The 108390-nt window shown below is 64.8% G+C and carries 116 protein-coding genes, 3 tRNA genes and 1 pseudogene (1 of these 120 only partly in view); 34 read left to right on the top strand and 86 right to left on the bottom strand.

Annotated features, from left to right (window positions below; all coding sequences use genetic code 11):
* On the top strand, nucleotides 1-1664 hold the 3' portion of the coding sequence (locus tag AC1DR6_RS04110) for a heparin lyase I family protein (protein ID WP_476827922.1). It extends 988 nt beyond the left edge of the window; 1664 of the gene's 2652 nt are visible here — the last part of the coding sequence; its start codon lies off the left edge, out of view; it ends in the stop codon at nucleotides 1662-1664.
* 71 nt (nucleotides 1665-1735) lie between these two features.
* Nucleotides 1736-2557: a metallophosphoesterase family protein gene (locus AC1DR6_RS04105; protein WP_476827921.1), complete on the top strand. Its 822-nt coding sequence runs from the start codon at nucleotides 1736-1738 to the stop codon at nucleotides 2555-2557.
* 80 nt (nucleotides 2558-2637) lie between these two features.
* Here the strand turns inward: AC1DR6_RS04105 and AC1DR6_RS04100 are convergent, their stop codons facing one another.
* Together AC1DR6_RS04100 and AC1DR6_RS04095 are read right to left on the bottom strand one after the other, a co-directional pair.
* Nucleotides 2638-3903, bottom strand: a complete 1266-nt coding sequence (locus AC1DR6_RS04100; RefSeq protein WP_476827920.1) for a glycosyltransferase family 4 protein — start codon at nucleotides 3901-3903, stop codon at nucleotides 2638-2640.
* Between the two features lie 17 nt (nucleotides 3904-3920).
* Entirely contained in the window at nucleotides 3921-5186 is a 1266-nt protein-coding gene (locus AC1DR6_RS04095; RefSeq protein WP_476827919.1) for a nucleotide sugar dehydrogenase, read from the bottom strand.
* Between the two features lie 220 nt (nucleotides 5187-5406).
* Between AC1DR6_RS04095 and AC1DR6_RS04090 the strand changes: the two genes are divergently transcribed.
* Nucleotides 5407-6555, top strand: coding sequence for an acyltransferase family protein (locus AC1DR6_RS04090; protein ID WP_476827918.1), 1149 nt, complete (start codon nucleotides 5407-5409; stop codon nucleotides 6553-6555).
* A gap of 25 nt (nucleotides 6556-6580) precedes the next feature.
* Here the strand turns inward: AC1DR6_RS04090 and AC1DR6_RS04085 are convergent, their stop codons facing one another.
* From AC1DR6_RS04085 to AC1DR6_RS04040, 10 genes are all read right to left on the bottom strand, one after another.
* Nucleotides 6581-8527 carry a heparinase II/III family protein gene (locus AC1DR6_RS04085; protein ID WP_476827917.1) on the bottom strand — a complete coding sequence of 649 codons (1947 nt, stop codon included), beginning with the start codon at nucleotides 8525-8527 and terminating at the stop codon, nucleotides 6581-6583.
* Nucleotides 8528-8529: 2 nt separating this feature from the next.
* Complete coding sequence (locus AC1DR6_RS04080; protein ID WP_476827916.1) at nucleotides 8530-9651, bottom strand: glycosyltransferase family 4 protein; 1122 nt, start codon at nucleotides 9649-9651, stop codon at nucleotides 8530-8532.
* Nucleotides 9648-10781 (bottom strand): glycosyltransferase, encoded by a 1134-nt coding sequence (locus AC1DR6_RS04075; RefSeq protein ID WP_476827915.1) that lies wholly within the window; start codon nucleotides 10779-10781, stop codon nucleotides 9648-9650. The genes AC1DR6_RS04080 and AC1DR6_RS04075 overlap by 4 nt, the downstream gene beginning before the upstream one ends.
* A gap of 167 nt (nucleotides 10782-10948) precedes the next feature.
* The gene (locus AC1DR6_RS04070; protein WP_476827914.1) at nucleotides 10949-11227 is read right to left on the bottom strand and encodes a hypothetical protein; all 279 of its coding nucleotides are present in this window, start codon (nucleotides 11225-11227) and stop codon (nucleotides 10949-10951) included.
* Between the two features lie 202 nt (nucleotides 11228-11429).
* Complete coding sequence (locus AC1DR6_RS04065) at nucleotides 11430-12866, bottom strand: hypothetical protein (protein ID WP_476827913.1); 1437 nt, start codon at nucleotides 12864-12866, stop codon at nucleotides 11430-11432.
* An 8-nt stretch (nucleotides 12867-12874) separates the two neighbouring features.
* The gene (locus AC1DR6_RS04060; protein ID WP_476827912.1) at nucleotides 12875-13231 is read right to left on the bottom strand and encodes a hypothetical protein; all 357 of its coding nucleotides are present in this window, start codon (nucleotides 13229-13231) and stop codon (nucleotides 12875-12877) included.
* 62 nt (nucleotides 13232-13293) lie between these two features.
* Entirely contained in the window at nucleotides 13294-14526 is a 1233-nt protein-coding gene (locus AC1DR6_RS04055) for a glycoside hydrolase family 5 protein (RefSeq protein ID WP_476827911.1), read from the bottom strand.
* A gap of 77 nt (nucleotides 14527-14603) precedes the next feature.
* Nucleotides 14604-15368 (bottom strand): transglutaminase-like cysteine peptidase, encoded by a 765-nt coding sequence (locus tag AC1DR6_RS04050; RefSeq protein WP_476827910.1) that lies wholly within the window; start codon nucleotides 15366-15368, stop codon nucleotides 14604-14606.
* 135 nt (nucleotides 15369-15503) lie between these two features.
* The gene (locus AC1DR6_RS04045) at nucleotides 15504-15986 is read right to left on the bottom strand and encodes a serine O-acetyltransferase (RefSeq protein WP_476827909.1); all 483 of its coding nucleotides are present in this window, start codon (nucleotides 15984-15986) and stop codon (nucleotides 15504-15506) included.
* Nucleotides 15987-16130: 144 nt separating this feature from the next.
* Nucleotides 16131-16448 carry a hypothetical protein gene (locus AC1DR6_RS04040; RefSeq protein WP_476827908.1) on the bottom strand — a complete coding sequence of 106 codons (318 nt, stop codon included), beginning with the start codon at nucleotides 16446-16448 and terminating at the stop codon, nucleotides 16131-16133.
* A gap of 275 nt (nucleotides 16449-16723) precedes the next feature.
* Here AC1DR6_RS04040 and AC1DR6_RS04035 point away from each other — a divergent pair, with 275 nt between their 5' ends.
* The 4 genes from AC1DR6_RS04035 (at nucleotide 16724) to AC1DR6_RS04020 (ending at nucleotide 21120) form a co-directional block, all read left to right on the top strand.
* Nucleotides 16724-17392 (top strand): heparin lyase I family protein, encoded by a 669-nt coding sequence (locus tag AC1DR6_RS04035; RefSeq protein WP_476827907.1) that lies wholly within the window; start codon nucleotides 16724-16726, stop codon nucleotides 17390-17392.
* A gap of 20 nt (nucleotides 17393-17412) precedes the next feature.
* On the top strand, nucleotides 17413-18489 hold the full coding sequence (locus AC1DR6_RS04030; RefSeq protein WP_476827906.1) for an acyltransferase family protein: 1077 nt from the start codon (nucleotides 17413-17415) through the stop codon (nucleotides 18487-18489).
* 98 nt (nucleotides 18490-18587) lie between these two features.
* The gene (locus AC1DR6_RS04025) at nucleotides 18588-20003 is read left to right on the top strand and encodes a phosphomannomutase (protein ID WP_476827905.1); all 1416 of its coding nucleotides are present in this window, start codon (nucleotides 18588-18590) and stop codon (nucleotides 20001-20003) included.
* Nucleotides 20004-20091: 88 nt separating this feature from the next.
* A complete protein-coding gene (locus tag AC1DR6_RS04020) occupies nucleotides 20092-21120 on the top strand; it encodes an NAD-dependent epimerase (RefSeq protein ID WP_476827904.1) in 1029 nt (342 codons plus the stop codon).
* An 11-nt stretch (nucleotides 21121-21131) separates the two neighbouring features.
* Here AC1DR6_RS04020 and AC1DR6_RS04015 read toward each other — a convergent pair whose 3' ends face one another.
* Nucleotides 21132-22517 carry a DUF2793 domain-containing protein gene (locus AC1DR6_RS04015; protein ID WP_476827903.1) on the bottom strand — a complete coding sequence of 462 codons (1386 nt, stop codon included), beginning with the start codon at nucleotides 22515-22517 and terminating at the stop codon, nucleotides 21132-21134.
* A gap of 178 nt (nucleotides 22518-22695) precedes the next feature.
* Here AC1DR6_RS04015 and AC1DR6_RS04010 point away from each other — a divergent pair, with 178 nt between their 5' ends.
* Complete coding sequence (locus AC1DR6_RS04010; protein ID WP_476827902.1) at nucleotides 22696-23124, top strand: VanZ family protein; 429 nt, start codon at nucleotides 22696-22698, stop codon at nucleotides 23122-23124.
* Nucleotides 23125-23348: 224 nt separating this feature from the next.
* Nucleotides 23349-24797, top strand: coding sequence for an undecaprenyl-phosphate glucose phosphotransferase (locus AC1DR6_RS04005; protein ID WP_476828428.1), 1449 nt, complete (start codon nucleotides 23349-23351; stop codon nucleotides 24795-24797).
* 14 nt (nucleotides 24798-24811) lie between these two features.
* On the opposite strand, the gene AC1DR6_RS04000 is transcribed toward AC1DR6_RS04005, so the two are convergent.
* From AC1DR6_RS04000 to AC1DR6_RS03955, 10 genes are all read right to left on the bottom strand, one after another.
* Complete coding sequence (locus AC1DR6_RS04000; protein WP_476827901.1) at nucleotides 24812-25336, bottom strand: WecB/TagA/CpsF family glycosyltransferase; 525 nt, start codon at nucleotides 25334-25336, stop codon at nucleotides 24812-24814.
* A 147-nt stretch (nucleotides 25337-25483) separates the two neighbouring features.
* Nucleotides 25484-27037 (bottom strand): DHA2 family efflux MFS transporter permease subunit, encoded by a 1554-nt coding sequence (locus AC1DR6_RS03995; protein ID WP_476827900.1) that lies wholly within the window; start codon nucleotides 27035-27037, stop codon nucleotides 25484-25486.
* A gap of 17 nt (nucleotides 27038-27054) precedes the next feature.
* The gene (locus AC1DR6_RS03990; protein WP_476827899.1) at nucleotides 27055-28266 is read right to left on the bottom strand and encodes an HlyD family secretion protein; all 1212 of its coding nucleotides are present in this window, start codon (nucleotides 28264-28266) and stop codon (nucleotides 27055-27057) included.
* On the bottom strand, nucleotides 28259-28720 hold the full coding sequence (locus AC1DR6_RS03985; RefSeq protein ID WP_476827898.1) for a MarR family winged helix-turn-helix transcriptional regulator: 462 nt from the start codon (nucleotides 28718-28720) through the stop codon (nucleotides 28259-28261). The genes AC1DR6_RS03990 and AC1DR6_RS03985 overlap by 8 nt, the downstream gene beginning before the upstream one ends.
* Nucleotides 28721-28849: 129 nt before the next feature.
* Nucleotides 28850-29800, bottom strand: a complete 951-nt coding sequence (locus AC1DR6_RS03980) for a carbohydrate kinase family protein (protein WP_476827897.1) — start codon at nucleotides 29798-29800, stop codon at nucleotides 28850-28852.
* Between the two features lies 1 nt (nucleotide 29801).
* On the bottom strand, nucleotides 29802-30650 hold the full coding sequence (locus AC1DR6_RS03975; protein WP_476827896.1) for a carbohydrate ABC transporter permease: 849 nt from the start codon (nucleotides 30648-30650) through the stop codon (nucleotides 29802-29804).
* On the bottom strand, nucleotides 30647-31552 hold the full coding sequence (locus AC1DR6_RS03970; RefSeq protein WP_476827895.1) for a carbohydrate ABC transporter permease: 906 nt from the start codon (nucleotides 31550-31552) through the stop codon (nucleotides 30647-30649). The genes AC1DR6_RS03975 and AC1DR6_RS03970 overlap by 4 nt, the downstream gene beginning before the upstream one ends.
* Nucleotides 31552-32829 carry an ABC transporter substrate-binding protein gene (locus AC1DR6_RS03965; RefSeq protein ID WP_476827894.1) on the bottom strand — a complete coding sequence of 426 codons (1278 nt, stop codon included), beginning with the start codon at nucleotides 32827-32829 and terminating at the stop codon, nucleotides 31552-31554. The genes AC1DR6_RS03970 and AC1DR6_RS03965 overlap by 1 nt, the downstream gene beginning before the upstream one ends.
* Complete coding sequence (locus tag AC1DR6_RS03960; RefSeq protein ID WP_476827893.1) at nucleotides 32826-33953, bottom strand: ABC transporter ATP-binding protein; 1128 nt, start codon at nucleotides 33951-33953, stop codon at nucleotides 32826-32828. The genes AC1DR6_RS03965 and AC1DR6_RS03960 overlap by 4 nt, the downstream gene beginning before the upstream one ends.
* Before the next feature lie 226 nt (nucleotides 33954-34179).
* A tRNA-Gln gene (locus AC1DR6_RS03955) sits at nucleotides 34180-34254 on the bottom strand.
* Between the two features lie 176 nt (nucleotides 34255-34430).
* Here AC1DR6_RS03955 and AC1DR6_RS03950 point away from each other — a divergent pair.
* Nucleotides 34431-34507: transfer RNA gene (locus AC1DR6_RS03950), tRNA-Pro, on the top strand.
* Between the two features lie 85 nt (nucleotides 34508-34592).
* Nucleotides 34593-34838, top strand: a complete 246-nt coding sequence (locus tag AC1DR6_RS03945) for a hypothetical protein (RefSeq protein WP_476827892.1) — start codon at nucleotides 34593-34595, stop codon at nucleotides 34836-34838.
* A 58-nt stretch (nucleotides 34839-34896) separates the two neighbouring features.
* Here AC1DR6_RS03945 and AC1DR6_RS03940 read toward each other — a convergent pair whose 3' ends face one another.
* The 3 genes from AC1DR6_RS03940 to AC1DR6_RS03930 are packed head-to-tail and all read right to left on the bottom strand — an operon-like array spanning nucleotide 34897 to nucleotide 36261.
* Nucleotides 34897-35172 carry a hypothetical protein gene (locus AC1DR6_RS03940; protein ID WP_476827891.1) on the bottom strand — a complete coding sequence of 92 codons (276 nt, stop codon included), beginning with the start codon at nucleotides 35170-35172 and terminating at the stop codon, nucleotides 34897-34899.
* On the bottom strand, nucleotides 35169-36053 hold the full coding sequence (locus tag AC1DR6_RS03935; RefSeq protein WP_476827890.1) for an ORF6N domain-containing protein: 885 nt from the start codon (nucleotides 36051-36053) through the stop codon (nucleotides 35169-35171). The genes AC1DR6_RS03940 and AC1DR6_RS03935 overlap by 4 nt, the downstream gene beginning before the upstream one ends.
* A 25-nt stretch (nucleotides 36054-36078) precedes the next feature.
* Nucleotides 36079-36261: a ribbon-helix-helix domain-containing protein gene (locus AC1DR6_RS03930; protein WP_476827889.1), complete on the bottom strand. Its 183-nt coding sequence runs from the start codon at nucleotides 36259-36261 to the stop codon at nucleotides 36079-36081.
* A 134-nt stretch (nucleotides 36262-36395) separates the two neighbouring features.
* Here AC1DR6_RS03930 and AC1DR6_RS03925 point away from each other — a divergent pair, with 134 nt between their 5' ends.
* Nucleotides 36396-37001 carry a hypothetical protein gene (locus AC1DR6_RS03925; protein ID WP_476827888.1) on the top strand — a complete coding sequence of 202 codons (606 nt, stop codon included), beginning with the start codon at nucleotides 36396-36398 and terminating at the stop codon, nucleotides 36999-37001.
* A gap of 478 nt (nucleotides 37002-37479) precedes the next feature.
* On the opposite strand, the gene AC1DR6_RS03920 is transcribed toward AC1DR6_RS03925, so the two are convergent.
* Complete coding sequence (locus AC1DR6_RS03920; RefSeq protein WP_476827887.1) at nucleotides 37480-37695, bottom strand: hypothetical protein; 216 nt, start codon at nucleotides 37693-37695, stop codon at nucleotides 37480-37482.
* Between the two features lie 217 nt (nucleotides 37696-37912).
* Between AC1DR6_RS03920 and AC1DR6_RS03915 the strand changes: the two genes are divergently transcribed.
* Nucleotides 37913-38275 (top strand): hypothetical protein, encoded by a 363-nt coding sequence (locus tag AC1DR6_RS03915; protein ID WP_476827886.1) that lies wholly within the window; start codon nucleotides 37913-37915, stop codon nucleotides 38273-38275.
* A 76-nt stretch (nucleotides 38276-38351) separates the two neighbouring features.
* Here AC1DR6_RS03915 and AC1DR6_RS03910 read toward each other — a convergent pair whose 3' ends face one another.
* The 5 genes from AC1DR6_RS03910 to AC1DR6_RS03890 form a co-directional block, all read right to left on the bottom strand.
* Nucleotides 38352-38945: a hypothetical protein gene (locus tag AC1DR6_RS03910; RefSeq protein ID WP_476827885.1), complete on the bottom strand. Its 594-nt coding sequence runs from the start codon at nucleotides 38943-38945 to the stop codon at nucleotides 38352-38354.
* Nucleotides 38945-39490, bottom strand: coding sequence for a hypothetical protein (locus AC1DR6_RS03905; RefSeq protein WP_476827884.1), 546 nt, complete (start codon nucleotides 39488-39490; stop codon nucleotides 38945-38947). The genes AC1DR6_RS03910 and AC1DR6_RS03905 overlap by 1 nt, the downstream gene beginning before the upstream one ends.
* Nucleotides 39483-40244, bottom strand: a complete 762-nt coding sequence (locus AC1DR6_RS03900) for a glycosyl hydrolase 108 family protein (RefSeq protein WP_476827883.1) — start codon at nucleotides 40242-40244, stop codon at nucleotides 39483-39485. Before AC1DR6_RS03900 ends, AC1DR6_RS03905 begins: the two co-directional genes overlap by 8 nt.
* A 68-nt stretch (nucleotides 40245-40312) precedes the next feature.
* Nucleotides 40313-40894: a DUF4376 domain-containing protein gene (locus tag AC1DR6_RS03895; protein WP_476827882.1), complete on the bottom strand. Its 582-nt coding sequence runs from the start codon at nucleotides 40892-40894 to the stop codon at nucleotides 40313-40315.
* 9 nt (nucleotides 40895-40903) lie between these two features.
* Nucleotides 40904-41728: a phage tail protein gene (locus AC1DR6_RS03890; protein ID WP_476827881.1), complete on the bottom strand. Its 825-nt coding sequence runs from the start codon at nucleotides 41726-41728 to the stop codon at nucleotides 40904-40906.
* Nucleotides 41729-41799: 71 nt separating this feature from the next.
* Between AC1DR6_RS03890 and AC1DR6_RS03885 the strand changes: the two genes are divergently transcribed.
* The 4 genes from AC1DR6_RS03885 to AC1DR6_RS03870 are packed head-to-tail and all read left to right on the top strand — an operon-like array spanning nucleotide 41800 to nucleotide 42788.
* Nucleotides 41800-42072 carry a BrnT family toxin gene (locus AC1DR6_RS03885; RefSeq protein WP_476827880.1) on the top strand — a complete coding sequence of 91 codons (273 nt, stop codon included), beginning with the start codon at nucleotides 41800-41802 and terminating at the stop codon, nucleotides 42070-42072.
* Nucleotides 42032-42313 carry a BrnA antitoxin family protein gene (locus tag AC1DR6_RS03880; protein WP_476827879.1) on the top strand — a complete coding sequence of 94 codons (282 nt, stop codon included), beginning with the start codon at nucleotides 42032-42034 and terminating at the stop codon, nucleotides 42311-42313. Before AC1DR6_RS03885 ends, AC1DR6_RS03880 begins: the two co-directional genes overlap by 41 nt.
* Nucleotides 42310-42510: a hypothetical protein gene (locus AC1DR6_RS03875; RefSeq protein ID WP_476827878.1), complete on the top strand. Its 201-nt coding sequence runs from the start codon at nucleotides 42310-42312 to the stop codon at nucleotides 42508-42510. The genes AC1DR6_RS03880 and AC1DR6_RS03875 overlap by 4 nt, the downstream gene beginning before the upstream one ends.
* Before the next feature lie 38 nt (nucleotides 42511-42548).
* Nucleotides 42549-42788, top strand: a complete 240-nt coding sequence (locus tag AC1DR6_RS03870) for a hypothetical protein (protein WP_476827877.1) — start codon at nucleotides 42549-42551, stop codon at nucleotides 42786-42788.
* On the opposite strand, the gene AC1DR6_RS03865 is transcribed toward AC1DR6_RS03870, so the two are convergent.
* The 31 genes from AC1DR6_RS03865 to AC1DR6_RS03715 form a co-directional block, all read right to left on the bottom strand.
* Complete coding sequence (locus AC1DR6_RS03865; protein ID WP_476827876.1) at nucleotides 42761-44935, bottom strand: hypothetical protein; 2175 nt, start codon at nucleotides 44933-44935, stop codon at nucleotides 42761-42763. The genes AC1DR6_RS03870 and AC1DR6_RS03865 overlap by 28 nt on opposite strands.
* Nucleotides 44932-47658 carry a hypothetical protein gene (locus tag AC1DR6_RS03860; protein ID WP_476827875.1) on the bottom strand — a complete coding sequence of 909 codons (2727 nt, stop codon included), beginning with the start codon at nucleotides 47656-47658 and terminating at the stop codon, nucleotides 44932-44934. The genes AC1DR6_RS03865 and AC1DR6_RS03860 overlap by 4 nt, the downstream gene beginning before the upstream one ends.
* Nucleotides 47658-48674 (bottom strand): tail fiber domain-containing protein, encoded by a 1017-nt coding sequence (locus AC1DR6_RS03855; RefSeq protein ID WP_476827874.1) that lies wholly within the window; start codon nucleotides 48672-48674, stop codon nucleotides 47658-47660. Before AC1DR6_RS03855 ends, AC1DR6_RS03860 begins: the two co-directional genes overlap by 1 nt.
* A complete protein-coding gene (locus AC1DR6_RS03850) occupies nucleotides 48667-49050 on the bottom strand; it encodes a GNAT family N-acetyltransferase (RefSeq protein WP_476827873.1) in 384 nt (127 codons plus the stop codon). The genes AC1DR6_RS03855 and AC1DR6_RS03850 overlap by 8 nt, the downstream gene beginning before the upstream one ends.
* Nucleotides 49047-50636 carry a hypothetical protein gene (locus AC1DR6_RS03845; protein ID WP_476827872.1) on the bottom strand — a complete coding sequence of 530 codons (1590 nt, stop codon included), beginning with the start codon at nucleotides 50634-50636 and terminating at the stop codon, nucleotides 49047-49049. The genes AC1DR6_RS03850 and AC1DR6_RS03845 overlap by 4 nt, the downstream gene beginning before the upstream one ends.
* Nucleotides 50633-51319: a phage adaptor protein gene (locus AC1DR6_RS03840; RefSeq protein WP_476827871.1), complete on the bottom strand. Its 687-nt coding sequence runs from the start codon at nucleotides 51317-51319 to the stop codon at nucleotides 50633-50635. Before AC1DR6_RS03840 ends, AC1DR6_RS03845 begins: the two co-directional genes overlap by 4 nt.
* Before the next feature lie 4 nt (nucleotides 51320-51323).
* Nucleotides 51324-52133, bottom strand: a complete 810-nt coding sequence (locus AC1DR6_RS03835; protein WP_476827870.1) for a hypothetical protein — start codon at nucleotides 52131-52133, stop codon at nucleotides 51324-51326.
* A gap of 85 nt (nucleotides 52134-52218) precedes the next feature.
* Nucleotides 52219-52734, bottom strand: a complete 516-nt coding sequence (locus AC1DR6_RS03830) for a hypothetical protein (RefSeq protein WP_476827869.1) — start codon at nucleotides 52732-52734, stop codon at nucleotides 52219-52221.
* A 70-nt stretch (nucleotides 52735-52804) separates the two neighbouring features.
* A complete protein-coding gene (locus tag AC1DR6_RS03825) occupies nucleotides 52805-53824 on the bottom strand; it encodes a phage major capsid protein (protein WP_476827868.1) in 1020 nt (339 codons plus the stop codon).
* A gap of 20 nt (nucleotides 53825-53844) precedes the next feature.
* On the bottom strand, nucleotides 53845-54246 hold the full coding sequence (locus tag AC1DR6_RS03820) for a hypothetical protein (protein ID WP_476827867.1): 402 nt from the start codon (nucleotides 54244-54246) through the stop codon (nucleotides 53845-53847).
* A complete protein-coding gene (locus tag AC1DR6_RS03815) occupies nucleotides 54201-55031 on the bottom strand; it encodes a hypothetical protein (protein WP_476827866.1) in 831 nt (276 codons plus the stop codon). Before AC1DR6_RS03815 ends, AC1DR6_RS03820 begins: the two co-directional genes overlap by 46 nt.
* A 27-nt stretch (nucleotides 55032-55058) precedes the next feature.
* On the bottom strand, nucleotides 55059-55400 hold the full coding sequence (locus AC1DR6_RS03810; protein ID WP_476827865.1) for a hypothetical protein: 342 nt from the start codon (nucleotides 55398-55400) through the stop codon (nucleotides 55059-55061).
* 143 nt (nucleotides 55401-55543) lie between these two features.
* Entirely contained in the window at nucleotides 55544-56134 is a 591-nt protein-coding gene (locus AC1DR6_RS03805; protein ID WP_476827864.1) for a hypothetical protein, read from the bottom strand.
* Nucleotides 56135-56166: 32 nt separating this feature from the next.
* Nucleotides 56167-57144 (bottom strand): hypothetical protein, encoded by a 978-nt coding sequence (locus AC1DR6_RS03800; protein ID WP_476827863.1) that lies wholly within the window; start codon nucleotides 57142-57144, stop codon nucleotides 56167-56169.
* A 135-nt stretch (nucleotides 57145-57279) separates the two neighbouring features.
* A complete protein-coding gene (locus AC1DR6_RS03795; RefSeq protein WP_476827862.1) occupies nucleotides 57280-58755 on the bottom strand; it encodes a hypothetical protein in 1476 nt (491 codons plus the stop codon).
* Nucleotides 58755-61028 carry a hypothetical protein gene (locus tag AC1DR6_RS03790; protein WP_476827861.1) on the bottom strand — a complete coding sequence of 758 codons (2274 nt, stop codon included), beginning with the start codon at nucleotides 61026-61028 and terminating at the stop codon, nucleotides 58755-58757. The genes AC1DR6_RS03795 and AC1DR6_RS03790 overlap by 1 nt, the downstream gene beginning before the upstream one ends.
* Nucleotides 61028-62542 (bottom strand): terminase, encoded by a 1515-nt coding sequence (locus AC1DR6_RS03785; RefSeq protein WP_476827860.1) that lies wholly within the window; start codon nucleotides 62540-62542, stop codon nucleotides 61028-61030. The genes AC1DR6_RS03790 and AC1DR6_RS03785 overlap by 1 nt, the downstream gene beginning before the upstream one ends.
* Entirely contained in the window at nucleotides 62526-62969 is a 444-nt protein-coding gene (locus AC1DR6_RS03780) for a terminase small subunit-like protein (protein ID WP_476827859.1), read from the bottom strand. Before AC1DR6_RS03780 ends, AC1DR6_RS03785 begins: the two co-directional genes overlap by 17 nt.
* Before the next feature lie 3 nt (nucleotides 62970-62972).
* A complete protein-coding gene (locus AC1DR6_RS03775; protein WP_476827858.1) occupies nucleotides 62973-63206 on the bottom strand; it encodes a hypothetical protein in 234 nt (77 codons plus the stop codon).
* Between the two features lie 79 nt (nucleotides 63207-63285).
* Nucleotides 63286-63564: a hypothetical protein gene (locus tag AC1DR6_RS03770; protein ID WP_476827857.1), complete on the bottom strand. Its 279-nt coding sequence runs from the start codon at nucleotides 63562-63564 to the stop codon at nucleotides 63286-63288.
* Nucleotides 63565-63857: 293 nt separating this feature from the next.
* Nucleotides 63858-64514 (bottom strand): ferritin-like domain-containing protein, encoded by a 657-nt coding sequence (locus AC1DR6_RS03765; protein WP_476827856.1) that lies wholly within the window; start codon nucleotides 64512-64514, stop codon nucleotides 63858-63860.
* A 38-nt stretch (nucleotides 64515-64552) separates the two neighbouring features.
* Nucleotides 64553-65239 carry a ferritin-like domain-containing protein gene (locus tag AC1DR6_RS03760; protein WP_476827855.1) on the bottom strand — a complete coding sequence of 229 codons (687 nt, stop codon included), beginning with the start codon at nucleotides 65237-65239 and terminating at the stop codon, nucleotides 64553-64555.
* Between the two features lie 365 nt (nucleotides 65240-65604).
* Nucleotides 65605-66192 carry a hypothetical protein gene (locus tag AC1DR6_RS03755; protein ID WP_476827854.1) on the bottom strand — a complete coding sequence of 196 codons (588 nt, stop codon included), beginning with the start codon at nucleotides 66190-66192 and terminating at the stop codon, nucleotides 65605-65607.
* Nucleotides 66192-66638 carry a hypothetical protein gene (locus AC1DR6_RS03750; protein WP_476827853.1) on the bottom strand — a complete coding sequence of 149 codons (447 nt, stop codon included), beginning with the start codon at nucleotides 66636-66638 and terminating at the stop codon, nucleotides 66192-66194. The genes AC1DR6_RS03755 and AC1DR6_RS03750 overlap by 1 nt, the downstream gene beginning before the upstream one ends.
* Complete coding sequence (locus tag AC1DR6_RS03745; RefSeq protein ID WP_476827852.1) at nucleotides 66635-66949, bottom strand: hypothetical protein; 315 nt, start codon at nucleotides 66947-66949, stop codon at nucleotides 66635-66637. Before AC1DR6_RS03745 ends, AC1DR6_RS03750 begins: the two co-directional genes overlap by 4 nt.
* Nucleotides 66946-67881 (bottom strand): toprim domain-containing protein, encoded by a 936-nt coding sequence (locus AC1DR6_RS03740; protein WP_476827851.1) that lies wholly within the window; start codon nucleotides 67879-67881, stop codon nucleotides 66946-66948. Before AC1DR6_RS03740 ends, AC1DR6_RS03745 begins: the two co-directional genes overlap by 4 nt.
* The gene (locus AC1DR6_RS03735; protein WP_476827850.1) at nucleotides 67878-69329 is read right to left on the bottom strand and encodes a DEAD/DEAH box helicase; all 1452 of its coding nucleotides are present in this window, start codon (nucleotides 69327-69329) and stop codon (nucleotides 67878-67880) included. The genes AC1DR6_RS03740 and AC1DR6_RS03735 overlap by 4 nt, the downstream gene beginning before the upstream one ends.
* Complete coding sequence (locus AC1DR6_RS03730) at nucleotides 69329-69808, bottom strand: helix-turn-helix domain-containing protein (protein WP_476827849.1); 480 nt, start codon at nucleotides 69806-69808, stop codon at nucleotides 69329-69331. The genes AC1DR6_RS03735 and AC1DR6_RS03730 overlap by 1 nt, the downstream gene beginning before the upstream one ends.
* A complete protein-coding gene (locus AC1DR6_RS03725; protein WP_476827848.1) occupies nucleotides 69805-69990 on the bottom strand; it encodes a hypothetical protein in 186 nt (61 codons plus the stop codon). The genes AC1DR6_RS03730 and AC1DR6_RS03725 overlap by 4 nt, the downstream gene beginning before the upstream one ends.
* Complete coding sequence (locus AC1DR6_RS03720) at nucleotides 69987-70196, bottom strand: hypothetical protein (protein ID WP_476827847.1); 210 nt, start codon at nucleotides 70194-70196, stop codon at nucleotides 69987-69989. Before AC1DR6_RS03720 ends, AC1DR6_RS03725 begins: the two co-directional genes overlap by 4 nt.
* Nucleotides 70193-70465 carry a YdaS family helix-turn-helix protein gene (locus tag AC1DR6_RS03715; RefSeq protein WP_476827846.1) on the bottom strand — a complete coding sequence of 91 codons (273 nt, stop codon included), beginning with the start codon at nucleotides 70463-70465 and terminating at the stop codon, nucleotides 70193-70195. The genes AC1DR6_RS03720 and AC1DR6_RS03715 overlap by 4 nt, the downstream gene beginning before the upstream one ends.
* A 94-nt stretch (nucleotides 70466-70559) precedes the next feature.
* Between AC1DR6_RS03715 and AC1DR6_RS03710 the strand changes: the two genes are divergently transcribed.
* The 4 genes from AC1DR6_RS03710 to AC1DR6_RS03695 all read left to right on the top strand — a co-directional run bounded on the left by AC1DR6_RS03710 (nucleotide 70560) and on the right by AC1DR6_RS03695 (nucleotide 73651).
* Nucleotides 70560-71267, top strand: a complete 708-nt coding sequence (locus tag AC1DR6_RS03710) for a helix-turn-helix domain-containing protein (protein ID WP_476827845.1) — start codon at nucleotides 70560-70562, stop codon at nucleotides 71265-71267.
* Between the two features lie 203 nt (nucleotides 71268-71470).
* Entirely contained in the window at nucleotides 71471-72124 is a 654-nt protein-coding gene (locus AC1DR6_RS03705; protein WP_476827844.1) for a hypothetical protein, read from the top strand.
* Nucleotides 72125-72251: 127 nt separating this feature from the next.
* On the top strand, nucleotides 72252-72689 hold the full coding sequence (locus AC1DR6_RS03700) for an excisionase (protein WP_476827843.1): 438 nt from the start codon (nucleotides 72252-72254) through the stop codon (nucleotides 72687-72689).
* A 266-nt stretch (nucleotides 72690-72955) separates the two neighbouring features.
* Nucleotides 72956-73651, top strand: coding sequence for a site-specific integrase (locus tag AC1DR6_RS03695; RefSeq protein ID WP_476827842.1), 696 nt, complete (start codon nucleotides 72956-72958; stop codon nucleotides 73649-73651).
* 271 nt (nucleotides 73652-73922) lie between these two features.
* Here the strand turns inward: AC1DR6_RS03695 and AC1DR6_RS03690 are convergent, their stop codons facing one another.
* Nucleotides 73923-74303, bottom strand: a complete 381-nt coding sequence (locus tag AC1DR6_RS03690; RefSeq protein WP_476827841.1) for a methylglyoxal synthase — start codon at nucleotides 74301-74303, stop codon at nucleotides 73923-73925.
* 578 nt (nucleotides 74304-74881) lie between these two features.
* A complete protein-coding gene (locus tag AC1DR6_RS03685; protein ID WP_476827840.1) occupies nucleotides 74882-75505 on the bottom strand; it encodes a biotin transporter BioY in 624 nt (207 codons plus the stop codon).
* A gap of 107 nt (nucleotides 75506-75612) precedes the next feature.
* Between AC1DR6_RS03685 and AC1DR6_RS03680 the strand changes: the two genes are divergently transcribed.
* Nucleotides 75613-76527, top strand: a complete 915-nt coding sequence (locus AC1DR6_RS03680; RefSeq protein WP_476827839.1) for an MBL fold metallo-hydrolase — start codon at nucleotides 75613-75615, stop codon at nucleotides 76525-76527.
* Between the two features lie 11 nt (nucleotides 76528-76538).
* Here AC1DR6_RS03680 and AC1DR6_RS03675 read toward each other — a convergent pair whose 3' ends face one another.
* Nucleotides 76539-77315, bottom strand: a complete 777-nt coding sequence (locus AC1DR6_RS03675; protein WP_476827838.1) for a DUF1499 domain-containing protein — start codon at nucleotides 77313-77315, stop codon at nucleotides 76539-76541.
* Nucleotides 77316-77484: 169 nt separating this feature from the next.
* On the opposite strand from AC1DR6_RS03675, the gene AC1DR6_RS03670 reads away from it, so the two are divergent.
* Nucleotides 77485-80073: a methyl-accepting chemotaxis protein gene (locus tag AC1DR6_RS03670; RefSeq protein ID WP_476827837.1), complete on the top strand. Its 2589-nt coding sequence runs from the start codon at nucleotides 77485-77487 to the stop codon at nucleotides 80071-80073.
* Between the two features lie 18 nt (nucleotides 80074-80091).
* Here AC1DR6_RS03670 and AC1DR6_RS03665 read toward each other — a convergent pair whose 3' ends face one another.
* Nucleotides 80092-80607, bottom strand: a complete 516-nt coding sequence (locus AC1DR6_RS03665; protein WP_476827836.1) for an OsmC family protein — start codon at nucleotides 80605-80607, stop codon at nucleotides 80092-80094.
* Nucleotides 80608-80839: 232 nt separating this feature from the next.
* Here AC1DR6_RS03665 and AC1DR6_RS03660 point away from each other — a divergent pair, with 232 nt between their 5' ends.
* From AC1DR6_RS03660 to AC1DR6_RS03650, 3 genes are all read left to right on the top strand, one after another.
* Nucleotides 80840-83608, top strand: a complete 2769-nt coding sequence (locus tag AC1DR6_RS03660; protein WP_476828427.1) for a [protein-PII] uridylyltransferase — start codon at nucleotides 80840-80842, stop codon at nucleotides 83606-83608.
* A gap of 122 nt (nucleotides 83609-83730) precedes the next feature.
* The gene (gene grpE, locus AC1DR6_RS03655) at nucleotides 83731-84339 is read left to right on the top strand and encodes a nucleotide exchange factor GrpE (RefSeq protein WP_476827835.1); all 609 of its coding nucleotides are present in this window, start codon (nucleotides 83731-83733) and stop codon (nucleotides 84337-84339) included.
* Nucleotides 84340-84342: 3 nt separating this feature from the next.
* Nucleotides 84343-84960, top strand: a complete 618-nt coding sequence (locus AC1DR6_RS03650) for a trimeric intracellular cation channel family protein (protein WP_476827834.1) — start codon at nucleotides 84343-84345, stop codon at nucleotides 84958-84960.
* 1 nt (nucleotide 84961) lies between these two features.
* Here the strand turns inward: AC1DR6_RS03650 and AC1DR6_RS03645 are convergent, their stop codons facing one another.
* The 3 genes from AC1DR6_RS03645 to AC1DR6_RS03635 all read right to left on the bottom strand — a co-directional run bounded on the left by AC1DR6_RS03645 (nucleotide 84962) and on the right by AC1DR6_RS03635 (nucleotide 87481).
* Nucleotides 84962-85582 carry an alpha-ketoglutarate-dependent dioxygenase AlkB family protein gene (locus AC1DR6_RS03645; RefSeq protein WP_476827833.1) on the bottom strand — a complete coding sequence of 207 codons (621 nt, stop codon included), beginning with the start codon at nucleotides 85580-85582 and terminating at the stop codon, nucleotides 84962-84964.
* A gap of 4 nt (nucleotides 85583-85586) precedes the next feature.
* Nucleotides 85587-86393 carry a 4-hydroxy-tetrahydrodipicolinate reductase gene (dapB, locus tag AC1DR6_RS03640; RefSeq protein ID WP_476828426.1) on the bottom strand — a complete coding sequence of 269 codons (807 nt, stop codon included), beginning with the start codon at nucleotides 86391-86393 and terminating at the stop codon, nucleotides 85587-85589.
* Between the two features lie 137 nt (nucleotides 86394-86530).
* Entirely contained in the window at nucleotides 86531-87481 is a 951-nt protein-coding gene (locus AC1DR6_RS03635) for a Tim44 domain-containing protein (RefSeq protein ID WP_476827832.1), read from the bottom strand.
* A 1152-nt stretch (nucleotides 87482-88633) separates the two neighbouring features.
* Here AC1DR6_RS03635 and AC1DR6_RS03630 point away from each other — a divergent pair.
* Nucleotides 88634-89773, top strand: coding sequence for an extensin-like domain-containing protein (locus AC1DR6_RS03630; RefSeq protein WP_476827831.1), 1140 nt, complete (start codon nucleotides 88634-88636; stop codon nucleotides 89771-89773).
* Nucleotides 89774-89829: 56 nt separating this feature from the next.
* On the opposite strand, the gene mepA is transcribed toward AC1DR6_RS03630, so the two are convergent.
* On the bottom strand, nucleotides 89830-90771 hold the full coding sequence (mepA, locus tag AC1DR6_RS03625) for a penicillin-insensitive murein endopeptidase (protein WP_476827830.1): 942 nt from the start codon (nucleotides 90769-90771) through the stop codon (nucleotides 89830-89832).
* A 212-nt stretch (nucleotides 90772-90983) separates the two neighbouring features.
* Here mepA and AC1DR6_RS03620 point away from each other — a divergent pair, with 212 nt between their 5' ends.
* Nucleotides 90984-91160, top strand: a complete 177-nt coding sequence (locus AC1DR6_RS03620; RefSeq protein WP_476827829.1) for a DUF3309 family protein — start codon at nucleotides 90984-90986, stop codon at nucleotides 91158-91160.
* Between the two features lie 12 nt (nucleotides 91161-91172).
* Here the strand turns inward: AC1DR6_RS03620 and lhpI are convergent, their stop codons facing one another.
* The 7 genes from lhpI to AC1DR6_RS03585 all read right to left on the bottom strand — a co-directional run bounded on the left by lhpI (nucleotide 91173) and on the right by AC1DR6_RS03585 (nucleotide 98089).
* Complete coding sequence (gene lhpI, locus AC1DR6_RS03615) at nucleotides 91173-92126, bottom strand: bifunctional Delta(1)-pyrroline-2-carboxylate/Delta(1)-piperideine-2-carboxylate reductase (protein WP_476827828.1); 954 nt, start codon at nucleotides 92124-92126, stop codon at nucleotides 91173-91175.
* Entirely contained in the window at nucleotides 92126-92464 is a 339-nt protein-coding gene (locus AC1DR6_RS03610) for a LapA family protein (protein WP_476827827.1), read from the bottom strand. Before AC1DR6_RS03610 ends, lhpI begins: the two co-directional genes overlap by 1 nt.
* A gap of 131 nt (nucleotides 92465-92595) precedes the next feature.
* Complete coding sequence (gene ihfB, locus AC1DR6_RS03605; RefSeq protein WP_476827826.1) at nucleotides 92596-92880, bottom strand: integration host factor subunit beta; 285 nt, start codon at nucleotides 92878-92880, stop codon at nucleotides 92596-92598.
* Between the two features lie 28 nt (nucleotides 92881-92908).
* A complete protein-coding gene (gene sppA, locus AC1DR6_RS03600; RefSeq protein WP_476827825.1) occupies nucleotides 92909-93880 on the bottom strand; it encodes a signal peptide peptidase SppA in 972 nt (323 codons plus the stop codon).
* A 73-nt stretch (nucleotides 93881-93953) separates the two neighbouring features.
* Nucleotides 93954-95243 (bottom strand): Hsp70 family protein, encoded by a 1290-nt coding sequence (locus tag AC1DR6_RS03595; RefSeq protein WP_476827824.1) that lies wholly within the window; start codon nucleotides 95241-95243, stop codon nucleotides 93954-93956.
* A 192-nt stretch (nucleotides 95244-95435) separates the two neighbouring features.
* Nucleotides 95436-97145, bottom strand: a complete 1710-nt coding sequence (rpsA, locus tag AC1DR6_RS03590) for a 30S ribosomal protein S1 (protein ID WP_476827823.1) — start codon at nucleotides 97143-97145, stop codon at nucleotides 95436-95438.
* Between the two features lie 335 nt (nucleotides 97146-97480).
* Nucleotides 97481-98089: a DsbA family protein gene (locus AC1DR6_RS03585; RefSeq protein ID WP_476827822.1), complete on the bottom strand. Its 609-nt coding sequence runs from the start codon at nucleotides 98087-98089 to the stop codon at nucleotides 97481-97483.
* A 280-nt stretch (nucleotides 98090-98369) separates the two neighbouring features.
* Between AC1DR6_RS03585 and AC1DR6_RS03580 the strand changes: the two genes are divergently transcribed.
* Together AC1DR6_RS03580 and AC1DR6_RS03575 are read left to right on the top strand one after the other, a co-directional pair.
* A complete protein-coding gene (locus AC1DR6_RS03580; RefSeq protein ID WP_476827821.1) occupies nucleotides 98370-99602 on the top strand; it encodes an argininosuccinate synthase in 1233 nt (410 codons plus the stop codon).
* Between the two features lie 97 nt (nucleotides 99603-99699).
* Nucleotides 99700-100047: a hypothetical protein gene (locus AC1DR6_RS03575; RefSeq protein ID WP_476827820.1), complete on the top strand. Its 348-nt coding sequence runs from the start codon at nucleotides 99700-99702 to the stop codon at nucleotides 100045-100047.
* A 17-nt stretch (nucleotides 100048-100064) separates the two neighbouring features.
* On the opposite strand, the gene AC1DR6_RS03570 is transcribed toward AC1DR6_RS03575, so the two are convergent.
* The 4 genes from AC1DR6_RS03570 to fabA all read right to left on the bottom strand — a co-directional run bounded on the left by AC1DR6_RS03570 (nucleotide 100065) and on the right by fabA (nucleotide 103069).
* On the bottom strand, nucleotides 100065-100310 hold the full coding sequence (locus AC1DR6_RS03570; protein ID WP_476827819.1) for a DUF2188 domain-containing protein: 246 nt from the start codon (nucleotides 100308-100310) through the stop codon (nucleotides 100065-100067).
* 52 nt (nucleotides 100311-100362) lie between these two features.
* Nucleotides 100363-101196 (bottom strand): enoyl-ACP reductase FabI, encoded by an 834-nt coding sequence (fabI, locus tag AC1DR6_RS03565; RefSeq protein WP_476827818.1) that lies wholly within the window; start codon nucleotides 101194-101196, stop codon nucleotides 100363-100365.
* 7 nt (nucleotides 101197-101203) lie between these two features.
* Nucleotides 101204-102430, bottom strand: coding sequence for a beta-ketoacyl-ACP synthase I (gene fabB, locus AC1DR6_RS03560; RefSeq protein ID WP_476827817.1), 1227 nt, complete (start codon nucleotides 102428-102430; stop codon nucleotides 101204-101206).
* Nucleotides 102431-102556: 126 nt separating this feature from the next.
* On the bottom strand, nucleotides 102557-103069 hold the full coding sequence (gene fabA / locus AC1DR6_RS03555; RefSeq protein WP_476827816.1) for a 3-hydroxyacyl-[acyl-carrier-protein] dehydratase FabA: 513 nt from the start codon (nucleotides 103067-103069) through the stop codon (nucleotides 102557-102559).
* 168 nt (nucleotides 103070-103237) lie between these two features.
* Between fabA and irrA the strand changes: the two genes are divergently transcribed.
* Complete coding sequence (gene irrA / locus AC1DR6_RS03550; RefSeq protein ID WP_476827815.1) at nucleotides 103238-103750, top strand: iron response transcriptional regulator IrrA; 513 nt, start codon at nucleotides 103238-103240, stop codon at nucleotides 103748-103750.
* Nucleotides 103751-103768: 18 nt separating this feature from the next.
* Here irrA and AC1DR6_RS03545 read toward each other — a convergent pair whose 3' ends face one another.
* A complete protein-coding gene (locus AC1DR6_RS03545) occupies nucleotides 103769-104290 on the bottom strand; it encodes an SH3 domain-containing protein (RefSeq protein ID WP_476827814.1) in 522 nt (173 codons plus the stop codon).
* A 171-nt stretch (nucleotides 104291-104461) separates the two neighbouring features.
* Here AC1DR6_RS03545 and AC1DR6_RS03540 point away from each other — a divergent pair, with 171 nt between their 5' ends.
* Nucleotides 104462-105457, top strand: coding sequence for a 2-hydroxyacid dehydrogenase (locus tag AC1DR6_RS03540; protein ID WP_476827813.1), 996 nt, complete (start codon nucleotides 104462-104464; stop codon nucleotides 105455-105457).
* Between the two features lie 28 nt (nucleotides 105458-105485).
* Here AC1DR6_RS03540 and AC1DR6_RS03535 read toward each other — a convergent pair whose 3' ends face one another.
* Entirely contained in the window at nucleotides 105486-106154 is a 669-nt protein-coding gene (locus AC1DR6_RS03535) for an HAD family hydrolase (protein WP_476827812.1), read from the bottom strand.
* A 34-nt stretch (nucleotides 106155-106188) separates the two neighbouring features.
* A complete protein-coding gene (locus tag AC1DR6_RS03530; RefSeq protein ID WP_476827811.1) occupies nucleotides 106189-107193 on the bottom strand; it encodes a complex I NDUFA9 subunit family protein in 1005 nt (334 codons plus the stop codon).
* Between the two features lie 376 nt (nucleotides 107194-107569).
* Between AC1DR6_RS03530 and AC1DR6_RS03525 the strand changes: the two genes are divergently transcribed.
* Together AC1DR6_RS03525 and AC1DR6_RS03520 are read left to right on the top strand one after the other, a co-directional pair.
* Nucleotides 107570-107656 (top strand) — tRNA-Leu (locus tag AC1DR6_RS03525).
* 94 nt (nucleotides 107657-107750) lie between these two features.
* On the top strand, nucleotides 107751-108167 hold the full coding sequence (locus AC1DR6_RS03520) for a hypothetical protein (RefSeq protein ID WP_476827810.1): 417 nt from the start codon (nucleotides 107751-107753) through the stop codon (nucleotides 108165-108167).
* Here the strand turns inward: AC1DR6_RS03520 and AC1DR6_RS03515 are convergent.
* Nucleotides 108155-108390: pseudogene (locus tag AC1DR6_RS03515) on the bottom strand (IS5/IS1182 family transposase); the annotation flags it as partial. The gene AC1DR6_RS03520 and the pseudogene AC1DR6_RS03515 overlap by 13 nt on opposite strands.

Raw genomic sequence — 108390 nt, 5'->3', positions numbered from 1 at the left:
ACAAATTCAATACGACGGGCCATGTGCTGCAGAAGGGCGTCACCGCGCTCAACGGCGCGCGAGAGGTCGTCGACTACGCCGTGACCGGCAAGCCCTATGTCACGGTCGACACGACCTATGATCCCTACGGCAAGATGCTGCTGCAGACCCGCTACCGGACCGACGGCTCAGTGGACTCGACTACGCAGAACAAGGCCGACTTCTCCTCGGTGACGAGTGCCTACGACCTGGCGGGCCGCCTGATGACCAAGACCGTGGTCTGGTCGAACAGCATGAAGGACGTCTACCAGTACAACGTCACCGGCCAGAACTACGCCTCCAACCACGTCGTCTATGACGCCTCGGGCAAGGCGCTCAGCCTCGAGCAGTTCAATGCCCAGGGCAAGCTGATCTACACCACCGCCTTCAGCGCGGACGCGAAGAGCATCTTCTACACCTATGATTCCGCCGGCCAGACGATGTCGCAGACGACAAGCTGGGCCGCATCCGGCATGAAGCAGCTCAACCAGTACAATATCACCGGCCAGAGCTACGCCAGCACCTCGCAGATGCTGGATGCGAGCGGCAAGGTCGTCAGCCTGAACCGCTATCACGGCGATGGCACGCTCGACTTCGCCTACACGCTCGGCTCCAGCGGCACCGCGACCAGCACCGCCTATGACGCCACCGGCCTCATGCTGCGGAAGTCGATCGCCTACACCAACGGCACGCGTGATCTCTACGAATATAACGGCAACGGCAGCCTGGCCGACCACGTCAACTACAATGCCGCCGGAAAGGCCGTGCTGTTCGAGCTTTTCAAGGCCGACGGCACCAAACAGGTCCAGCATTTCGAGATCGCCGGCAAAAGCTACGCATCCGACAAGATGCTTTACGACGCCTCCGGGAAACTCGTCGCCCTCAGCCAGTTTCACACGGACGGTACACTGGATTACGCCCAGAGCACCGGCAAGGCCGGCGAGACGATCGCCAACAAATACGACGCTGGCGGCCATCTGACCCAGTCGGTCACGTCCTATCTCGACGGCTCCCGCGAGATCTCGCAGTTCAACATCGCGGGCCAGAAATATGTGGCGGCGCACTATCTCTACAACACCGCCGGCACGATGACCCATGTCGACCAAACGATGGTCGACGGCTCGACCCGCTCGGCCGATTACAGCATCGCCGGCAAGAGCTATGTCACGGAAATCGTGACCCGCAAGGACGGTCTCGTTCTCAGCGACGAGCGCTATCACGCCGATGGCACGATGGATTATCTGCGCACGATGAATGCCGACGGCAGCAGCAAGGAGATCGTCTACGACACGGCCGGCAAGATGCTGCAGGCCGTCACGACCAAGGTCGATGGCTCGATCGTCGCGGCCGCCTATGGCGACCATGCGGTCATTACCTCGGGCACCGGCAACGACTTCTTCACCGGCTACCAGAACGGCACGTTCGTCTTCGGCTCGAATTTCGGCAAGGACACGATCACCAGCTTCAACACCGGGGCCAGCCACGACACGATCAAGCTCGACAAGTCGCTCGTGGCCGATTTCGACCACCTCAACCTCAAGCAGGTCGGCAACGACACGGTCATCACCGTGACCTCGCACGACACCATCACGCTGAAGGGCGTGGCGCTGGCGAGCCTGCACGCGAACGATTTCCTGTTCGCCTGAAAACCAGGTGCCGTTCGGGCTGGACAAAGGGGCGCGTACCCCCCAACTCTCAGCCTGAACGGAGATGCTCGATGGTATGGGTCAAACGTCTGCTGGGCCTGGCCTCGCGAGGGGCTGCGCCTGCGACGGACGTCGAGACGACGCGTCCACCCCGTTACGTATTCACCGATCCGTCTGTGCGGATCGCCGCGATCGGCGACCTGCATGGGCGGATCGATCTTCTCCAGAGGGTCGGGCTGCTGCTCGACCGATTCGCGACCGATTCGCGGCGGCGACTGATCGAAATCTATCTCGGCGATTATCTGGATCGCGGCCCCAATCCCCGCGCCGTGATCGATTACCTGATCGATCGGTCCACGAAGACGGACCGTCAGGTCATTTGCCTCGCCGGCAATCACGAAACCATGCTGATGGACGCGCTCGAGGATGACGAGCAGTTCCGCGCCTGGCTTCAGCTCGGCGGCGAGACCACGCTACGGTCCTACGGGATCCCCTTCGGCAACAAGCGCGGTGACACCGCCATCGCACGCCATGCTCTCGCGGCCGCGCTTCCGGCTTCGCATCGCCGCTTCCTGGCATCGCTCCCGACGCAATACGCTCATGGCGGCTTTTTCTTCACCCATGCCGGCGTGAAGCCCGGTGTCCCGCTCGACCGGCAGAAGACGCGCGACCTGCTTTGGATTCGCGAACCGTTCCTCTCGACCTCGGTCGGGTTCGGCGCGACCGTGGTTCACGGCCACACCCCTTCGGCGCGGCCGGTCTTCCGGCTCAATCGGATCGGCATCGATACCGGCGCCTACCAGACCGGGCTGCTGACCTGCCTGCTGGTCACCTCGGACGGCGTCGACACCACCGATACTCATCGCCTCGCCGGCGCCGCCGAACTGGTCTAACCGCAAGGCTTGTCAACACCTCGGTCAGCCGTCCGGCAGGGTCCGGAACGACGCGTCGGGTCTCGCCCTGATCGACAGGCTCAGCCGCGCTTGGCGGCCCGATAGGCTTCGATCAGCGTCGGGATCTGTGTCTGCCAGGAGAGGTCCTTGACGACGCGTTCGCGTCCGAGCGTGCCCATCGCCTGCCGGCGCGGCTCGTCGGCGATCAACTCCAGGATCTTGGCGGCGAAATCGACCGGATCGTTCTTCGCCGCATAGAGCGAAGCCTCGCCGGCCGAGACCCGCCCCTCGACGACGTCGAACTGCACGATCGGCTTTTCGACCGCCATGTATTCGAGGATCTTGTTCATCGTCGACAGGTCGTTCATCGGGTTGACCCGGTCGGGGTTCACGCAGACGTCCGCCGTCGAAAGCACCTCGAACAGCTCCTGGTCGGGTGCCCGGCCGAGGAAGGTGACATAGTCCTGCAGGCCAAGCCTGGCGGACATCGCCTTGAGCGAATCGAGGCTGGGGCCGCCGCCCACCAGGCAGAATTGGATGTCGTGCCGGCCGAGCTTGTGGACGATATGATCGACCGATTCGAGCAGCAGGTCGATGCCCTCCTGGTCGCCCATCACGCCGACATAACCGACCAGGAACTCGCGCCCGTTGCGAAAGACCGGGTTCGGCGGCACCGCCTTGATCCGGCTGATGTCCGGGCCGGAGCGCACGACGAAGACCTTCTCCGGCGCCATGCCGCCACGCTCGATGGCGATGCGGCGGTAGCTGTCATTCGTCGCGATCGAGACATCGGCCGCCTTGAAGGTCAGTTTCTCGAGCAGCTTGAGCGCGCTCCAGAAAAACCCGCGCTTGCCGAACTTCGCCTCGTAAAGCTCCGGATTGATATCGTGATGGTCGAAGATGAAGCGCTTGCCGAGCAGCTTGAAGGGCAGCGCCACCAAAAAGATCAGGTCCGGCGGGTTGCAGGCATGGATCGTGTCGAAGCCGGTGCCGAAGAACACCTTCCAGGCCAGGCGCGTCTCGGCCCAGAGCGCGGCCGAATATTCGCGCAGGTAGCCGGCCGCCGAGCCCGCATCGAGCGGGAGGCTGTGCCGGTGAATCTCGATGCCGTCGATGACCTCATAGGTCGTCTCGTAATTCTTGCCGGTGGGGCAGATGATCGAGACCGCCGCGCCCGCGGCCTTCAGCGTGCGCGCCTCCTGCCAGACGCGCCGGTCGAACGGCACGGGCAGGTTCTCGACCACGATCAGCACCTTGCGTCCGGCGAGCGCGCCTTTCGGAACCGCCGATTCGAAGGAGGCGGGGGCCGCGGGTTTCGTGGCCGTCGCGACAGTGGGGCTGGGCATGAGGTTCACGTCCGACATCACGGCAGCGTCCCGATATTGACGACCCGCGACTGGCCGAGTTGCAGGGTTTTGGCCATGTCGCCGGTATCGATGACAACGTCGTAGCCCGTCTTCTCAACAGTCTCCTTCGAGACCAGAAGCTTTGGCAGGCCCGGCAGATGCGAGAAGCTGTAGCCGAGGTTCTGCCCGATCAGGTGAGACGGGTTGAGCGAGGGATCGTAGACCGCAAGCTTGTAGCCGGCCTGGATCAGCTTTCGCGCCATGTCGACCTTGGGGCTCTCGCGCAGATCGTCGCTGTCGGCCTTGAAGGCCATGCCGAGCATCAGCACGGAGGCGCCAGGTTTCAGCTCCTGCGTCACATGCGAGAACAGGTAATGCTTGTGCGCCTCGTTGGAGCGGATCAGCGAGTCGACGACATGCACGTTCGCCCCGACATCGGCGGCGATATATTGCAGCGCGCGAACATCCTTCGGCAGGCACGAGCCACCGAACGGGCCGCCCGGCCGCAGGTAATAGGGCGAGATGTTCAGCTTGGTGTCGGAGACGAAGATCTCGTGCACCTTGGCTGCGCTGATGCCGAGCTGCATGCAGACCCGGCCGATTTCGTTGGCGAAGGACACCTTCAGCGCGTGGAAGGTGTTGTCCACGAACTTCGTGAACTCGGCCTCGCGATAGCCGGTGTAGAACACCGGCGCGTCGATATTCGCGTTGATCGCGTCCATGTGCCGATTCGGCTGGGCGTCCCGCGTGCCGATGACGATCTTCGGCGGCGAGAAATAGTCCTTGATCGCGACGGCTTCGCGCAGGAATTCGGGGTTGTAGACGAGCTCGACCGCCTTGCTCATCTCCTCGCCGAGCGTGGCGACAAAGAGCGGCGCGATCAGTTCCTCGATCGTGCCGGGGCGGATGGTGCTGCGATAAACGACCGTCAGCGGCACCTCGCGGGCAGGATCGACCGTCGCAGCGATCTGGCGCGAGACCTCGGCGATGTAGGACATGTTATGCGAGCCATCCGGTCCGCTGGGCGTGCCGACGCAGACGAAGGCGACGTCGCAGGAATTGAGGACCGTCCCGCCATCCGTCACCGCGCTGAGCCGCCCGTCGCGGACCGCCAGCTGCAGCAACTCCTCCAGGCCGGGCTCCTTGATCGGCGAGCGTCCCTGATTGACCTCGCGGACCTTCGTCTCGCTGACGTCGATGCCGACGACGCTGTGGCCYTCCTTGGTGAGGCAACCAGCCGCAGTCAGGCCGACATAGCCCATTCCATAGATCGCTATTTTCATCTTCGTCCCATATTTCGCCGAAGGCGGCACGAATAAGGCCTGTGGGCCAACGGGCGGGCTTGTCCGCATCAAAACCGCGACGGACAGCAAGTGACTTGGCTATCATGCCGCAGTGCAGCATAATCGGCAAGCCTCATGGCCATGATGTGGCCATCGACACCGATCACCAGCTTTGGCCCTAGGCCTGCTGCGCGTCAGACTGATGAAAGCGAGATCGCTTATGACGACTTGGAGGGGCGATGCGCCCGCCATACGGACTTCCACGACGGTAGAGCCCGCCGTGCTGCCGGTCCTGCGTCATGGCGCGATTCCCGGCATCGACGGCATGCGCGCGGTCTCCGTGACGATCGTCCTGTTCGCGCATTACGGCTTCGAGCGCCTGATTCCCGGAGGGCTCGGCGTCACCGCCTTCTTCTTCATCAGCGGCTTTCTGATCACCACCCTGATGCTGCGCGAAAGCGCCGACACCGGACGTATCGCAATTCCGGCTTTTTTCGCCCGCAGGCTTCTGCGGCTGCAGCCCGAATTGATCGCCTTTGTCCTGATCTCGGGTTTTGCGATCGGCCTGATCGACGGAATTCCTAAGCTTGGCGACTTCCTGGCAGCGTTTTTCTATGTCTCGAACTACTACCAGCTTGTCGTCCTGCATTCGGACCCCACCGCCTGGTTCCGCTGGCCGCATCTCTGGTCGCTGGCGGTCGAAGAGCATTATTATTTCACGTACCCCTTCGTCTTCGCGGCGTTTTTCGCCGTGCCGCGCCGCTTTCTCGCCGTTCTCGTCGGCATCTGCGTCGTCGCGCTGGCCTATCGACTCACACTCGCGCATTTCGGGGTCGGCGCGCGCTATCTCTACGAGGCGACTGAGGCGCGGATCGATTCGATCGTCTATGGCTGCCTCGGCGCCATGCTGCTCTGGCACAAGGGACCAGCGATCGGTCGCATCGTCGGCAAGCTAGGCCTGCTGCCGGTCCTAGTGGGCATCGGCCTGCTCGTTTTCACCCTGCTTTATCGTGACGAGCATTTCCGCAACACGGTGCGATACTCCGTCCAGGGTCTGGCTTTCATCCTGATCTTCATCGGCTTCTATGCCGGGCAAGGCGGCCAGATCTTCACTCGCGTGCTGGACCTGCCCGTACTGCGCTGGATGGGGCGGATGTCCTACGCCGCCTATCTCTGGCATCTCGAGCCGGCGCTGATCGTCTCCAAGCTGTTCAATCTCGAGCATTTCGAGACGCTGCCGGGCGTGAACATCCTCGTTGCCGTCGCGCTATGCGTCGTCACCTTCGGCATCGCTTGGGTCTCGCATCTGGTGATCTACCGGCCGTTCCTTGGCCTGCGCCACCGCTTCGGCTCGCACGCCAAGGTCTGATCTGGCACTTCCGAGCTGGGCGGCCTCAGCCCCAGCTCAAACTCGTCCGCAGCCCCTCGGCGGGAAGCCGGCCGCGCCAGACAAGGCGCGGCGCGGGCAGCTTCGTCCCGAAATTCGGGGAAACCCAGCCGCCCTGCCCCGGCGTGTCGCCGCCGGACGAAACAGAGACCCCGCCAGCTTCGGAGAAGCTGAGCCTCGCGACCGGCGCGCCGTCGCGATGCACCGACCAGCCGCCCTCCCCGGCGCTGACGTCGAGGCCAGGCGCAAACTGGAAGATCACCTCGGCCTCGGGCGAGCCCGTGCCCACGAGCCGGTCCACGATCTCGATTCCGGCCGGCGCCGCCGAAACGGTCCGAACATGCTCGACGCCGAGGCGCTTGGCATAACCGTCATGCCGAGCGGTCAGGCTCCAGGCCTCGCCGTCCTCGACCCGCCCCAGCGAGGCATTGGCCTTGTGCGACCAGTTGAACGGCCCCGAAATCGTGCTCTGGTCGAGGCCCGCGAGCCGCACCGTGTTGTGGGCACCGGTCCCGCGAAACCAGTCCCGCCAGACGCCGCCTGAATGATAGAGATAGGTCCCGGCATCGACGAGCACCGGCTTGTCGTCCAGCGAGAGCGCAATGGCGTTGGCGTCGGCATGGCCATGCGCCGCAATCGAGAGATAGCCGAGCGGGCCATGATCGAGCACGAGTTTCACGCGCTTGCCGGCACGCTGCTCACGGACCACGCAGTAACCGCCGATATCGTGCCGATGAATGCCATCGGCCGGCGCTGCATGAACGCCCCTATCCGGGAACAAAGCGTTGCGAAGCTCCGGCTTGTCCCCGCTGGCCGGCACCATCGGCGCTTCGCCAAGATGGCCCGCGATCGCCCGCGCGACCGAGGCCGGATAGGCAGCCTCGCGCTCATGCGAAAGCGAGAGCACCCGGCCCTCGTCGTCGTCACCGATCGCCGGCACAGCGCCGTCGGCATCGCTCAGCACAGCCACGAACCGCGCGAAAGCCCGCAGGCGCTCGCTGACGACCGGACCGAGCGGTTTCCCGAACTGCCGCGCCACAAGATCCGCGATCAGCAGCATTTCCGCCGTGAAGGCACCATAGGTCGGTGACTGCTCTGCGCCCACGCCATCGGCCAGAAGTTGCAGGCCGGCCTCATGCTCCAGCGCGTGGCGGGCATGGTCGGCGATTTTGACCGCACCGGGCTCGTCGGGCAGCACGCTGGCGACGATGAACTCGGCCATCACCTCCGAGACGAGGTGGTTGTTGGCCGAGGAGAAGCCCGAAGGATAGCGCCGCATCCAATAGAGATGCGCGTGCAGAATCGCATGGATGTCGCTGCGGGTGTTCGCCGACAGATGCTCCCCACACAGCGAAACGACCAGCACCAGCGTTACCGCCCGCAACGCCAGCTCGATCCCGGAATTCCAGCCGAGCCCGCCAAAGGGAGGATTTGCGGCCTTCCAACTCGAGATCGCGCTTTCGATCGCACGCAGAGCATCCGGCCGGCCATCGAGCGCGACAGCCGCCGCCAACGGCTGAAGGAACTGCAACCGATTGTAGTCCCAGACATATTTGACGTCGCCGATATCGCGGGCGTGGCGATAGGAGATGTCGTAGCAATAGATCTCGGCACCCGGCCAAAGCTTGCCGGTGACCGGATCGAGCCGCCACATTTCGGCAGGGAAAGGATCGGCAGCGTCGCGCTGCGGCCAATCGACCCCGTGAGCGCTGAAATGCCCCGCCAAAAGCGACGCGGCCGCCTCGTTCAGGGCGTTGCGGAAGGGTTCGTCGGCGCCCCCCCTGAGGCGTTCGGCGAGGCCAGGCACCGCGAGCATCCGGCCCTTCGGCTTGAAAGCCTCCCAGCCATAGCGGCGCCGGCGCGAGACGCGCCGCTTGGCCTGTTCGCCGACGCGATGAATGAGTTCCGGCGGGCTCATCGCCGCCAGTCGATTCAGATACCAGGCAAGCGACATGGTCAGATCCCGCGCCGCGGCGGCGCCTTGGTGGTTTCACGCCCGACCGCACGCCAGATATCGGCGAGGCGATCGACATAACCGTCGATCGCCAGATGAGCGCTGTGGAAAGCCTTGGCGGAGGCGCCGAGCCGCTCGCGCAGCTCTCTATCGGCAACGAGCCGCCGCAAGGCGAGAGCCAGCGCCTCGGCATCGCCGGGCGGCACCAGCAACCCGGTCTCGCCGTCATGAACGATATCTTCGGTCGCGCCGACCGGCGTCGCGACCACGGCGAGCCCGTTCGCCATGCCCTCGATCACCGACATCGGCAGGTTTTCCTCGAAGGATGGCAGCACCAAAATATCGGCCCTACGCAACAGGTCCCGGACCTCGTCTGGCCCGACCCAGCCCGGCATAGTGACGCGCTCCTTCAGCCCGAGTTGCGCGAGCTTGCCTCTGGTGTCGTCCACCTCGCCATTGCCGGCGATGATCGCGCGCCAGCCGGGCTGGTCCGCGATCGCGGCAAGCGCCGTTACGAGCTGCGGCACGCCCTTGCGAGGCCCGACATGGCCCAGGAACAGGATTGTCGGCTCGCCTTCGATCCTCTGATGGGAAAGATCGGCAGGGGCTGGCGTCGCGTTGGGCAGGACGGTCAGGCGGTCGGCAATTTCGGGCACCTTGCCGCCGATATAGTCCTGCCAGACCTGACCCAGCACGAGCGTGCGCGCCGCATGCGCGAACATCGCATGGATCTGCCGCGAAAGGCCCGGCGAAGCCCGGTCCCAATACGGCCGAAAGCCCGAGCCATGCAGGTGGATGACATAAGGGATGCGGAAGGCCCGCGCCGCCCGCGCGATCGCGATCTTGCGCAGTGTGCTGCCCTGGGAGGACAGGTTGATGTGCAGCACATCCGGCCCCTTCCCGGTCAGGCGCCCCGCCAGGCGCGCGATGAAACGCGCCACCAGAAACGGCGACAGGCCGATATGACCCTGCCCGCGCGTGGTTATGAAGCGCACATCGAGATCGGGCTTGGGCGCCGCGCGCAGCCGATTGTCGACCTCGTCCATGATGCGGTCGATCCCGCCCATGCCGCCGCGCCCCAGCGGGGTGGCGACGAGCACGCGCAGCCTGTCGGGAGGGGTCATCGCGCAAAGCTCCCGAGGAAGGCGTGATAATCGTCGTTCATACGCCGCTGGTCGAAAAGCTGCTCGACCGTCCGCCGCGCCGCGAGTCCGGCGGCGACCCGTCTCTCAGCCGGCACGAACTCCCGCAGCGCGGCGAGCAGCGCGGCGCTGTCACCGACCGGGAACAGCCGGCCGTTCTCGCCGTCGATAATCTCGGAAGCGCCCCCGAGATCGCTCATCACCATCGGCACGCCCATCGCCATGGCTTCGAGCGCCGCCAGCGACAGGGTCTCGATCGAGACGCTGCACAGTGCACCGACATCGAAGGTCGCGATCAGCGGCCTGACATCGGCATGCATACCGGCGAGCACGACATGATCGCCGATGCCGAGCGCGGCGGCCCGCTCCGCGATGGTCGCCCGCATCGGTCCATCGCCCACCAGTAGCGCCTTGGCCGGAAGGCCATCCTTCCGGAGCGCGGCGACGGCCTCGACGATCTGGACGTGGTTCTTCTCGGGTCGCATCACAGCGCACAGCCCGATGACGAAATCCTCAGGCGCGAAGCCATACTGCGCCCGCGTCGCGTCGCGATGCTCGGCTCGCACAGTCGGCGAGAAACGCTGCAGGTCGATGCCATTGAGGATCGTCGTCTCGCGCCGCGGCGCAAAACCGCGCTCCAGCCAGAAGCGCCGCTGATTCGCGGAGATGAAGACGATCCCGTCGATGCGGTTGAAAAACGGGGTGTAGACCCGCTGCATCCGCTCTTCATGCTGGTTACGGAGCACGGTGGAGTGCGAGATCGCCACGATCGGCGTGGCGGAAAACGCCATGATTCGCGCAAGCGAGGCCACGAACATCGGCCGCTCGTTGACCGCAACGATCAGGCTCGGTTTCGACCGGCGAAGGACGCGCGAAAGATCGAAGATCCGCGCCGGGAGCGACCTCGCCCCTTCGGGCTTGTCGAGCGAAATGCCGGCGGGTGCCGCCTGCGGGCCATCCTTCATGGTGAAGATGGAAACCTCGCGGCCGCGTGCTCGCAGCGCGCTCGCCAGCTCGAAGGTGTGCCGTTCCGCGCCGCCGACAATCGGCGAATTCATCACGAAAAGCAGCGAGCCGGATGTCGCCTGTGCTCGATTCGCGTCCGCCGCCATCACCCTTACCGTCGCTGAAGCATCGACCCGGAGAGCGGAATTCGCTTTCGGGACACGGGATGCTGAATTCAAGCGATAGCTCGTCACAGCGCGTCCAGAGGGACGCAAAGCGAGCTAGCGGGGGTGTCTTAGCACATGCAGCAAAAACGCCAACCGAAGCCGAAAAATCAGCTCGCGCAGCGCAGCGAGACCTCGCGCTGGCGGGCGCTCCAGAGAATGCCCTTCAGCTCGGCCACAGCCACATCAGCCGCCCGATCGGCCATCAGCCGCGCGGCATAGTCCAGCACGAAATCCTCGAACATCTGCGCCGGCAGCTTGGCACGCGTCGCGCCGTCAGAGCAGCGGCGACGGGGCCACCCTTGTGCCAGCGAACGCGCCCGCGCTCGTGTGGGGTCGCACTGCAGAACAGTGCCAAGTTCGTCGTCGGTCAGCCAGATCTGGGGCATCGGTGCTTCACCCGTTGGATGGCATCGGTTGTCGCAGAGCGGCCTTGAAAGAGAGCTAACGCCTTGAAATAGCGGATTTTACGGTAAATGGGAAAGCCGACAAAATCCGTAAAATCCGAGCGATCTGGTGGGACGGATGGTGCCGCATCATGGAAAGCTGCCGGAGAGGCGCTGACCTCCCCGGCAGGCGAGGCTCGCGCGGCTAGAGCCGCGCTTTCCGAACCGCGAGATTACGCACGCGGAAGGTGAAATCGACCGCCGCCGACTGCTTCATGTTGATCTGCAACGACGCGAAAAGCCCGGTTTCGGTCCCGTCGATGGTGACGTTGGTGTTGCCGTTCCAGGTGCCTGCCAGCGGCGCAGGCAGCCCGGCGAGGATGGTGTCGAGCACGCCCGAGCTCTCATTGCCGAAGGTCTGCGCCGTGAGGTCGAACTTGCCGGATGGCAGGTTGCGTTGCAGCAGAAAGGACAGGCTGCAAAGGCCGGTGCCGTTGGCGTCGATCTCGAATTCGCCATAGGCGCGCAGCATGTCGCCGACCGCGAGACTGGGCAGGAGGGCCGAGGTCGAAAGCGGTGCAAGCGAGAAGGTCGGGTTCGCGCCGGCAGCCGTCGTGCCGTTGACGCGGACCTGCCACCAGCGCCCTGTCGCGGTGTCGACGAAGGAGCCTGCCGCAATCAGCGCCGACCCCCCGCCGGTCGAGCCGAACTGCGAGCCGATCGTCGGGCGCACACCCGCCAGCGTGATCGTCGAGCCGAAGGTGCCCGACCAGGCGTTGGAGGATTGCGTCAGCGCGCCGGCATCGCCGAGCAGGTTTCCGGCGGGGTTGTTGACCGCGTCATAGCTTTCGCCGCGCCGGTGGATCGCGGGATAGGATTGCGGCAGACCCAGACCGTCGAGCACTTTCAGGATGCGTTGCGCCTGTGGGTACGCCCCCAGCGCAGAGGAGTGCACGCCGTCTTGCGTGCGCGCCGAGATCACGTCGCCCGGCGTTGCCGTGGCGGTCATGTCGACCATGTCCTGCCAGAGATCGACCGCGAAGACCTTGCCGGGCCAAAGCGTCGGCGCCGTGCGCGTCAGCCAGTCGACCCAAGCCAACTGATAGGTGAGCTGTACGCCCGACAGACGGGTCGAGGCGAAGCTGGCGCTGCCGGCCGGGATTTCCGAAACCGCCAGCACGATCTTGCCCGCCGCCGTCAGCGCGTTGAAGTCGCGCGTCGCCTTGGCGATGGAGGTCGAGAGCAGTACGGCATTGGCCCGGTCGTTTCGCCCGCTCCAATAGGCGACAACGCTGGCCGGGCAGTCGATAGCGGCCTGCAACTGCGTCTTGCCGACGCCGTTGCCGGAGAGTGCCGTCGCGCTCGTCAGGATGGTGTCGCCGATATCGGAGACGAGCGAGCCCGAGACCGCGAACTTGCAGTCTTCGGTGAAGATATAACGCCCTTTGGAGAGCGCGCTGACCCAGGCCGGCCAGGCCCACAACCATTGCTGCGAAACGCGCAGGTTATTGCCGGAGGCGAGCTGTGCCAGCGACTGGTCCAGCATGGAGTGGCCGATCAGCGCGATCTTGTTGCCGAGAGGCAGCGGGCGCAGAGCGGCGAGGCGCGCGGAATTGCCGGTGCGTGCATTGAAGCTTTCCATGGCGGGCCTCAGCGATAGAATGCGAGGGAGACGCGGCAGGCGAGCGGCGCGCGCAGGCAGAGATGGCTCGCCGGCGTCAGTCCGTCTCCCAGCGTCGCCGGGATGCGCCTTGCCGCCGGGTTGATCTCGCTACCGGAGCCGTCGCTGGTGGAGACCAACGGCAAGGTGAAGCTCGTGGTCACTGAACCGAGTTTCACCCGGACATCGCCATCGGCCCCGAACAGCACGAAGCCGGCCCCGGCCGGCACCGGCACGCGCACCAGCGTATCGGCCGCCAGCACGACGTCCTCGACATAGTCGGGAAAGGCAGGCGCCGACGACAGCCTCGCCGAACTGAAAGGGTAAGCCTCGAAGAATTCGCGCATGATCTGCTCCTGATTGCCGAGGAGCAGGATAGGTGTCGCCGGGGGAGCGGGGATAAGTCCGCTCAGGCAGCCGACAGGCCGAGCGCAATGCGCAATTCTCCTTCGATGGCGCCCCCGGGCCTGATCAATTCCATGCCGCCATAGCCCTTATAGGCCCAATAGGCCCAGCCGAATCCGGTCTTCTCCGCAGCCTCCCGCACGCTCCTGATCCAGGCAAGGCGATCAGGGCCGAGGGGTTGGCCATAAGCGGAGACGACGCAGCCGAACTCACCCAGCACCACCCGCTCGCGCGCGATGCCGGCGCCATCGGCCCAGCGTGCCACGGCCTCGAGATCGGCGGCGATGCGTTGCGGACCGTGCCCCTTCGCGGCCATGTCGGTCAGCAGCTTCTCGGTCAGCACTTGGGCCCGCTGGCGGCCGGCCTCGCCTCCCGGCGCCGCCTGCAACCGCGTTTGCGCCCGCTCCATCACGGCGGGGATCGCGCCCCGTTCGAGCGGCCAGGGCACGTTCGAGAGATATTGCGCGTCGTCGCCCTTCACGCCCTGATGGGTGAAGTCGTGCGGGTCATAATAATGGAAGGTGTAGAACACCTCGCTGCCCCGGAAGGGCCGGGTATCGAGCTGCATCAGCGCCCCGGCACTGCTCCAGGCGAGGCCCGTCAGCATCAGCGGCAGCTTCGGCGCCGTGCTTCGCGCCGATGCGTGCAGCCGTTCCAGCATCGCCTGCCAGCGCGGAGCGTCCTTGATCGATTCGATCCAGGGCTCGTTCATCAATTCGAAGATCAGGCCCGGCGCCGCGATCTCGGCGAGCATTTTCGCCACTCGCGCGACCATCTCGACATAAGCGTCGAAGACGGTGGCGCCCGGCGCCACCAGCGCAAGCGGCGCATAGGTCGGGTTCACCGCGACGGGGTGGAGGTCGAAAATCACCGCGAAACCGGCCCCGAGCAGGCGGCGCACCAGCGCTTGCGTCCCCTCGGCAAGTATCGGCCAGCGCTCGCCCGCGCTGGCGATGAAGATGCTGGGATCGACCGTCAGGCGAATGAAGTCGAAGCCGGCCGACTTCAGCAGGGCAAGCTCGGCATCCGCGATCTGATGCCCGGCATCGCGAAAAGGCGGCCAGATGTAGTCGACCCGCCCCGCGACCGTGCGAATGAGCGGCCAGTTCAGCAGGTGGTGGAGGTTGATGCCGCGTCGGAGCCGGGGCACCGCAGCCAGAGAAGGGACGGCCGGCAAGGCGCAAGCAGCCGCAGAGGCCAACCCGAACGCGATGCTTTGGCGCCTGCTGATGCTCACATCGTCTCTCCCGCTGCCAGCCTGCGGCAGGCAGCGGTTCTATCCGGTCGAGGCGGCTCTAGCGACCCGTCACGAGGTCACACGCCGCTTTCGCCGAAGATGCTCGACCGCAAGGACAGCTCGAGAGGATCCGCCATGTCGACGGGCGCGGCGGGGGGTACCGGCGGCGTGACCTGGGCGACGTCGACGCCACGCTGCGGCGTACGGCGCGAGGCCACGAGCGCGGGCGGCGCCACGGGCTGGCTGCCCGAGACCGTGACCCAGAAATCCGGGTTGTCGCGCGATTGCACCATGTGAAACAGGTAGCCCGACTGGTTCCAGGGCACGACCGAGGAGCGCAGATTGTCGAGCAGCACGACGCCCCGATCGGTGCGCACGGCCACGACCAGATGCATGATGCCCTGCGGGGTCGAAACCACGGCGAGCGAGAGCGCCGCCGCCGGCAACCCCGCCTCGATCAGATCATGCCGCTTCTGCACCGCGTAAATCGCGCAATGCCCGGCGGCGAGGCCGAGCTGCCAGATATCCTGACCCGAAAGCTGGACCGGCGCGACGGACGCGTTCACATCGGCATTGACCCGCCGCAGTAGGGCGTCGGTTTCCGTGTCGAGGGTGAGCGTCGCCGGCCCGCCGCCCTTCGGACAGTCGTCCTTATAGCGATTGCAGAAGGCGATATAGGCCATCGGCGCCAGCACGAACCGCCCCTCGCGGATGTCCGAACCGGCCTGCGGCTCGGGCGGCGGGCGACGCGCGGCAAAGGCCGGGCCCGGCAGATGGGCGAGCCCGATACAAGCTCCGAAGAGCAACGCGATCGTAGATTTCGAGATGGCTGATCTGGACATTTCTTGCCCGCCCTAATGACGGGCAGAGATCAACATGGCCAGCGTAAACAATTCTTAATCGAAGAAGAGCAGTCTGTTTTTATACTTCCCGGATTTCTACAGACGGCGAGGCAATTCTAGGATTGCCGTTCACGCTCAGGTAAGCACATCGGCGCGCTCGATCACCGGCGCATCGTGCCGATAGGCCGTGTTGTCGATTCCCTCCCGCTTGATCATGGCCGGGACACCCGCCACCAGGCAGAAGGGCGGCACATCCTCGATGACGACGGCATTGGCCGCGACGACGCAGCCTTCGCCAATCGTGATCGGCCCGATGAGTCGGGCTCCGGCGTGAACGATGACATTCCGGCCCAGATGCGGCGCGCCGCGCACCGGCGCCCGCCCGCCCAGCACGACATGGACACCGACCTCGCAGCCCTCCTCGATCACAGAAAGTCCGTTGATCACGACGCCGAGTCCGCCGTGATGGAAGAACACGTCCTTCCCGATCGTCGCACGCCCGGGTACGGCGGCCGCGAAAAATAGCCGCGACAGCAGATCGAGCGCCCGCGAAATCGGGCGGAGACCGCGTCGGTGGAAGCCGTTCGAGAGCCGTTGCAGGCGGGCGATGGGCTGCATCATTAGGTCCTTTGACCGTGGCCGCGCGAGCGCTTGCCGAACATCCGCTGCGCTTGGCTCTAGAGCATCGGCTTGCACAATGGAAAGCGGTTTCGGCAGAGCGATATCGGAACGACGATCCGTCTCAGCCGGATGCCACGAGCCTCAAGGCTCCGGCTGCGCCGGACTTCCGAAAATCATGCCGTTCAGCCGCTTCATCACGGCCTGTACAGGCCCCGGCAAGCGCGGAGCGGCCAGGGATCGGCCGAGTTCCACCCAGATCTGGCTGGCCAGGATCAGCGCGCCGGCCGCCGTCACCAGCAGCATCGCGACGATCGGCAAGATCACGATGAAATCGACGAGCCGCCGCTGTCCGATGGCGACAAGCGCGAGCAGCAAAGCCGACGCGGCCAGGATCTGGATCGCTCCGGCCAGGCTCAACACCCAGAAGCTTCGCAGTGTGAAAGTCGCTGGATCACGCATCGGGCGCCGCCCGGTGACAGCCCGTTTCCCAGTCGCGCTGCACTGCGATAGGGTCCCGGCATGGATCTGACGACATCGAGCACCCCGACATGATGGTGGATTTCGGATCCTGCATTCATGAGCCTCCGCGCTGGCGCGAGCCCGCTTCCATAGAACGCCTCGCTGCCGCTGAACAGGCTCCCGGCCTCGGGATTCCGCTTGCGGATGGCCGCGCTGTCGCGCTTGGCGGCGCCGCATGGCTGGTACAGTCAAGCAATCGCCCGACCTTGAGCCTGATGGCACCACGGCAGGAACTCGTTTTCGCGGCAGCGGCGGGCGAGCGCGCCGGTTTCGACGGCCTCAACAAAGTCCGCGTCGAGCTCTGTGGCGCGGACCGTTACGAGAAGGGTGAACCGATCCGGTTCGCCGCGACCTTGCGGATCGACGCGAACTCTCGGCTCGGAAATGCCGATTGGTGCATCATCGCCCAGATCCATCAGGCGGATACAAGGCGCGCCGACGGCTCGTTCGTGCAGGGCTCGCCGCTTTTCGCCCTCGCCCTTGCCCTGGGTCCGGACGGAAAGCCGCGCCTGCGCGTGACAGGCGAAACGGGAACGGGCACACCGGCACCCGGCGTGTTCTCGAAAACCAGGTCGCTGGGCGAGACGCCTTTCTCCTTCGGCGTCGATCATCGCATCGCCTTCACGGTCGTGGATGGGCATGGCGGACCGGGGTCGATCCGCGTCAGCCTCGACGGCGCGGCGATTGTCGATCAAACCGGTATCGCCACGGGCTATGCCTATGTCGATGAGCTGGCGGCGGCCACGAACCCGCCGCAGGGGCGCGGCTCCTATCTGAAATTCGGCGTCTATGCCGGCCGCTTCGACGGCGATCGGCCGCCGGACGGCTTCAGGCTCACCGCCCGCTTCCGCGGCATCGAGGCGAAGCCGCATGCGCCGCGCTGAGACCCCGAGTCCACGCCGCCATGGCCTCTGAAAATATCACGCCTCTGTCCGGCTCCAGCCCGTCTCCGGCAGCCGAGCCCAAGCGCGTCTTCCATTCCATCCAGCTGCTGCGCGCACTCGCGGCGCTGGCGGTCGTGGTTCACCACGCCAAGGATTTTCTCGCCGAGCCGCTGCCGCGTTTCGACGCGTTGCAGGCCGGCGTCGATGTATTTTTCGTGATCAGCGGCTTCGTGATGTACGCCTCGTCGCGCGACGAGGCGCCCGGCGCCTTCCTGATCAAGCGGCTGATCCGCATCGCCCCGCTCTATATCCTCGCCAGCCTCGTGCAGATGCTCATCCTGAAGAACCATTTTTCAGCCGAGCTGATGCGGAACTTCGCCCTCTCGATCGCCTTCGTTCCGCATTTTTCCAGCGAGAATTCCGGCCAGATCCTGCCCGTTCTGGTTCAGGGCTGGACGCTGAATTACGAGATGTTCTTCTACCTGGTCTTCGCGGCGGCGCTGGCCTGGGGTCGCCCGCTTGCGCTCTCGCTGGTGGCTCTCGGCGTGCTAATCTGTCTCGGCTTCCTCACGGATTTCAAAGCCGCCCCGCTCGTGACCTATACCAGCCCGCTTCTGCTGGAGTTCGCCTTCGGCCTGCTTCTGGCGCGTCTTGTTGGAAAGCTGCGGTGGCCGGCAGGGTTCTGGCTGGTTCCGCTGGCCGCTCTCCTGTTCTGGGCGGGTCACGACGCTTTTGCCCCGGCCACGGATGATTTCGTCGGGCTGAAGCGCGTGGTTTTCTGGGGCGTGCCGGCCCTCTTGCTGGTCGCTGGCGTGCTGGTACTCGAGCAGCATGTTCCCTGGCGCGGGTGGGCGTATTTCGACGGTCTCGGCAACGCGAGCTATGCCATCTATCTGTTTCAGACGGTCGCCATTATCGCCGCCCGCGAAATCCTGAAGCGATGGCCGATCGGCGCTGACGCGCAGGGTTGCGGGCTGATCGGACTGTCCCTCGTCATCGTCGTCGTCCTAGGAATGACGATCCATGCTCTCATCGAGCGTCCTCTGCTCGGCTTCCTCAGACAGGCGACGCGGACGCACCGTCTGCGGTCGAACTGAGCACCGACCGGCCCCGCTGCATTCTCCGAGGGTGACACCGCAGCCAAGAGCGGGCTATTTTGCACCTGCTAACACCCCCTCCTAGACTTCGGCGTGAGATGACCAGCCTGAAATTCGGAACCTCCGGCCTGCGTGGCCTCGTCACCGAGCTTGTCGGCCTGCCGACCTACGCCCATGTCCGCGCCTTCTGCGCCATGCTGCGCGAGGATGGCGTGGCCGGCGATGTCCTGATCGCGCGCGACCTGCGCTCGTCGAGCCCCTTGATTGCCTCGCAATGCGCCCAGGCCGTCGCAGATGCCGGTCTAATGCCCATCGATTGCGGCGCCGTCCCGACGCCGGCTCTGGCGCTTGCCGCAATGAGCACCGGACGCCCGGCGATCATGGTCACGGGCAGTCACATCCCCGATGACCGCAACGGCCTGAAATTCTACCGCGCCGAAGGCGAAATCGACAAAACCGACGAGCAGCGCATCCTGGCGCAGTATGCCGCGCTCGACCTGAAAGCGGCGCCGGATGTCTCCGTCGCGCCGCAGTCGCGCGACGTGCTCGCAGGCTACATCGCCCGCTATGCCGACTTTTTCGGTCGATCTCTCGAGGGGCTGACCATCGGCGTCTACGAGCATTCCTCCGTCGGCCGCGACGTCATCCGCGAGGTTCTCGCAGCGCTCGGCGCGGAAGCGGTCGGGCTTGGGCGCAGCGACCGCTTCATTCCTGTCGATACCGAGGCCCTGCGCCCCGAAGACGAGAAGCTGGCCGCCGGCTGGGCCGGCGAGCGCAAGCTGGACGCGATCGTCTCGACCGATGGCGACGCCGACCGTCCTCTGGTCGCGGATGAAGCGGGCCGCTTCCTGCGCGGCGATCTGGTCGGCGCGCTGACGGCCCGGTTCCTCAGGGCCGACACCATCGTCACGCCGGTGACCTCGAACTCCGCCCTCGACCGGCCCGGCCTGTTCGCGCACGTCATGCGCACCCGCGTCGGCTCGCCTTATGTGATCTCCGGCATGACGGACGCGACAAAAAGCGGCGCGCGCATCGTCGTCGGCTTCGAGGCCAATGGCGGCGTGCTGCTTGGCTCCAATGTCGAGCACGGCGGCAAGATGCTGGCGGCGCTCCCCACGCGCGATGCCCTGCTTCCGATCCTGGCGACGCTGGCCCTCGCCCGCGAAACCGGCCAGACGCTGAGCGCACTTGCCACCGAGGCCCGCTTCGCCATCGCCCTGTCGAACCGCCTGCAGGAGATTCCGCAAAGCCGTACCGCCGCTCTCATCGCCCGGCTCGATGCCGACGACGCCTCCTTCCGCGACCGAGCCTTTGCCGGTCATGGTGGCGTGGCGGCGCGCGATCGCAGCGACGGGCTGAGGCTGACGCTCGGCAGCGGCTCGACCGTTCATTTCCGTGCGTCGGGCAATGCGCCGGAACTGCGGGTCTATGTCGAGGCGCCCAATCTGGCGCAGGCTGAAAGCCTGATGCGCGAGAACCTGGACTTCGCGGCGGCACAGACGAAGACCGACTGAGGGCCGCGCGGTCCACGGTGTCAAAGCCGCCGCCGATGGTCTAGCCTCTGGGGCCGACAGCCCCATTCTCTGAAAGCCGCACCCCGCCGTGAGCCCAAACCTGCCCTATCGACGCGTGCTGCTGACCGGAGCGGCCGGGTTCGTCGGCTTTCACGTCACGCAGGCCTTGCTCGATGCCGGGGTGGAGGTTCTGGGCGTCGACAACCTGACGCCCTACTACGATCCGGCCCTGAAGCAGGCGCGGCTCGACCGCCTGCTGGCGCGCAGCGGATTTTCATTCGAGCAGCGCGACATCGCCGATTACGACGGATTCGCAGCCGCCTTCGCCGTCTTCCGGCCCGACGTCGTGGTGCATCTCGGGGCCCAGGCCGGGGTGCGCTATTCGCTCGACAATCCCCGCGCCTATGCCAACGCCAATCTCGACGGCTTCCTCTCGGTGCTGGAAGCCTGCCGGCAAAACCCGGTCCAGCACTTGATCTACGCCTCGTCGAGTTCGGTCTACGGCGCGAATGCCAAGGTGCCCTTCAGCGAGCATGACGGCGCCGACCACCCGGTCTCGCTCTACGCCGCCACCAAGCGCGCCAACGAGCTGATGGCGCATTCCTATGCGCATCTTTACGGGATTCCGACGACGGGATTGCGGTTCTTTACCGTCTACGGCCCTTGGGGTCGGCCGGACATGGCCTATTTCAAATTCACCAAGGCGATCCTCGAAGGCCGGCCGATCGACGTTTACGCCGAGGCCCAGATGAGCCGCGACTTCACCTATGTCGACGACATCCGCGAGGCCATCGTCAAGCTGGCGGCCCTGCCGCCGGAACCGGACGCCAAGTTCGATGCAGCCCGGCCAGACCCGGCGACGGCCACCGCGCCGTTTCGCATCTACAACATCGGCAATCACACGCCGGTGCGTCTCGACCGCTTCATCGCCGTCATCGAGCAGGCCTGCGGGCGGACGGCGATCAAGCGCCATCTGCCCGCACAGCCCGGCGACGTGCCAGCCACCTATGCCGAAATCAGCGACCTTGCGGCCCGCACCGGCTTCTGTCCGCGCACGCTAATTGAGGACGGGATTCCCCGCTTCGTGGCCTGGTATCGGGAGTTCTACGGGATTTGAGCCGCTAGCCCTTACAGCTCCGCATCGAGCACCAGCGTCTCGAGCGCCGCCCGCACCCGCCCGAGCGCCTGCGCGGTGACAAAGCCGTGCACGATCTCGGGCGACTGCGCCACCAGCCCCCGATCCGCCCCCTGGATGTTGATCTCCTGCGAGACGCTGCAGGCGACGGTCGGCGTCGTCCTCATCGGCACCGGCAGCGACAGCGTCTGACGCAGCGTCGCCCCCGCCACCTGATAGCCGTCGATCAGCAGGATGCCGGCCGGCCGCCAGTGATAGCGACGGCAGAGCACCTCTTCCATCGCGCGCGGCCTGCCCTGCCAGCCCGTCGCGAGCGGCCCGATTTCCAGCTTCGCGCGCCGGAAGCTGACGCTCCCGCCGGCCGTCGCCAGACTGATCGCCAGCGGGCCACTATCGCTGACGGTGGCCGTGACCGCTCGCCTCCCCGACCCGGAGCCAAGGGTCGCGCTTTGGCTCCCGATGCCGACGATCAGGCTTCCGCTGGGCTCCTCGACCGACACGGTGAGCTGCAGGCCGGCGAAGGAGCTGAGGCCCCACAGGGCCGGCTCGAGGATCTGTACGATCGCGCCGGAGGCCAGGGTGAGAGAGAAGCCAGAACGCGACAGGCTGGCACCGCCAGATCCGGCCTTCCAGCGATCGAAACCGTAGCTTCCCGCCGCCAGCGCTCCGCCGGCGAAGCCGCGCTGGTTGATCTGCATGTCGCCGTTGATCAGTAAATTCTGGCCCGCGGCCCAGGCCGATCTTGGCAGCGCCACTGCCCCGCTCGCGCGATCGACCGTCAGCGCATCGTGCCAACTGCCGCCATCGGCGCTGACCTTGACCCGGAAATCATCATCGCCGGCGAGACCGAATTCCGCCCGCCCCGACCAATTATCCTGAAACAGGATGCTCGCGGTATGCGCGGCATCCGCCTTGTTGAGCTTCAGCCGGTGATCGCCGCCGGCGTGATTGAAGAGACTGGCCTCCGAAGACACTGCGAGGCGGTTGGTCGCGTCAGCCGTCGCGTTCACGCCCCAGCGTTCGGCGCCGAGGCTGCTGACCGGAGACGCCCGGCGCCACTCGCTGCCGGTCCAGAGGTGATGCTCGGCCTCGTCGGTAATCCAGGCCTGCCAGCCGGTTCGCGGCGGGAAAAAACTCCAGCCGCCATCTTCGAACAGCGCCAGCTGGTTTTCGCGGCCAGCGAAAACGCCCGTGCCGCCAGCCGGCACGATATAGGCGGAAAGCTCCGTCGGCACCGGTGGCGGCGCGAGTTGCGAGCGGCTGGCGACCGTCAGATGGATCAGCGCGTCCAGCCGGACGAGGGCGTCGTTGTGGGTGACATGCTTCTGGGCCTGGCCGGCAGCCAGCAGAGGCAGGGAAAGACGTGGCGTGACGGTCATGGAACCTCGCGGGCGAAAGGCGATGCGGGCGCGCAGTATCCGCGCCACGAAAGCGGCGGGGATAAATGCGGAGCGCGCTTCCCTGCGTGACCAAGCCTGCGGAACGGATCGAGCTCGCCCGCCATTGTTTTGCCGGCATTCTGCGCACATAGGCTGCCACGCCGCGCAAATGCAGCCGATGGTCCGCGATTTGCGTGGCTGCGGCGATCTCCATTTTTCGGGACACATCTCTTTGCTCGATCATGTCGACCGCCTGCGCCGTGCCGCGATTATCCTCGGATGGGCGGCGATGCTGCTGATCCTGTTCGCGACGCTTTCTCCGATCGATTTCCGCCCGCATATCACCGAGATGCGGCCGAATATCGAGCGCTTCGTCGCTTATTTTCTTGCCGGGGGCCTGCTGTCCTTCGCCTATCCGCGTCAGCGCTGGTTCGTGCTGGCCGGCATCGTCGTCATCGCGCTGGGTCTCGAATGGCTGCAGACGCTGGAGGCGACGCGCCATGGTCGTCCCCAGGATGCGGTCGTGAAGATTGTCGGTGCCCTGATCGGCGGCACCCTCGCAGTCCTGTTCGACTACACTGTCGCCAGGTTTCGCCGCCCCGCCTGACGCGGAGCGGGAACGTTCCGTAACGATACAGTCGCCTGCCCTTCGGGGAACAGCCTCGGGACCAAGACGATAGCCTGCAAGCGGTCCAGGCCAGGAGACGCCCCGATCCGGATCGAAACCGCGCGGCACAGTCATTGCTGTTCGAAGGCCAAGATGTGGAGCCCCCGCTGTAACGGGCCGGCCCCACACAGAGAGATGCCGGTAGGAACAGAGCAGTGACCGATATGACCGTCGAACCCTTGAGCAATGCGCGCCGCGCGCCCGCCGAAGGTCGTTTCAGAACCTCGCGCCATTGGCTCGGCCCAATCATGGCGGCCTGCGACGGCCTCGTGGTCGTCACGCTGGTCTATGCCGTCGCCGGAATCTACGCGCTCGCCGCCTATGAGAGCTTCGCCCTGGATCGCACCACGCCGGAACTCGCCGGCATGCTGTCGGCGGTCTTCGTCTTCGTCAATCTGATGCGGGGTCGCTACCAGATCAGCAACTATCTCACCGCCAAGGGGCAGATCGCCGCCGCGATCTCGGCCTGGACGATCACCTTGCTGGCCCTTCTGGTCTTCGTCTTCCTGGCAAAGATCGCCAATCACTATTCACGCGCCGCGATCCTGGCGACGTATCTCGTCGGGATCCCGGTGCTGGCCGGATCGCGCTCGCTGATCGCCGGCGTGATCGCGGCCGGCAGCCGCACAGGTCGCATCACGGCTGAGCGCATCTTTCTGATCGGCCATGAAGCCGAGGTGATGTCCTTCGTCGACCGCCACAAGCCCTGGCGCATGGGCTCGGCCGTCGTCGACGTCGCCTTCCTGAAATCCCCGGCGCCCGGTCTCGGCGGGCAGGCCCACCTGACGGCCGACCTTGCGGCAGCCGCCTCGATCTGCCGGGCCAAGCGCGCCGACGCCGTCTTCATCGCCGTACCCTGGTCGGAGCAGGAGACCATCGAGGCCTGCATCGACGCCTTCATGAACATGCCGGTCGCGATCCACCTCGCGCCGGAAAAGGTGATGGACCGCTTCGCCCAGCCGCATATCGTCAGCATGGGCTCGCTCTCGAGCCTGCGCCTCACCCGCCCGCCGCTGACGACGACCGAAATTGTCGCCAAGCGCGCCTTCGATCTCGTCTCGGCCAGCGTCGCGATGCTGCTACTCCTGCCCTTGTTCCTGCTGGTCGCCGCGCTGATCCGGCTGGATTCGCCCGGCCCGGTCCTGTTCCGGCAGCGCCGCCACGGGTTCAACCAGCAGGCTTTCCGCATCTTCAAATTCCGCAGCATGACGACGACCGACGATGGCCACGTCATCAAGCAGGCGACGCGCGACGACCCGCGCATCACGCGGATCGGGCGCATCCTGCGCCGCTATAACCTCGACGAACTGCCGCAATTGCTCAACGTCGTCGCCGGCCACATGTCGCTGGTCGGGCCTCGGCCGCACGCGCTGGCACATGACCGCGAATTCGAGCGCAAGATCGCGCTTTATGCCCGCCGCCACAACGTCAAGCCCGGCATCACCGGCTGGGCGCAGGTCAACGGACTACGCGGCGAGACGGACACCGACGAGAAAATGGCCGCCCGCGTCGCCTGCGACCACTGGTATATCGACAACTGGTCGTTCTCGCTGGATATCGCGATCCTGTTCAGGACGGTCTTCAGCGCCAAGGCCTTCCGGAATGCCGTCTGAGGCATACTGAAAATTCAGTCGCGGGCCGAGAGGCGTGGCCCGCTCTGCTGCATGAACTGGCGCAGGACGATTCCGGCGAAGCGCCGCAGCGTGCCCACCTGCCTCCGGAACGGGATGAACGATCCCAGCCCGGAGTTGCCGCCCTGCCCCGCCGCATAGCGCGCAAAGCTGCCGGCGCGGTTGATCAAGGTGAAGCGCAGCCCGCAGGCGGCCACCTCGGCGATCAGCGCGCGATGTCGCTTCGAAGGCAGATCCAGCACGAAGACGTCGGGCTTGCGCTCTGCGATGTGCGTCAGGATCGCCTGGCCCACCGGCCCGGAAAAATCGGCGTCGCAGATGCCGGCAATTCGCAAGCGCGGATAATCTGCCGCCACCCGCTCACGCAGGGCGCGGATGGTCGCCGCATCGCCGCCGAACAGGAAGACCGAGCGACCGGTCTCCGCGCAGCGGCGCAGCGTTTCGCCGAGCGCGGAGCCAGCCGCCTTCGCTTCGCCGGCGGCGGACAATTCCAAGGGATCGCTGATCGTGTCGGTCGTCACGCTGTTGCCATCCGGTCTAGAGGCGGCTTCGCTTGAGGATCCGGAACGGTCCGCCAGCGAATGCCTGACATGAGACGCCAGTCCGTTAAAATTTTAGTTATCGCGACGCCGAACCGCAAGGCCGCCGACGCGGCGCGGGCGGGGTACTCACTCCATCACCATGGCATGGTCGTCGGCGGGCGCGCTCTGCTGCTTCGGGGTCCGCAGCAAGGCGAGGAACGGCATCGCAGCCAGGCAAAGCAGCATCAGGAGCTTGAAATCATCGATATAGGCAATGATCGTCGCCTGCCGGTTGATCACCTCGTCCAGCGCGGCCCGCCCGGCGAGCGTCATCGGGTCCCAGGCGTTCTTGATCGCCGGGATTTCGAACACCCGGTTGAACGGTGTCACGTAATTCGCGATCTCGGCGTGATTCACCTGCAGATTGCGCGTCAGGAGGTAGCTGACGAGCGAAATGCCAACGCTTGAGCCGATATTGCGCGAGAGGTTGTAAAGGCCGGTGCCATCGCCGCGCAGTTCGGCCGGCAGCGTCGCGAAGGTGATCGTCGTCAGCGGCACGAACAGCAGCCCAAGCCCAGCACCCTGCGCGAAGCCCGTCATCATGATCCGGCTTTGTGAGACGTCCGGCGTCCAGCCCGCCATATCGTACATCGCCCAGGCGCTGACGAGCAGCCCGCTTCCCAGCAGAATGCGGATGTCGACCTTGCCGATCAGACGCCCCACCAGGAACATGCACGCCATGGTGCCCAGACCGCGCGGGCCCATGACGATGCCAGCCGTTACCACGGGATAGCCGAGCAGCGTCTGGAGAAAGGGTGTGAGCAGCGCCAATGAGGCGAGATAACAAATCCCCACGACGAAGATGAAGATCAGCCCGACATTGAAGTTCCGGTCGAGGAACATCCGCGGTTTGATGAAGGAATTCTTCGCCGTGAACGTGTGGACCACCAGGATATAAGCCGCGCCGGCGCAGACGGCCGCTTCGACGATGATCTCGAACGAGTCGAACCAGTCCAGCTGCGCGCCCCGGTCCAGGAAAAGCTGCAGGGCGGCGATCGCGAGGCTGAGCGAGCCGAAACCGATCCAGTCTAGCTTGGCGAGCGCATTCTTGCTGGTCTCGGTCACGAACATCGAGACGCCGACAAAGGCGAGGATGCCGAGCGGCAGGTTGATGTAGAACACCCACCGCCAGGAAATATTCTCGGTCAGCCAACCGCCGAGCACCGGTCCCAGCACGGGTCCAACCATCACGGAGACGCCAAACAGCGCCATCGCCGAGCCGCGCTCCTCGGGCGTGTAAATATCGAGCAGGATGCTTTGGGACAGCGGCACGAGGGAAGCGCCGAAGAAACCCTGCAGCAGGCGGAACGCCACGATCTGCGTCAGGGTCTGCGCCGCGCCGCACAGGATGGACGCCACAACAAAGCCCGCGATCGCGACCGACAGGACCCGCTTGCGCCCGAACCGCGCCGCCAGGAAGCCCGATGGAGGCGTCATGATCGCGGCGGCGACGATATAGGAGGTCAGCACCCAGTTGATCTGGTCGGCGCTGGCCGAGACGCTGCCTTGGATATAGGGCAAGGCGACGTTGGCGATCGTCGTATCGAGCGCCTGCATGATCACCGCGAGGATGACGCAGGCGGTGATCGCGCCGCGATTGGCGACGGGCGCCGCTGCGGGATCCGGAGTTGCGCTGGCCATGACCCGCCTCGTTTCGTTTACTTGCGGGTCTGGCCGAAGGCGGAACTCGTCAGGCCCGGCACGCCGCGGGCATGGCCGGTCTCGATATCGAGCGTGACGCTCATGCCCGCCCGCAGCTGCGGCGCCTCAGTGGGCGTGTCGATCTTCACGCGCATGGCGATGCGCTGCACGACCTTGACCCAGTTGCCGCTTGTGTTCTGCGCCGGCAGCAATGAGAAGCTCGCCGCCGAAGCCGGGCTGATGCTGTCGACCGTGCCCTTCCAGGCCGCACCCGGATAGCTGTCGACATAGACCTCGGCGCTCTGGCCGGGCTTGACCCAGGTCAGCTCGGTTTCCTTGGGGTTGGCCTGGATCCAGACATGCTCGGTCGAGACCAGACTGAACGCCATCGTCGCCGCCGCGAGGTACTGACCTTTTTGTAGGGACGGCACGTTGGTGACGACGCCGTTCATCGGCGCGCGCACGGTGGCGTGGTCGAGCTGGCGCTGCGCCTCCGCTCTTGCTGCAACCGCGTCCTTGTAGCGCGGATGCTCCTCGACGGGCGCATCGGGCTTGCCGTTCAGATTGGCGGAGATACCGGCGAGCTGGCTTTCGAGTTGGGTGAGCTTGGAGGTGGCGCCGTCGAGTTCGTGCTTGGCCTGGTCGAACGTCGCCTGAGAGGCGAAGGACTTGCCGGCGAGGTCCTGCTGACGCTTGAAGGTGGTCGCGTAGAACGCAATATCGCTCTGCGCCTGCGAGATCTGGCTCTGCATGCTCTGGTAGCTTGCCTTCAGCGCTTCGAGATCATTGCGCACCACACCGATCTGCGCATCGGCCCGCTCAAGCGCGAAACGGAACTGGGCGTCATCGAGCCGGAACAGCAGATCGCCGGCCTTGACCGCCTGGTTGTCGTGGACCTCGATTTCGCTGACCGTGCCCGCGACGTCGGTGGAAATCCCAACGATATCGGCCTGCACATAGGCATTGTCGGTCGACATCACCTGCCCGCCGGTGACGTACCAATACCCACCGGCGATCAGCGCGATCGGCAGCAGGGCAAACAGCACCATCCGAACCCGGCTGCGCCGGCCCTTCGGCGCGTCGGCCGCGGCAACCGGAGAGGCCGTCGACACATCCTGGGAAGGGTCCGCGCCCTTCGCTTCCGAACGGCGCATCTCGGTCACGTTGCTGGGCGGTGCCGTGCCCGTCTTGGAAGCGGCGACATCGCTTCTTTTGGCTGCGTCATCCATTTTGCGCCTGCCTTTCGACCACCGGCATCTGACAGGCGGCCGTGAGATTGGTTTTCATGCTCTGGAGCGTCGCGAGCAGCTGCTCCCGCTCGGCGTCCGGAATTTCGAGGAAAGCCTCGCCACGCGTCACCTCGCCGATGACCCGCATGCGGGCGAGCTTGGGGCCGGCCTTGTCGGTCAAATGCAACTGCCAGGCGCGGCGATCGGTCGGATGCGAACGGCGCTCCATCAACCCGCAGCTTTCCAACTTGTCGACGATCCGCCCGACGGTGATCGGCTCGACATCGATCAACTCCGCCAGGGCGCCCTGCTGAATACCGGGGTTGCGATCCAGATAGGCCAGCACCTGCCATTGCGAGCGCGTCAAACCAAGCTCGCGGGCCCGTTGCTCGAAACGCTTGCGCAGGAGGCGCGCCACGTCGTGGAGCAGGAACCCCACCGTCGGCGGCGGCATCTTAGGCTTGCTGGTCATAAGCATCTATATAATAGCGTTAGTCACGCGCGACCAGCGTATGACAGACCACAGCAAGCGCTCCCGCCACGCACTGGACGCATAGCGGAAGAAGAACCTGAGTGCGATTGGTTAGGAAAGAAAAGGCGGCAATTCGACAGCGCGCGGCAGGTCGGCGCCATGCCGGCCAACCGTCAGGGCTGCGGCCGCAGCGGCGTATTCGAGTAATTCGGAGACCGCAACCGGATCGAGTCCGGCGATGGCATCCCGGTTCAATCGGCCGCTCCGGGCCAGTCCGGCGAGGAGCGCAGCGTGAAAGCTGTCGCCCGCACCCACCGTATCCACGACCGCCACGGTGCGCGCCGGTATGGAAACCGAGCCTGCTGCGTGGAAACCCGTGGCGCCCTCCCCTCCACGCGTGATCACGACGAGCCTGGCGCCAAGGTCGAGCCAGTTTTCGGCCGCAGCTTCCGGCGAAAGTTGCCCCTCCCAACCCGAACGGACATCCTCGTCGCTCGCCTTGACGATGGTAGCGCAGCGGCAGAACCGCTCCATCCGCGCGCGCCAGAGGGCGAGGTCTCCAACAACCGAGGCCCGCAGGTTCGGGTCGACGCTGATCACCCGCCGGCTCTGCTCCCGCTCCGCCAATTCGGCAAAGGTTGACCCGACCGGCTCGACCGCCATGCTGTAGGAGCCGAAGCTCAACGCCTGGACATCGCTTGGCAGCGCGCTCGGCAGGTCCGCGATTTCGACGCCGCGATCGGCCGCACCGCCACCGTAGAACGAATAGCCGGGCTGCCCGTCGGGGCCGGTCACGATGGCTGACAGCGTCGTCGGCCGGTCGCTGCGGACGAGAAACGACGTATCGACGCCCTCTTCCTCAAGCCGCCCGGCCAGGAACGCGCCGAAACGGTCACGCGACACCCCGCCGAGAAACCCAGAGCCGACCCCCAGCCGCGCCAGGCCGATCGCGACATTGAAGGGCGAGCCGCCTGGAACGGCGCGCGCCGGCATGGTGGCGCCGTCCGCCCGCTCGACGAACAGGTCGATCAGCGCCTCGCCGCAGACCAGCACCGTGGCCATCTCAGCGGATGCCCGCACGCATGAAGGATTGCACGAATTGCCGCTGGAACAGCAGGAAGCTCAGCAGCAGCGGCGCCGCCGTCAGGAGGGTTGCGGCGCTGATGATCGCCCAGTCGATGCCCTGATCGGTCGAGGCGAAGACGGCGAGCCCCACCGTCAGCGGCCGCGTATTGACCGTATTGGTAATCACCAGCGGCCAGAGGAAGTTGTTCCAGTGATAAGCGACCGAGGTCAGCCCGTAGGCGAGATAGGTCGGCTTCGCCAGCGGCACATAGACTTTCCACAGGATCGCCCAGGTGCCGCAACCCTCGACGCGCGCGGCATCCTCCAGCTCCTTGGGAACCTGCATGAAGGTCTGCCGCAGCAGGAAGATGCCGAAGCCAGAGGCGACATAGGGCAGGCCGATGGCAAGGATGGTGTCGACCAGTCCGAGCGCGCGCATGGTGCGATAGTTTTCGACGATCAGCATGTCCGGCATGATCATCAGCTGCACCAGCACCAGCGCGAACAGCAGTCCCATCCAGCGCGAGCGGCTGCGCGCGAAGACGAAGGCCGCGAGCGTGCAGAGCACGAATTGCGCTCCGGTGACGAAGGTCACCAGCAGCACGGTGTTGAGGAAATAGCGCGGGAACGGCGCGGCGTGCCAGGCGGCGACGAAATTATCCAGCGTCAGCGGCGCGGTGAGTTCAAAACGCGCCGCATATCCGGTTGGATGGAACGCGGCCCAGACCGCATAAAGCAGCGGCGCGGCCCAGATTACGGCCAGTAGCCAGGCCGCCGCCGTCTCCAGCCAATGGCCGGGATCGAAGCCGCCGCGCCTCACCGCCGACGATGCCGAAACCGCGCTCATCGATAATGCGTCCGCCGGCCGACGAGCAGGAACTGCGCGGCCGCAAGCAGGCACAGGATCGCCAGCAGCACCACGGTCAGCGCCGAGGCCAAGGCGGTGTCCCAATAGCGAAAGCCGACATCGTAGATATAGGTCAGCAGCAGCGCGGTGGCGTTGTCCGGCCCGCCATGGGTCATAACGATGATGTGGTCCACAAGCCGAAAACCATTGATCACCGCGTTCACCGCGATGAACAGCGTCGTCGGCCCCAGCAGCGGCAGTGTCACTCGGCGGAAGGTGTAGAAGCGCGAGGCCCCCTCCACCGCCGCCGCCTCGTGCAGCACCGGCGGGATCGCTTGCAGGGCCGCGAGGTAGAAGATCATGAAGAAGCCGGCCTCCTTCCAGATCGCGACGACCATCATCGCACCCAGCGCAGTCTGCTGGGAGCCGATCCAATTCGTCGCGCTCCAGCCCAGGAAGAACCGTGTCAGCCGGTCTATCGCGCCATAGTCCGGCGTATAGAAAAACATCCAGAGATTAGCGACCGCGATCATCGGCAGCACGGTCGGCACGAAATACGCCATCCGCATCGCAGCCTTGCCGCGAATGCGCCCGTTGACCCAGAGCGCCATGGCGAGCGCCAGCCCGATCGAGAGCGGCACGGTGCCCAGCGCATAGATCACGTTGTTCTTGAGCACGATCCAGAAAACCGGATCATCCACGAGGACTGCGTAATTCTCGACGCCGATGAAGCGCGCCGGCCGCGCACCCTTCGGCGTCGAGAAGAAGGAATGCCAGATGGTCGCGAGCGCGGGATAATGCGTGAACGCCACCAGCAAGATCATCGCCGGCGCAAGCATCAGCCAGGCATGGAGCGTGGTGCGCTCCCGCCCGAAATTCCGGCCGAGGCTTGCGCCATCCATCAGCGATAGCTGCGCAGGATGCGCTCGGCCTCGGCCTGCGCCGCGGCGAGAGCCGGCTGAGGCTCCTTCTGGTTGGTCAGCACCGCCTGAAGCGCGTTGTTCAGCGCCTGCGTCACGCGCTGGTTCTCATGCGTCGAGAGTTCCGCTACGGCTGACGGCAACTGGTCGCGCGCCACGGCGGCGGGCGGGAAGCCTGCGACATAGTCCTTCATCTTCGCCGTTTCCCAGGCGGCCGGGCTCACCGCGACATAGCCGGTGTCGATGCCCCACTGCGCCGCGCGTTCCGGCGTCGTCAGGAACTTGGCGAACTTCACAGCCGCCTCGCGTTTGGCGGCGGATGCCGCCTTGAAGACGTAGAGATTGCCGCCGCCGGTCGGGCTGCCCGGCTTCTTGCCGGCCGGCAGCATCGCCACGCCGAACGGGAATTTGGCGTTGCTGCGGACGTTCGTCAGGTTGCCGGTGGTGGTCCACATCATCGCGACCTTCTTCTCGAAGAAGTCGCGCGGCGTCGTCCCCCAGTCGACGATGCCGGGCGGGTGGACCTTGTGCTTGGTCACGAGGTCGCGCCAATAGCCGAGCGCCTCGGCCACCTTCGGATCATCGTAGAAGGTGCGGTTGCCCTCGGCGTTAATCAGGCGCACGTCGGCCTGCGTCGTCAGCGCCTGGAACAGCCAGTAAGGAAAGCCCGAGGACGGGATCTGGATGCCCCACTGGCTGACATTGTCGCCCTGGCGCAGGGTCAGCTTCTTGGCGAACTCGACCTGTTCGTCCCAGGTCTTCGGCGCGACTTCGGGGTCGAGACCGGCGGCCTTGAAGGCCTCCTTGTTGTAGTACATCACGATGGTCGAGCGCTGGAACGGAATGCCCCAGGTCTTGCCGCCGGTGCGGCTGTTTTCCATGAAACCGGGATAAAAACCGTCGATCCAGCCCTTGTCCACGCCCGGCAGCTCGTTCCAGGAGACGACCACGCCCTCGTCGATCAGGGTGAACATGTCGGTCGAGAGCAGCACCGCGACATCCGGGGAATCGCCGCCCTTGGCCGCCGTCAGCGCCTTGGTGATCGAGTCCTGATAGGAGCCCGTATAGACCGGCTTGATCTTGATGCCGGGGTTTTCCTTCTCGAAATCAGCGCAATAGCCGTCGATCACCTTGGTGATCGGGCCGCCAACCGCGACGGGATAGTTGAAGGTCAGCTCGACCGGGGTCTGTGCCCGCACTGCGGGGCTGGCGATCAGCGTCGAGGCGGCGAGGCCGCCAAGCGCGGTACGGCGGGTCATTTGCATGTCGCATTGTCCTTGCTGGAATGAAGTGAAGCCGAACTCGGGACGATGTCGTCGATCCGCCGCCCGCTGGCGTCGTCGAAGAAATGAAGCATTGTCGGCAGCTTGAGACGAAGGGGGGAGCCGATCGCCAGCGTAGAGCAGCCCGCTACCCGCACCTGAAGCGTTTGAGTGCCGGCGCCGATGGCGCAGCTGAGCACTGTCTCGCCGCCAAGGAACTCGACGCCGGACACCGATGCCGGCAGTCCCTCATTGTCGCTCGGCACGACCTCCTCCGGCCTGACACCGAGCCAATGCCCGGCCGCCTGGATCGGCGCCACGATCTGATCGGGCGCGCCTTCGAACACCGCACCACCCGGCCCGGTCGCAAGCCGCAGCAGTGACATCGGTGGCGCGCCGATGAAGGTGGCGGCGAAACGCGTCGCCGGCCGGGCATAAAGCTCGGCCGGGCTCGCATCCTGCTCGACATGCCCATCGCGCATCAGCACGACCTGGTCGGCCATGCTCATCGCTTCCGCCTGGTCATGCGTGACATAGACCATGGTCAGGCCAAGCCGCTGTTGCAGCCCGCGGATTTCGCGACGCATCTCGCTGCGCAGCTTGGCGTCGAGATTTGAGAGCGGCTCGTCCATCAGGCAGATCGGCGCTTGCGCCACGATCGCGCGCGCCAGCGCCACGCGTTGCTGCTGCCCGCCGGACAACTGCGATGGGCGCCGGTCGAGCAGATGACCGAGCCCGACGAGCGACGCCGCCTGCTTCAGCCGCTCCGCGCGCTCTGCCGTCGGCACGCGGCGCGCCTTCAACCCGAAGACGATATTCTCGGCAACGGACAGGTGCGGAAACAGCGCATACGACTGGAACACCATCGAAATGCCGCGCTGCGCCGGCGCCAGCCTCGAAACATCGCGGCCGGACAGTTCGATCGCGCCGGAATCCGCCCGCTCCAGCCCCGCCAGCACCCTCAGCAACGTTGACTTGCCACAGCCGGAGGGGCCGAGCAGAACGACGAAGCTCCCCGGCTTGGCGCAAAGCGAAATGCCATCCAGCGCGGCTGTCTGGCCGAACTGCTTGCGCACGTTCTCCAGCCGGATCGCATCGCGGCTCTCGGGGGCGGATATCATAGCGCGGCAGCTAGAAGCGGCACATGACGATCTGATGAAAGCTTGCCGGCTCCTGCCGTCATGACCACCCGCACCATCGCCATCGTCGCCCTCAGTCGTCGAGGGAGGTATAGCGGGCTTTTTGCCGGCAACAAATCGGCAATTCGGGCAATGCCAAGCTCATCTCGGGATGGAACGCCTCCCGAAGGCGCCATACTGGGCCAGTAGAGCAAAAGTAGCGGCCAGCTGGCTGGGGCGGGAGGATTCGAACCTCCGAATGGCGGTACCAAAAACCGCTGCCTTACCACTTGGCGACGCCCCACCGTGGCGGGCCTTCTAGACCGCCCCAACGGCTGGCGCAACAGCCTCCGGGTCGGCCGCGCCGCTTTCGCCTGCCGCATTCACCACAATGTCCGTGCCACAAGAATTACGGCCTGGAACGTAAACAGGCTGTTGCGCCCTGCGAAGCTGCTGGCTATAAGCCGGCCACCAGTTGATCGGAGTGTGGCTCAGCCTGGTAGAGCACCTCGTTCGGGACGAGGGGGTCGCAGGTTCAAATCCTGCCACTCCGACCAAAAATCCCTTGAGAAATCAGTGGGTTGAGAACAGGGCCGCGAGGCCCTTTTTCTTTGCCCGACAGATATCCCGACAGAAACCTCCATGACGCTGAAGCCTGATCCCCTCGCCTACCCGCCTCGCGGCATGTCGAGAGAGGAAGCGGCGCGGTATATCGGGGTCGGCACAACCAAGTTCGATCAGCTCGTCCAAGATCGTCGCATGCCGCGCGGCAAGCGGATTGACGGCCGGGTGATCTGGGACCGGTTCCAGCTCGATGCCGCATTCTCCGACCTCGATGCCAACCCGGGGAATATGATCGATGCGCTATTGCGCGGCGAAGCAAAATAGGCCGGCTCTGAGTTGAGCCGGCCTCCAAGGTGTAACGACGGTCGTGATACCCTCGCGTTTAGGCCGCTTGGCGTGCGTCGATGGCGCCCTGCCAGATTTCGAGCGCTTGAGACGTGAAGTTCTGAAGCACGACGCAGCATCGCAGGAGAGCGTTGAAGTCGCGCTCGGTGGCGCCGTGAAGAGCCGCCTGCTGCACGAGCTCAAATACCGCGTCCGCCATCTCGCGCGATGCCTTGATGTCGTTCTCGAGGTCGAGCAGGCCGAACTCACGGTCGGCCCCAGCCTGTGGATCGCTGTGTGTTCTGGGGACAAGTCGATCTTCGGTGTCGGTCATGCGGCCACCTGTCCGCGAAGAACGTCCAGCACCGAGGCCAGCCATTTGAGCTGCCGGATCGGTACGCCGCCCTGCTTCTTCCCCGTGTCCTGCCATTTGGCGTACCGCTCGCCCGCCGCCGTCGGTTCCCAGGCGGGACCGCCTTGCCCTGCCATCTGAAGCCCGGCCTGCACCAGCAACAGATTGACCCTCTTCGCGGAGAGGCCGCCCAAACGCTCGCCGATCTCAGTAGGCGTCAGGATGGCCTCCTGCTCGGGCGCCAGCAGATGCGTCACGCCGACATCGGCAAGAACGTTCTCGCCGGTGCGCTTGAGCGTGGCCTCGTTGGCCGAGATCGTCGCCTGGTTCTTGTCCAGTCCGATCAGACGGCCGAGGCGGCGATACGAGGCGAAGACCGACACCGCGTCGCGGATGCGGGTCGTCAGCGCGGGGGCTGGATCTCGGCTTTCAGCCGCCAAGACGAAATACGCGTCCTCAAGCTTGCCGAATATCTCCCAGGCCTTGTCCGTCTGGACAAGCTTGGCCTGCCGAAGCGCGCCGCGTTCAAGCCAGAGGATCGCGTGCGAGGCGAACTTGTGAACCAAACCGCTGTGAGCGGTTTGCCTCTTGAACTGGCGCAGCCGCTCGCCGGTGAGCTTCACGAAGTGCTCGCCCTCGACGAAGCGGTCCAAATTGCGATTGAGGTTGTCGGTGATGTTGCCTGCGTCGGTGCCGTAGGCGAGCGCAAGCTGATCCGTAGTCATCACCCGCCGTCCATCATGGACGATCGGCTCGCGACAAAGCGCTTCAATCTCGGCCGGCAGTTTGGTATCGTCGGTCTGCATCTGCAGTACCCCTGTGCTGTGGGTTGCTCTGGCAGCGACGGGGGCGGTGGCCGCCAAGCTCTCCCCTGTCGCTGCTGCTCTCTTAGGCCCGCTCATTGCGCTCGGCCTCCAATCCCTTCCGCACCAGCGTCCTTATCGCCTCCGACCGCGTCGGAATGCGATTGGCATATCGGTAGTCATCGACCCGGGCGATGAACTCGGCATCGTGCTGGATCTGGGTCTTTTCCATCTTCTGGGGCGACACCCCCGCAACCTGCCTCACCATAAAAACCTCCATCACTTCCGTTAGCGACGGATGATCATCATAAATCGATAACCACGTCAAACGGAAGTGATGGAGGTTCCCCATCTTGTGGGGATAACTGAGATGAGAGACAACGCTGCCGAGAGGCGAGACCAATGGCCGGCGACAAGAAGACCATCAAATTTCAGATGATGATGTCGCCATCTGAGGCAGAAGCCCTGGATGATTGGGGCTTTGCACGGCGAATTAGATCAAGAGCGGAAGCGATACGACAGCTAATTCAGAGAGGGCTTACGTATGACGTCCTCTCAAAGCGATCTGATGTGGGCAATGAAATCATCATGCAATTCTTGCGTGGCCAATTTCCACCGATGGAGCTGATCGCTGATTACATCGAGCAGGCAGAATTTGAGGTAGAGAGCCTTAGGGCGAGAAATCAGCTTGCGCGCAAAGTGTCTGAGGAACTTCTCGCTGCTTCAATCTTGAACGAAAACCCGGACATGCCTGACGACGAAGCCGACTTAATCGCTCGCCAGCACTTCGAATCGCAGTTTCCCACCAAGGTCAAACCGGAAATTCTTCCCAATAGTGAGAGCCGGCTAGCGTTGGTTGAAGAGATACGCAAATCCGCCCGGGAGCGGAGCGAGGCGCAGCCGTCAGCTCCGGAATCAAAGGACGAAGGGGCAGCCGCATCACAGCAGATCGGGGCCAACAAAAAGGCCAAGCGTGTCCTAAACACACGCAAAGCACCGAAGCCTTAACACGCGCAAAAAGCCCGGCCCCGCCGAAGCGAGACCGGGCCAATTAAACGAGCTTCTGTTTACTGAAGGCCCTTTGGAGCGGGAAAGCGGACATTCCCGCTGCCGCCGTCGGACTTGATTTCGCCGCCCAGAGAAACATCTTTGTTGACGTTCAAACGCGGCTCTCCAGAGCTATCGCGATTGATACTCGGGTAAGATGTCGAAGGCGGCGGCGGCGGCCTGAACGTCTCGATCGATGGCGGTCTAGGTTCAAACTTCGGGAAAAGGTTCCCGTTTTGCGCCGACGCCGATGTCGCGATTGCCCAGATCGCTGCGGTGAAGAGGGGTAGACTTCTGCCCAGTCGCATAAAGCCCTCCATGTCAGCACAGATCGATAGGCACCGACTGCCTCGCTCTGGCTGTTCCGCAACGTAACACTACTTTAACGCGAGAGTCCCGAGGCTCGCGATCGCCTTTAGACTACCCTCCGGCACTGCGTCTAACCCTGCCGGCGGAACCGCTCCACGGCGCGCCTAGCCAGATCGTCCTCGTCCAGCGCCACCATTGCGAATCCGGCCACGATGTAGGCGAGCCGTGCCCGTTCTTTTTCGGCTTCTGAAGGCTCAACCGAAGCACTGACCTCGGCCCAGGCTCTTTCGATGGCCGCCGATGCTCGCGCGAGGTCCACAGGATCTCTCAGTGACGAAAATGGCATGGCTCGTTCCCCCCCGAACGATGGCGGGATTAGAGCCGATCAGCCAAGGGAACAATAGCGCAAGTTTAGGCTCGGCGATGAGGCCCGACCGACCACGGTTGCCATTCAGATTTTCAGTCAGATCAGAAGCGGATCATCCAAAGGTTGCAGCCTTCCGCCCGTGGACTCGCAGACGCGCGTCATGCAGAGAAAGCCCGGGGTTTAAAGGGGCTATCTCATGAAAAAATATGTAGCGGTGGCGGTTGCCGCCAGTCTCGCTGGCTGCGCGTCGAGATCAGAGAACATCGCTGCCGCGTATGTTTCACCGAACCAGTATGCAAGTTACAACTGTCGGATGCTTGAGGAAGAAGCGACCCGCGTTTCTGCGCGCGCTATCGCCTCAAGTGGCGCTCAGGACAGCAAAGCTACGGGCGACGCTGTCGCCACTACTGTCGGCGTAGTTTTGTTCTGGCCGGCCCTATTCTTCATCAAGGGCGAAGGGGCGTCTGCCGCCGAGGTCGCGCGCCTGAAGGGCGAAATGGAAGCCATTGAGCAGGCTTCCATCCAGAAGCGTTGCAACATCGAGTTCAAGCGGGCTTAAGCCTCGATCGCTGGTGCGAGCGCGGCTGTAAAGGCCGCCTCAACCTCGTCATGCGTCGCGACGACGCCGGCGTCGATCAGGATTGGGGGCGGCGGGCGGCAATCTCGCGAACCAGCATTTCCATCGCCTTTAGCTTGTCGTCTGTGGCGCGCTGCCTCTCCTCGTGCCGGGCCATCGAAGCGTCGAAGCCCTGCGCCTGGTCGATGAACTTGGCGTTGTTCGTCGCCATCTGGTCAACGAGGCCGAGCTTGACGCGATCGAGCGCCTGCTCGCGCTGTATCGTCTGTATCGCCCCGTTGAGCGCCGTGACGCTGTCGCCTTGCCCCCGGACCGCCAGGCCGACCTGAGCAATGTTCGCTTCACCCGATTGTCGGGTCGCTTGGATCTGGGCCGATAGATCGGCGCGCGCGGTCGAGACCTGGCCGTTGACGAGATAGAGCAGCCCTGCAAGCGAAGCGCCTGTGACGACTACCGCGGTACCGATCATGGCGACAACCTGCGGCATGCGCAGGCGCTCTGACCGATGCGCTGTCCGGTCGTCTTCGGCCTTCTTCGACCATTCGCCGCGAAACGCGCTCAGGCTTTGCCCGATCGCCGTCAGGTCGTTCTTGACGATGGCGAACTCGGTCTCGAGCTTGCCGAGCCGTTCCTCGGTTCTGGTCTCAGACATCAACCGCGCCTTCCGAAACCGATCGAGGGGGCAACCTCCTTGAGGGTGTGCCCGCCGTTGAAGACCACCAGCCAGGTCATCGTGACGCTGCCCCATGTGCTGATGATGTCTTCGAGCTTGACGAGCGGTGTGACCCACCCTCCCCCGAACAACGCGGTGAGCAGGATGACGATCCATCCGCCGATGATGGCGGCTTGCCATGCCCCGCGCCAGAACTCCCAGGCGCCGAACCCTTTATCCCGTGCGGTCGCGTCATTGTCCGCCGCGCGCTGCGCCTCCATGGTCCAGATCGGCAGCATCGCTCTCGCCTGCTCCTCGACCTCGGCGATGATCGGCGGCGCCGCCTGCTTCTGCACGACCTCGTTCACGGCCTCGGGCGTTGCAGGCACGCTGAACGCGTCGGCCAGCGCTTCGATCGCTTTGCCCGCGAGCCCGCCGACAGCTGCACCGGCCGGGCCGCCGATCGCGGTCCCGATCATGCCGCCGAGGACAGGCGCGCCTTGCTTGGCAAGCGTGCTGGCCATGGTTTCGAGGATATCAGGCATTGGCGGCCTCCATTCGGAACGCGACCGCCTCGTCGCGCCGGTTGCGAGCTCGGATGATGAGGAACGCCGCCGCGCCCAGCACGGTGAGTGCGAGCAGGATCAGCACGGTCCAGCTTGTGGCGTTCTCGACGCCAACCTGTTGCGCCACGATCGGCGTCGGCACGGTTGAAGCGCCGGCCACCTTCGCCTTGCCGGCATCGGCCTTGGCCTGCCCTTCGGCGCGCGCGGCCTCAGCCTGAAGCTGCTGCGCCGCGGCGGCGCCAGTCACGCCCATGAAGGCGAGCGCCATGGTCGTCGCCTTGGCCCGGATGCTGGCCACACGCTTCGACCAGCCGCCGCCGAATGTCTTGAAGGTGCCCAGCCGCTTCAGGAAGCCCAGCCGCAGGTCGCAGTATTGCGCGACGAAAACCTTGGCGTCTGCGCCGGCAGCGACTGACTTGGCCCAGCCGACGGAGCGCGAGACGCCCGACATGACGCCGCCGTCGAACACGACCAGGTCCGCGCCGGGCAAATAGCCCCCGCAACCGGCCGCGTCCCAATACTGACGCCGATAGATCGGGGCGACGTCGGCGAGCTTCAGCCCTCGAATGTCGAGATCGGGGAAGGCCTTGGCCGATATCCCCATGTTGGTACCGCGAAGCACGCCTTTGCGAACTGCACCACCCGTCCAGTTGCCAGGGTCGGCGCTGTTCAGCGTGAAGCCGCCCTCATAGGCGAGCGTGATCGGCAGGCAGATCGAGAAACGATCGCTCATAGGCAGTCTCCGGGCATGAAAAAGCCCGCGCGAGGCGGGCGGGTCGGACAGGCTCAGTGCGGCGTGCTTTAGGTGGCCGTGGGCGCGAGCGCGGCTGTGAAGGCCGCCTCGACCTCCTCATGCGTCGCTACGGCGCCGGCCTCGATCTGGTCCATCACGGCCATCTCGGCGTTGAACGAGCGCTGCACATGCTGAGCGACCGCGCGGCCGACGATGATTAGATCGGGCCGGAATAGGGGCACGAAGCCACCCTTGGCCTTCCAGTTCACCGGCTCGTCGATTAGTCCGAGGTCGATGCTCTGAATCGTCTGCGCGATTTTGCCCTGGCTCTCGACGTCGCTTTTCACGACGACGCCGTTCGGCAGCACAACGCCTTGCTCTTCGACCTGCCGGCGCAGGACAGACAGATATTCGAGAGGCGAGAGCGGCGGGGCTTCATTGTCCGGCGTCTCGGGCTCGGGCAAAACCGGCCGAGGGACGATCTGCCAGCCGCCATCCCATCGCGCCGTGCTGATGTCCGCATCGAAGGCGGGCGGCGCCTCTTCGACGCAGCCGGCCGGAATCAGGAAGACGTTGGGTTCGAGCGGGCTGCGATCTGCTTGGACAGGTCCGACGAGATAGCCATCGGCATCGGTCTGGTAAACGATCATCGGACCTCCTCAGTATTTCATGCAGTAGAGAACGGGCAGGTTCTGCGGTCGGGCCTCGTTGCCGCCCTGCGCCGAGAGGTAGATGCCGGTGCCGGAGTAACCGAGATAGATGCCGGTGCCTGCAGAAGTTGTAGCAGCGTAAGTAAGGTCGCCGCCGTTGATGTTGTCCGGCCCGCCGCCGTAGTTCCACCTATTGGTAGGAAGAAGGGAACTGTGTGCATGGCCTGGATCGGCGACGGGGTGAGCATGCGTCGGGTCATTGACGGGGTGGGTGTGCGACTGGTTCTGGTTGGCCTGGTAGGAGCCAATACCGCGCCCGGGATCGACGCCACGACCGTCGTCATACCCTCGCAGGAACATGCCTCGCAGATCGGGTAGCCGGAACGTCGTCGTGCCGTCCCCGACACTGAAGGCGCCGGAGAACGTTGACGCCCACAAGGCCTCCGTCTGCAACACGCCGCTCGCCTGGGCATAGGCCCAGAGGTTCGCATACGTCGCTCGACTGATCAGAGCGCCGTTCAGTTTCAGCATGCCGGCAGGAGCCGCCGTTCCGATGATGGCTACAACTGAACCGATCGGCGCGGCAGCATCGAGTTGCTGCTTGGTGACCGCGTCCATGGCCGCAGCACCATCGCGGCCGAGCACCGCCGACTTGCCGGATACGAACTTCATGTCGTCCGTCATCGGCGCGGCGCCATTGCGCGGCAGCGAATTGGTCAAGGCCTCCTGAATGTCTTCCATCGGGCCGTTGTGCTGGGCCGCCAGGATCGTCGTGCCGGTCGTGGCGAGGTAGATCGACGGAAGGCTGTAATTCCCATTGCTGTCGCGAGGCATGCGCGGTCACTCCGAATTTTTGTGATACAAAATAGTTGCGGGACCGCATTTAACGTGATACATAAATCCGTATGGACATCACGTTCGACCCGACCAAGCGCGACGACACCCTGAAGGCTCGGGGCCTCGATTTCGCTGACGCTGGCGAGGTGTTTTCCGGTCCGACGCTGACGACGCTGGATGACCGCTTCGGTTACGGCGAAGATCGCTTCATCACCTATGGCGAGCTTGGCGGCCGGATCGTCGTTCTTGTCTGGACACCGCGCGGCGCGGCCCGCCGCATCATTTCAATGAGGCACTGCCATGAGCACGAAGCTGCAAAAGTCCGCGACCGCCTTCGTTGATCCAGACGATGCCCCGGAGCTGACGGAAGACCAGCTCGACCGCGCCGAGTTCGCGATTGGCGGCAAGGTGATCCGTCCCGCCCAGGGCACGCTGACGAAGCGGGGCCGCCCGAAACTCGCCCATCCTAAAGTGCAGGTCTCGATCCGCTTCGACGCCGACGTCGTCGATGCCTTCAAGAGCAAAGGCCCGAAGTGGCAGGCCGAAATGAACAAGGCGCTGCGCAAGGCGGCGAGGCTTTGACGTCGCGGCTTTTGCTGGTCGCCGCGCTGATCATTCTCTGCTTCCGCGTGGCCGACCTCGAGCGGCAGGGCTATCTGCTCCTCACCGGCACATGCGGGCAGCCGCAAGGGCGGCTCGTCGAATACGGACGTTGTTTGCGCGAGGACAATCCAAGGACGTCGTGGTGGTGGAACCTCTTTTACGGCCTGAAGGGCTGACTTGGCGAAACACAGGCATCATGGCTATATCTGAGCCCATGTTCTCGCCGCCAGTCGCCAAGGCTATCGCGTTCGTCGTCGCCGCTGCCGTCTTCATCGGGCTGATGACGCTCGCCGCAGTGGGCGCGGGCTTCTTTTCTGAATGGATCGGCGAGCACACGCGCGGCTGGCCGGCGTGGGCAACCCTCGGAACTGTACTCGTCGGTATTACGGCTCTCTATTCGCTCGGTCTCTGGTCGTACCGCCGTGATCAGAAGGCCGACCGGGCGAATCGCTGAGCGTAAGGCGCGCCAAGCCGCCCGGCATCATAGCCTCGGCTCTGTAGCAGCGCCTGCACAATCCGTTCTGTTGCTTTGCCCCCTGTCTCGGCTGCTACACGCCCACGGCTGTTCCGCGCCAGCACGTCGAGCACGGGGCTAATCTCGCTCGCAGGCATAAGCAGCATGCGCGCGACATCGTTGTTCCGCGCCTGGTCGGCCGTGACATCCATCACCGACTTGACCGCTTTGGCGCCCTTCAGCGCAGCCTGCCCTGCCACGGCTTTCGGACCACCGACTGTTCCAACCAGCGCCGCAACGCCGGCGCCTTCGCCGCCCTTACCGTCGCGGATCTTTACCAGTTCCTCGGCAGCGTCGCGCATCTTGGTCTGGCTGCCTTCGACGACGTGGTCATAGACCCGCTTGAATGCAGCTTCGCGATCGACCGCGTTGATGACTTGGTTCGCCTGGTCTTCGCCGAAGAGCTGCGTGAGCTTGGATCGGTTCCAGTCGCCCTCGCCTTTCACCATGTTTTTGACGGCAAGATAGTCGTTGCTGTGGTTGCCGACGATCCGCTCCATATCGGCGCGCACTCCCTGCCGCATGCGGAAGATTTCACCCGAAGGCCCGATGAAAAGCCCCTCCGGCTGAACCCCGGCTTTGATAGCGTCGGCCATTTCCTGCGGCCAAAGCGTCGTCTTCTCATTGCTCAAAATGGACGACCCCTGCTTCAGGCCCTCCGACTGCCGCGAGAGTTCCTGGAAGCGAGCATCGACATGCTTGATGCCTTCSCGGCCGGCGGCGAGGTCGCCCGGCACGGCTCGCGCGAGGTAGTCGTCGACGGCCTGTCGCGCGAACCCGATCTGGCTCTTGGTCTCGCTGCCGAGCGCCGTATCCTCCAWCTCGTCCAACGCCTTGCGGACGCTGTGGATGGCGCGSGGGTCGTTATCGAGCACCTTGGTTCCGGGYCGGTTCAGCATCTGGCGSGCCTCGACGACGACGTCKCGCGGCTTCCCGCGCAGCGTCTCGGCCATGGTGTCGAGCGTGTTCGCAAGCGTCGAGGTATCGATCGGACCGGCCTCGCTCAGCGCCGGCTTATAGCCTTCGCCGACCGCCTGCCGACCAGCCKWAAGCTCGGCTTCCACCTGCGACGGCGGACTCGCCTTGCCCAGCGCGTTATCGAGGTCTTCGCCGATACGCCCGTTCGCCGCATTCTTGCGATCCGTGAGTGCAGACACAATGCGGTCGCGGGCCTCTCCCGGACGGAGCGCCACGCCTTGCCCAAGGCCCTTCATCGTGTCGCCAGCATCGATCAGCATGGCGTCCGGGCCAAGCTTCGCCAGGTCTTGCTGCATGTTGGGCTTGACCGCGCGCTGTGCATCGAGAACGTCGGCGACGATCTGCACGGCCCGGCTATTGTAGCCCGGCATCGTCGCCGTGCGGTTCACCAACGCGTCGCCGATCCGCTGATAGACGTTGCCTGCGACCTGCCCAAGCCCAGGGGCGACCGCGCCAATCGCCGCCCCCCCTCCGAAGCCCTTCAGCGCTTCCCATCCACGGGCTTCGAGCCCGCCCTCGCCGGTGTTAAACCCCTGCACTGCGCCGACGCCAGCACCTGAAGCTGCGCTCATCAGTGACCGCGTCGCCAGTCCCCCTCGAAGTCCGAATGCCATAGGAGCCGCGCCGGCCGCCGCGACCACCGGGACCACACCACCAGCAATCTCGCCGGCGCCGTAGCTGATCGGGTTCGCTTCCTTGGCCTGCTTGTCATCGGCGCGGCGCTGCTCAAGCATCCGATCGTAGGCATCGCCACCGCCCTTGCCGAAAGTGCCGGGCGCGACCTTTTCGAGGATCATGCGCGCGCCACCGGCGAGCAGGTCAAACGGGTCCGGAAGCGGCGAGACGCGCGCGCGCTGCTCCGAGCCCCAGATCGGACTTGCGGCACCGACTGCGTTGCCTTCGTCACCAGCGCCGAGCGTCAAGCCCTGCGAGACGCCGCGCACGGCCGACGTGACCATGCCGGGCTGTTCGACCGGAGCGGCAGGGGCAACAGGCGCCGCCGACCACCAGTCACCGCCTTGGGCCGGCTGCGGGGCGGCAGGAGCCGGAGCGGCCTGCGGTACGGCTTCAGGCGCGAGCGGCGCGGCTTCCCACCATTTGTCGCTCATGGCTTGACCCTCACCTGGCCATTCGGATCGAGGAAGCGCGAACCGGAAGGCAGCGCGTCGAAATCGGCCTTGCTCTTCGGTGCCGAAGGGGCGGCAGCGGGTGCGCCCGGCGCGCCCGGCTTCGCAGCACCAGGCGGCGGGGCCGGCTCCCAAGGCTCGAAGGTGCCGAAGCTGCGGACGATCTCGTCCGGGTTCATCCGTCGATTTTTGGCGAGACCGCGATAGAAATCGGCGTCCTGATTATACAGGCCCTCGTAGGACTTCAGGCGCCCATAGGCTTCAGCCATCAGCGATTTGCGTCCCTCGGGTGTGAGGCCGCCGCCGCCATTGATCTGAGCGATCATGCCATTGAGCTTCTGAGACCAGCCCTGCGCGTCGTTCGCCATCTGGATTTCACCCTCGCGCACGACGCTGCCGGGGTCCATAATCTTGCCGAGGCCGTAGACAAGGTTGAGGTCGGCCGCCTTTGTGTTGCGCCCCGCCGCTTCCGCCATGCCTCGATAAATCGGGGCGGCCTGGGCCATGTTCTTGTAGGCCGGCAGTTGCACGATCTCGTTCCGGGCCTTTGTGGTATCCTCGAAGCTGGCCGGCAGGTTATTCTCGACGGCGCGCTTTGACTGCTCTTCACGCCAGATCTTGCCGTTCACGCCCGGAGGAGCCGGCGGGATGGCCGGTTGGCCAGCACCAGCAGGCGCCTGTCCGTTAGAGCCCGCCGTGGCCGCCGGCTGTCCACCCTGGGGCACCTTGCCTGCCGCCGATGGGGTGACGATCTGTTTTTCCGGATCGATGAAGCCGAAGACCTCATCGCCGTTACCGTCGACACCGATCTTGCCATAGCTCGGCTTGCTCGGCGCCGCCGTCTTCGGGATCTGCCGCGTGACGTTCCCCTGCGCATCGAGCACGCCGATCGAATTGCCCAAGTCGACGGTCTGGACATTCTTCGGAGCAAGCGAGCGCTCGACGATCGACTGGGCAATCGCGCGCTGGGCCGGCCGGGCATAGGGGTTGTTCAATACGGCCATCGCTGCAGCGGTTTGGCTGTTCTGCCCCGGCATCGCGGATGCGACACGCTCGACGCCTGCGGAAGGTGCGGCAGCGGCCGGCTGAGCCGTGGCGTCCGATGCGGCAGCGACACGCTGGACACCGGGGGACGGTGCAGCAGTGGGCGCGGGCTGGGAATTGCCGCCGCCAACTGCCGCCGCGATCCGATCGAAGATGGAGGGGCTGCTGCCGGATGGCGCAGCACTCCCACCGGGCAACATGATGCTTGCGCCCGATGGCTGTCCCCTGCGCGCCTCTTCGCTCGCGACCAGCCCGGAGAGCGCGCCCGCGTCATTGCTGTTCGGATCGATCGCCGGATAGCCGGCCGCGCTCGGCGCCGGAGCAACGGGAACCTGCGCCATGGCCTGCCTTGCGCCTGGCGCCGGCAGATCGACCTGTGGCATGGCGAGGTCGGAAGGGCGCGGCGGAGGCATCGGAGCGGCCTGCGCAACCTGCGGCTGGGGCGGCGCAGGCATGATCGCGCTGCCCATCCAAGGCTGAGAGGCGCCTTCGGACTGAAACATGGGGTCGAGCGGCCGATTGACCGCCAGCACGTCATTCATCGTCGCGCCGGTCATGGCGGGCGCAGGGCCATCCGGCATGGGATCAGGGGCCGGCTGGGGGGCTGCGGCAAGCGCAGGAGGATTGCTCGGTCCCTGCCAACGACCCGTCTCAGGATCGAAGTTCGGCAAAGCCCCGCGCTCGCCCAGGAACCCGTTCTCCGGCTGAGGGCCGGGCGGAATGAAAAAGCCGGGCGTGCCGGTCTCTTCCGAGACGAAGCTTGCGCCAGGAGCCGGCCGATCGGCGGCGGGCTGAAGCAGGTCATCGGGCATTGCACCGCCGGAGCGGCCCGGCAGGTTTTGCGCATAGGATGCGGCCGGGCCCGTCAAGCCGCCACGATCAGGCAGTGTCATCGCGACATCCGGACCGCCGGCATTGCCGAACAGGGCCATTGCCTTGGCCCTATGACCGGCCATCTGGTTGTTGACCTTGTCGGCCACGGTGCCGGGCGCGCCACCTGCTCCGGCGTCCGACCTGTCATAGAGCCCCGGCGCGCCGGCATTGATGGTCGAATAGATGTCCATCAGGCCCATGCCGGGCTTGACGCCTCGGTCGCGCAGATAGGCCACGACAGCGCCATTCGCGCCAAGCTGCGAGCCGACCGGATTGCTCCAATCGACGCCGTACTGCTTGGCCTGCGGCTCGCCGAACTGGATCAGGCCGCGATGCTGCCCCCATTTCGTGGTCGGGCCGGCCTTGGTCGGGTCGAAAGTGCCGCCCGTCTCGTAGGAGATGGTGGTGGCGAGATCGACAGGCGAAATGCCAAGCGCGCCGGCAGCATCGGCGATGCCGGTCTTCATTTCCGGCGTAACCCCCGGCATAGCCATGGTGCGCGAGGCGCCACCCGCCATCGAGGGCGCGGCGGGCTGAGCACCGGCCCCCGTCAATTGCGCGAACTGGCGATCGGCTTCGGCCTGGCCGGATTTCTCCTTCGTGTCGAGGTCGCCGGCCTGCCATCCGCCGATCAGGGCCTGGGCAACGCGCGCTGCGCCCTGCGTCCAGCTCTGGATCGGCGTGGCATCCATGCCGCTCTTCATCATCGCTTCAGCGATGCGACGGCGCCGCTCGTTCGGGTCCTGCTTTTCGCCACCCGAACCCCAGAGAAAGTTGCCTTCGGCCATCAGATCACCGCCATGTCATAGCGGACGGCGTCGAAGCCATCCGGCGTCACGATCACCGCCTCGGGCCGAACCTTGCGCACGTCGTCGGACATCAGCCCGAGATAGACGGCGTCGTGGTCGAGATAGCGGAAGGTGTAAGTCGGCAGGCCGTTCGCCAGCCTGCCGACGCGCTCGATGTCGCGCTTTAGCCGGCGGTCGGACTTGTAGGCATAGGCGCCAGCGCCGGCGAGCGAGCCGGCCAATCCGAAGAGGCCGCCCATCATCGCATTGCTCTGGGCGACCTTCTGCTTGTAGGCGTCCATCTGGCCTTGATAGGTCTGGTAGACGGCGCCCTGGTAATCGGTGCCGCCGACCTGCGTCTGAGGCGTCGCGCCGAACGTCGGCTGCGAGACCTGCGAGCCAGAGAGCAGCGAATTGATCTCGTTCAGCGGCTGGTTTCGCTCGGTCAGGATCTCCTGCACCGACTGAGCCCGGCCGTTCAGCAGAAGCTGGTTGCGCGCATCGTTCTTGGCCTGGTCCATCCGGCCCATCTCGGCCGACCATGCATCGCTGCCTTGCTGGATGCCGGAGTTAGCGAGCCGCGTGCGCGTCGCCTCTTCGTCGCGGGCGAACTGCGGATCAAGGCGCTTGCTCGCGAGGTCGATCAGCCGCCCCTCGACCGCGTCGTTCGACAGGTTGATGTTGGTCCCGAGCAACGAGCCGATCTTCGAGGACTGATCGACGCCGATCTGCCCGAGATTCAACTTCAGCTTGTCGTTCAGGTCCTGCAGCTTCTGCCCGGCCTCCGACAGCGTCGTGGTCTGGGTGTATTGCGGGACGGAATAGGTCTTGCCGGTCAAGCTGTCGGTGAAGGTCTGATCGCCCGACTTGCTATAGGTCAGGCTGCCGTCCGGCCCGACCTGATTGACCATGTTCATGGCCGCCTGCGTCATCGCGGTATCGCGGTTCGCGCCGGACTGAGCCGAGGCCGTTGCAACCGGATCGGGCGCAGGAGGCGCCTTCGGAGAGCTAACCATAAATCCAGTCCTCCCTGAGCACGCCGACGACGAAGGCGTCGCGCCCCGGCCCATAATGATTGCGAAGCAGCCCTTCGATCTGGCCGCCCATGCGTTCGCAGAGGCGCACGACCTTGGTCTGTTCGGTGACGATGGTTGCGCGGATGCAGCCCAGCTCTTCGGTGAGATATTGCCCGGTGCGTTTCAGCAGCGCGCGAGACAGCGTGCGCTCGGCCGCGATCGAGAGATGGATGTCCGGGCCGGTCCAGCAGTTGAAGACGATGCCGGCGACGATCTTGCCGTCCGCCTCGGTTCCGAGAGCGGTGCAGGGTTCACAGAAGCGCGTGCCCAGCCGTTCGCCGACATAGGCCGCGACCCGCTCGTCCACCACGATCATATGTCGCCGACCTGATACGTCAGATCTATGCGGAGGAGATCGACCTCCGGCGGCGCGACGCTGCCGCTGGTGATCTGGACAGCAGCCGATAGGGCATAGCCAACAGCCGCGACCGACTGCCAATCCTGAGACGTCACCTTGACCGCCTCCGTGCCCCAGGTCGACGTGCCCCATGTGCCGACGCCCCAGATCGAGCCGCTTAAGCTGGCGGCTGCGTCGGGCGGGACAGGTAGGTCGACGACATAGTCGGCAAGCGCCGAAACCTTCACGATGGCATCGCCTGGAGACCGGACCACGGCGCGAGCCATGCCAGCCTCTTTGACGGCAGTCGGAGCGCGCAAGCCGTCGAAGAGAGGGACAGCGACGGCGGTATAGGGCCGGGACGGATTGCCGGGCTCGCCAACGTCCATCCCGCCGACCTCGGCCTCGATGACGCGCCCGCCCGTCGTGCCGAAGAACAGACGCCCGCCGAACACCTCGACGCAGGATGCATCCCAGCCGCTATAGAGCGCCCAGGCGCCGGTGCGGGCATTGGCCACCAGCATCTCGGGCCGCTGATCGTTCACGGTCGGCAGCGCGATGACGACCATCTGCTTGGTCGGCCAGACCTCGGCCACCCAGGGCGCCGAGGAGCGGAGCTTCACCCGTTCATTCCATTCCGTCTCGATTGGATAGGAGACCGCTGCCGGCGACAGCGCTGCGGTGTCTTTCTGGATGGCCTGCGACAGCGGGACGAAGCCGATATCGGTGCAGATGATCAGATCGCCACCGCCTCGGATCACAGCGTTGGCCCCGAGCGGCCGGCCTATCTGATAGAGGCCGACTTTCTTCCATGCGGTCGCATCGCCGGGGTTCTCGCCCGTGTAGATGACGACCTCACCCTCGCTGGTCATGAAAGCGCACTGCTCGGAAAGACCGGCGCCGCTGTCGATCGACCAGGCGGCCCCGAATATCAGCTTGCCACCGCGATTGAAGTTGGCGCCGAGCGGAAGCTTCGTTGCGGCTCCGCCCAGGTTTTCGACGTCGAGATACCAGGCGTTCATGCTGTTCTTCTCGATGAAGAACAGGCGCTTTTTGTACGCCCAGACGAAGACGAGATCCTTGGGATTGAGCCCGGTCGCGGTGATGGGCGCGGTCGTCGCGAATGCGGTGCCGTCGAAAAGGCGCGGATCGTCGAGCCCGTTGACCATGCGCAGGAAGACGCCGCCTGGCGTCTGGAACTGAACCACCGACCAATCCGAGCCGAGCAATCCGGACACCGCCGGCGCGGGGCTCACCAAGGGGTTCGGGACCGTGGTCATATCGTAGATCGCGCCACCGAACGCGGAGAACAGCCGCGAAATCGTGCCGGTCACATAGGAGAAAAGCGAGCCGACGCGGCCCGTGCCAGCGCCGACCGTGGCATAAAGCTGATTGCCCGCGCGCATGCGGACATCAGTCGCGGTCGGGAAGAAGTTCTCGAGCCGGGCCGCGCCGCCTGGCTGCGGACTGGACAGCGCTTCATTGGCGATCCAGCCGCGAACGAGCGTCGGGAAGCTCTTTTCGTCAGCCTTGCGCGGCTTGGTCTTCGCAGCAGGCCGCCTCATGGAACGATCGTTCCCGGAAAGGCCAGCTCGACATTGCCGGGCAAGCGCTGCGAACCGATCACCAGCGGGCGCTGACTGCGGTCCTTCGCAATCGCCTGAGACTGGGCAATCTCGAAATTCTGCATGTCCTCGGCATATTCGAGCCGCTTCTGAGCCCGCCAGCGCCAGATGACGCCAAGGGTGATCAGGCGCTCGTCCAGAACGAATTCGTCGCCGTCGCTGTCGAATTCGGGCTTCCCCGCCTTCGAGACGTTCCGGCTGATGTAATAGAACTGGGCCGATTCCGACGCGCTCATCGCCGGCAAGATCTTCATCTCACCGCCGAAGACGATCCATCGGCCGGGCGTGCCAGCGATGGCCGATGCCTCGAAGGCCGCCCATTGGTCGAGGTCGCGCGCCTGGGCGAAGCGGGCCGTCTGCCAGTTCGGCGAGCGCACCTCGCCTTTCTTCAACATTCGGTCGAAGTCGGCCGGGAGCGTGAAATTCGACACGCTCCCGGTCCCGTTCAGGGTGCAAAGCTTCGTCAGCGCCTGCCAGTCGTGTTCCTCCGAAACGGCCCGTGCGGTCTCGTTGGCGAGATCACAGAGCTCCATCGAGAACTGATCGGTCGTCGAGACGATCGACACGACCTTTTTGCCGCGCAGGCGAAGCGCGGCCTTGTTGCAGGCGCTGAGAATGGTCATGCGGTCAGGCCTGCTCGTTGTCGCCGTCCGGCGCCGTTGCCAGCTCCATCGCGCGCTCGATCAGCGTCTGACGGTTCGGGTTGCCCTTCACCGGCTGGCCGCTCTCGCGCTTAATGAAGGCCTTCAGCTCGGCATCGGTGCAGTCTTCGAGGCTCTTTTCGGCGCCGTCGCTTTCGTCGGCACCGCCCTCGTCGCCGTCGTCTTCGGCGTCGGCCTCACCATCCTGCTCGTCTTCTCCATCCTGCTCGTCCGGCGGGGTCGGAGCCGGGTTGCTGCCGAACTGAGCGATAGCCGCGTCGCGCTCGGCAAGCTGCTGCTTGAGTGTCGCAAGCTCGGCCGCCATGGCGGTGACATCGGCGCTGCCGGTGGCGTTGTCGATATAGGCCTGCGCCTTGTTCTTCAGCTCGCGCCCGCCAGGCCCGATCTGCTTGAGCGGCGTACCATCGAGGGCAGCGAGCGCCTCGGCGGTGTGGACGTTCAGCGCCTTCAGCTCCATCCGGCGCGCCTGCGTCAGGAAGGGCAGCTCTTCGAGCGGCGTTCCCGAGGCCACCTGCGTCGTCTGGTTCTTGAAGGCGCGGTACTGCTTGCCGTAGCGCATCGCATACGACGTCGGCACGTTCTCGTTCTCGCGCGTCGCCTCCGGGTCGATGTCATGGGCCGGGAAGACAGCGACCTTCTGCTTGTCGCCGGCAAATTTGATTTCGATCACTTCGAGGTCATCGAAGATCGGACGGCCGGCCACCTTCGACCGCGCCTCGTTCAATGAGGTGTGCATCCTGAAGGTCGGATAGATCAGGTTCGGGTTCGCCGACATGGGGCGGTCCTTTCGGGTTTCGGACAAAGGAAAACCCGCCGCAGATCACCGCGACGGGCTGTTCTCAATTCAGCAGTGCGTCAGATCAGGCGGCGAGGCCGGCGTCGACGAACGGGCGGGCAATCTCGAACTCGGCGAGACCCGCAGCCGGGATGCCTAGGGCGGAGCCTCCCTTGGTATTCTTGATGCGGTCCCCGGCCACGACGGCGTCATCGGCGACGCCCGGCGTTGCCGTGGCATAGACGTTGGCGTTGTCGAGGAAGCCGGCTGCAGCGCGGCCAACGGCCTTGCCCTGGATCTGATACCAGCCGTAGTTGCCGGCGACGTTGGCCGACATGGCCACAGCGACGGGGCCGACCGCACCAGGCACGAGCAACGTGCTCGACATGTCGTCGGTGTTGTAGGTCACCCACGAGCCGACGACGGTGTTCGCGACGCCGGTCAGATAGATGAATTCGCCAGTGCCATAGACCGGGTCCTGCGCGCGGATGATATCGCCGAGCCAGGGGCCAGGGGTGGACCGACCAGCCGCCGAAGAGGCCGGGAGGGTATCCGCGATCTTCGGCATCCCGAGATGCGGGGTGTGCGGAACGAACGCCATGGGGCGCTCCTTTCAATGTCAGGTTGAAGGAAGGTGACGGCGCCCGCAGGCGCCGCCGCGCGTCATGGCGTCAGGTCGCCGGGTTGCTGTCGTACATTTTCCACTGGAACAGCGGATTGGTCATGGTCAGCTCGCCCATGAACCCGATGTACTGGACGACCGCGTCCTGATTGATCGGCATCATCGTGCGGCCGATCTTGTTGAAGTTGCGCTCCGGGTGGTAGCGCATCCGCAGGTTCTTCGTGTCGAGGCCGTAGATCGTATTCGCCGGCATGTTCGACCCGATGCCGCCTTCCTGCACGATGTCGACCGTGCGGCCGGCGCCGACGTATTTCAGCGACTGGAACCCCAGCTTGCCGTAGCGGCCCTCGTCGCTGATGCGCTGGATCGCCACCGTCGCGGCGTCGTAAGCCGCATAGGGCTCCGGCGACATCAGGAGGAGATCGGCGGCGTTGCGGCCGCGCGAACGCATCGTCAGCACCGTGTTGAGGAAGGTGCGGATGTTGGTCGAGGTGAACTGCGTGCCGATCGTCGGGAACGCCGTCTGGATGTCGAACGAAGACGTGCGCCAAACCGGCTGGGAGCTGCGATCGATGCCGGCATAGACGCCGAGATTGGTCACGGTCGGGACTGCGAGCTGCAGGCCGCCCAGTTCCTTGCCGCCGAAGCGCGTGCCGTTGCCGTGGACCGAGATATCGGCCTCGTCCATCAGCTCCGACTCGGCCGCCTCGATGTGCGATTCCATCACGTCTTCGAGCTGGTTCTCGCCCGAGTTGTTCAGGATCTCCTCGTTCGACAGCGTCACCGCCACCGCGAGCATCTTCGGCGTGTATTCGGCGTCGTTGAACAGCTCCGCCGGGACCGGGTTCAGGAAGTCATAGCCGTTATACCAGACGGCTGACCCGGTCTTGTTGTAGAGCAAGCGCTCGCGGATGCGGGGGCCGGAATAAGGCTTCCACAGGCCGCGATCCTTCAGGATGTTGAGCAGGATATTGCTGTTCGAGACCAGGTCCTGATAGCCCGACGAGCGGTCTTCGAGCGCCAGCGACAGGACTTCCTGGTTCTTTTCGATATTCGTGAGAGAAGCCATGGGGCTTTCCTTCAAAAGGCTCAGCCGGCGGCCATCTTGGCGCGCTTAAGGGCTTCGCGGATTGACGAAGAAGGCCGCTGGGACGTCACGGGGTCTGAGCCCGAACTCGGCGCGCCGGTGATGGATTTTTGGCCCTTGTCGGTCTGAGCGACGTTGGCCTTGGGTTGAGCCGCTGAAGGCTCATGAGCGCGGGCCGCTGAAGGCCCCGTGTTCAGCCTCTCGGCGAGGGAATAGGCTTCCGCCAGATCCTTCGCGCGCTTGCTTTCGAGGAAGAACGCAATGTCTTCCGAAAGCTCCTCGAAGCGCGGGTTCTGAGCCGCGAACGCTTCGATTTCCGACAACGTAGCAGTTTTCTGCTGCGTCTGGAAGGTATTCGTCACGTTGCCGACCTGCTGCTTGATGCTGGCCAGCTCGTTGCGCAACTCGCGGATCGTGGCGTCCTGCTGGGATGCCTGCTGGTCGGCGGGCTGCCCGACGATATGAGCGACAAGCCCATATTGTTGCAGACCTCCTGAAGGCCGCGCACCGGGTCCTGCTTCAGCAGGTTTTCGATGTTGACGTACTTCGTCAGCGCCTCGTCGAGCGTGGTGCCGCCCGCCTTGGCCATGTCGTGGAACTTGCGCACCGGCTCGAAGGCCTCGGCGTCGGAGCGATACTTCCGATAGCCCTCGGAGAATTCCCGCTCCATGCGCGCGACCTCGGAGCGAACCGACTGCGGCGTCTTCTCCCATTCGGCCTTTGCGCCCTCGTGGAAGCGGCTGGGCACATTGGCTTCGCCCTGCGGCTTGGCTTCGTCGGTGAAGGATTGCCGGGGCGCGGCCGCGTCGCCGGCCTTCGGCGCCTGCTGCTGGCGCTGGGACTCCGCCGCCTTCGGATCGCCCTCGGCCTTGGCCGGCTGGCCATCCTTGCCCGCGAATTTGCCGGCGGGGTCGCGCGTCGGGCCGTCCGACTGAACCGGCTTCTGCCGATCGCCGGGTTTCGCCTGGGCCTCGTCGCCCTTCTCCCGCGCATTGACCTGCTCGCGGGCCTTGCGCAGCGCGTCGCGCGCCGAAGGGGCCTCTTTCTTCTCCGGCTCGGGCTTGGCTTCCGGCGCCGGGCGCGGTTCGGTCGATACCGGGTTCGGCGTCGTTACCGCCTCGGGTGCGACCGCATCGGACACAGGGCCGCTAGCGGCCGGCGCAGCGGCGCCACCGTCGAAATCTGACATGAGATGCTTCCGTCTGAGGGAGTGGGGCTACTTCGGAGTGATGCGCTCGCCGCGATTGAAGCGGGCGCGGGCTTTCGAGAGGCTGTCTCGAATGGCTTTGCGATCAGGCTTGGGCTTCTGCCGAGGCCTGAGACGGGCGGGGTCGTTCCCCATTTCGATGCAGCCATGCGCGCGGGTCACGGCGCTGAAGGCTCGCTTGCTGGTCATGAACTCGCCGGTGCAGGGATGCTGCAAAGCGTCCATACTGTCGGTGATGACCATCGGCGTTGGCAGATCGGAGCGCTTCGGTGGCATCTGGCGGGCGTGATATTCATCACGTTCGACGAGCTTACCGATCGAGCGATCGAACACGTAGCTGGCACGGGTCAAGGCGATACTCCGGACAACAAAAAATCCGCCTTGAGCGGGCGGATTGCGACAGGCGTGAAATGAGACGAGACGGCGCGCTTGCGTCATGACGTCGCTCCAAGCGGGCGGGCTGCGTCCTATTGCCAGCTACGTGCAGGCTGCAGTTAGTACGGCTGATGAATCCGCTCGGTAAGAAAATAAATTCCGTGGAGCGTGCCTACAGCCAAGGCGCTGACAGGAAGCACAACTAGCAACAAAATGAAGGCATTGCTCACTTCATAGGTAAGACGGCCATACTCAAGTGTAAGCATCCATGTTTTAATCGTTGCCGCAGTTGGCTGAAGGGCGTTGAGCGCGAGCAGCAGGGCACAGAGCGCGAGAGAAAGCGTAGTCAAATAGGAAAAGAGATATGTCAGGAGCATTCGCCTCGTAAGAACGACGGGCCCGCTTACGCCTTTGACGACGACATCGATCGTGGGGGCGCCTGGTCCGTCGATCTCGTTGTCCATACCCGGGCGATCGAAAGTCGCGACCGCAGCTAAGGCCGCAAAATAAAACCCCGGCAAAGTCCCTATGACTGAAAGTAGGTTTCCAAAAAGATTATCTTTTCCAAATAAAGGAGGTCGATCTGGAACAACAAAATAGGCAGCCCCGAACAACATCGTCCCTACTATAGGCAGTATCGTGGCGTACCACTTTAACTGCGAGTGCTTAATCGATCGATAGGCCAGCCCTCTGGTCAACTCATACCACATAGCGCGCCCCGCGTTCCCTAAACGTTCCCCTATCACACATTCCGACTGGCTAGCAAATGTGGCAAGGCTAGGGCTACCAAATGCAATACGACCGTGTTTGAGGAACTGGCAAGCCGTGGAGCAATCCCTTTCAGCATCACAGAACGGATATAGAGATCGTCGGTAGGAGTTCCTGTCTCGCTATCAATTTTGACGGTCACAGATCTCTTCGTTTCTGGCAATTTGAAAGATATCTTAGCATTCGGATAATCTTTGGCCTGACCGGTGATTGCACTTTTAAGCGATTTCCAAACTTCGACCGGCTTACTATCATGATCGACAGTAAGTTTGAGCTGAGTTTCTTGTTTACGAAGAAAAGGCGCCCTCCCGAGCGGCGTGAGCGGCTCTGTTTTGATCAGAACTACGCCACTTAACGTACCACGCTCTAGGTCGGACACGAGGCTCTCTGAGGGATGACCGAGAAGTTCGATTCGCGGAAGGTGACTGACACGGCGAAGTTTACCATCTCGTGTGCGCCTTCCCCGGGGATCATCAATTTCAAATACAGACGGATCATCTGTGTACTGAAGATGTAAGATGTAATTTAGAACGCGACGAATCTCTCGATAGTTTAGACCCTGTATTTGCTCGACTATGGCACTATAGGTATTAACCTTATCGACCTCCGGTAACATTGAAATTAATATATGAGCCCCTAAATCATTACCATCTTTTAATTTTTTACGATGCTGAATAAATGTTCCAGTAGTAGTATTTGAATATACCGCGTCAGGCGCTTTCAAATCAGAAAGCCTAACGATCATATTTACAGTATTATTGTTCTTGTCGACCTGGATGTCGCCCAGAATCAATTGAGCCGACCCTTTTCTTATCTCCTGCGTAACCTGGCCAAGCGCAAAATACTTTTGCCAGACCGCCACGAGTTCGCGCATTTCTGGAAGTTTTGCGTCAATCGTTTGCGACGCGATCTCGCAATCGAAGAAAAAGAAACTTCTCTCGTCGCTCTTCATAGATCCCCCACAGGAGCGTGAAGCAAGCCGCTGTGGATCGACGAGTCAATCGGCTCTGCCAATGCCGAAGTGTAAAACTGGGATAATTGGGCTTGGCGAGCGAAATTTCCTGCTACCCCGCCTTCACGATCGGCACTACCCCGTCTTTCGCACCGCCAAATTTCGGACGCGGAAGGTGAAATCGACCGCCACCGATTGCTTCATGTTGACCTGAAGCCCGGCAAGGATGCCGGATTCGGTGCCGTCGATCGTGACGTTGGTGTTGCCGTTCCAAGTGCCCGCGATCGGCGCTGTCAGGCCTGCGAGCACCGTATCGAGCACACCCGAACTCTCGATGCCGAAGGTCTGCGCTGTCAGATCGAATTTGCCGGATGGCAGGTTTCGCTGAAGCATCAGCGCAAGACCGCACAGACCGGTGCCGTTAGCGTCGATCTCGAACTCGCCGTACGCCCGCAGCACGTCGCCGACCGACAGGTTCGGGAGTATGGCGCCCGTGGCGAGGGGTACGAAGGTGAAGTTCGGGTTCGCTCCGGCCGCCGTGTTGCCGTTGACACGGACCTGCCACCAGTTGCCGGTCGCGGTGGTGACGAAGGAGCCCGTCGCCGTCAGCGTCGTTCCCGTGCCCGTCGCTCCGTATTGCGAACCGACCGCTGGCCGAGCGCCCGCGAGCGCGATCCTTCCGGAATCCAGCGACCCCGACCAAGGCGTAGAGGACTGCGTCAGCGTGCCGGTATCGCCCAGCAGGTTTCCGCTCGGATTGTTCGCCGCATCGTAGACGTCGCCGCGCCGTCCGATCGCGGGGTAGCCTTGCGGGAAGCCGAGCCCGTCGAGAACCTTCAGCACGCGCAGCGCCTGCGGATAGGCGCCCAGAGCCGACGAATGGACGCCGTCCTGCGTCTTCGCCGAGATCACGTCGCCCGGGGTGGCCGTGGTCGACATATCGACCATGTCTTGCCAGAGATCGACGGCGAAGACCTTGCCAGGCCAAAGCGCCGGTGCCGTGCGCGTCAGCCAATCCACCCACGCGAGCTGGAACGCGAGCTGTTGGCCTGCAAGCCGAGTCGACGGGAACGTCGCGCTGCCGGCTGGGATCTCCGAAATCGCCAGCACCACCTTGCCGGCGGCAGTGATCGCGTTGAAGTCGCGCGTGGCCTTGGCGATCGAGGTCGAGAGCGCGACGGCGTTGGCTCGGTCATTCCGGCCGCTCCAATAGGCGACGATGCTGGCCGGGCAGGCAATGGCGTTCTGAAGCTGCGTTTTGCCGATGCCGATACCGGACGGGTTCGACGCCAGCGTCAGCACTGTGTCTCCGATATCCGAAACCAGCGAGCCGGAGACCGCGAATTTGCAGTCCTCAGTGAAGATGAAGCGCCCCTTCGAGAGCGCGCTGACCCAGCCCGGCCACGCCCAAACCCACTGCTGCGAGACACGCACGTTATTGCCACTCGGCAATTGGCCCAGCGCCTGGTCGAGCATGGAATGGCCGATCAGAGCCACCTTGTTGCTGGTCGGCCGGGCGCGCGCCGAGGACGGCACGTCGAGCAGCACGCCGTCGCCGGTCACAAGCGTGACGGGAGCGCCGTTATTCACAAGAGTTACGGGCGTTGCCATCAAGCGGCCTCTCGATCTGGGGCGGGTGGCTGCGGCGTCGGGGCCGCAACGATCTTCGCGAGCTGGGCGCGCAGGATTTCGAGGCGGATCACGCCCTCTTCCATTGCCTGCTGATGCTTCTGCGCTGCGGCAGCGCGGTCATCTTCGAGGGCCTGACGCCGGGTCGCGGCTTCCATCGCCTTCATGTCCAGTTCGTCAGCGCGGGCCTTGGCCTTGGCCTCTTCCTCGGCCTGACGCGCCTGCATGTCCTGCACGTCGCGCGCGGCCTTCACGTCCGCTTCCTGCTTGCGGATAGAGGCATCGGACGCCTTGATCTGCTGTTCGCCCTCGGCGGCCTTCGCAGTGGCCTCGGCCTGCGCCTGGGCAGCCATGGCGGCCGGGTCGGGCTGCTGCTGGCCAGCGCTCGCCTGCCGGGCCTTCAGCCCCTCGACGAACTGGTCAACGACGCCGTCGAGCTGGCGGCCGACCCGGAACTGCTGCTGGGCGAACCGGATCGTCTCGCCGATCAGCGGCCCGACCTCGGGGATCTCCTGGATTGCCGGCACTGCCTGGGCAAGCAGGCCGCCCATGGCCGTCAGGTATTCGGTCGCACGCTGCTTCTGCGCATTCTCGTCCGGCTCGATGGTGGAATCGGTCTCGATGTCGAGGATGAAAGGCCGGGTGCGCTGATCGCGCAGCAGCTTCATCACCGCCTCGATCGTCGGCTGCCCCTTCAGCTTCTCCGCCTGCTCAAGCAGCTCCTTGATCTGGCCCTGCGCCTGCTCGACAAGCTGCTTGGCCTGGTCGGGGTGCTGCTGCGCGAGCTGCTGCGTCTCGGGGTCGGCCATCTCGCGACGAACGGACGCCTCGATCTGCTTCGCCTGCTGCTCAAGTGGCTTGATCTGCTTCGCCATGTCGGCTTCGCTCGGGATGTCCATCTGGGACATGTCCAGCAGCGTCGCCTTGTCGAAGTTCTCCGCCATGATCTCAGCGGCGATGCGCGTCAGGTCACGCGCGACGCGGATCAACTCTTCCTGCCGATCGCGGATGCGGATCGAACCGTACTGGCTCTTGAGCTGCTGTGCCGTCGCCGTCTCGCTGGCCGCCGTGGCGCCGCGCATGATGTCGGACAGGCCGGTGATCTGGTAGATATCGTCGATCACCTGCCGGCGCAGTTCGATCAGCGTCTTGACGACCGTGGCGACATCGACGACCGGCAGCCACAGGATGGTATCCTTGAGGGCGCCGCCCGCCCCAGTCGCTGCCCAATTCGCCACGCCCACCAGGACCGCGTTGTCGGAGGTGTTCTTGACCGCCGCCTCGATCGCGTCCGCGAGGTCGCTGGCGCCGGACGGATAGAAGCCGCGAACCTTGATTGCGTCCGTCAGCGCATCGATCCGCGCGGTGAGCTGGTTCACCTCTTCGAGCTGGTCTTTGTAGAACGAAACGTCCGGGACCGGCACCAGCGAGCGACGCTGCAGCGTGGCATAGGCCGGGCGCGGGCAAGGGAAGAACCCTTCGAGCGTCAGGTGCGGCTTGCCCTCGTCGAGCATGACCTCGCAGCCGTCCACGACCCACACGACTTTGTTGTGCGTCTTCGACCAGATTTCCCAGACGCCGGCCTTGCTCAGTCCATCGTCGGCGCCCTGGTCGCGCGCGTCCTTCCGAATGCCATAGCTGGCGTTCTGATAAGCCTTGCCGCTGATCGAGCTGAAGCGCTTGCGCATCTCCGCGCGGGTGAGCCATGACCGCTTTGCGACCCAGCCGACCTCGGCCCATTTCCGCGCCGGATCGTGCAGGAAGTCGCCGCGATCGACATGCTCGATGCAGGCGCGCTCGGTGGTGGTGTCGCTCTGCTTCTTCGTCTCGTATCGCACCCACGGCGCGCCACGACCGGCAATCACCAGGTCGTCTCGGACCTGCTTCATCACGTCGTCGATGCTGCCCATCTCGAACGCGACCGTCGTCGACCGTTCCAGCAGTTCCGACGCCAGGCGATAGAGCGGCCGGCCATCCTGGAACCGAGGCACCACTACCGGCACGGGCGGACGCGAATACACAGAAGGCTTCAGGACCTCGATATTGGCCCAGAACATCTGGAATTCGCGGTCGCGGCCGGTATTCGAGAGCTTTTCGAGATCGGCATACAGCTTGTCGATGCCGTTGCAGCGCGTCTGATAGGGCTCGAAAGCCTTCTGCGCCGTCTCGATCGCCTTCAGCCAGGAACGCGCGGATTTGGGCGCTTTGCCCTCCGCAACGTCCTCGGCATCGTCGATGTCGGGTTCATCTGCCATCAGATCCTGATCCTCACGCCGGAAGCCGGCATCGGAGGCTGCGGCAGCAGCACCTGGCCGGGCTTGGGCTTCGGCAGCTCGGGCGGCGGCGCCTTGCGCTCATACGGCCGGGACATGCACGCGTAGCGGACCTCGTCCGCCGGGTGGTCTTCCATATGCGTGTTCAGGTCTTCCGGGCGGTCTTCGTCGTGCTGAAGTGCCGGGATGGTCCTGATCGCGTGAATGCAGGTCTCGAAGAACAGCAGCATCGGCCGGCCGTCTTCGTCGCCGTCGAGCCGGGAGCGCATTTGGTCCCAGCCGCCCATAGCGCCGCGATAGGCGACACGGGCATTGTCGGCTCGGCGGAAGGTCGCCCCGTTCGCCCCGTTCGTGCCGCGCATCATGCGCTCATGGATCGAAGGGCCGCCGTCCTCGCTGAAGGCCGCAGGATCGAGCACGCCGTAGCTGATCGGGTCGCCACCATCCTTGACGCGGACACCGGCGCCGACCGCCTCGGCATTCATCTTCAGGCCGACGTCGGGAATGTACTTCCCTTCCTTGTCGGTCCTGATCCCGTACCACTCGCGATATCGAACCAGCGCACCGCGCGGGATGACGACGCCAGGACCGGCGATGAAGTCTTCCGACGCCACCGCGTACCAGCCGAAGCTGAAAGGCTTCGCGGAACCCCAGTCGCCCGCCCTGAACCGCATCCAGTGGTCAGGAATCGGGAACGGCTTGATGGCGTGCCGATCCTTGCGGAAGTTGTCGAAGAACGCACCTTCGACGATGTCCCAATCGCCATATCGCATCGCCCGAACGAGGCTGTCCGAACCAAGGCCGGCGAGGCGCGCTTCATAGCCGGGATCGTTGTCGTTCATGCTCGGGTTGTCTTCGAGCCGGGCCGGAATGAACTGACGGAGCATGCCGCCTTCGCTATCCGGCGCGCGATAGACCCGCATCGGCCGCACGCCGTCGATGAAGGTTGCCTTGACGAACTGGTGCCCGATTCCGCCAGGGTTCGCGCCGCAGATGATGCGCGGGAACAGCCCGGCATACTGTTCAGGCAGGTTAATGCCGACCATGCGGACGCGGTTGCGCAGGAAGCGGTAAATCTTGTCGGTGAAGTGCGTCAGCTCGTCGATCAGCAGGACGTGGATCTCGGCGCCCTGATATTTGAACCGGTGCTTCTCATGCTGGCAGTGGCAGAGGTAGATCTTGCTGCCGTTCCAGAACCTGATTTCGTCCTCGACGATCCGGCAGAAGCCGCAGGCCTCCCAGCCCGAGAGCAGGTTCCGAAACCCGCTCGGGCCTTCCATGTGGTTCTTGATCAGGTCGTCATAGGTGCGACGGAACAGATAGACCTGAAGGCCTGGGATGGCCGCGCACCACAGAATGGCCGCCAGCCGCATCAGGTGAGACTTGCCGCCGCCGGCCGCGCCGCCGAACAGGATCTCCGTTGCAGTGCTCTCAAGCGCGGCCATCTGCTTCGGATGCAGATCGGCCTTAAGCTTGGCGTCAGCCTCGCTTGCCATTGATCTCGATGATGGGCGTCAGCTTCAGCTCGCCGCTATGGTCGAGCTGGACCTTGTCGCCGTACTTCTTCGGCTGCAGCTTGCCAGCCATCCATTTGCGAGCATCGATCCGGAGAGCAGAGCGGCGCAGCGCCTCGCCGTTCTCCTGCCAACTGATAATCTCGCCCGCGTCGTTCCGCTTCGCCATCCAGTCATTGCGACCGTCGTCGGCGATGTCGAGCATATCGTCGAACATGGCGTCGGCCTGAGCCTCGCGCGCGACCGCGTATTGGTCGCGGAACGCCTCGTTGGCAGCCAGCCAGCGAAAGACAGTCGCCTTGTTCGGCATGTCCTCGCCGTCGCAGATCGACCGCAGGCTCTCGCCGTCCGATAGGCGCTCGCAGATGGCGTCGCCCATCGCTTGCGTGAATTCAGACGCCCGAGGCATCGCTCAGCTCGCCATCTTCAGGCTGGGCTGCCACCGCGCGCGGATATCGGCGAGCTTTGCCGCCCATTCCTCAGAGGTCGGCATCGGCTCGCTCACGGGGAAGGACACCAGCATCGTGCGCTGTTGCGGTCCACCGCGCCCGAGCATCCATCCGTGGACGCCATGCCGAAGCATGTCGGTGCGGTAGATCACGCGGTCGATCGACGCGAGGTCGTGGGTGATCTCGGCGAGTGTCATTGGGTTCACCGTCTGAGGGTGCGGAAATAAAAAACCCCGCCGGTGAGGGCGGGGCTTGATGGTGCGACCAAAAGCTATCTCAGGGAAGAACCTGCCCTGTCATCGCGGATACCGCGTGCACGAATGCCGTGAGGATTTGCCTGTCCGAGAGGCTGCTGTTGAATATCGGGAAGTCGGTTGCGTTGCCGGCTGGGCCACAGCCGTAACCTTCTGTGCGCACCACATTCAGATAGCGACCGGTCTTCGCCCAATCTTTATCCGAGCCAGTCCGATCCTGAATCCAGGCCAGCTTGAAGGCGACGTTTCCGACCTCCCATTCGATCTTAGCTTGGCCTTTGCCGTCCGTTCCAAACTTCATTTTACGGTCTCCACAGAGTTTCCACCGCAGAGAACCCCACGAGCGTCGTTAATTCAGCCCTCTTCCAGAAAATAATTTCGGATGGTCGCCCCAATCCAGAAGTCGGGCGACAATGGGCCGGGCGATACTGGCTTATCCCAACCAACGCGCCCGTTACCGGAACGCCGCATCCGAACCTTGAAACGAGAACGCCCGCGGGCCTTTCGGCTGCGGGCGCAATTCGGACGGCGCAATTACTGACACCGCGCAAGATTCTCGTCAAGCGTCTTGCGCAGATGCAAATTGTTTTCTGGTCAGCCTGCGAGGAAGGGACGCACCGCTGCCAGCACTTGGGACTTGCTCATCGGCTGATCCCTCGCGCCCTTCCATGGCCGCACTCCGCGCACGATACGGATCTCAGCGGCGTGCCTGGCTTCGACGGAATGGATACGCAGCGCTGTGGTCAATGCCGCATTGGAACCCATCAATGCCGGAGCTTGCCCTGCATAAGCCGCCACGCCTGTATCTTCGAACGTCTGCGCCACCGTTGCGAACGTCTTAAAATCGCGGAAGACGTTGGCGTATTTGCCACCGGCCGTAAAATCGAACTTGGGCTTGGCAACGGCGCCAAAACCAAGCGTCGACTGCAGCAGGGTGACGTGCGCCGTCTCATGTTGGCTGATCTGCCTGAACACAGACGAGAACCGATCCGGCACGACGCCCGCTCTCAGACCTTCGCGGTAGAACTCGTCTTCAAGGTACTCAAGCGTGAGTGCGAAATTCAGCACCTCGGCTACCTGGTTCGGCATGCCTTGGCCGAAGGCCTGGCTCGATACGGCTGCCAGAACGACGGGCGCCGATGCCGCCGCTCCCAGCTTTAGACTGGCGGAGCGAAAAAGGTCGCGGCGAGACGCAATCGCGCCGGTCAAATCCGGGTCGAGCGCCGATAGCAGGTGATTTTGATCTGTCATTGTCATATCCTTCGAATGGCGGTCAAACACACGGCGGCTCAGGGCAGCTGCGACGCGGTAACCGGAGTGGCGATGAAGGGGGCGGCCGACCTAAGCACTGCCGAAGGTGGATTAGCGACATCGACGCCGCCGCTGGTGACGACATCGTTGCCCGCGAAGGACGAAGTGAACGGCGCCAACATGTCACGGATCGTGGCCGCATGGCGTGCTTCGACTGAGACAATGGATCCGGCAGCCGCTAAGTAAGCCGGCGTCTGGATTGCCGCGCCACCGCCATTATAGGCTGAGACGCCGAGATCCTCGAAGGTCATCGCCGTTTTCAACACGCTGCTGCGGTCACCGAAATTGACCGCCGAGAAGTTGACCTGAAGGTCCGGAATCCGATTGGCGCCAAGTGCTTTCTTGAAGAACTCGCGATGGGCGATTTCGTGGTTTCGAATGTCAGCCAGGAGAGTCCGCTCATATGCGCTCATCCCCGCGTAGGGTGTTGCCATGACCTGCGTATAATAGGCTGCTTCCAATTGCTCCAACGCATAGGCGTAGTTCAGTACGCCTAGGTCTCCGCCGCCTAGATCGACCGCTCGTGATTGGGCAAAGGCTTGGCCGAGCTTCAGTCCCGGAATATCTGCACCGAAAGCGATGGCTGCGGTTGCTGCCACTCCGGCCCATTTCAAAAATGAACGCCGTTGTTGGCCTGAAATATCGTGCTCTGATTCCAGCTTCATAATACGTCTCCTCTTCAGGGTAGAGACGTCAAAACCAGCAATTGGCTCGATAAGTTCCAGAAATTTCTTTATATTTCAGTTGTTTAGCTAAATCGCGCCATAGCACCGCACCCGCAGAAAATCTCATCATGCGCGTCGATTAATCAGGTTTACGCATCCTGTGACCTTTTGGATCTCCCACTCGATGGCGAGATCAGCTGGCTGTAGAGGTTCATCGCAAAGCGAAACCTGAGATCGTGAACGAGAGCGGACATCTGACGCCCGCGCTGTGGTCTACGGACATGCCACCTCAGGTAACCCGAGATATACTCGCGCTGATCGAACGGGAAGCGTGATGGGTAGATAGAATGGGTCGGCCGCGGTCATCATCCGTCTAGACCCCAGTGCTCCACCAGATGAGACAACCCTTCGTCCAGCAGAGACTTTCCGCCGAAACCAACCGGGGCGATGTCCTGCTCGACGCAATCGCGAACGGCGATCAGGGCGGGGTCGGCCGCGCCACGCGCGAAGCTCCCGATGGCCTTATCCACCATGTCCGCGACCAGCTCGTCGTTCCGATCGGCGAAATCATCCCCGATCGATGCCCCTCCCCCGCTGACGCGCTGCAGGTTCGACAGCCCGGCTTTCGGATTGAACCTTGGGCCGCAATGCACGGCGCGCCATCGCTCGATCAGCGCCGCCCAGTTGCTGCCGGCGCCATACTGCTCGGGCGTGATCTTACGTTCCAGGAACAGCCGGCCGAGCTGCGTTCCCCATCGCTTGTCAGCCACGCCAGCCAGCGCGGCCGCACGAAGACGGGCGATCTGGTTCGGCTCTTCCTCCAGCATCTTGCGAGCCGACCGGCTCAAGCGGCCATTGGCCTCGCGCACACCTTCCTGAGGCTTCCGGCCCGCGCTGGCTTGGGCGGCGAGCACAGCAGCCTGCTTACTGAACTTTTGCGAACGTCCCGCCATCAGGTGCGGCCCTCCTGCAGGTCAAGTTTCGTCAAGGTGTCGGTCGCCTGGTGGTCGATCTGCTGAAAGGCCGACATCGCGACTCTGATCGCCGCCTCAAGTTCAGCGATCCGAGCGCCATAATTCTGGACGGTGCGCTGAAGGTCGCCGATCAGGGAAAGCAGATTGTTCTTCGAGACATCGGCCAGCATGCGCTTCACCGATTCCTGCTGCCTGAAAACAACCTGGTCGCCGGCCTCGCCGGAGAGCTTCGCCAGCGCCGGCGCGACATGCCTGACGATCACGCGGATGATAGGGTGCTCGCCGCCGTGGCGCTCGTATTCTTGGGGATTGAGCCCGTAGTCGGCGCAGATCGCGCGGGCTATGGCCCGAGCTTGGGCCTCAACCGGTGGTGGCACAGCGGTTTCGCAGCGGTGCGGGGGCGGTGAAGGGGCGGCGCTGCTCATCCCGCAGCCCTCCGCTGCATGGCGGCAAATAGTTCCTCCGGCTCGCGCAGGAAGCCGTCGCCGTCGACCAGGTACATCCTGCTGTTCCACTCGACGTAGGACTGAGGCAGGGCGGCGTTGTTCGCCGGCCGGCTCATCAGCAAGTCGCGGAAGCGCAAGGCCTTGGCCTGTGCTGCTTCGATCGCGTCTGCCGCATCGATGGCGATGCCGGCGAGCACTTCGCTCATAGCGTCGGCTGGCCCGCCATCCGGCATCATGTGCGCGACATCGCGGAGGTTGGCGGCGATCTGCTCAGGTGTGATCTTCGTCATGCCGCGTCCGCCTTCAATGCATCGTTCCAGTCGGTGTCGACGTCCGGCGGGATTTCGACCCGCACCGTCAGCTTTGCGTTCGCCAGGCGGCGCGCGAGCGCGAAGGCCGCTTGCTGACCGGTGAAATTCGCGTCGTTGTCGCCGAACACGACGATTTCGGTGGCTTCCTCCGGAGGCTGCCAAGCCATGAGCGCGCCGGCATTGAGCGCGGCCCAGCACGGCACGCTGAAGAGCTGCGTCGCCGAGAGCGCGGTCTCGATGCCCTCGGCGATGCCGATCGTCGCGGCCGGATTCGTCAGCCGGATCGCCCCGCCCTTCGCCAGATCGCCAGGCATGAGGAGGCGGGGCTCCGGAACGTCGGCCTTCGCGCCGAACGGCGTCAGGTAGGTCTTGTGCAGGGTTGACGGCTTGCCGTCCGGAGCCAGGAACTTCGCCACCATCGCCGGGTGATGGCCCTCGTCCTTGTAGCGGCAGTGCTCGACGTGTCGGATGAAGCGAGGGAACCGCTGCAGCCTGATGCCGCGGCCGGTGAGATAGAGCGAAACCGGGTCGCCCTCGGCGAGCGTGAGACCGACGCCCCAGAGGTCGTTGTTCAGACGCTTGATCCAGTCGTCATTGCCCTTCCGGGACGGCCTGATCTCAGCCTTGACCTGCCCGACGATCAGCTCGATCTCGCGCGCCGACTCGGCAAAGCCCCATCCCCTCACCTTTTCCAGCAGCTTGAAGCCATCGCCGGCGCCGCACTGGTTGCAAATCCAGTTGCCGTATCCGGTCTTCCCGGCCTGATCCTTGTTGTCGAAACGAAACCGGTCCGTCCCGCCGCAGGCTGGGCATGGCCCGTGCTTGCCGGACAACAACTTTGCGTCGATACCGAAGCGCGGCAGCAGCTCGCGCCACTTTCCCCGGGCCCTGTCGCGAAGGGACTCGCTCATGCGGCGCTCCGCTTCGCGAATGCGATCTGACGGCTCTTCACCCAGCGCCAGACGTCGGCCGTCGCCTCGCGGACGGTGCTGTTCATGCCGTTGGGCCAGACGCCGAACCGCTCGCGGTATTTGTTGCTGGTCCAGCCCGAGGAATAGCCGCGCTGGTCGGCGATATAGGCGAGCATCGAATACCAGCGCTGTTTCTCGGCGCGATCGGCCTTCACCTTGCCAGCCGTCAGCTCGAGCAAATCGCCGTCTTCGCAAACGATCTCAGACTGGCGCGTCGGCTCGAATCCGCACACCGGGCAGGTCCGGACCTTCGGCGGCTTCAGGAACGTGCAGCTCCCGCATTCCTTCGGCAGCGCTTCCTTGGCTTTCCGGTCGCTGGCCGTGACCCGCTTCGTGCCATCGTCGAGCTTCTGGTGCGTGATGTCGGTTACGAAGCCGAGCCGCAGATGGGTGTCGCTGTGGTCCAGGATCAGGCAATCGTCCTTGCCGTCCGCGCGGCGCAGGCCTCGCCCGATGATCTGGACGAAGAGCATTTCCGACTTGGTCGGCCGCGCCAGCACCACGCAACGCACGTCCCAATCGACGCCCGTCGTCATCGTGCCGATGTTGCAGACGACCTTGATCTCGCCGGTGTGGAATTTCGTGCGGATCTCGTCGCGCTCGTCCGTGCTGGTGTTCGCGTCGACATAGGCCGATGGGATGCCAGCCTGCAGGAACGTGCCGTGCAACGCGGCGGCATGCGCACGGTCGACGGCAAAGACGAACGTCGGCCGGTCTTCGCCCATCTTCCGCCATGTCTCGACGACGTCGGCGACAAGCGCGGGCTGGTTCATTGCCTCAGAAAGCTCGCCCTCGTGGAAGTCGCCCGCGACAGTCCGAACACCGGTCAGATCGGGGTGCGCAGGCGCGAAGACGCGGAAGCGGGCGAGATACCCGGCTTCGATCAGATCGGACGTGGACGCCGCGATGATCAGGTCGTCGAAATGCTTGCCCAGCCCCTTCGTCCAGGGCGTAGCGCTCAAGCCGATGAAGGGGACGCGCTGCCATTCCGGCGTCGCCATCCAGCGGCCGTAGAAATCGAACCAGCGATGCGCCTCGTCGATCACGACGACATCGGCCTCGGGCAGGTGCCGGCGCATCAGCGTCTGCACGCTCGCGATCTGCACCGGCCGGAAGCTACTCGTCAGCTCATGGTCGCCCTGGATCACGCCGACGTCGGTAATGCCCTCGTTCGCAAAGGCCTCGACGGTCTGGTCGACCAGCGAGAGCGCCGGGACGCAGAACACCACCCGCTTGTCCTTGCGCAGCGCGCCGTTGACCACCGCAGCCGACAACAGCGTCTTGCCGAATCCGGTCGGGGCCTGAAGCATCGGGCGCCGCCGGCCCTGGCCAAGGGAATGCCTCAAAAGGTCGAGCGCTCGGGTCTGATGGGGATGAAGCGGGCGCATCAGAACGGCTCGTCCTCATGCGGCATCGTCATCGCCGGGGCGGCCAGTCGGCGTTGCCCTCGCGTGTATCCTCTACCTGTAGAGACCTGAGTCTCTCCATGGCTGGAAACCTGTTGGCGGTTCACTGACGGTTTATGTGCCAACCTGTCACTAGGTTTTGGACACCGTGTCACATGGCTGATGTCACCAAGTGACGCTTTGTCACCTGGTTCGATCGGGAGCCGCATGAGGTTCGATTCGCGCCGGCCATCGTCGCGCGGCGGACGCCGGAATATCTGGATCAGGCCAGCCTTTTCGAGAGCCGCGATCGCGCGGATGATGGACCTGACGCTCAGGTCAGTGTCGCGGGCGATGCGGGCCTGCGATGGCCAAGCATAGCCGTCCTCGTTCACATAGTCGGCGATCGCGACCAGTACGCTTTTCTGAGAGGCGCTGCCGGCCTTCTGCTTCTTCGCCCAGGTACGGGCCTCGGCGCTCAAAACTGCGCCTCCGGCAGAAGCGCCTGAAGAGCATCGATGAGCCGCGGCAAGTTCTGCGGTTGCACGACGATGACGGAATCGAAGCTCGAGACCTGCGGATCACCGGGCTGTTCGATAACGATCTCTCCGGTTTCCCAGGTTGAAACGGAAACCGGGTCTTGCGCAGGAATGCACACGGTCACGACTGCACCTCCGGCAAAGAGTCGAGCAGCGCGTTTGTGCTAGCGTCGAGCTTTCGGATAGCGGCATGAAACTGAGCTTCGTTACCGACCCTCAGCCAGTGGCGGGCCTCCCCAAGATGCGCGATCGCCCAGTCAATAGAACTATCCAGGAACTCGCTCGACGGGATGCCTTCGCCCGGCGCCATTTGAGGCTGATCGGGGCTCATCGCGCGGCCCTCGCGCGTGGCGCGGGACGCGCATCTGCACGCATGTGCGAGGGGCTTGTTTCGAGTGCAGGCGGCCAGAACTGCGGACAGAGCTGACCACGGGTGACCCGATAGCCGGTAGCGGCTTCGATCTTGATGGCTGTGTCAGCCGTGATCCGCTGCTCGTCACGCAAAAGTCGCGAGATGTGTTGCTGCGAAAGGCCGGATAGGTCGGCCAACTTCCCCTGCGAGCCTGCTACATCGATGGCCTGGGCAATCGCTTGGTTCATGTTCGTTTACCACCTTTCCGCCAACTAATAGCGTGAAGGGAGTAACAATGTAAAGTGTGAAGACGCCTCACTCTTTTACGAGTAGAATACGGCTATGACGTCAGAACCTCAGATCCCGATTGGCCAACGCATCCTACAAGCACGGATGGATCAGGGCATGTCACAGGTGGAGCTCGGTCGCGCGGCAGGCGTGAGTCAGCAGACGATCGGCAAGATCGAGAAGGGCGACACCGAAAACAGCCGGCACCTGCCGCGCATCCTCTTAGCCCTGGGGCTACCGCTCGACATCCTGGCTGATGAGGCGCCCGGCTTATACAAGCAGACTACTATGCTAGTACGGCCGGCCGGGCCGTTGCCGCCCACGCTCCAATACAAGCACGACAACCGCGGCGTAGACACCACCCTTGTTCGGCTTTTTCCGCTCCACACGACGTCTCATGAGCAGATATGGATCGCAGATGACCAAATGGGGTTCCTGCGCCGGATCGAACCTCTATGGGACTCGGCCGGCGCTTATGCGCTCTATGTCGCCGATGACACCGCCGCCCCTGCGATCGGAGCGGGTGACGTCATACTCGTAAACCCAGATCTACCGCCACTTCCAGGCACCGACTGCGTTTTTATTAGGAAAATGCCCGATGGAGCCAAGCCGTGGCTCGTCGAGGTGAGGCGGCTCTCCTCTATCGATATGGACGCGCAGGCTTGGGTTGTTGACCAGTTCAACCCGCCGCGTCGCTATAGCCTAAAGAGAGACGAGTTCAGTGAGGCGCACCGCATTGTGGCGGTATACCGTCGGCCATAGCGTAACGCTTTTGGGTGTTGACTTAACTCCTTAGATTGTGGTTAATGCTCCTCACAGTTCACGTGAGGAGCGACCATGGCTCATATCGCAGAGGCTACCGCGCCGACCCGGCGCATCTTCCTAAGCTGCGCGGGAGCGATAACACTCGCCGCTCCGGCGGCCTTCCCGCTCCACCCTGCCCTGGCCGCCACGGCCCGGACGAGGTGCAGGGCGAGAATTCGGATCTCGTCCAGCTCGGGCTTGATCTTGAGGCAGGGAAGACCCGGCATGCAGCGGCTCTGTCCGTTCTCGATAAGACGCGGGCCGCAGCGCTGAAGCTCGCGCCTGCCATTCCCGAGGGATTGCCGGTGCCATTCGGCATTTCGGTCTTCGGCCAGATTGCGTGGTACTCGCTTCCCGAGCCCGCCGACATCCTCGGCAACCCGATCGAGCTGCCGCGCTTCGTCAGCCCTCGGAACGGCAAGTCCTTTCCCGTCCGCATACCGACGACTGAGGATATCTTGAGCGACCGTCAGAGCGGGCGACGTTGGAACCACGGCCATCTGCCTGCATGGCACAAAGGCGAGCATCGCCGGCTCTACGACCTCGCTGTGAAGTTCGAGCGCGCGACAGATGAGGCTCGCGAGGCCTCCGGGCTGCATGACGCCGAGTTGGAACGCTACCTCGCCGAGCGCGCGCTGGTTGAGCTGTGCGTCGCCATCACCCATGCCGAGGCCGGGACGGTCGCCGGCATCCTGCTGAAGGCACAGGCGATCCAGGCCTGCGAAGGTCTGCCGCAGGGCGGTCCCGGCACAGTCGCGTGGGCGAGTGCCTTGCTGCCTGCCGCCATCATCGATGCTTTGGGGCGCGCAGTATGAACGATGCAGACGTCTTTCGCCGTGCCTTCCTCTGGGGCGCCGGGCTGATGGTAGGAGCCCTGACCGGCGGTGCCGTTCTCGTCTTCGCCGCGCGCACCGCAAGCGCGCTTAAGGCTTGGGTACATACATGAGCAGCGATGTCACTGCCGGCGCCCCGGCGGGCGACAAGGACAAGGCGCTGCGCCTCTCCGCAGCCGCCGCCCTCGCCTACCCCGACAGATCAATGACCGTGTCAAGCCTCCGAAAGGAGCGAAATGCGGGCCGGCTTGAAACCTGGATCATGGCGGGCAAGGAGTTCACCTCGCTCGCCGCGATCGAAGAAATGGAACGCCAATGTCGCGCCCAACGAAGGGTCCCCGCCTCTGGCTGCAGCCCGCGAAGCTTGGGAAGTCCGGGCAGGTTCTCGACAACCCCGTCTGGGTCATCCGGGACGGGGCGCGAAAGCTTAGCACTGGCTGCGGCCCTGATGCGCTGCCAGGCGCCGAAGACGCCCTCCGCCGGTATCTCGTCGAAAAGCACGATCCTGCCGCTGCGGCCAAAGCGCAATCCGACGACCCAGAAATAGCCGACATCGTCGCTCTGTACCTTGACCAGCGCGCGGACAAGATGGCGCGGCCGCAGGATCTGCGCGGGCGAATGGTTCGGCTGTTAAAGTGGTGGGGCTCGAAGCGGTGCTCTGACGTCAAGCCCAGCACATGCCGGGCTTATGCGAAACATCGCGGCGATGGCGCCGCCCGGCGCGAGCTTGAAGACCTCCGAGCTGCACTGCGCCTGGCTTGGCAAGAACGCATCCTGACGCACCCGGTGCCAGTGGTCCTGCCGCCACCTGGCGTGCCTCGCGAACGCTGGCTGACCCGCGACGAGGTCGCGGCCCTTCTCTGGGCGGCGTGGCGACTGCGGGAGAAGCAGAAGCGTATCCGCCGCGAAGGAGACAATGGCGGCCCTGCGCTTGAGACCAGCCGATACACCGCCCGGCACGTCGCCCGCTTCATCCTAGTCGCGCTCTATACCGGCACGCGCGCTGGCGCCGTCTGCGCCGCCGCCATCCGGCCAACGGTCGGCCATGGATATGTCGATGTCGAGCGCGGGCTGTTCTACCGCCGAGCACCGGGCACGCGCGAGACGAAGAAGCGGACGCCACCGGTCGGGCTCGACACCCGCCTGCAGGCGCATCTGCGCCGCTGGCGCGATAAGGGCCTGTCCAAAGGTTTCGTCGTCGAGTGGAACGGCCAGCCGGTCGAGCGGGTGCACAAAGCATTCCGCGCTGTGCGCGAAGCGGCCGGGCTGGGGCCCGAGGTCACCCCGCATATTCTTCGTCACACGGCCGCGACCTGGGGCATGCAGAATCGTGCCGATCCCTACGCGCTCGCCGGCATGCTGGGCATGACGCTTGAGATCCTGCAGGATGTCTACGGACACCACCACCCCGATCATAATCGCGCGGCCGCTGCTGCGATCGCGCTGAGACCGAACCGGGAACGCCCGACAGATACCGACAGAAACTCCGTCGCCGGCAGGAATAGATAGGGAACGATCGTTTCTGAAAAGCCAATAGAATCAACGAAACCCGCGCACCATTTCCGGTCTTGGGTCCGTTCGGGACGAGGGGGTCGCAGGTTCAAATCCTGCCACTCCGACCAAAATTTCCCGCGTTTCGATCGTGCGGCCGGCATGGACCGGCGCGGCCAAGACCGCCGCGGCCCCAGAACCGGCGCGACGAGCGCTGCTTTGCGCGACAGCGCCCTCGCGTTGCGCTCTCATCGGCAAATCACGCGACAGATGTCTCGAACCCGACGAACTAACGGCTGAAGAGCCCGGAGCGGGCCAACTCGGTCGCTGTGCGCGGGCTGAACGCCGCGGGGATGTCGTAGACCAGCACAAGGCGAAGCAGCGCCTTCACATCGACATCATGCGGCTGCGCCTCGAGCGGATCGGGAAAGAACAGCAGCACGTCCAGTTCGCCTTGTGCGATCATCGCGCCGATCTGCTGGTCGCCACCGAGCGGGCCGCTCTTGACCAGTTTGATCGGCAGTTCCGGCAGCTGTGCCTGCAGCACCGAGCCCGTGGTCGCGGTGGCGACCACCCGGTGACGCGCGATCAGATCGCGATGGGTCTTGGCCCATTCCGCCAGGTCGGGCTTTTTGCGGTCATGGGCGATCATGCCGATGGTCAGGCTCATGAAGCTCTCCGTGACAGCCGCGATCCGGCGCCTCGCCGCGACTGGAGCGCGGAACGGCGCCGCTCGCAAGGTCGCAACGACGTCACCCGCCTGTCAAACGGCACGACTATTGCGACGGAGCTTCTAGAGATGGAGCTTCTAGAGACCGAGCTTCTAGAATTGCGCTGGAGCTTCCAGAGGAGATGCCCGTGATCCGCCATTGCCCCAACGACGCCAAGGTGACGCTGGCGCTGATCGCTCTTTCCGCTGTCGGCATCCTCGGCTGGCTCGCGACAAGCGGCATCTGATTAGCGGGGGATCGGCTTCCGCCCGTTTCGCGCGACCGGCAAAACGGATTAGAGTGAGGGCTTCCGCCCCCCTGTCGCAACGGTCTGATCATGAAGCGCCTCACATTCCTCGCCACGATCCTGGGGCTGGGCCTCGCCCTTTCAGCCTGCGACAAATGCGGTAACGCGACCCCTCTGTTCAGCACGGGCAGCACGAGTTGCGGCGGCAGCACGCCGGCCAAATAGGCCAACTCACTTCAATAAAAAAGGCCGGGTCTGAGACCCGGCCTTTTTTGATTCGAGGGAGAGTTCTCAGCCTCGGCGGCCAAGCAGAGACCACCCCGCACCGGCGAGGCAGGCGGCCAGCGAGACCTTGACGACCTCTCCGAGCAGGAAGGGCTGCACGCCATAGGCAAAGGCCTTGGCAACGCCGACGCCGCTCGCGCCGCCCGCCATCTGCGCACCGAAGGCGAGCCAGAGGCAGCCGATGGCCAACAAAACGGCATCTGCCAAAATCAGGCCGCCTGCCAGCCGCAGCCAGGACGCGCCGCGCGCCGCAGCCCAGCCGGCAACCGCTGCCGCGAGGATGAAACCAACAAGGAAGCCACCGGTCGGGCCGACAAGGTAGAGCGGGCCGGCGACGGCCGGCGGAGAATTCGTGAACACCGGCAGACCGGCAAGGCCGTAAGCGACGTAAAGCGCGATCGTCGCGGCGCCGAGGCGCGAGCCATAGGCGGCGCCGATCCCCAGCACTGCGAGCGTCTGCAGCGTCATCGGCACGGGCCAGAACGGCACCTTGACCTTCGCTGCGACGACCATCAGCAGGCTGCCGGCCACGGCCAGCGCAACATTGCGCAAAACGGCCGAACGCGGCTGCACGGCCGGGAAAATTTCGCCTGCGAGCGTTGAACTCTGCATGGGAAGCGTGTCGGCCATTGGCGGATCCTGTCTTGCGAAAAGCCGCGCCAGGCGGCCTCTCCCGATCTATAGGAAATGCGGCGGGGCGCGACAAGCGCCGCGCAAGAGAGGCTTGAGGAGAGACGATGGGCGACGAGATCGTATTCGAGCGAGATGCGACCACGCCGGCGGGTGAAGTCGCTCAGCTCTCGCCGCTCGTGCGCCGCATCATCGCGGGCAATGCCAGCCCCATGACCTTCACCGGCACCTGTACCTATATCGTCGGGCGCGGCACGGTTGCGGTCATCGATCCCGGCCCGGACGACCCGGCCCATGTCGAGCGTCTCCTGGCTGCGCTGCGGGGCGAGACGGTCAGCCATATCGTCGTCACCCACACCCATCGCGACCATTCGCCCGCGGCTCAGGCGGTGAAGGCCGCGACAGGCGCGCTCGTCGTCGGCTGCGGCCCGCATCACCTGTTCCGCGAGCTTGGTCCGGGCGAGGCGCGTGTTCTGGACGCGGCAGCCGATGTCGCATTCAGCCCGGATCGGCAGATGCGCGACGGCGACGTCGTCAACGGCCTCGGCTGGAGCCTCGCCGCTGTCGAAACGCCGGGCCATACCGCCAATCACCTCGCCTTCACCCTGGCGGAGGAGGAAACATTGTTTTCAGGCGACCATGTCATGGCCTGGTCGACATCGGTCATCGCCCCGCCCGACGGCTCGATGGCGGCCTACTTGGCCTCGGTAGAAAAGCTGCGGGGCATGACCCATCGACGTTACTGGCCAGGCCATGGCGGGCCGGTGAACGAGCCCCAGCGCTTCCTGCGCGGGCTGGTGCAGCATCGCCGCCAGCGCGAAGTGGCAATCCTGAACCGCCTCGGGGCGGGCGACGACACCATCGCCGCCATGGTCCCGGTCATCTATCAGGGGCTGGCGCCCGCCCTCCACGGTGCCGCCGCCTTGTCCGTGCTGGCCCAGCTCGAGGATTCGGTCCTGCGCGGCGATGTCGTCGCGAGCGACCCGGTGCCCGCCCTCGCCAGCCGGTATCGCCTCGCCTGACCGCCGGCAGGCTAACGGCTTTCCATCAGCGTCTCGATCTCCGCGGCGAAGGCCCCGATCCGTGCGGCGTTGGCGCCGAGGTCATGTCCGCCGATGCGCGAGGCGGAGCGGATGTCGATCCGGCTGCCATCGACACGCGGGCGGATGCGGATGGTGATGTCCTCCGCGAAGCGCAGGAAGCGCCCGCGCGCCACCGCCTCGATCCGCCCGGTGCCGATTCGCCCGCCGGGGCGCGCTGCCTCGACGACCTGCCAGCCAAGCCCGCCGGCTGCGCGTCGCGCCAGCTCGAAGGCGGCATCGGCCGGGAGGTCCAGCATGATCGGTACGGCCCGCGAATAGGCCCTTCGCTGAAGGCGACGAAGCTCGGGGACGACATCGGGCGGCACGCGCCCGTCCCGCGCGCTGAGGGCGGTCTGCGACCGGCTGAAGGCCGGCGGATCGTCGATGTCGGTCGAGACGTCGGTCAGCGCCGGGCGGGTCGCGACCAGAAATCCGAGATATCCGGCAGGCGCGAGCAGAAGCAGACAGATCAGCGTCGCGGTCGCTGCCATGCCGACGCCGCGATAGCCTTGCCGCCAGATGCCGACGAAGGCCACGGCGGCAAGCAGCAGCGCCGCCAATACGAAGACATAGGACGCGGCGACCGGAGCCAGCCCTTCGATGCTGGGTTCGCGCAAGCGCACGAGCAGCAACGACAGGCCCAGGACCACGACCGCAAACCACGCCAGTCGCCGGCTCCAGAGCGCGGCCTTTGAAACGGGATACTCGAAGACCAGACGGCGATGCATCGCTTTAGCTGTCCGCGGATTTGCTCCCGGCACAAGCCTTTTCGCGAAACCTGCGCGTGGATGGACCGATCCGGCGCGCACACCAGAAGTTAACCCAAACGGCGCAGGTTAGGCAGCGTACCTTTGTCCACGGCGCAAGATCACCTTACGTCAATCCTCGGGGCTTTCCGTGAAATTCTTTCCGGCCTCCATCCAGAACTATCTCGTGGCGACCATGGCGTGCCTCTGCGTGCCTGGCGTCGGGGCCCTCACTTACATGGCCTATCAATCGGCGACGGAGGTGCGCACCAACATGCATCTCGCCGACCTGGTCGAGGCCGACAGGGCCTTGCTGCTGGCCGGCAACGCCATTCGTGGCAACCGCGGGCAGGTGCAGACGGTCATTCAGGTCGCTGACGACGCCACCGCCGAGATCCGCAAGATCGAGAGCATGAACAAGACCGAGCTGGCACAGGCCATGACCCGGCTTCAGGCAACCGACATTCCCGAACGCGACGGTTTGATCACCGCGATCCGCAAACAGGATGAAACCGCGCAGATCAAGATCGCCGAGGTCTATGCCGAGGCCGCGAAACCCAAGGCCCAGCGCAGCCTCGCCGCGACGATGCCGTGGTACGATTCGGTCGGCGCGATCGTCGAGAATTCCATCCTGCAGGCGTCGAACGCGACCTCCACCGCCGCCCGCATGTCGGACCCGCTCCTCGCCGATCTCCAGGGCTTCAAATCGTCCGGCTGGGATGTCCGCGCCAATTACGGTTCGCAATGCTCGCTGCTGCGCTCGTCCATCGGATCAGGCAAGGCATTGGAGGCGTCGCAGCTTCGCGCACTCGGCGAAATGCGCGGCGGCACCAATAGCGCCCTGAAGGAACTGGCCCAGTTTGGCGCCAGGCCCGGCGTCGGCGGCGAACTCGTCGACAAGATCGGTGTCATGACCAAGCAGGTCGTGGCGGCCAATACGCAGCTCGACGCCCTCGTCGGGAAGCTCGGACAGGCCGCCGGTCCGGTCATGCCAGCGGCCGACTTCACCAAGTTCTGCAATGGGCCGTTCACTGCCATCATTTCGGCGGTGACGCAGTCGCTCGACGATATGCGCGCCGTCACGCAGAACAAGCTTTCGGCGGCGTGGCTGCGCCTCGGAACCGTCTTCGCCCTGCTCGCCTTGCTCCTCGCCATCTGCGTCGCGAGCTGGCGGGGCGTGCAGCGTCGTGTCGGCCGGCCGCTGATCGGCCTCAAGACCGCGCTCGACGGCATGCAGCAGGGCGACTTCACCCAGGCCATCCCGGCAGCGCCATCCCCCGACGAGATCGGGGCGCTGAGCGGAGCGCTGGAAACCTACCGCGAAAACGCGCTGGCGCTTGAAAACAACCGGCGCGACCGCGAACTGGCAATGCTGGCCGATGCCGAGCAGGCGCAAAAGGTGCAGGGCCTGCTGAGCGAGGTTTCCGTCATCGTCGCCTCGGCGCGCGATGGCGACTTCACCGGCCAAGCCCAGACCGCCGGCATGGAAGGCCCGCTCAAGGAACTGGTGGAAGGCATCAACGAGATCAACGCGGTGGTTGACAGCGCGACGACGGAGTTTGCAGGCGCGCTGCAGGCGATTGCGGGCGGCGACCTGACCAACCGGGTCGAGACGGGCTATCGCGGCCGCTTCGCCGATCTGAAGGCGGCGATCAACGAGACGGTGGATCGTTTGTCGGTGACGGTCTCGACGATCCAGGTCACGGCGGGCGATGTCGGGCTGGCCGCGCGCGAGATCAACATGGGCGCCGACGACCTCTCGAAGCGCACCGAGGAACAGGCGTCGAGCCTGGAGGAGACCGCGGCGACCACCGAGGAGCTTGCGGCGAGCGTGAAGGCCTCCGCGCAGGGCTCGAAGGAGGCCGCGCGCATCGCCGACGATGCGATGCAGATGGCGCAGTCGGGCGGCGTCATCGCCGGCCAGGCGGTCGAGGCCATGGCCCGCATCGAGACGGCCTCGCAGAAGATCTCCGACATCATCCGGGTGATCGACGACATCGCCTTCCAGACCAACCTGCTGGCGCTGAACGCGGCGGTCGAGGCGGCGCGTGCCGGCGACGCCGGCAAGGGCTTCGCCGTGGTGGCCTCGGAGGTGCGCACGCTGGCGCAGCGCTCGAGCGACGCSGCCAAGGACATCTCGACSCTGATCTCCTCCTCCAATGGCGAGGTCGAGGCGGGCGTCAAGCTGGTGCGGCAGGCGGGCGAGCAGCTTTCCCACATCCTGCAGGCCTCGCAGAAGGTCGCCGCGACCATCGCCGAGATTTCGGCGGCGTCGGGCGAGCAGGCCAACGGCATCGACGAGATGAGCCAGGCGGTGGCGCATCTCGACGAAATGACGCAGCAGAACGCCGCACTCGCCGAACAGAGCGCGGCCTCCGCCGGCGCGCTGTCAGGCCGCATCGGCCAGCTCAACGACCTCGTTGCCCAATTCAGGACCGGCCGCGAGGGTCAGCAGCAGGCCCAGGGCTCGCAGGCTTATGCCGCACCGGTAGCCTATGCCGCAGCCGGCGGCATGAGCCGCAGCGCCCCGCGCCCTGCACCACGCGCTGCTGCTCCGGTTCCGGCAAAGCCTGCGCGCTCTCCTGCCCCCACGGCCTCGCATGGCAGCGGCGGCGAACCGCAGCGCCTGCGCCAGCTCGCCGAAGCCGCCTTCGCCCAGACCCGCGCAGCCCCCGGCAAGCCCGCTCCCCGACAGGTCGCCAACGGCCGCGCCCAGGACGATGGCTGGGAAGAGTTCTGAGACGGAACGTTGGAGCGGTCAGGACAGGGTTTTGGCCAGCTCCGCCGTCAATTGCGGCTTCACGTTGAGGGTCTGGAAGACGACGCAGTAGCGTTCCGTCAGCTTCAACAGGGTGTCGAGCTTCTCCTGCGGCGCGTCGGTCTCGACGTCGAAGGAGAGTCGGATCGCCTTGAAGCCCACGGCTGCATCCTTGGCGACGCCAAGCGTGCCCCGAAAATCGAGATCGCCTTCCGCTCGGACGGTGCCGCGTTTCAGTTCGATCTCGAGCGCAGTGGCAACCGCCTTCAACGTGACGCCGGCACAGGCCACCAGCGCCTCCAGCAGCATGTCGCCGGAGCAGAGTTCTGCGCCCGAGCCGCCGGTCGCGGGATGCAGACCGGCAAGCGCGATGGCGCGGCCCGTCTCGACCTTGCAGGCGATGTGCTGGGCATCGAGTTCACCCTGCGCCTTCAGCGTGACGACCGCTGCGTCCGGATTGGTGCGGTACTCGTCCTTGAGGGGCGCCTGGAGCGCGCGCAACGCGGTTACGTCCATCGGACAGTCCTTCCTGCGGGGTCATCATCGTTGCGATGGAGATAGGCCGGAGCCGGCGAAGTTGCCAGCTTCACGCGGCCTGAACCATCACAGCTCTCCACCGTCACTGCGGGATCGACGTGGGCCGTGCAGCCGACCGGCACTGCGTGCTAGAACGCTGTTCGTCCAGGACCAAGACCAAGGGCCGACCTTGCAGACCGCCTCCGTTCGACTCGACTTGCCTCTCCCCGACATGCTGAACGATGCCGAGGCCGGCGTGGCACGGCTGCTGGACGCCTTGAAGGCGCGCGAGACGTTGGAACAGCGCCAGATTCTGGCAGGCGCGTTGAGGCAGCTCCTCGACGACGGACACGCCTCGGCGCGCGCCATCCTCGCGACGCCGCGCAGCGGTCTGGCTTGCGCGCAGCGGCTCTCAGTGGTGATGGACGCCGTGATGCGGGCACTGCACAAGGCAGCGACCGCCTATTTCTATCCGGTCGACAACCCCTCCCAGTCCGAGCGGATCGCCGTGGTCGCGGTCGGCGGCTATGGCCGCGGCACGCTGGCGCCGGGCTCGGATGTCGATCTGCTGTTCCTGTTTCCACACAAGCAGACCGCCTGGGGCGAAAGCGTGGTCGAGTCGGTCCTCTATCCGCTCTGGGATCTGAAGCTGAAGACCGGCCATTCGGTCCGCTCGATCGAGGATTGCGTGCGCGAGGCGCGGGCCGACATGACGATCCGCACCGCCCTGCTGGAAGCGCGGTTCATCGCCGGCGACAAGGCGCTGTTCACCGAGATGACCCGCCGGTTCGGCGCAGAGGTGGTCGAGGGCACGGCAGCAGCCTTCACCGAGGCGAAGCTCGCCGAGCGCGAGACACGGGTGCAGCGCGCCGGCACATCCCGCTACCTCGTCGAGCCCAACGTCAAGGATGGCAAGGGCGGCCTGCGAGACCTCAACACGCTGTTCTGGATCGCGAAATACGCCTATCGCGTCGAAGATGCGCGCGAACTGGTCTCGGCGGGCCTGTTCGACACGCAGGAGATGCAGATGTTCGAGCGCTCGGAGGAGTTCCTCTGGCGCGTGCGCTGCTGGATGCATTTCATCACCGGCCGGCCCGAGGAGAGACTCTCCTTCGATCTGCAGCGTCAGGTCGCGGCCGCGATCGGCTATGCCGGGCGCAAGGGCCAGGAGCCCGTCGAACGTTTCATGAAGTCGTATTTCCTCGTCGCCAAGGATGTCGGGGACCTGACCGCCATCGTCTGCGCGGCGCTGGAAGCCCGGCAGCAGAAGCCGCGCGCCTCGTTTTCTCGCCTGCTCGGCTCGTTTGCCAAGCGCAAGCGGGTGCGGGCGCTCGGCCATGCCGATTTCACCCTGAAAAGCCAGCGCCTCAATGTCGTCGACGACAGCGCCTTCGAGCGGGACCCGGTCAATCTGCTCCGGCTCTACCAGATCGCCAGCCGCCATGACCTCGCGATCCATCCCGATGCGAGCCGGCTGGTGACGCAGTCCCTGAGGCTGGTGACGTCTGCCCTGCGCAACGACCCCGAGGCCAATCGCATCTTCCTGGAAATCCTGACCGGACGGCACTCCCCGGAGATCGTCCTGCGCCGCATGAACGAATCCGGCCTGCTCGGTCGCTTCGTTCCGGATTTCGGCCGCGTCGTCGCGATGATGCAGTTCAACATGTATCACCACTACACGGTGGACGAGCACCTGATCCGGGCCATGGGCGTTCTCGCTGAAATCGATGCCGGATCGCTCCATGCGGAGCATCCGCTCGCCAACGAGATCATCCCGACCACGGCCAACAGGCGGGCGCTCTATGTGGCGCTGTTCCTGCACGACATCGCCAAAGGACGGCCGGAGGACCACTCTGCAGCCGGAGCCCGGATCGCCCGCAAGCTCGGGCCTCGGTTGGGCCTGACGCCCGGCCAGACCGAGACGGTGGCCTGGCTGGTGGAGCACCATCTCGACATGTCGACGGTGGCGCAGAGCCGCGATCTGGGCGATCCGAAAACCATCGAGAGCTTCGCGACGACGGTCCAGACGCTCGAGCGGCTGAAGCTGCTGCTGATCCTGACCGTCGCCGACATCAAAGCGGTCGGTCCCGGTGTCTGGAACGGCTGGAAGGGCCAGCTGCTGCGCACGCTCTACTACGAGACCGAACTCGTGCTCGCCGGTGGCCACTCGCTGATCGAGCGCAAGGCCCGCGTCGCGCGCAAGCAGGACGAGTTGCGCGAGAGGCTGTCCGATTGGAGCGAAGCCGAGCGCGAAGCCAATATCGCGCGGCATTACCCGGCCTACTGGATCAAGGCGGACCCCAGCCAGCAGGAAAAGCATGCCCGCTTCATGCGCCAGGCCGAAAAGTCCGGCGACACGACGGCGACGATGGTCGAGACCGACCGGTTCCGGGGCGTCACCGAGCTGACCGTGCTTGCGCCCGACCATCCACGCCTGCTGGCGATCATCACCGGCGCCTGCGCGGCTGCCGGCGGCAACATCGTCGATGCGCAGATTTCCACCACGACCGACGGGCTTGTGCTCGACACCATCTCGGTCTCGCGGGCCTTCGACAGGGACGACGACGAACTGCGCCGGGCCGAGCGGATCGCGGCGGCGATCCAGCGAGCGCTGAAGGGCGAGATCAAGATCGCCGATCTGGTGGCGCAGCGGCGCGCTCCGCCGCCCCGCGGCCAGACCTTCCAGGTGGCTCCGGAGATCATCATCGACAACGTGCTCTCGTCCCGCCACACCGTTCTGGAGGTCTCCGGCCTCGACCGGCCGGGGCTGCTCTACGACCTGACCACGGCGATCGGAAAGCTCAACCTCAACATCGCTTCCGCGCATATCGCGACCTTCGGGGAGAAGGCTGTCGACGTGTTCTATGTCACCGACCTGACCAACGCGAAGATCGTCTCGACAGGGCGCCAGCTGACCATTCGCAAGTCGCTGCTGGAGGTGTTCGATCTGGACGGTGCCAAGGGCGCTCCGGCAAAGGCGAAGGTCGCGGCGCGCGCTTGATTTAAACGGCGCAAGGCCCGATATCGACGGCGAAAGCGGCCTGCCCTAAGCGTGGCCGCATCATCATGCGGCGGCGGGCGTGAAGCCCGGCGCCAGCCAGACGATGGGAATTGGAAGACGCGATGACGCAGAATCCTGCGACCGAAGATCCGAACCTCGATGCCGTCGGCGAACAGCCGGCCGGTACCCCGGAAACCAGCGCGGATGCCCAGCTGACGGCGCTGCAGGCCGAGCGGGACGATTTTAAGGACAAGCTCCTGCGGACGCTGGCGGAGATGGAGAACCTTCGCCGCCGCACCGAGCGCGAAATCAGCGACGCGAAGACCTATGCGGTGACGAGCTTCGCCCGTGACATGCTGGCCTCGTCCGACAATCTGCGGCGGGCGCTGGAAAGCGTGCCGGCAGAGGCCCGCGACACGGCCGACGGCGTGTTCAAGGCGCTTCACGAAGGCGTCGAGCTGACCGAGCGCGATCTGTTGAAAACGCTCGAACGTCACGGTGTCCGCAAGATCGACCCCCATGGCGAGAAATTCGACCCCAACCTGCATCAGGCGATGTTCGAGGCGCCGGACCCGAGCGTGCCGAAAGGCATGGTCTCGAAAGTCGTGCAGGCTGGCTACAAGATCGGCGAGCGGGTGCTTCGCCCGGCTCTCGTCGGCGTCTCCGCCGGCGGGCCCAAGCCTGCCGAGGCGCCGAGCCTTGACGGCGGCAACGGGCCGACGAGCCACTGACGCATGTTTGAGGGTGCCGGCGTCGCCGTCTTCGCGCTGACCGGCGCCCTCGTCGCGGCCCGCAAGGGCATGGACCCGCTCGGCTTCATCCTGCTCGCGACCGTGACCGGCGTGGGCGGTGGCACACTGCGGGAAGTGGTGCTCGGCCATAGCGCGCTATGGGTGCGTGAGCCCTCCGACGTCATCATCTGCGCGATCGTCGCGCTCTGCGCCTGGACGCTGGCCTATATCCGCCCGGGCGTGCTGGAAGGCTGGAGCGGCCGCAAATTGCTGATCTGGACCGATGCGGCCGGGCTTTCGCTGTTTGCCGTCGTGGGGACGCTGCGAGGGCTGGATGCGGGGGTGCCTGTCGTGTCCGCGATTGCGCTGGGCGCGATGACGGCGACGTTCGGCGGCGTTCTACGGGACATCCTTGCCGGGGACCGCCCCATGGTGTTGTGGAGCCGCGATTTCTATGTGACGGCCGCCGCAGCGGGCGCCTCGACCGCCGCGCTGCTGGCCGGCCTCGGTCTGCCCGGTCTTACGGTCACGCTGGGCGGATTGGCCGCTGGTTTCGGCTTGAGGGCAGGCTCGATCCTGTTCGGCTGGTCGTTTCCGCGGCTGCCGGGGAAGAGCGATTAGCTCAGTCCGGCTTCGTCACACGACGGAGCGTCAGGTTGATCCGGCCGCCTTCCGGCAGCAAGGTCGACGACCCCGACAGCACGCGGTCGATGCCATGATAGGCGAGCCTGGCCTCGCCGCCAAAGAGCAGCACATCACCGGACGCAAGCTTCAGCGAGGTGGTTTTTCCGCCGCGCACCGTGCCCCCGATGCGGAACAGCGCGGCATCTCCGAGCGAAACCGAGAGCACAGGCGCATCAAACTCCTGTTCGTCGCGGTCCTGATGCAGGCCCATCTTGGCGCTGGCGGCGTAATAGTTGATCAGGCAAGCTTCCGGCGGATGCGCGTAGCCCGACAGCTCGTCCCAAAGCGCGGCCAAGGGCGCCGGCATCAGCGGCCATGGCTCGCCCGTCTCCGGGTGAAGCGGCTGGTAGCGATAGCCGCGCTCGTCGGAGACCCATCCCAGAGGGCCGCAATTGGTCATCCTGACCGAAAAGGGCTTGCCGGTCTTGGGCATACGCGGCTGGAAGAAGGGCGCCTGCCGCACCACCGCGCGCAGCTCGGCCATGAGGGCGCCCTGCTCCACGCTGGACAAGCGACCCGGCCAGTGCACGACGCCCGGCGCGATGGCGATGCGCGTCATGGCTTCAGAGCGTGTCGAGGCCGAGCACGTCGGCCATGGAATAAAGGCCCGGCGCCCTCCCCCGACCCCAAAGCGCGGCCTTCACGGCGCCTTGCGCGAAGAGGCTGCGGTCCTCGGCGATATGGGCCAATTCGAGCCGCTCTCCCGCGCCGGCGAAGATCACCTTATGGTCGCCCGTAACGGTGCCGCCACGCAGGGTGGCGAAGCCGATCGTGCCCGCTTCCCTCGCGCCGGTGATACCATCGCGCACCGCGACGCGCTTCTGCGCGAGTTCGACCGCGCGCCCCTCGGCCGCTGCCTCGCCCAGCAGGACGGCGGTACCCGAGGGCGCATCGACCTTCATGCGGTGATGCATCTCCAGGATCTCGATGTCCCAATCGGTACCAAGCGTGGCTGCGACCTTGCGCACGAGCGCCGCCAACAGATTGACGCCGAGGCTCATATTGCCGGAGCGAATAATCGACGTCTGCCGCGCGTAGTCGGCGAGCTTCGCCAGATGAGCCGGTTCCAAACCCGTCGTGCCGACGACATGGAGCACGCCCGCCTGCGCGGCGAGATCGGCGAAGGCGACGGTCGCTTCCGGCGAGGTGAAATCGAGCACGCCATCAGCCTGTCCGAAAGCAGCGGCCGCATCGTCCGTCACCGCGAGGCCGAGACCCGGAAGCCCCGCCAGAACGCCGGCGTCGAAGCCCAGCGCGGTCGATCCCGGACGCTCCACAGCGCCGACCAGACGGCATCCTTCAGCCTGGCCGATCGCCTTGATCAGCATTCGCCCCATGCGCCCGGCGGCGCCGACGACGACGAGACGCATGTCACTCATGGGAGGCTCCGGCAGCAGCGGTCGATATCCTGACGTCGCTATAGTCTCGTTTCAACCACCGAAACAACCAAGCGGCAAACGAAAACGGCCGGGTTGCCCCGGCCGTTTCAAAAGGTCCCACAGAAAGCTTACGCGGCCTGCTGGATCGCGGAGAGCTTCCAATCGCCGCCCGCGCGCTGGAAGGTCCAGTATTCCTTGACCTCCTGCGTCTGGTTCGGGTTGCCTTCGACGATCTGGCCGCTCTTGCGGTCATACATGGCGTTGATCAGGCTGAAGCGCATTGCCACGGTGGCGAAGTCGCTGCCGTTCTCGCGCCAGGCCTCCGAAAGATCGCCCTGCAGCAGCTTGACGTCAGAGACGCGGTCGACGACGCCGCGACGAACATTCGCGGTGAGGTCCTCGTCGAAATAACCGAACATCTCAGGCGTGACGCGCTGGCGCAGACCAGGCTCATCCTCATTCGAATAGGCAGCATTGACCTCGCTCAGCAGGCACTCGAAGCTGTTGAAATCGGCACCTGAAAGCTCGATCGGCCGCTTTTGCACGGCCGCCGTACCCGCACCGGCGCCCATCATGCCCATGCGGGCACTGGCGTCCTGCGGCGGCTGGTAACCGTCACGCGACATCGGCGCGCCGGCCCCGGCAAGCTGCGGCTCCGAGCGGCGACGGAAAAACCGCAGCGCCAGCCAGATCACACCGGCGATCAGCGCCGCCTGGAAGAGCAGGCCAATCAGGCCCGACAACCCGCCGAAGCCCGCGCCCGAGAGCATCCCGAACAGCCCGGCGCCGAGCAGGCCAGCGCCGATACCCATCATCATGTTGCGAGCGAAAGACGGACGAGCCGCCTGCGCAGCCGCGCCGGCCGCGGGCGCCGCCATCGAAGGCGCGCTGCGCTGGAATGACTGGGCACCGCCGGGAGTCGTCGCGGTTGGCGCCGGCGCCTCTCGCGAGAAGCTGCCGCGGCTGCCCACGCTCTTGCCACCACCCGGCCGGGCCTCGGCGGCGAGCGGCAGCAGCATCAGCGCACCGGTCACGACGGCGATCGCACGTCCACGGCGAGCAAGGGAAATCAGAGACATCGTTCCTCCCAGAGCCCCCTTCGGGCTCATTCGCAACGAATATGGGACAGGTCCGCAGGCGCCGCAAGGTCAATCGCGGCTAACAAACTGAAATCCCTTACTATTTCAAAATAATGCATAATGATTCGGAAGTGTGCATGCCCTATAGTAAGCTTGCTTGTCACCCAGCGTTGGCGATGGGGCGGTGAGCGATATGAAAACTCTCGCGGCAACGGCCTGTTCGAACCTAACTCTCGGTGCGCCTGCTCTCCTGGCGGTCTTCTTGACCGCGTCACCAGCAAAAGCCGGCGAGACGGCGGTACCGCTCGACCCGCCACGGCTGGCCCAAGCACCGGAGCCGCTCTGCTTTTGCTGGAACGATGGGCGAAAGATTGCGGAAGGAGCGATGTCCTGCATCCGCACGAATGTCGGCAGGCGGACCGCGATCTGCGGACGCGAGGTGAACATCATGTCCTGGAAGCTGAGCGACGATCCCTGCCCGGAAAGTTGAACTCCCTCAGACAGCAAGCCGTCCATCATATCATGAAAACGCCGCCGGGGATTTCCCGGCGGCGTTTATCTGAAGGCTCTTGCGGCCCTTAATCGACTCGCGAGACTGACCGCTTTGTCAGAACGCTCCCAGCACGATCGCCATCATGAACACGAAGGCCGCGCCCATGAGCAACCGGTCGAGACGTAGCGTGACACTCATCATCACACCCTCCTGATGTCATTGACCTGACATGCACGGTAGCAGAACCAGCGCGGGCCGCAAGGGGGCGGAAACATGGCGGCGCGACGGCAAAGGCTAAAACACGGCTAAAAATCCGTTAAGCATTTGATTCAGCTTGGGGACATTGCCGATTAACCCTCTGAGGTGGAAAGCTGATCGTGGCTGCCACACTTTGAAACGTCGGCTGGCCCAGCGCGCTCTTCTCGATTTCATTTGCTTGCCGCTCTCTAAAACGAAGATTTCCTAGCATATTGGCGGAGCTATACAGTCTATGGCAGCGCCTTTACTTCGATCGGCCAAGACAAGAAAGCCGCACTTCAAGACGAAAGCCGGCCGGATTAAGCACTCGTTCACCACTAGCGAGAAGTTAATCCGGCTGTGGCGCTCGGGGCGCACCGGGTTGAGAAACCGTTCACCAAACCCCTCGCATTTGAAGGGTCATGCGACGTCCTCATCTCGCTCTCCTTGCGCTCGGACTGGTCGGCGCAGCCGGCCTCGCCGGCTGCGGCAAGTTCCAGAAGCCGCAGCGCGCCGCCTGGCGCGACCAGACGGAATCCCAGTGCATGGCCTCGGGCCAGGTGCCGCTGTCCGGTTATGTCGCCCTGCGCGGCAAGCCGATCGACGGCCCCGGTGTCTGCGGCATGCAACAACCGCTCAAGGTCACGGCCCTGCAGAACGGCAGCGTCGGGCTGACCAGCCCGGCCCTGCTCGCCTGCCCCGTGGTCGCCACCACCGACCAATGGTTCAGCGAGGTGGTGCAGCCTGCCGCCATGAACGTGCTCGGGGCGCAGGTGATCGAGATCCGGGCCGGGTCCTATTCCTGCCGCAGCATGAACAACGGCACCTACACGACCGCGACCTCCGAGCACGCCTATGGCAACGCCGTCGACGTGTTCTCCTTCCGGCTGAACGACAACCGCGTGGTTACCGTCAAGGAGGGCTGGCGCGGCTCGCCGGAGGAACAGAACTTCCTGCGCGAGATCTTCGTTGGCGCCTGCACCTATTTCGGGACCGTGCTCGGGCCTGGCGCCGACCCGATGCACTACGATCACATCCATATCGATCTGGCCCGGCATTCGAAGGGCCGGCATATCTGCAAGCCGATCATCAAATACACGCCGAATTACAATCTGCCGCCGCCTGATCCGGCCCGCCCCTATTCTTCGGCCCGCACGCAGCCGCGTGACGAAACCCCGGCAGCGAACGCCTATGCGGGTGGTCCGCTCCTGCGCCACCCCAACGAGAGCATGCGCCCGCCGGGAGCGGTGCAAGGCTCTGGATATCCCGTGGCGAATTACGGACGTGGCAACAGTCTGGATGCCCAGCAGCGCTTCCTGCAAGACTATGACGCACGTCAAGGCCGGCCGCAGCCGCGCTACCAGCCTCAACCCCTGCCGAGCGAGCAGCGCGGACCGCTGGCGCTGCCGGGCGCGGTGGAGCCGACGGAGGAAAATGTGCTCGGGGACGGCGCCGCCGGCGGCGTCGTCGACCAGCAGGGCTCGGAGGAAGCCCAGCCGATGATCACACCCCAGCGCGACCCGTTCGCCTATAGCTCGGGCCGCACCACGACGCGCCGCTGAACAGCGCTGTTATTCGCGTAGCGCAACCGCGCTCGCCAGCCGCTTCGACCGGGGTGTCAGGGCGCGGCGAGAACCTGCCGGCATTCCGGCGGCAAGGCGTCGAGCCCCATCGGCGGCTTTGGCTTTGGCTTCGGTCCGGGCTTCGGTTTGGGCGGGTTGAAGATCGCCTCGTGCTGGCGCTCGATCCATCCGGTCAATTCGGCGCCGCAGCCATCGCCAAAATTCGGCGGTTCCTGCCCGACGCAGCTCGCCATACCGGCCGGGCAAGCGAGCCTGATATGGAAGTGGTAGTTGTGCCCCCAGATCGGCCTGATCTTGTCGAGCCAGCTACGGTCGCCCGGCTCGCGGCAAAGCGCGACCTTGATGGCCGGATTGACGAAGATGCGCTCGACTTTCGGGTCGGCCGAAACGGCGCGAAGCAGCCTGACATGCGCGGGCGTCCAATGACGCGGATCGACATCGCGCCAATCGGAGCGGGCCATGTTGACCGCCGACATGTTCTCCCGCTGCTCGCGACCGACCCCGCCACGCGGCATCGGCGTGAGCCAGACATCGGCGTCGAGCCCGATCTGGTGGGAGGCGTGGCCGGTGAGCATCGGCCCGCCGCGCGGTTGCGACATGTCGCCGACCAGCAGGCCATTCCAGCCCGTGATGCGCGGCACCTCGCGGGCGAATTTCTCGAGATAGTCGATCAGGACCGGATGGCCCCAGTTGCGATTGCGATTCAATCGCATCACCTGCCAGTTCGGCCCTTCGGTCGGCAGGGCCTCGCCCCCGGCCAGGCAGCCGCGGGCATATGAGCCGATGGCGCGAGGCGCCAAATTCGCAGCCGGTGTCGCTTTCTGGCCAAAAAGAGAGCGAGCCGCATCGGGCCACGCCGCGATGTTATTCGCACGGGTCCGGGCTTCCTGATCGGCCGTGGCCTGGGCCGATGCCTCTAGCGGCACGAGACCGAGCAGCAATCCGAGTGCAACCGTGATTCGGGCGAGGCTGAGCATGACCGAACATCGTGGGAGCCACCGGACCACGTCAAGCGGCGCGGGCGCCGCGCTGCTTTCCGCCGGTTTGTCACGGGCGCAGCACGAGCTGAAGACGTGGGGCGATCTGATCCAGGCAGTCGGGATCAGGGCGGAATTACGGAACCAGTCGTCACTCGCCGGGGTTGTCCTCCGCAATCGTGCCACGGGCGCGCTCATCTGGGGAAAATGCCATGTCCACACTCGTCATCGTGCTGCTCGTCGTCCTGCTGCTCGGTGGCGGCGGATATTACGGACATCGCAGCTACGGCACGGCCGGCCTTGGCGGCGCGGTCGGTTTCGTCTTGGTGGTGCTGCTGATCCTGTGGCTGCTCGGGGCCATCGGCGGTGGCGTAGCGCCCCGCGTCTGACAGCGGACCGGCTCAGCTGCCGGCGCCGTGTTCCCACGCGGCGACGGCAGCGGCCAGGTCTTCGAGCGCTACACCGACAGATTTGAACAGGGTGATACCGCCGGCCTCCGGCCGGCCTGCGACGCGGCCATGGCAGAGGTCGGCCAGACTTCCGGCGACCTGATCCGCGCTGTAGCTGCCTTCGGCGATCGCGATCGCGACATCGCCGCCTTCCTCGATCGCCTTGACGGAATCGACGACGACATGGGCGCGGTGCAGGGCATCGGCGTCGGCCTCCCGCATTTGCATCGTGAACCCGCCGATCAGGTCGAGATGGGCCTCCCGCTTGAGCCAATGGCCGTGGATCAGCGGCTCGGTCGCATTCGTCGCGCAGGAGATGAGATCGGCGGTGCGGGCTTCGCCTTCGAGATCGGTCGTGGCGCGCGCTGTGATGCCGTCGCGACCCAGCTCGGCAACGATGGCTTCAGCCGCTTCGGGCCGCCTAGCCCAGATCGCGATGTCGGTCAGCGGCCTCACGGCGCGATGCGCCTTGATCAGGAAAGGCGCGAGCGCGCCCGCGCCGACCATCAACATATGGCTGGCCTCGGGGCTGGACATGTACCGGGAAGCCAGCGCCGAAGCTGCCGCGGTGCGCCAAAGTGTCAGCCGATTGCCGTCCATCACCGCCAGCGGCTGGCCGGTGGCGCCGTCCATCAGCAGATAAGCCCCGAGCACGCCCGGCAGGTTGCGCTTGCCGTTGCCGAAGAACACCGAAAGGATCTTCGTGCCGATATAGGGCTTCTCGGCATCCGGCGGGCTCCAGGCCGGCATGGTCAGCAGGACCGCGGGCTCCTCGCCTGGCCGCTCGATACTGTATTGCGCGCGCTTGGGCGTCACGACCTCGCTGCGAAAGGCGTCGTCCAGGATGTCGATGAGGGCTGGATAGCTCAGGGCCGCGTCGAGCGCGGCGATATCGAATAAACGCATCAGTTACGGCCGCTGGTCAGCGCCGGCAGAGCGGAATCCGGCACAGCCGAGCGCAGAGCCTGCGTTTCCGTGCGCAGGACCTCGACCTCGCGGCGGCTGCGACGTGCAGCCTTGCGGTGCTTGCCCTGCGCGAGCCAGGCGGCGATGCCACCGACGATCACACCCAGGAAGACCGCCGTCAGGACGATCGCGAAAAGCGGCACGTCATAGGACAGGCTCGGCATATCCCGGCTGAAAGGGTCCAGGGAGATGCGGACCGAGCCGCGATTGGCGACCGAAAACAGGACGATCACAAGCGCGATCGGGACCAGGATCAGGGCCTTGAAGAAGGCTTTCATCGGGTTGTTCCCTTGCTTTGCGAGGCCTCGCCCAGAGCGTCCCGCAGGCTCATTGCGATGGATCGCAATGCTGCCGCTGTGCGGCCGCTTCGGATGATGGCTGGACGCCGATCAGCCGCGAAGGCGCTTCTTCAATCCTTGACGTTGAGGCGAAGGCGCAATTCCTTGCCGGTCTTGAAGACCGGCACGAATTTCTCCTCGACCTCGACCGCGTCACCGGTGCGCGGGTTGCGCCCGATGCGGGCCGAGCGCGCCTTGCGCGAGAAAGCGCCGAAGCCGCGCAGCTCGACCCGATCGCCGCGCGACAGCGCCTTCACAACCTCGTCGAGGATCGCCGAGACGATGTTCTCGATATCGCGCTGATAAAGATGAGTGTTGCGGTCGGCGATCCGCTGAACGAGTTCCGATTTAATCATCGCTGGATCATAACCATTTGTATCGAAATCACTTTTCAGCCGCAGGCTGCCAGAGGGCCAAAGGCTCGTCAAGCCGCAAGCCGACCGGTTGATCGGCGGCGCGCGCAATCGAGGCCGCAAGGCCATCGAAGCCCGCCACGCGGGCCGAGGCTTCGGCCAGGCTCCACAGGTTGAAGCCCGACGAACCGCTCTTCGGGCGCCAATCCTGAACCTTCAGATCCTTGGCGACGCCCTTCTCCTTTTCGAGCCAGGCGATGGCCTCGCGCTCGCCGCCGAGCTCGTCGATCAGCTTCAGGCCGAGCGACTGCCTGCCGGAAAAGACGCGCCCGTCCGAGGCGGCGGTGACTTGCGCGTCGTCGAGCCGACGGCGGTCGTGCACCATCTGCTTGAACCAGCGATAATTGTCGTCGACGACGCTTTGAAGGGCGGCACGAGCTTCCGGTGACGTCGGCTCGAAGCCGTTTGGCGCAGCCTTGAGCGGGGCCGACTTCACCTCCTCGACCTTAACGCCGATGGTGTTCAGGAACTGGCCGACATTCGGGAACTGGAACAGCACGCCGATGGAGCCGACGAGCGAGGTTTCGCGGGCGACGATGTGGTCGGCGCTCATCGCCGCGATATAGCCACCGGATGCGGCAAGACCGCTCACAACCGTGACCATGGGCTTCTTGGCCGCGAGCTCGCGCAAGGCGATGTGCAGCGCCTCGGAACCGGAGGTCGTGCCGCCCGGACTATTGACGGTCAGCATCACCGCCGAGACCGCCTTGCTCTCCTCGACCGACTTGATCAGGTCCAGGGTCCGGCGATCGCCGGAGATGAAGCCGGAAATGTTGAGGCGGGCGATGTGCGGGCTCGACAGAGCGCCGGGAACGTCGCCGCGCCAGGCCAACCCGCCGATCACCAAAGCGACGATGACACCGAGAACCGCCAGAATGCGCCACAGCGTCAGCTTTCGCCGCAGGCTGCGGCGGTCGGCGAGCAAATCGGCGTCGGACGACATGGGAAGGCTCCAGGCGGCTGAGGGCTCGTGATGTAGCCCCGTCCCGCCAAGCGGGCAAGGCGGCGTCTTCCGCTCAGGCCGCGACGGCCGCGCGCGCCCGATCAAGCGCCAACAGCGCGAGCCCGCTCGCGACAGAGCGGAACGCGTCTCCGATATGCAGGCGTCGTGCGCCGAAGCGGCGCTCGAACAGGCCGCGCACCGCCGGAACATAGGACGTGCCGCCGGTCATGAACACCGCCTCTATGCTGCCTGGTTCGACGTCGGCCTCGGTGAGCGCGCGATCCAGCGCAACCTCGATCGCGCCGACATCCTCCGCGATCCAGCTTTCGAAGTCGGCTCGGCAGATGCGCTTCTCGATGGTGACGCCCGTCTGCTCGAAGCGCAGCGTGGTTTCGTCATGCCCCGACAACGCAATCTTGGCGGCCGAAACCGCCCGATAGAGCTCGTAGCCGAGATCGTATTCGATCACGGTCAGCAGGGCCTCGAGCTTGCCGGGCTCGACCGCGTCGCGGATCAACGCATTGAGTTCGGCCAGCGTCTCGCGGCTCTTCATCAGCGAGAGCTTGTGCCATTGCGCGAAGGCCGCGTGATAATGCGCCGGCACCGGCAGAAGCTTACCGAAGGAGCGGTACTCCGTGCCCTTGCCGAGCGCAGGCGAGATGGCGTGCTCGATGATGCGGTAGTCGAAGGTGTCGCCTGCGACGCCGACGCCGGCATGGGACAGCGGAATGGCTTCCAGCCCGCCGCGAGCACCCGGCTCGAACCGCATCACCGAAAAGTCGCTGGTGCCGCCGCCGAAATCGGCGACGAGCATGGTCTGTGGCTGCTTCAGGTCGCGCGCATACCAATAGGCGGCACCAAGCGGCTCATAGGCGAAATCGACCTGGCCCATGCCGGCCCTGGCATAGGAGCCGCGCAGCCGGCCGACCGCCAGCTCCTCGTCAGGCCGCTCGCCGGCGAAGACGACGGGCCTTCCCGAAATCAGCGGCAGGGCCGCGGCTCCCGCCAGCCCATCCATCAAATCGCCAAGGAAAACGCCGATCAGATCCTCCAGCTTGAACAGCTTTCCAAACAGGCGGGTCTCCTGGAAGGCGCGGCTGGAGAGATGCGTCTTCAACGACTGCAGGAAGCGATGCTCGCTCGTCATGCCGAGTGCCATGTCGAGCGCGTCAGGGCCGCTGACATGGGTGACGACGCTGTGAGGCGGCCGGCCTTCGCGCCAGAACATCAGCGCCGAGCGATAGGCATCGACCGCACCCTGCCTGGTCGCGAACGAGCGCGTCACGACCGCCCCGTCAGCATCCGCGAGCGCGACAACACTGTTGGTGGTGCCAAAGTCGATGCCGATGGCGGCGGGGGTCATGGCGGGTTCCTCATGTGGCGTCATGGTCGGGCTTGACCCGACCATCTCGGAAACCAGTGGACCCTGGTCACGAGATTCTCGGGTCTGCGCTTCGCTTCGCCCGAGAATGACGAGCGGAGCCGAAACAAAAGCCCGCGCGGATTGCTCCGCGCGGGCTGAATTCGAAGGCCGGCTGCTCGCGCAGCCGAAACCTTACTTCTTTTCGGGGGTCGTCGCCTTCTTGAGCGCAGCGCCCAGGATGTCGCCGAGCGAAGCGCCGGAATCGGCGGAGCCGTACTGCGCCATCGCTTCCTTCTCTTCCGCCATCTCCAGGGCTTTGACCGAGACCTGGATCTTGCGGGCCTTCTTGTCGAAGAGCACGACGCGGGCGTCGATGCGCTCGCCGGCCGCGAAGCGCTCGGGGCGCTGCTCGGCACGGTCACGCGCCAGTTCGGCCCGCTTGATGAAGGTCATCATGTCGGTGTCGGCGATCTTCACGTCGAGACCGGACTCCTTCACCTCGACCACCTCGCAGGTGACGATCTGGCCCTTCTTGAACTCGCCGGCATCCACGAAGGGATCGCCGCCGAGCTGCTTGAGGCCGAGCGAGATACGCTCCTTCTCGATGTCGATGTCGAGAACGATCGCCTGAAGGACGTCGCCCTTCTTGTACTCCTCGATGACCTGCTCGCCCGGACGGTTCCAGTCGAGATCCGAGAGATGGATCATGCCGTCGATATCGCCTTCCAGACCCAGGAACAGGCCGAACTCGGTCTTGTTCTTGACTTCGCCCTCGACCGTCGAACCGGACGGATGCTGCTCGGCGAAAACCTCCCAGGGATTGCGGAGGGTCTGCTTGAGGCCGAGCGAGATGCGGCGCTTGACGGGATCGACCTCGAGGATCGCGACGTCGACTTCCTGCGAGGTCGAGACGATCTTGCCGGGGTGGACGTTCTTCTTGGTCCAGGACATCTCGGAGACGTGGATCAGGCCTTCGATGCCCGGCTCCACTTCGACGAACGCGCCGTAATCCGTGATGTTGGTCACGCGGCCCTTGAGGCGGGTGCCGACCGGATAGCGCTCGGCGATGCCGTCCCACGGATCGGCCAGCAGCTGCTTGATGCCGAGCGAGATGCGGTGCGTGTCCTGGTTGATCTTGATGATCTTGACCTTGACCGTCTGGCCGATGGTCACGACCTCGGACGGATGGTTCACGCGGCGCCAGGCCATGTCGGTGACGTGCAGCAGGCCGTCGATGCCGCCGAGGTCAACGAAGGCACCGTATTCGGTGATGTTCTTGACGACGCCGTCGATGACCTGGCCTTCTTCGAGCGAGGCGACCAGCTCGGAACGAGCCTCGGCGCGGGTCTCTTCGAGGACGGTGCGGCGCGACACGACGATGTTGCCGCGGCGCCGATCCATCTTGAGGATCTCGAACGGCTGCGGCTGGCCCATCAGCGGGCCGACGTCGCGGATCGGGCGGATGTCGACCTGCGAACGCGGAAGGAAGGCCACGGCGCCGTCGAGGTCGACGGTGTAGCCGCCCTTGACGGTGTTGAAGATCATGCCGGTGACCTTCTCGCGGGCCTCGAAGGCCTTCTCGAGCTTGACCCAGCTTTCTTCGCGGCGGGCCTTGTCGCGCGAGATGACGGCTTCGCCGAGCGCGTTCTCGATCCGGTCCAGATAGACCTCGACCTCGTCGCCGACCTTGATGTCCTGGTCACGGCCGGGGCCGTTGAATTCCTTGACTGCGACGCGACCTTCGGTCTTCAGACCGACGTCGATGATCGCCATATCCTTCTCGATGGCGACGACGATGCCCTTGATGACAGAGCCTTCGAGGGCCTCGTTCTTGCCGAAGGATTCTTCGAGCAGGGCGGCGAAATCCTCGCGGCCTGTGTTGTAGCTTTCAACTGCGGACATGTATTCTCCTGGAAGCCGGCCGCGTATCCCGCGGATGTCCGGCGTGGCGCCTTGGGTTGGTGCTGCAGGGCGGACCACTTCCGTCGGCGCCTCCCGAGGGAAGCATCCGGCTCGTAAGACGAGCCGGTGGGCGCCAGGGCCGCCGGGTCGATCCGCGTCTTCAAAGCTCAGGCTCAAACGCGAAACGGGAGCAGACCCTAGCGGTCGCCCCCGGCTCATGATCGATCACGGCCCTTCGGACAGGGGCGGTGTAATCCAAGGCGGCGCCGGGAGCAAGCCGAGGCTGTCGAAAGCCTCACCCTGCAAACTGCATTTGGAAAACCGCCGGTGCGCGATCAGCGTCCGTCGCGCGCCCAAGTCAACGCGTCCTCGAGACGATCGTCGCCCCAGAACAACTCGCTGTCCTCGGTGACGAAGAAAGGCGCACCGAAAATGCCGATCGACTTTGCATATTCGATCTCGGCCCGCAGCCGGCCCTTGACCTCTTCGCTGCGCGACAGCGCGATTGCGGCACCGGGCTCGGCGCCCGCCTGCTTCAACGCGCCGCTGAGCACCGGCTCGTCGGCGATATTGCGCCCTTCGCAGAACTGGGCGCGGAAAATGGTTTTGGAGAAGGCCGGCGTCCAGCCTTCGTCCCGGCCCGCAAGAGCGATGCGCGCGGCGACGAGCGAGTTCTGTGGAAAATTCTCCGGCTTGTTCATCGGCACGCCCTGACGCTTGGCGCGCCTCGCCGTGTCGCGCCACATGTAGCGGCCCTTGCTGGGATACAGCGCGAAAGGCGAACCGGTCATGCCTTGCGCCGCGAAGATCGGCCCGAGCAGAAAAGGCCGCCAGCGCAAGGCCACCCCCGCCTCTTGGGCAAGCTCCTCGATTCTCATGGCGCTGAGGAAGGAATAGGGCGACGCGAATTCATACCAGAAGTCCAGAACGGGACGATTCGGCATTCAGCCTCCGAGCAGGTCGTCAGATCCATGTCGCGCGTCACGGACAGTGAAGCCCTGAACGCTCTCTCGCAAGCACGCACTCGGCATGCCGGCGGGGCGGATCGTGCAAAGCCGACCCACCCATCAAAACGAGACGCCAAATCGATCAGAATGTTCCGATTGCGTCGCACCGATCGCTGCGATAGTGCGCCATCATGTCGGAAACGCGGCCCTGCCGCCCGGCCACCGTCCATTGTCACTGCAGCGGATTTATCCGATGCCAGCGCAGGAATACGATCAGATGGCTGACAGCAGCGTGAAGAAGGTCGTCCTCGCCTATTCCGGCGGTCTCGACACCTCGATCATCCTCAAATGGCTGCAGACCACCTATGCCTGCGAGGTCGTGACCTTCACCGCCGATCTCGGCCAGGGCGAGGAGCTTGGGCCGGCGCGCGACAAGGCGCTGCTGCTCGGCATCAAGCCCGAGAACATTTATATCGAGGATCTGCGCGAGGAATTCGTACGCGATTACGTCTTCCCGATGTTCCGGGCGAACGCCGCTTATGAGGGAGTCTATCTGCTGGGCACCTCGATCGCCCGCCCGCTGATCGCCAAGAAGCTGATCGAGATCGCCGAGAAGACCGGGGCCGACGCGGTGTCCCATGGCGCCACCGGCAAGGGCAACGACCAGGTTCGCTTCGAACTCACCGCCTATGCGCTGAAGCCCGATGTCATGGTGATCGCCCCGTGGCGCGAGTGGGATCTGCGCTCGCGCGAGCAGCTGATCGAATTTGCCGAGCAGCACCAGATCCCGATTGCGAAGAACAAGCGCGGCGAGGCTCCCTTCTCCGTGGATGCCAACCTGCTGCATGCGTCTTCCGAGGGCCGCGTTCTGGAAGATCCGGCGGTCGAGGTGCCCGATTACGTCTACTCCCGCACGATCTCGCCGGAAGACGCTCCGGACACCCCGACGATCGTCACGGTCTCCTTTGAAAAGGGCGACGCGGTCGCGATCGACGGCGAAAAGCTGTCGCCCGCGACGCTGCTCGCCAAGCTCAACGATCTTGGCCGTGACAACGGGATCGGCCGGCTCGATCTCGTCGAAAATCGCTTCGTCGGCATGAAGAGCCGTGGCATGTACGAGACGCCGGGCGGCACGATCCTGGCCGCGGCACACCGGGCGATCGAGTCGATTACGCTCGATCGCGGCGCCGCCCACCTCAAGGACCAGATCATGCCGCAATATGCGGAGCTGATCTATAACGGGTTCTGGTTCTCGCCGGAGCGCGAGATGCTGCAGGCACTGATCGACAAAAGCCAGGAGTTCGTCGCCGGCGATGTGCGCCTCAAGCTCTACAAGGGCGGCGTCCACGTCATCGGCAGGTCCAGCGATTATTCGCTCTACGATCAGGACCTCGTCACCTTCGAGGAAGGCGCGGTGGCCTACGACCACCGCGATGCGGCCGGCTTCATCAAGCTCAACGCCTTGCGTCTCCGGACACTCGGCCAGCGCAAGAAGAAGCTGGGTCTCTGACGATCGGCCGGCAGGCGAAACGTCAGTCGTGGCGGCAGGCGAACCGAGGCGGCTTTGGCGCGTTGGACCTTCACCTCTTCATGTGAGTGTCCAACGCATGCGCACCGTTATCCAACTCGCCACCGCCGCTTTCATCGTGGCAACCCTCCCTGCTTTCGCTCAGGAGATTGCGCCGACCAAGCCGACAACGCCCGAGATCGCGACCTGCAAGAAAGCGGCGCTTGAGACGCTTTCTGCCAAGGAGCCCGATCTAAAGGATATCTATATCGACGAGGACGGCGCGACCGTCGCGGTGTCCGAATCCAAGATCGAGACGATCCCGGTCACGCGTATCGTGATGTCGGAGGCTTATCTCCGCACCGATCGCTCCGACAAACCGCGCCGGTTTCTCTGCCTGCTCGGTGAGAAGAACAAGGTTCTCCTGACCTTCTTCACCGCACGCTGAGCGGCATCCCTACCCGATCAGGGCTCGTCGACCACCTGGGTCGACGGGCGATCTTGACCGTCGGCGACTTCTTCGTGCCAGCGACCATCCCTGTCCTGATAGACGATGCCGTCCGTGTTGCCGGCCACCGTCTGGCGGGCAGCGGCGGCGCTAGCCGCCTTCAAAGCGGCCTCGTGCGAGCCGAACGTCTCGGACAGGACATCGCCGACCTTGTAGGCCCAACCGCCATCATGCTCGACGACTTCATACCGGACGTTGCTCATGGCGCTCTCCTGATTGTGGGAAGGAAACGACGACGCGCCCGTCGGGTTCCGGCTAGTCGCCGTTGCCGCTGTCGGCCGCACGCAGACTGTCGAGCGCCGGCATCGAAGTGATGTGGTAGCCGGCGTCGACATGGTGGATGTCGCCAGTCACGCCGCCCGACAGGTTGGACAGGTAGTACAACGCCGCGCCGCCGATCTCGTCCAGCGTCACGGATTTGCGCAGCGGCGAGTTGTCCCGCTGCCAGGAGAGCATGGCGCGCGCGTCGGAAATGCCAGCGCCTGCGAGCGTTCGCACCGGCCCGGGCGAAAGCGCGTTGACGCGGATGCCGCGCGGGCCGAAATCGCCGGCGAGATAGCGGACGCTGGCCTCCAGCGCCGCCTTGGCCACGCCCATGACGTTGTAATTCGGCATGATGCGCATCGAGCCGCCATAGGTCAGCGTCAGAATGCTGCCGCCATGCGGCATGCGGGCGGCGGCGCGCTTGGCCGCCTCCGTGAAGGAGAAGCAGGAGATCACCATGGTCCGCGAGAAATTCTCGCGGCTGGTATCGGCGTAGAGCCCCTTGAGCTCGTTTTTATCCGAGAAACCGATGGCGTGGACGATGAAGTCGAGCGTGTTGCGCTCAGGGTCAGCGCCCCAGGCCTTATCGACATCAGCGAAGGCTGCATCGACCGAGGCAATATCCTCGACATCGCAGGGAATGACGAGATCCGACCCAATGCTCTGCGCCAGCGGCTTTACGCGTTTGCCGAGCGCTTCCCCCTGATAGGTGAAGGCCAGCTCCGCGCCATGGGCGTGCAGCGTGCGGGCGATGCCCCATGCGATCGAGTTCTGGTTGGCGACCCCCATGACGAGGCCGCGCTTGTTGTGCATCAAAGGAAGCATCGTGCCCTCACGCCTCCAGGCGTTTCATCACGATGGTCGCGTTGGTGCCGCCGAAGCCGAATGAGTTGGAAAGCACGCAGCCTAGGCCCGCATCGTCGATGCGCTTGCGCACGATCGGCATGTCGGCGAAGGCCGGGTCCAGTTCGTCGATATGGGCGCTTTCGCAGATGAAGTCGTTGTTGAGCATCAGCAGCGAGTAGATCGCCTCCTGCACGCCGGTGGCGCCGAGCGAATGCCCCGTCAGCGACTTCGTCGCCGCGATCGGGGGTGATTTCTCGCCGGCACCGAACACCTCGCGGATCGCCTCCATCTCCTTGGCGTCACCGACCGGAGTCGAGGTGCCGTGCGGGTTGATGTAGTCGATCTTCGCGTTGACGCCTTCCAGCGCCATCTTCATGCAACGCACCGCGCCCTCGCCCGAGGGAGCGACCATGTCGTAACCGTCCGAGGTCGCGCCGTAGCCGACGATCTCGCCATAGATCTTGGCGCCACGGGCCTTCGCGTGCTCCAGCTCCTCCAGCACGACGACACCGGCGCCGCCAGCGATGACGAAGCCGTCGCGGGCGACGTCATAGGCGCGGGACGCCACTGCCGGGCGGTCGTTATAGTCCGACGACATCGCGCCCATCGCGTCGAAGAGGACGGATAGCGTCCAGTCCAGCTCCTCGCAGCCGCCGGCGAAGATCATATCCTGCTTGCCCCACTGGATCAGCTCGTAAGCGTTGCCGATGCAGTGGTTGGAGGTCGCGCAGGCCGACGAGATCGAATAGTTCACGCCCTTGATCTTGAACCAGGTGGCAAGCGTGGCCGACGCCGTCGAGGACATGCCCTTGGGCACGGCGAAGGGGCCGACCTTCTTGGACGAACCGCTCTCGCGAGCCTTGTCGTAAGCGTCGATCAGGGCGCGAGTGGACGGGCCGCCCGAGCCCATGATGATGCCGGTACGATCATGGCTGATCTCACCCTGCTCAAGGCCCGCATCCGCGATCGCCTGTTCCATCGCGACCTGATTCCAGGCGGAACCGCCGCCGTGAAAGCGCATGGCGCGGCGGTCCAGCACCGTCGCGGGATCGAGCGTGGGCACGCCGGCGACCTGGCTGCGAAAGCCGTGGGCCGCGAATTCGGGCACATGGCTGATGCCGGACTTGGCCTCACGCAGCGAGGACAGCACCTCCTGCGTGTTGTTGCCGATGGACGAGACGATGCCCATCCCGGTGACGACGACGCGCCTCATGATGGCTTCACTCCAGCTTTCAGCGGGCGGTGCAGCAAGCGCGCACGCCTGGGATCATATCGCGCAAATGGACCGCATGAGCGGGGCGCGCAAGGTGAGGCGCCGGTTTTTCGCCGGCGGCGTCGTTCAGGCGGCTTCGGGCTTGAACAGGCCGACACGCATGTCACTGACCGTGTAGATCCGCTTGCCGTCGGCCTCGAGCCAGCCATCGGCGATGCCCAGCACCAGCTTCGACTTGAAGACGCGCTTGAAGTCGACGCCGTAGACGACGCGCTTGACCGATGGCAGCACTTGGTCGGCGAACTTGACCTCGCCGACGCCGAGCGCCCTGCCCCGGCCCGGCAGGCCGAGCCAGCCGAGGAAGAAGCCTGTGAGCTGCCAGAGCGCATCGAGGCCAAGGCAGCCCGGCATGACGGGATCGCCCTTGAAGTGACAATCGAAGAACCAGAGGTCTGGCTTGACGTCGAATTCGGCGCGTACAAGCCCCTTGCCGTGCTCGCCGCCTGCTTCCGCGATCTCGCTGATGCGATCGAACATCAGCATCGGCGGCAAAGGCAGCTGCGCATTGCCCGGCCCGAACAGCTCCCCACGGCCGCAGGCGAGGATCTCCTCATAGCTGAAAGACGACTGGCGCTGCATTCCCACTCCGTAGCCTGGCGCGACCGTTTCGCCCGGTCGCCATCCGCCCGTGCCTAACACAGCGACCGGCGAAAACGAAAGGGTTCAGCCACGCCGCCCACATGCTGTGCCACAGAGGCCCCGATTGAGCCGCTTGCGGGAAAGCAGCCGCGCGCTTAACTTACTGGAATGTTTCCAAACACGCACGAAGCCGGTCTGTCCGTCGAAGGGCAAGGCTCTGCCGCCTCGACCGTCCAGGATGAGAGCGATGGTCAGCTGACCCGACAGGGCTGCCCGTTCCATGACGTGCGTCAGCGGCTGCGGCGCGTGGGCTTGCGCCCGACGCGCCAGCGCATCTCCTTGGGCTGGGTGCTCTATGCCAAGGGCGACCGGCATGTCAGCGCCGAAATCTTGTTTGAAGAAGCTATGCGAGAGCGGATTCCGGTCTCTCTTGCGACGATCTACAACACGCTGCGCCAGTTCACCGATGCCGGCATGCTGCGCGAGCTCTCGATCGACGGCAGCAAGACCTATTTCGACACGGCGGTGCATGACCACCATCATTTCGTGATCGAGGATGAGAACCGCGTCATCGACATCCCCGCGCGCGATATCTCGATGGCGAGCCTGCCGACCCCGCCGCAGGGCTACGAGATCGCGCATGTCGATGTCGTCGTAAGGCTGCGCAAAATCCAGGCTTGAGCGGCGAGCGGCGCCTCCTCAGTCGACCTTCTCGTTCGGGTAGACTCCCCAGAGCTTTTCCTGTGGAATGAAACCGTTGACGTTGCGGACCGCAACGCGGCACCAGGCCTTTTCGCAAGAGCTGACGCTCATCACCACGCCAGGCTGCAATTCGGCAACGATCGCGGCGTCCGCGGCGGCTCCGCTGCGCAGCGGCAGGATTTCCTGCTTGTTTCTCGCCCAGGGCGCGACGAGCGCCGTGCGCTTTCCCGACAGAAGGCTGTGCAGCACCCAGCCTTCGGCGCCATCCGAATCGCGCACACGTCGCCAGGTTTCGAATTCCGCGGTGATTTCCACGGGGAGGCCGGCGCGCTGATAGACCCAGCGCGTGCGATGTTCCTTCGACGGTCCCTCGCGCAGGTTCACGCGGTCGGTCTTCAAGCTGACATAGCGCGGCACCGGCAAACCGGTGACGGACCCGGCCTGCATGTCCTGCGCGCGCGCTCCCGTAGCAGCCATGAGCGCGAAAACGGCGGCTCCGATCAATCTGCGCATCGGCATCCCGCCGCTCTCCTCATTGCCTCGCCGCCTCAGGCAAAGGGTCAAGTTGTCTTCCGCCGTCCTCCCGCCTAGACAAAAAGTGGCGGACACGACGACCGCTCCATTCCTGCCCCGCCAGGGTTAATGGCAGGTTGAGGATCGGCAGCGGCAGTGGCGAGTGGAGGAGACAGCATGTCGAAGACAAAGCCGCTGGTCGTAGTGACACGCAAGCTGCCGGCCGTGGTGGAGACGCGCATGCGCGAACTCTTCGACGCCAGGCTCAATCTCGACGACAAGCCGCTTTCTCAGGCGGCGTTGGTCGAAGCCGTGAAAATCGCCGACGTGCTTGTGCCGACCGTGACCGACCGGATCGATGCCAGCGTCATCGCCCAGGCCGGCGACCAGCTCAGGCTCATCGCCAATTTCGGCAATGGTGTCGACAACATCGACGTCGCCAGCGCCGTGCAGCGCGGCATCACCGTGACCAATACACCGGGCGTGCTGACCGACGACACCGCCGACATGACGATCGCGCTTATTCTGGCTGTCGCCCGCCGCATCGTCGAGGGCGCCCATGTCATTCCGGATGACGAATGGAGCGGCTGGTCGCCGACCTGGATGCTGGGCCGGCGCATCACCGGAAAGCGGCTCGGCATCGTCGGCATGGGCCGCATCGGCCAGGCGCTGGCACGCCGCGCCGCCGCCTTCGGCCTGTCGATCCATTATCACAACCGGCGCCGCGTCGATCCGCGCATCGAGGAGAAGCTCGACGCGACCTATTGGGATTCGCTCGACCAGATGCTGGCACGCATGGACATCGTCTCAGTCAACTGCCCCCACACGCCCGCGACCTATCACCTGCTGTCGGCGCGCCGGCTCAAGCTGATGAAGCCCGATGCCATCCTGGTGAACACCGCGCGCGGCGAGGTCGTCGACGAGACGGCGCTCGCACGCATGCTGGAGGCGGGAGAACTCGCCGGCGCGGGGCTCGATGTGTTCGAGCAGGAGCCCGCGATCAATCCGCGTCTGCTCAAACTCGCGCGCCAGCATAAGGTCGTGGTGCTGCCGCATATGGGCTCCGCCACCCATGAAGGGCGCGCGGATATGGGCGAGAAGGTCATCGTCAACATCAAGACCTTCATGGACGGCCACAAGCCGCCGGACCGCGTGCTGCCGAGCATGCTCTAGGCGGCAATGGCCCGGCAGCAGCGAACGCTCAGCCCATGATCGAGGCCACAAGCCTCGGCCAGTCCTCATAACGATCGAATACGCTCACCGCGCCGGTCGCCTCCAGGCGCTCGCGCGTGCCAGCCTTGTCGTGCGCGGCTCCGGTGAAGCCCACGACCCGCATCCCGGCCGCACGGGCCGCCACCACGCCGGGCACCGAATCCTCCAGCACGAGGCAGTTCGCAGGTGAGGCCCCCATCTGCGCCGCCGTGAACAGGAAGACATCCGGCGCCGGTTTGCCGCGCGCGACCTGCGAGGCCGAGAACACATGCGGATCGAACAGGTCGATCAATCCGGCAAGCGCCAGATTCTGCCGCAGCGGCTCCAGCGTCGTCGAGGAGGCTACGCAGCGCGCGGCCGAAATCCGGCTCACAGCCTCACGGACCCCCGGCAGGGCACGAGCTTCCCCGGCAAGCCGAGCAGCGACGCCCGCCTCGGCCCTTTCCTCGAAATCGGCCGGCAGCGGTCGTCCCAGCGCCGCTTCGATGATCTTGAAGCCGTCGGCGAGCGGAATGCCCACGAGGCTGCGGACATAATCCTCGATGGTCCAGGCCGTCAGCCCGATCTCGTGGCACAACGCCAGCGTGACCTCGGCATAGACCGTCTCGGTATCGATCAGCGTCCCATCGCAATCATAGATGACCAGATCGAGCGGCATCGCGAATGATGTAGCGGGTCAGTTGGCGCAGCAATCAGCCGGCGCGGACGGTGTCGAACTGGCCGGTCTTGCGGAAGCGCCAGAGATAGGACGGGATTTCGACCTCGGCCGAAACGGGAGCGATGCCCAGACCGGGCAAATCGCGCCCGTCCTTCCGGGCCGCGTCCGAGACGACATTGTCGTGGCCAAGCAGGATGACCTGGTCGCGGGTCAGTTTGAGCTCATTCGGCAGCAGGCCGAGCGTCAACAGGTCAACCACCTCGAGCACGCGTGCCAGAATGCCGGCAACCGCCAACGGCAAGGGCGCGAACAGTCGCTTACGGCCAGTGACCTTGCAGATGTTCTCGACGATCTGACGCAGGCTCAGAACCTCCGGGCCGCCCAATTCATAGGTGCTGCCGGCCTCGACCTTGCCGTCCACGGCGAGCGCTACGGCCTCTGCGACGTCGCCGACGAAGACCGGCTGGAACCTGGTCTCGCCACTGCCGACCAGCGGCAGGACCGGCATCATCCGCGCCATCGAAGCGAAGCGATTGAAGAAATCATCGTCCGGCCCGAACATCACCGACGGCCGCAGCACGATCGCGGACGGAACGAGCTGGCGAACGACCGCCTCTCCCTCCCCCTTGCTGCGGGCATAGAGTGAGCGCGAGCCGGAATCGGCCCCGAGCGCCGACATCTGCACGAGCCTGGCGATGCCTGCGGCGGCGCAGGCCTGTGCGACGGTGCGGGCGCCATTGGCCTGGACGGCCGCGAAACTCTGGCGTCCCCGTTCGTTCATGATGCCGACCAGGTTGATCACCGCATCGGCGCCGCGCACGGCGGCCGCGACGGACGCGGGATAACGAAGGTTGGCCTGGACAGCATGGATCTGACCGACCATGCCGAGCGGCTGCAGAAAGCCGGCGAGATCGGGCCGGCGGACCGCGACGCGCACACGGTAACCGCGCTTGACCAGCGCCCGGACGACATGACGGCCGACGAACCCCGAGCCGCCGAAGACCGTGACGAGTTGCTGGGCCGGGATTTGCGTGGCCATCGGAAAAGCTCCGTTTAGAACCGTTCCGCCCTCCTAGATCATGTTCGGCGAAAGTGGAATGGCTTTTGCGCTGCGCTCTGAGATCGTGGCAGCGCCGGATCCCGTCGCCGATGACCCGAAGCGCTTCCCGACGCGCGGATGATTCGGCAGTCCCGCCTGCTGAACGACGATTTTGTGCCTCAGGATTACACGCCCTCCGGTAGCCACCCCCGGGCAGCCGCTCAAGGACCAGCTCTCAATTTACGCCGCAGCTCGCCGAAACTAGCCATAGCGGCTGCTTCTACCGATCTGTCGCCCAACCATCGGTCATAGCGCTGTAATAATTGCGGCAAGCCCGTTGACACCACGCCATCCCCCCCCTAAACGAACCGCCGTTGCCCAGGTGGCGGAATTGGTAGACGCACCAGCTTCAGGTGCTGGCGCCTGCAAGGGCGTGGAGGTTCGAGTCCTCTCCTGGGCACCACTCTTTTTCGCGTTTCGCGTCAAAGAGTTCAGCATTGATAACGAGTTGCATGGTATCCGCTTTGACACTGCGGTTTGACACCATGGCTCTTGCAATGTCCCGACCCTTCACTACCAAGCAGGGTTCCTACTACCTGAATGTGAAGGTGCCGCTGGCCCTTCGCCCGCTCGCCAAGGGGCAGCGGGTCAGCCTCCCTGTGGATGGCGAGCACCACACGGTGGTCGTCGGCGACAAGGTCGTCCTCTCTCTACGGACCAAAGAGGCCAAAATCGCCAAGGAGCGTTTTCCCCTCGCGCTCAAAGCCCTCAACACGTTCTTCGACGCGCTTGGCCAGCCGCTCCGGAGCCTCAGCCGGGTCGAGGCCCGCGCCCTCGCCGGTGAGCTCTACAAGCAGGCGGTCGGCGATCTCGATCACGACGACGCGCTCGCCGATGAGGTCGAAGCGTATCGCGACGAAGTCGCCGCCACGGCAAAGCATCACCGTTCTAGGGTCTGGACTCATAACCAGTAGCTGACGGTCGCTGCGATGCAGACTGCTGCGAGGAAGTTGACGGCGTTTCGATCGTATCGCGTGGCGACGCGGCGGAAATCCTTGAGGCGGCAGAACATCCGTTCGATGGCGTTGCGGTCGCGGTAGAGGACCGGGGAGAAGCAGTTCTTCCAGCGCCGGTTGGCCTTGGGCGGGATGTTGGGCATGGTGCCGTTCTCCTCGACCTGCCGGCGGATGGCGTTGC

Source organism: Allobosea sp. P5_A5 (assembly GCF_056400625.1).
The sequence above is the reverse complement of the archived record's forward strand: the minus strand, read 5'-3'. Positions and strand labels throughout refer to the sequence as shown.

What these genes read in the sequence shown, in the direction of transcription:
- AC1DR6_RS04105 (WP_476827921.1), top strand. Translation starts at nt 1,736, where the DNA reads ATGGTATGGGTCAAACGTCTGCTGGGCCTGGCCTCGCGAGGGGCTGCG.
- AC1DR6_RS04100 (WP_476827920.1), bottom strand. Translation starts at nt 3,903, where the DNA reads ATGCCCAGCCCCACTGTCGCGACGGCCACGAAACCCGCGGCCCCCGCC.
- AC1DR6_RS04090 (WP_476827918.1), top strand. Translation starts at nt 5,407, where the DNA reads ATGACGACTTGGAGGGGCGATGCGCCCGCCATACGGACTTCCACGACG.
- AC1DR6_RS04085 (WP_476827917.1), bottom strand. Translation starts at nt 8,527, where the DNA reads ATGTCGCTTGCCTGGTATCTGAATCGACTGGCGGCGATGAGCCCGCCG.
- AC1DR6_RS04080 (WP_476827916.1), bottom strand. Translation starts at nt 9,651, where the DNA reads ATGACCCCTCCCGACAGGCTGCGCGTGCTCGTCGCCACCCCGCTGGGG.
- AC1DR6_RS04075 (WP_476827915.1), bottom strand. Translation starts at nt 10,781, where the DNA reads ATGGCGGCGGACGCGAATCGAGCACAGGCGACATCCGGCTCGCTGCTT.
- AC1DR6_RS04070 (WP_476827914.1), bottom strand. Translation starts at nt 11,227, where the DNA reads ATGCCCCAGATCTGGCTGACCGACGACGAACTTGGCACTGTTCTGCAG.
- AC1DR6_RS04065 (WP_476827913.1), bottom strand. Translation starts at nt 12,866, where the DNA reads ATGGAAAGCTTCAATGCACGCACCGGCAATTCCGCGCGCCTCGCCGCT.
- AC1DR6_RS04060 (WP_476827912.1), bottom strand. Translation starts at nt 13,231, where the DNA reads ATGCGCGAATTCTTCGAGGCTTACCCTTTCAGTTCGGCGAGGCTGTCG.
- AC1DR6_RS04050 (WP_476827910.1), bottom strand. Translation starts at nt 15,368, where the DNA reads ATGTCCAGATCAGCCATCTCGAAATCTACGATCGCGTTGCTCTTCGGA.
- AC1DR6_RS04045 (WP_476827909.1), bottom strand. Translation starts at nt 15,986, where the DNA reads ATGCAGCCCATCGCCCGCCTGCAACGGCTCTCGAACGGCTTCCACCGA.
- AC1DR6_RS04040 (WP_476827908.1), bottom strand. Translation starts at nt 16,448, where the DNA reads ATGCGTGATCCAGCGACTTTCACACTGCGAAGCTTCTGGGTGTTGAGC.
- AC1DR6_RS04035 (WP_476827907.1), top strand. Translation starts at nt 16,724, where the DNA reads ATGGCACCACGGCAGGAACTCGTTTTCGCGGCAGCGGCGGGCGAGCGC.
- AC1DR6_RS04030 (WP_476827906.1), top strand. Translation starts at nt 17,413, where the DNA reads ATGGCCTCTGAAAATATCACGCCTCTGTCCGGCTCCAGCCCGTCTCCG.
- AC1DR6_RS04025 (WP_476827905.1), top strand. Translation starts at nt 18,588, where the DNA reads ATGACCAGCCTGAAATTCGGAACCTCCGGCCTGCGTGGCCTCGTCACC.
- AC1DR6_RS04015 (WP_476827903.1), bottom strand. Translation starts at nt 22,517, where the DNA reads ATGACCGTCACGCCACGTCTTTCCCTGCCTCTGCTGGCTGCCGGCCAG.
- AC1DR6_RS04010 (WP_476827902.1), top strand. Translation starts at nt 22,696, where the DNA reads ATGGTCCGCGATTTGCGTGGCTGCGGCGATCTCCATTTTTCGGGACAC.
- AC1DR6_RS04005 (WP_476828428.1), top strand. Translation starts at nt 23,349, where the DNA reads ATGACCGTCGAACCCTTGAGCAATGCGCGCCGCGCGCCCGCCGAAGGT.
- AC1DR6_RS03995 (WP_476827900.1), bottom strand. Translation starts at nt 27,037, where the DNA reads ATGGCCAGCGCAACTCCGGATCCCGCAGCGGCGCCCGTCGCCAATCGC.
- AC1DR6_RS03990 (WP_476827899.1), bottom strand. Translation starts at nt 28,266, where the DNA reads ATGGATGACGCAGCCAAAAGAAGCGATGTCGCCGCTTCCAAGACGGGC.
- AC1DR6_RS03985 (WP_476827898.1), bottom strand. Translation starts at nt 28,720, where the DNA reads ATGCCGCCGCCGACGGTGGGGTTCCTGCTCCACGACGTGGCGCGCCTC.
- AC1DR6_RS03980 (WP_476827897.1), bottom strand. Translation starts at nt 29,800, where the DNA reads ATGGCCACGGTGCTGGTCTGCGGCGAGGCGCTGATCGACCTGTTCGTC.
- AC1DR6_RS03975 (WP_476827896.1), bottom strand. Translation starts at nt 30,650, where the DNA reads ATGAGCGCGGTTTCGGCATCGTCGGCGGTGAGGCGCGGCGGCTTCGAT.
- AC1DR6_RS03970 (WP_476827895.1), bottom strand. Translation starts at nt 31,552, where the DNA reads ATGGATGGCGCAAGCCTCGGCCGGAATTTCGGGCGGGAGCGCACCACG.
- AC1DR6_RS03965 (WP_476827894.1), bottom strand. Translation starts at nt 32,829, where the DNA reads ATGACCCGCCGTACCGCGCTTGGCGGCCTCGCCGCCTCGACGCTGATC.
- AC1DR6_RS03960 (WP_476827893.1), bottom strand. Translation starts at nt 33,953, where the DNA reads ATGATATCCGCCCCCGAGAGCCGCGATGCGATCCGGCTGGAGAACGTG.
- AC1DR6_RS03945 (WP_476827892.1), top strand. Translation starts at nt 34,593, where the DNA reads ATGACGCTGAAGCCTGATCCCCTCGCCTACCCGCCTCGCGGCATGTCG.
- AC1DR6_RS03940 (WP_476827891.1), bottom strand. Translation starts at nt 35,172, where the DNA reads ATGACCGACACCGAAGATCGACTTGTCCCCAGAACACACAGCGATCCA.
- AC1DR6_RS03930 (WP_476827889.1), bottom strand. Translation starts at nt 36,261, where the DNA reads ATGGTGAGGCAGGTTGCGGGGGTGTCGCCCCAGAAGATGGAAAAGACC.
- AC1DR6_RS03925 (WP_476827888.1), top strand. Translation starts at nt 36,396, where the DNA reads ATGGCCGGCGACAAGAAGACCATCAAATTTCAGATGATGATGTCGCCA.
- AC1DR6_RS03920 (WP_476827887.1), bottom strand. Translation starts at nt 37,695, where the DNA reads ATGCCATTTTCGTCACTGAGAGATCCTGTGGACCTCGCGCGAGCATCG.
- AC1DR6_RS03915 (WP_476827886.1), top strand. Translation starts at nt 37,913, where the DNA reads ATGAAAAAATATGTAGCGGTGGCGGTTGCCGCCAGTCTCGCTGGCTGC.
- AC1DR6_RS03910 (WP_476827885.1), bottom strand. Translation starts at nt 38,945, where the DNA reads ATGTCTGAGACCAGAACCGAGGAACGGCTCGGCAAGCTCGAGACCGAG.
- AC1DR6_RS03905 (WP_476827884.1), bottom strand. Translation starts at nt 39,490, where the DNA reads ATGCCTGATATCCTCGAAACCATGGCCAGCACGCTTGCCAAGCAAGGC.
- AC1DR6_RS03900 (WP_476827883.1), bottom strand. Translation starts at nt 40,244, where the DNA reads ATGAGCGATCGTTTCTCGATCTGCCTGCCGATCACGCTCGCCTATGAG.
- AC1DR6_RS03895 (WP_476827882.1), bottom strand. Translation starts at nt 40,894, where the DNA reads ATGATCGTTTACCAGACCGATGCCGATGGCTATCTCGTCGGACCTGTC.
- AC1DR6_RS03890 (WP_476827881.1), bottom strand. Translation starts at nt 41,728, where the DNA reads ATGCCTCGCGACAGCAATGGGAATTACAGCCTTCCGTCGATCTACCTC.
- AC1DR6_RS03885 (WP_476827880.1), top strand. Translation starts at nt 41,800, where the DNA reads ATGGACATCACGTTCGACCCGACCAAGCGCGACGACACCCTGAAGGCT.
- AC1DR6_RS03880 (WP_476827879.1), top strand. Translation starts at nt 42,032, where the DNA reads ATGAGCACGAAGCTGCAAAAGTCCGCGACCGCCTTCGTTGATCCAGAC.
- AC1DR6_RS03870 (WP_476827877.1), top strand. Translation starts at nt 42,549, where the DNA reads ATGTTCTCGCCGCCAGTCGCCAAGGCTATCGCGTTCGTCGTCGCCGCT.
- AC1DR6_RS03860 (WP_476827875.1), bottom strand. Translation starts at nt 47,658, where the DNA reads ATGGCCGAAGGCAACTTTCTCTGGGGTTCGGGTGGCGAAAAGCAGGAC.
- AC1DR6_RS03855 (WP_476827874.1), bottom strand. Translation starts at nt 48,674, where the DNA reads ATGGTTAGCTCTCCGAAGGCGCCTCCTGCGCCCGATCCGGTTGCAACG.
- AC1DR6_RS03850 (WP_476827873.1), bottom strand. Translation starts at nt 49,050, where the DNA reads ATGATCGTGGTGGACGAGCGGGTCGCGGCCTATGTCGGCGAACGGCTG.
- AC1DR6_RS03845 (WP_476827872.1), bottom strand. Translation starts at nt 50,636, where the DNA reads ATGAGGCGGCCTGCTGCGAAGACCAAGCCGCGCAAGGCTGACGAAAAG.
- AC1DR6_RS03840 (WP_476827871.1), bottom strand. Translation starts at nt 51,319, where the DNA reads ATGACCATTCTCAGCGCCTGCAACAAGGCCGCGCTTCGCCTGCGCGGC.
- AC1DR6_RS03835 (WP_476827870.1), bottom strand. Translation starts at nt 52,133, where the DNA reads ATGTCGGCGAACCCGAACCTGATCTATCCGACCTTCAGGATGCACACC.
- AC1DR6_RS03830 (WP_476827869.1), bottom strand. Translation starts at nt 52,734, where the DNA reads ATGGCGTTCGTTCCGCACACCCCGCATCTCGGGATGCCGAAGATCGCG.
- AC1DR6_RS03825 (WP_476827868.1), bottom strand. Translation starts at nt 53,824, where the DNA reads ATGGCTTCTCTCACGAATATCGAAAAGAACCAGGAAGTCCTGTCGCTG.
- AC1DR6_RS03815 (WP_476827866.1), bottom strand. Translation starts at nt 55,031, where the DNA reads ATGTCAGATTTCGACGGTGGCGCCGCTGCGCCGGCCGCTAGCGGCCCT.
- AC1DR6_RS03805 (WP_476827864.1), bottom strand. Translation starts at nt 56,134, where the DNA reads ATGTGGTATGAGTTGACCAGAGGGCTGGCCTATCGATCGATTAAGCAC.
- AC1DR6_RS03800 (WP_476827863.1), bottom strand. Translation starts at nt 57,144, where the DNA reads ATGAAGAGCGACGAGAGAAGTTTCTTTTTCTTCGATTGCGAGATCGCG.
- AC1DR6_RS03795 (WP_476827862.1), bottom strand. Translation starts at nt 58,755, where the DNA reads ATGGCAACGCCCGTAACTCTTGTGAATAACGGCGCTCCCGTCACGCTT.
- AC1DR6_RS03790 (WP_476827861.1), bottom strand. Translation starts at nt 61,028, where the DNA reads ATGGCAGATGAACCCGACATCGACGATGCCGAGGACGTTGCGGAGGGC.
- AC1DR6_RS03785 (WP_476827860.1), bottom strand. Translation starts at nt 62,542, where the DNA reads ATGGCAAGCGAGGCTGACGCCAAGCTTAAGGCCGATCTGCATCCGAAG.
- AC1DR6_RS03780 (WP_476827859.1), bottom strand. Translation starts at nt 62,969, where the DNA reads ATGCCTCGGGCGTCTGAATTCACGCAAGCGATGGGCGACGCCATCTGC.
- AC1DR6_RS03775 (WP_476827858.1), bottom strand. Translation starts at nt 63,206, where the DNA reads ATGACACTCGCCGAGATCACCCACGACCTCGCGTCGATCGACCGCGTG.
- AC1DR6_RS03770 (WP_476827857.1), bottom strand. Translation starts at nt 63,564, where the DNA reads ATGAAGTTTGGAACGGACGGCAAAGGCCAAGCTAAGATCGAATGGGAG.
- AC1DR6_RS03765 (WP_476827856.1), bottom strand. Translation starts at nt 64,514, where the DNA reads ATGACAGATCAAAATCACCTGCTATCGGCGCTCGACCCGGATTTGACC.
- AC1DR6_RS03760 (WP_476827855.1), bottom strand. Translation starts at nt 65,239, where the DNA reads ATGAAGCTGGAATCAGAGCACGATATTTCAGGCCAACAACGGCGTTCA.
- AC1DR6_RS03755 (WP_476827854.1), bottom strand. Translation starts at nt 66,192, where the DNA reads ATGGCGGGACGTTCGCAAAAGTTCAGTAAGCAGGCTGCTGTGCTCGCC.
- AC1DR6_RS03750 (WP_476827853.1), bottom strand. Translation starts at nt 66,638, where the DNA reads ATGAGCAGCGCCGCCCCTTCACCGCCCCCGCACCGCTGCGAAACCGCT.
- AC1DR6_RS03745 (WP_476827852.1), bottom strand. Translation starts at nt 66,949, where the DNA reads ATGACGAAGATCACACCTGAGCAGATCGCCGCCAACCTCCGCGATGTC.
- AC1DR6_RS03740 (WP_476827851.1), bottom strand. Translation starts at nt 67,881, where the DNA reads ATGAGCGAGTCCCTTCGCGACAGGGCCCGGGGAAAGTGGCGCGAGCTG.
- AC1DR6_RS03735 (WP_476827850.1), bottom strand. Translation starts at nt 69,329, where the DNA reads ATGCGCCCGCTTCATCCCCATCAGACCCGAGCGCTCGACCTTTTGAGG.
- AC1DR6_RS03720 (WP_476827847.1), bottom strand. Translation starts at nt 70,196, where the DNA reads ATGAGCCCCGATCAGCCTCAAATGGCGCCGGGCGAAGGCATCCCGTCG.
- AC1DR6_RS03715 (WP_476827846.1), bottom strand. Translation starts at nt 70,465, where the DNA reads ATGAACCAAGCGATTGCCCAGGCCATCGATGTAGCAGGCTCGCAGGGG.
- AC1DR6_RS03710 (WP_476827845.1), top strand. Translation starts at nt 70,560, where the DNA reads ATGACGTCAGAACCTCAGATCCCGATTGGCCAACGCATCCTACAAGCA.
- AC1DR6_RS03700 (WP_476827843.1), top strand. Translation starts at nt 72,252, where the DNA reads ATGAGCAGCGATGTCACTGCCGGCGCCCCGGCGGGCGACAAGGACAAG.
- AC1DR6_RS03690 (WP_476827841.1), bottom strand. Translation starts at nt 74,303, where the DNA reads ATGAGCCTGACCATCGGCATGATCGCCCATGACCGCAAAAAGCCCGAC.
- AC1DR6_RS03685 (WP_476827840.1), bottom strand. Translation starts at nt 75,505, where the DNA reads ATGGCCGACACGCTTCCCATGCAGAGTTCAACGCTCGCAGGCGAAATT.
- AC1DR6_RS03680 (WP_476827839.1), top strand. Translation starts at nt 75,613, where the DNA reads ATGGGCGACGAGATCGTATTCGAGCGAGATGCGACCACGCCGGCGGGT.
- AC1DR6_RS03675 (WP_476827838.1), bottom strand. Translation starts at nt 77,315, where the DNA reads ATGCATCGCCGTCTGGTCTTCGAGTATCCCGTTTCAAAGGCCGCGCTC.
- AC1DR6_RS03665 (WP_476827836.1), bottom strand. Translation starts at nt 80,607, where the DNA reads ATGGACGTAACCGCGTTGCGCGCGCTCCAGGCGCCCCTCAAGGACGAG.
- AC1DR6_RS03660 (WP_476828427.1), top strand. Translation starts at nt 80,840, where the DNA reads ATGCTGAACGATGCCGAGGCCGGCGTGGCACGGCTGCTGGACGCCTTG.
- grpE (WP_476827835.1), top strand. Translation starts at nt 83,731, where the DNA reads ATGACGCAGAATCCTGCGACCGAAGATCCGAACCTCGATGCCGTCGGC.
- AC1DR6_RS03650 (WP_476827834.1), top strand. Translation starts at nt 84,343, where the DNA reads ATGTTTGAGGGTGCCGGCGTCGCCGTCTTCGCGCTGACCGGCGCCCTC.
- AC1DR6_RS03645 (WP_476827833.1), bottom strand. Translation starts at nt 85,582, where the DNA reads ATGACGCGCATCGCCATCGCGCCGGGCGTCGTGCACTGGCCGGGTCGC.
- dapB (WP_476828426.1), bottom strand. Translation starts at nt 86,393, where the DNA reads ATGCGTCTCGTCGTCGTCGGCGCCGCCGGGCGCATGGGGCGAATGCTG.
- AC1DR6_RS03635 (WP_476827832.1), bottom strand. Translation starts at nt 87,481, where the DNA reads ATGTCTCTGATTTCCCTTGCTCGCCGTGGACGTGCGATCGCCGTCGTG.
- AC1DR6_RS03630 (WP_476827831.1), top strand. Translation starts at nt 88,634, where the DNA reads ATGCGACGTCCTCATCTCGCTCTCCTTGCGCTCGGACTGGTCGGCGCA.
- mepA (WP_476827830.1), bottom strand. Translation starts at nt 90,771, where the DNA reads ATGCTCAGCCTCGCCCGAATCACGGTTGCACTCGGATTGCTGCTCGGT.
- AC1DR6_RS03620 (WP_476827829.1), top strand. Translation starts at nt 90,984, where the DNA reads ATGTCCACACTCGTCATCGTGCTGCTCGTCGTCCTGCTGCTCGGTGGC.
- lhpI (WP_476827828.1), bottom strand. Translation starts at nt 92,126, where the DNA reads ATGCGTTTATTCGATATCGCCGCGCTCGACGCGGCCCTGAGCTATCCA.
- AC1DR6_RS03610 (WP_476827827.1), bottom strand. Translation starts at nt 92,464, where the DNA reads ATGAAAGCCTTCTTCAAGGCCCTGATCCTGGTCCCGATCGCGCTTGTG.
- ihfB (WP_476827826.1), bottom strand. Translation starts at nt 92,880, where the DNA reads ATGATTAAATCGGAACTCGTTCAGCGGATCGCCGACCGCAACACTCAT.
- sppA (WP_476827825.1), bottom strand. Translation starts at nt 93,880, where the DNA reads ATGTCGTCCGACGCCGATTTGCTCGCCGACCGCCGCAGCCTGCGGCGA.
- AC1DR6_RS03595 (WP_476827824.1), bottom strand. Translation starts at nt 95,243, where the DNA reads ATGACCCCCGCCGCCATCGGCATCGACTTTGGCACCACCAACAGTGTT.
- rpsA (WP_476827823.1), bottom strand. Translation starts at nt 97,145, where the DNA reads ATGTCCGCAGTTGAAAGCTACAACACAGGCCGCGAGGATTTCGCCGCC.
- AC1DR6_RS03585 (WP_476827822.1), bottom strand. Translation starts at nt 98,089, where the DNA reads ATGCCGAATCGTCCCGTTCTGGACTTCTGGTATGAATTCGCGTCGCCC.
- AC1DR6_RS03580 (WP_476827821.1), top strand. Translation starts at nt 98,370, where the DNA reads ATGGCTGACAGCAGCGTGAAGAAGGTCGTCCTCGCCTATTCCGGCGGT.
- AC1DR6_RS03575 (WP_476827820.1), top strand. Translation starts at nt 99,700, where the DNA reads ATGCGCACCGTTATCCAACTCGCCACCGCCGCTTTCATCGTGGCAACC.
- AC1DR6_RS03570 (WP_476827819.1), bottom strand. Translation starts at nt 100,310, where the DNA reads ATGAGCAACGTCCGGTATGAAGTCGTCGAGCATGATGGCGGTTGGGCC.
- fabI (WP_476827818.1), bottom strand. Translation starts at nt 101,196, where the DNA reads ATGCTTCCTTTGATGCACAACAAGCGCGGCCTCGTCATGGGGGTCGCC.
- fabB (WP_476827817.1), bottom strand. Translation starts at nt 102,430, where the DNA reads ATGAGGCGCGTCGTCGTCACCGGGATGGGCATCGTCTCGTCCATCGGC.
- fabA (WP_476827816.1), bottom strand. Translation starts at nt 103,069, where the DNA reads ATGCAGCGCCAGTCGTCTTTCAGCTATGAGGAGATCCTCGCCTGCGGC.
- irrA (WP_476827815.1), top strand. Translation starts at nt 103,238, where the DNA reads ATGTTTCCAAACACGCACGAAGCCGGTCTGTCCGTCGAAGGGCAAGGC.
- AC1DR6_RS03545 (WP_476827814.1), bottom strand. Translation starts at nt 104,290, where the DNA reads ATGCCGATGCGCAGATTGATCGGAGCCGCCGTTTTCGCGCTCATGGCT.
- AC1DR6_RS03540 (WP_476827813.1), top strand. Translation starts at nt 104,462, where the DNA reads ATGTCGAAGACAAAGCCGCTGGTCGTAGTGACACGCAAGCTGCCGGCC.
- AC1DR6_RS03535 (WP_476827812.1), bottom strand. Translation starts at nt 106,154, where the DNA reads ATGCCGCTCGATCTGGTCATCTATGATTGCGATGGGACGCTGATCGAT.
- AC1DR6_RS03530 (WP_476827811.1), bottom strand. Translation starts at nt 107,193, where the DNA reads ATGGCCACGCAAATCCCGGCCCAGCAACTCGTCACGGTCTTCGGCGGC.
- AC1DR6_RS03520 (WP_476827810.1), top strand. Translation starts at nt 107,751, where the DNA reads ATGTCCCGACCCTTCACTACCAAGCAGGGTTCCTACTACCTGAATGTG.